The sequence below is a fragment of the Nonlabens sp. Asnod3-H03 genome, assembly GCF_045063665.1.
In the GTDB taxonomy this organism is placed as follows: Bacteria; Bacteroidota; Bacteroidia; order Flavobacteriales; family Flavobacteriaceae; genus Nonlabens; species Nonlabens ulvanivorans.
The window spans coordinates 1-115,343 of the sequence record NZ_JBEFOD010000008.1 but is presented as its reverse complement, the minus strand read 5'-3'; the positions used below and the strand labels follow the sequence as shown (position 1 = coordinate 115,343).

The 115,343-nt window shown below is 35.3% G+C and carries 101 protein-coding genes and 2 tRNA genes (1 of these 103 running past the window's edge); 53 read left to right on the top strand and 50 right to left on the bottom strand.

What is annotated here, in order from left to right; genetic code table 11:
* The 6 genes in view from ACJJVI_RS03785 to ACJJVI_RS03760 are tightly spaced (at most 8 nt apart) and all read left to right on the top strand, a layout consistent with a single transcriptional unit that may run on beyond the window.
* Positions 1-111 carry the final stretch of a DUF6624 domain-containing protein gene (locus ACJJVI_RS03785; protein WP_405350477.1) on the top strand. Its footprint begins 711 nt before the window's first position, so 111 of the gene's 822 nt are visible here — the last part of the coding sequence; the start codon falls outside the window, past its left edge; its stop codon occupies positions 109-111.
* 1 nt (position 112) lies between these two features.
* Positions 113-913: a cyclase family protein gene (locus tag ACJJVI_RS03780; RefSeq protein WP_405350474.1), complete on the top strand. Its 801-nt coding sequence runs from the start codon at positions 113-115 to the stop codon at positions 911-913.
* The gene (locus tag ACJJVI_RS03775; RefSeq protein ID WP_405350471.1) at positions 910-1,254 is read left to right on the top strand and encodes a DUF4260 domain-containing protein; all 345 of its coding nucleotides are present in this window, start codon (positions 910-912) and stop codon (positions 1,252-1,254) included. Before ACJJVI_RS03780 ends, ACJJVI_RS03775 begins: the two co-directional genes overlap by 4 nt.
* Before the next feature lie 8 nt (positions 1,255-1,262).
* Positions 1,263-1,883 carry a DUF4230 domain-containing protein gene (locus ACJJVI_RS03770; RefSeq protein WP_036584119.1) on the top strand — a complete coding sequence of 207 codons (621 nt, stop codon included), beginning with the start codon at positions 1,263-1,265 and terminating at the stop codon, positions 1,881-1,883.
* Positions 1,883-2,251: an MmcQ/YjbR family DNA-binding protein gene (locus tag ACJJVI_RS03765; RefSeq protein ID WP_036584121.1), complete on the top strand. Its 369-nt coding sequence runs from the start codon at positions 1,883-1,885 to the stop codon at positions 2,249-2,251. The genes ACJJVI_RS03770 and ACJJVI_RS03765 overlap by 1 nt, the downstream gene beginning before the upstream one ends.
* Complete coding sequence (locus tag ACJJVI_RS03760) at positions 2,252-4,030, top strand: MutS-related protein (RefSeq protein ID WP_348022243.1); 1,779 nt, start codon at positions 2,252-2,254, stop codon at positions 4,028-4,030.
* Positions 4,031-4,059: 29 nt separating this feature from the next.
* Here ACJJVI_RS03760 and ACJJVI_RS03755 read toward each other — a convergent pair whose 3' ends face one another.
* The 3 genes from ACJJVI_RS03755 to ACJJVI_RS03745 form a co-directional block, all read right to left on the bottom strand.
* Complete coding sequence (locus ACJJVI_RS03755; protein ID WP_405352600.1) at positions 4,060-5,163, bottom strand: DUF4407 domain-containing protein; 1,104 nt, start codon at positions 5,161-5,163, stop codon at positions 4,060-4,062.
* A gap of 269 nt (positions 5,164-5,432) precedes the next feature.
* On the bottom strand, positions 5,433-7,283 hold the full coding sequence (locus ACJJVI_RS03750; RefSeq protein ID WP_405350465.1) for a M56 family metallopeptidase: 1,851 nt from the start codon (positions 7,281-7,283) through the stop codon (positions 5,433-5,435).
* A gap of 2 nt (positions 7,284-7,285) precedes the next feature.
* Positions 7,286-7,651, bottom strand: coding sequence for a BlaI/MecI/CopY family transcriptional regulator (locus ACJJVI_RS03745; RefSeq protein WP_036584141.1), 366 nt, complete (start codon positions 7,649-7,651; stop codon positions 7,286-7,288).
* A gap of 393 nt (positions 7,652-8,044) precedes the next feature.
* Here ACJJVI_RS03745 and ACJJVI_RS03740 point away from each other — a divergent pair, with 393 nt between their 5' ends.
* On the top strand, positions 8,045-9,526 hold the full coding sequence (locus ACJJVI_RS03740) for a hypothetical protein (protein WP_036584142.1): 1,482 nt from the start codon (positions 8,045-8,047) through the stop codon (positions 9,524-9,526).
* An 82-nt stretch (positions 9,527-9,608) separates the two neighbouring features.
* Here the strand turns inward: ACJJVI_RS03740 and ACJJVI_RS03735 are convergent, their stop codons facing one another.
* Complete coding sequence (locus ACJJVI_RS03735) at positions 9,609-10,994, bottom strand: dipeptidase (protein WP_042271002.1); 1,386 nt, start codon at positions 10,992-10,994, stop codon at positions 9,609-9,611.
* 111 nt (positions 10,995-11,105) lie between these two features.
* Between ACJJVI_RS03735 and ACJJVI_RS03730 the strand changes: the two genes are divergently transcribed.
* From ACJJVI_RS03730 to ACJJVI_RS03675, 12 genes are all read left to right on the top strand, one after another.
* Positions 11,106-11,187 (top strand) — tRNA-Leu (locus ACJJVI_RS03730).
* A gap of 110 nt (positions 11,188-11,297) precedes the next feature.
* Complete coding sequence (locus ACJJVI_RS03725; RefSeq protein ID WP_405350459.1) at positions 11,298-12,476, top strand: tyrosine-type recombinase/integrase; 1,179 nt, start codon at positions 11,298-11,300, stop codon at positions 12,474-12,476.
* Positions 12,477-12,919: 443 nt separating this feature from the next.
* Positions 12,920-15,811, top strand: coding sequence for a DEAD/DEAH box helicase (locus tag ACJJVI_RS03720; RefSeq protein ID WP_405350456.1), 2,892 nt, complete (start codon positions 12,920-12,922; stop codon positions 15,809-15,811).
* Positions 15,812-16,027: 216 nt separating this feature from the next.
* Positions 16,028-16,306, top strand: coding sequence for a hypothetical protein (locus ACJJVI_RS03715; RefSeq protein WP_405350453.1), 279 nt, complete (start codon positions 16,028-16,030; stop codon positions 16,304-16,306).
* A 119-nt stretch (positions 16,307-16,425) separates the two neighbouring features.
* Positions 16,426-16,713 (top strand): helix-turn-helix domain-containing protein, encoded by a 288-nt coding sequence (locus ACJJVI_RS03710; protein ID WP_405350451.1) that lies wholly within the window; start codon positions 16,426-16,428, stop codon positions 16,711-16,713.
* 140 nt (positions 16,714-16,853) lie between these two features.
* Positions 16,854-18,359 (top strand): hypothetical protein, encoded by a 1,506-nt coding sequence (locus ACJJVI_RS03705; protein WP_405350448.1) that lies wholly within the window; start codon positions 16,854-16,856, stop codon positions 18,357-18,359.
* 55 nt (positions 18,360-18,414) lie between these two features.
* Positions 18,415-21,006 carry a type I restriction-modification system subunit M gene (locus ACJJVI_RS03700; RefSeq protein ID WP_405350445.1) on the top strand — a complete coding sequence of 864 codons (2,592 nt, stop codon included), beginning with the start codon at positions 18,415-18,417 and terminating at the stop codon, positions 21,004-21,006.
* Positions 20,996-22,237 carry a restriction endonuclease subunit S gene (locus ACJJVI_RS03695; protein WP_405350443.1) on the top strand — a complete coding sequence of 414 codons (1,242 nt, stop codon included), beginning with the start codon at positions 20,996-20,998 and terminating at the stop codon, positions 22,235-22,237. The genes ACJJVI_RS03700 and ACJJVI_RS03695 overlap by 11 nt, the downstream gene beginning before the upstream one ends.
* A 30-nt stretch (positions 22,238-22,267) precedes the next feature.
* Positions 22,268-23,947 carry a DUF262 domain-containing protein gene (locus ACJJVI_RS03690; RefSeq protein ID WP_405350441.1) on the top strand — a complete coding sequence of 560 codons (1,680 nt, stop codon included), beginning with the start codon at positions 22,268-22,270 and terminating at the stop codon, positions 23,945-23,947.
* Between the two features lie 2 nt (positions 23,948-23,949).
* Positions 23,950-26,175, top strand: coding sequence for a DUF262 domain-containing protein (locus ACJJVI_RS03685; protein ID WP_405350438.1), 2,226 nt, complete (start codon positions 23,950-23,952; stop codon positions 26,173-26,175).
* A 2-nt stretch (positions 26,176-26,177) separates the two neighbouring features.
* Positions 26,178-29,522, top strand: a complete 3,345-nt coding sequence (locus ACJJVI_RS03680; protein WP_405350436.1) for a type I restriction endonuclease subunit R — start codon at positions 26,178-26,180, stop codon at positions 29,520-29,522.
* Positions 29,523-29,524: 2 nt separating this feature from the next.
* Complete coding sequence (locus tag ACJJVI_RS03675) at positions 29,525-30,205, top strand: M48 family metallopeptidase (protein WP_405350434.1); 681 nt, start codon at positions 29,525-29,527, stop codon at positions 30,203-30,205.
* A gap of 1,649 nt (positions 30,206-31,854) precedes the next feature.
* Here the strand turns inward: ACJJVI_RS03675 and ACJJVI_RS03670 are convergent.
* The 5 genes from ACJJVI_RS03670 to ACJJVI_RS03650 form a co-directional block, all read right to left on the bottom strand.
* Positions 31,855-31,998, bottom strand: a complete 144-nt coding sequence (locus tag ACJJVI_RS03670) for a hypothetical protein (protein ID WP_405350431.1) — start codon at positions 31,996-31,998, stop codon at positions 31,855-31,857.
* Between the two features lie 180 nt (positions 31,999-32,178).
* Positions 32,179-34,587 (bottom strand): patatin-like phospholipase family protein, encoded by a 2,409-nt coding sequence (locus ACJJVI_RS03665; protein WP_405350428.1) that lies wholly within the window; start codon positions 34,585-34,587, stop codon positions 32,179-32,181.
* Between the two features lie 971 nt (positions 34,588-35,558).
* Positions 35,559-36,635 carry a heparan-alpha-glucosaminide N-acetyltransferase domain-containing protein gene (locus ACJJVI_RS03660; protein ID WP_405350425.1) on the bottom strand — a complete coding sequence of 359 codons (1,077 nt, stop codon included), beginning with the start codon at positions 36,633-36,635 and terminating at the stop codon, positions 35,559-35,561.
* 90 nt (positions 36,636-36,725) lie between these two features.
* The gene (locus ACJJVI_RS03655; protein WP_405350422.1) at positions 36,726-36,956 is read right to left on the bottom strand and encodes a hypothetical protein; all 231 of its coding nucleotides are present in this window, start codon (positions 36,954-36,956) and stop codon (positions 36,726-36,728) included.
* Positions 36,957-37,229: 273 nt separating this feature from the next.
* Positions 37,230-37,303: transfer RNA gene (locus ACJJVI_RS03650), tRNA-Asp, on the bottom strand.
* A 157-nt stretch (positions 37,304-37,460) separates the two neighbouring features.
* Between ACJJVI_RS03650 and ACJJVI_RS03645 the strand changes: the two genes are divergently transcribed.
* Entirely contained in the window at positions 37,461-38,264 is an 804-nt protein-coding gene (locus ACJJVI_RS03645; RefSeq protein WP_042247456.1) for a Cof-type HAD-IIB family hydrolase, read from the top strand.
* A gap of 83 nt (positions 38,265-38,347) precedes the next feature.
* Here ACJJVI_RS03645 and ACJJVI_RS03640 read toward each other — a convergent pair whose 3' ends face one another.
* A complete protein-coding gene (locus ACJJVI_RS03640) occupies positions 38,348-38,878 on the bottom strand; it encodes a dihydrolipoamide dehydrogenase (protein WP_405350418.1) in 531 nt (176 codons plus the stop codon).
* Between the two features lie 50 nt (positions 38,879-38,928).
* Here ACJJVI_RS03640 and ACJJVI_RS03635 point away from each other — a divergent pair, with 50 nt between their 5' ends.
* Positions 38,929-40,068, top strand: coding sequence for a tetratricopeptide repeat protein (locus ACJJVI_RS03635; protein ID WP_405350416.1), 1,140 nt, complete (start codon positions 38,929-38,931; stop codon positions 40,066-40,068).
* A 21-nt stretch (positions 40,069-40,089) separates the two neighbouring features.
* Positions 40,090-40,590 carry a hypothetical protein gene (locus tag ACJJVI_RS03630; RefSeq protein WP_042296895.1) on the top strand — a complete coding sequence of 167 codons (501 nt, stop codon included), beginning with the start codon at positions 40,090-40,092 and terminating at the stop codon, positions 40,588-40,590.
* On the opposite strand, the gene ACJJVI_RS03625 is transcribed toward ACJJVI_RS03630, so the two are convergent.
* Positions 40,559-41,695 carry a glycosyltransferase gene (locus ACJJVI_RS03625; protein ID WP_405350413.1) on the bottom strand — a complete coding sequence of 379 codons (1,137 nt, stop codon included), beginning with the start codon at positions 41,693-41,695 and terminating at the stop codon, positions 40,559-40,561. The two genes, ACJJVI_RS03630 and ACJJVI_RS03625, sit on opposite strands and share 32 nt — an antisense overlap.
* Complete coding sequence (locus ACJJVI_RS03620) at positions 41,695-42,594, bottom strand: lysylphosphatidylglycerol synthase domain-containing protein (protein ID WP_405350410.1); 900 nt, start codon at positions 42,592-42,594, stop codon at positions 41,695-41,697. Before ACJJVI_RS03620 ends, ACJJVI_RS03625 begins: the two co-directional genes overlap by 1 nt.
* Before the next feature lie 19 nt (positions 42,595-42,613).
* Here ACJJVI_RS03620 and ruvC point away from each other — a divergent pair, with 19 nt between their 5' ends.
* The 5 genes from ruvC to ACJJVI_RS03595 all read left to right on the top strand — a co-directional run bounded on the left by ruvC (position 42,614) and on the right by ACJJVI_RS03595 (position 46,395).
* Positions 42,614-43,168, top strand: coding sequence for a crossover junction endodeoxyribonuclease RuvC (gene ruvC, locus ACJJVI_RS03615; protein ID WP_036584158.1), 555 nt, complete (start codon positions 42,614-42,616; stop codon positions 43,166-43,168).
* A gap of 68 nt (positions 43,169-43,236) precedes the next feature.
* The gene (locus ACJJVI_RS03610) at positions 43,237-43,854 is read left to right on the top strand and encodes a TIGR04282 family arsenosugar biosynthesis glycosyltransferase (RefSeq protein WP_405350407.1); all 618 of its coding nucleotides are present in this window, start codon (positions 43,237-43,239) and stop codon (positions 43,852-43,854) included.
* A complete protein-coding gene (locus ACJJVI_RS03605) occupies positions 43,847-44,665 on the top strand; it encodes a purine-nucleoside phosphorylase (RefSeq protein ID WP_405350404.1) in 819 nt (272 codons plus the stop codon). The genes ACJJVI_RS03610 and ACJJVI_RS03605 overlap by 8 nt, the downstream gene beginning before the upstream one ends.
* 177 nt (positions 44,666-44,842) lie before the next feature.
* A complete protein-coding gene (locus ACJJVI_RS03600; RefSeq protein WP_405350401.1) occupies positions 44,843-45,619 on the top strand; it encodes a DUF547 domain-containing protein in 777 nt (258 codons plus the stop codon).
* A gap of 38 nt (positions 45,620-45,657) precedes the next feature.
* Entirely contained in the window at positions 45,658-46,395 is a 738-nt protein-coding gene (locus ACJJVI_RS03595) for a TIGR04283 family arsenosugar biosynthesis glycosyltransferase (protein ID WP_405350399.1), read from the top strand.
* Between the two features lie 2 nt (positions 46,396-46,397).
* On the opposite strand, the gene ACJJVI_RS03590 is transcribed toward ACJJVI_RS03595, so the two are convergent.
* Positions 46,398-47,054, bottom strand: coding sequence for an HD domain-containing protein (locus ACJJVI_RS03590; protein ID WP_405350396.1), 657 nt, complete (start codon positions 47,052-47,054; stop codon positions 46,398-46,400).
* Between the two features lie 12 nt (positions 47,055-47,066).
* Positions 47,067-47,792: a hypothetical protein gene (locus ACJJVI_RS03585; protein ID WP_152556286.1), complete on the bottom strand. Its 726-nt coding sequence runs from the start codon at positions 47,790-47,792 to the stop codon at positions 47,067-47,069.
* Between the two features lie 69 nt (positions 47,793-47,861).
* On the opposite strand from ACJJVI_RS03585, the gene ACJJVI_RS03580 reads away from it, so the two are divergent.
* From ACJJVI_RS03580 to ACJJVI_RS03565, 4 genes are read left to right on the top strand one after another with little or no spacing between them, the layout of a single operon-like run.
* Positions 47,862-48,368 carry a GbsR/MarR family transcriptional regulator gene (locus ACJJVI_RS03580; RefSeq protein ID WP_036584175.1) on the top strand — a complete coding sequence of 169 codons (507 nt, stop codon included), beginning with the start codon at positions 47,862-47,864 and terminating at the stop codon, positions 48,366-48,368.
* 58 nt (positions 48,369-48,426) lie between these two features.
* Positions 48,427-48,804, top strand: coding sequence for a hypothetical protein (locus ACJJVI_RS03575; RefSeq protein WP_397301534.1), 378 nt, complete (start codon positions 48,427-48,429; stop codon positions 48,802-48,804).
* Positions 48,805-48,811: 7 nt separating this feature from the next.
* The gene (locus ACJJVI_RS03570; RefSeq protein ID WP_405350392.1) at positions 48,812-49,642 is read left to right on the top strand and encodes a hypothetical protein; all 831 of its coding nucleotides are present in this window, start codon (positions 48,812-48,814) and stop codon (positions 49,640-49,642) included.
* Entirely contained in the window at positions 49,639-50,526 is an 888-nt protein-coding gene (locus ACJJVI_RS03565; RefSeq protein ID WP_405350389.1) for a TIGR01777 family oxidoreductase, read from the top strand. Before ACJJVI_RS03570 ends, ACJJVI_RS03565 begins: the two co-directional genes overlap by 4 nt.
* Here the strand turns inward: ACJJVI_RS03565 and ACJJVI_RS03560 are convergent.
* Genes ACJJVI_RS03560 through ACJJVI_RS03550 form a run of 3 tightly spaced genes read right to left on the bottom strand, consistent with a single transcriptional unit; the run spans position 50,519 to position 53,941 of the window.
* A complete protein-coding gene (locus tag ACJJVI_RS03560) occupies positions 50,519-52,168 on the bottom strand; it encodes a M1 family metallopeptidase (RefSeq protein ID WP_405350386.1) in 1,650 nt (549 codons plus the stop codon). The genes ACJJVI_RS03565 and ACJJVI_RS03560 overlap by 8 nt on opposite strands.
* Positions 52,169-52,172: 4 nt before the next feature.
* The gene (locus tag ACJJVI_RS03555) at positions 52,173-53,186 is read right to left on the bottom strand and encodes a glycoside hydrolase family 113 (protein ID WP_405350384.1); all 1,014 of its coding nucleotides are present in this window, start codon (positions 53,184-53,186) and stop codon (positions 52,173-52,175) included.
* A gap of 35 nt (positions 53,187-53,221) precedes the next feature.
* Positions 53,222-53,941 (bottom strand): DUF547 domain-containing protein, encoded by a 720-nt coding sequence (locus ACJJVI_RS03550; RefSeq protein WP_405350381.1) that lies wholly within the window; start codon positions 53,939-53,941, stop codon positions 53,222-53,224.
* Between the two features lie 217 nt (positions 53,942-54,158).
* Between ACJJVI_RS03550 and ACJJVI_RS03545 the strand changes: the two genes are divergently transcribed.
* Together ACJJVI_RS03545 and ACJJVI_RS03540 are read left to right on the top strand one after the other, a co-directional pair.
* Positions 54,159-55,457: an NAD(P)/FAD-dependent oxidoreductase gene (locus tag ACJJVI_RS03545; protein WP_405350378.1), complete on the top strand. Its 1,299-nt coding sequence runs from the start codon at positions 54,159-54,161 to the stop codon at positions 55,455-55,457.
* A gap of 62 nt (positions 55,458-55,519) precedes the next feature.
* Positions 55,520-57,157, top strand: a complete 1,638-nt coding sequence (locus ACJJVI_RS03540; RefSeq protein WP_405350375.1) for a 4Fe-4S binding protein — start codon at positions 55,520-55,522, stop codon at positions 57,155-57,157.
* A 41-nt stretch (positions 57,158-57,198) separates the two neighbouring features.
* On the opposite strand, the gene ACJJVI_RS03535 is transcribed toward ACJJVI_RS03540, so the two are convergent.
* Positions 57,199-58,167 carry a YpdA family putative bacillithiol disulfide reductase gene (locus ACJJVI_RS03535; RefSeq protein WP_405350372.1) on the bottom strand — a complete coding sequence of 323 codons (969 nt, stop codon included), beginning with the start codon at positions 58,165-58,167 and terminating at the stop codon, positions 57,199-57,201.
* A gap of 35 nt (positions 58,168-58,202) precedes the next feature.
* Positions 58,203-58,868, bottom strand: a complete 666-nt coding sequence (rpe, locus tag ACJJVI_RS03530) for a ribulose-phosphate 3-epimerase (RefSeq protein WP_042247459.1) — start codon at positions 58,866-58,868, stop codon at positions 58,203-58,205.
* A gap of 182 nt (positions 58,869-59,050) precedes the next feature.
* Between rpe and ACJJVI_RS03525 the strand changes: the two genes are divergently transcribed.
* A complete protein-coding gene (locus ACJJVI_RS03525) occupies positions 59,051-59,602 on the top strand; it encodes a hypothetical protein (protein WP_405350368.1) in 552 nt (183 codons plus the stop codon).
* A gap of 104 nt (positions 59,603-59,706) precedes the next feature.
* Here ACJJVI_RS03525 and ACJJVI_RS03520 read toward each other — a convergent pair whose 3' ends face one another.
* From ACJJVI_RS03520 to ACJJVI_RS03500, 5 genes are all read right to left on the bottom strand, one after another.
* Complete coding sequence (locus tag ACJJVI_RS03520) at positions 59,707-61,938, bottom strand: polyribonucleotide nucleotidyltransferase (RefSeq protein ID WP_317290202.1); 2,232 nt, start codon at positions 61,936-61,938, stop codon at positions 59,707-59,709.
* Between the two features lie 175 nt (positions 61,939-62,113).
* Complete coding sequence (gene rpsO / locus ACJJVI_RS03515) at positions 62,114-62,383, bottom strand: 30S ribosomal protein S15 (protein WP_036584203.1); 270 nt, start codon at positions 62,381-62,383, stop codon at positions 62,114-62,116.
* A gap of 183 nt (positions 62,384-62,566) precedes the next feature.
* Positions 62,567-63,427 carry an acetyl-CoA carboxylase, carboxyltransferase subunit beta gene (gene accD, locus ACJJVI_RS03510; RefSeq protein ID WP_006796041.1) on the bottom strand — a complete coding sequence of 287 codons (861 nt, stop codon included), beginning with the start codon at positions 63,425-63,427 and terminating at the stop codon, positions 62,567-62,569.
* Positions 63,428-63,484: 57 nt separating this feature from the next.
* The gene (fbaA, locus tag ACJJVI_RS03505; RefSeq protein ID WP_042271039.1) at positions 63,485-64,552 is read right to left on the bottom strand and encodes a class II fructose-bisphosphate aldolase; all 1,068 of its coding nucleotides are present in this window, start codon (positions 64,550-64,552) and stop codon (positions 63,485-63,487) included.
* A 59-nt stretch (positions 64,553-64,611) separates the two neighbouring features.
* Entirely contained in the window at positions 64,612-67,164 is a 2,553-nt protein-coding gene (locus tag ACJJVI_RS03500) for a BamA/TamA family outer membrane protein (RefSeq protein ID WP_405350363.1), read from the bottom strand.
* 26 nt (positions 67,165-67,190) lie between these two features.
* On the opposite strand from ACJJVI_RS03500, the gene ACJJVI_RS03495 reads away from it, so the two are divergent.
* Complete coding sequence (locus ACJJVI_RS03495; RefSeq protein ID WP_405350360.1) at positions 67,191-67,919, top strand: TrmH family RNA methyltransferase; 729 nt, start codon at positions 67,191-67,193, stop codon at positions 67,917-67,919.
* Here ACJJVI_RS03495 and ACJJVI_RS03490 read toward each other — a convergent pair.
* Positions 67,906-68,619, bottom strand: a complete 714-nt coding sequence (locus ACJJVI_RS03490; protein WP_405350357.1) for a porin family protein — start codon at positions 68,617-68,619, stop codon at positions 67,906-67,908. The genes ACJJVI_RS03495 and ACJJVI_RS03490 overlap by 14 nt on opposite strands.
* 4 nt (positions 68,620-68,623) lie before the next feature.
* Positions 68,624-69,355: a bifunctional demethylmenaquinone methyltransferase/2-methoxy-6-polyprenyl-1,4-benzoquinol methylase UbiE gene (gene ubiE / locus ACJJVI_RS03485; RefSeq protein WP_036584215.1), complete on the bottom strand. Its 732-nt coding sequence runs from the start codon at positions 69,353-69,355 to the stop codon at positions 68,624-68,626.
* A 156-nt stretch (positions 69,356-69,511) separates the two neighbouring features.
* Here ubiE and trkA point away from each other — a divergent pair, with 156 nt between their 5' ends.
* Together trkA and ACJJVI_RS03475 are read left to right on the top strand one after the other, a co-directional pair.
* The gene (trkA, locus tag ACJJVI_RS03480; protein ID WP_036584218.1) at positions 69,512-70,861 is read left to right on the top strand and encodes a Trk system potassium transporter TrkA; all 1,350 of its coding nucleotides are present in this window, start codon (positions 69,512-69,514) and stop codon (positions 70,859-70,861) included.
* Between the two features lie 6 nt (positions 70,862-70,867).
* Positions 70,868-72,364 (top strand): TrkH family potassium uptake protein, encoded by a 1,497-nt coding sequence (locus ACJJVI_RS03475; RefSeq protein ID WP_036585331.1) that lies wholly within the window; start codon positions 70,868-70,870, stop codon positions 72,362-72,364.
* Between the two features lie 71 nt (positions 72,365-72,435).
* Here ACJJVI_RS03475 and ACJJVI_RS03470 read toward each other — a convergent pair whose 3' ends face one another.
* Entirely contained in the window at positions 72,436-73,623 is a 1,188-nt protein-coding gene (locus tag ACJJVI_RS03470) for a pyridoxal phosphate-dependent aminotransferase (protein WP_042247388.1), read from the bottom strand.
* A 98-nt stretch (positions 73,624-73,721) separates the two neighbouring features.
* On the opposite strand from ACJJVI_RS03470, the gene rsmG reads away from it, so the two are divergent.
* On the top strand, positions 73,722-74,363 hold the full coding sequence (gene rsmG, locus ACJJVI_RS03465) for a 16S rRNA (guanine(527)-N(7))-methyltransferase RsmG (RefSeq protein ID WP_042271093.1): 642 nt from the start codon (positions 73,722-73,724) through the stop codon (positions 74,361-74,363).
* Between the two features lie 55 nt (positions 74,364-74,418).
* Here the strand turns inward: rsmG and ACJJVI_RS03460 are convergent, their stop codons facing one another.
* Together ACJJVI_RS03460 and ACJJVI_RS03455 are read right to left on the bottom strand one after the other, a co-directional pair.
* Complete coding sequence (locus ACJJVI_RS03460; RefSeq protein ID WP_042271045.1) at positions 74,419-76,050, bottom strand: DUF6029 family protein; 1,632 nt, start codon at positions 76,048-76,050, stop codon at positions 74,419-74,421.
* A 39-nt stretch (positions 76,051-76,089) separates the two neighbouring features.
* Positions 76,090-76,569 (bottom strand): TlpA disulfide reductase family protein, encoded by a 480-nt coding sequence (locus tag ACJJVI_RS03455; RefSeq protein ID WP_042247391.1) that lies wholly within the window; start codon positions 76,567-76,569, stop codon positions 76,090-76,092.
* Positions 76,570-76,738: 169 nt separating this feature from the next.
* Here ACJJVI_RS03455 and ACJJVI_RS03450 point away from each other — a divergent pair, with 169 nt between their 5' ends.
* On the top strand, positions 76,739-77,797 hold the full coding sequence (locus ACJJVI_RS03450) for an Omp28-related outer membrane protein (RefSeq protein WP_042247394.1): 1,059 nt from the start codon (positions 76,739-76,741) through the stop codon (positions 77,795-77,797).
* Positions 77,798-77,954: 157 nt separating this feature from the next.
* Here ACJJVI_RS03450 and pruA read toward each other — a convergent pair whose 3' ends face one another.
* From pruA to ACJJVI_RS03435, 3 genes are all read right to left on the bottom strand, one after another.
* Positions 77,955-79,583: an L-glutamate gamma-semialdehyde dehydrogenase gene (pruA, locus tag ACJJVI_RS03445; protein ID WP_036584228.1), complete on the bottom strand. Its 1,629-nt coding sequence runs from the start codon at positions 79,581-79,583 to the stop codon at positions 77,955-77,957.
* 133 nt (positions 79,584-79,716) lie between these two features.
* Positions 79,717-80,103, bottom strand: a complete 387-nt coding sequence (gene apaG / locus ACJJVI_RS03440) for a Co2+/Mg2+ efflux protein ApaG (protein WP_006796026.1) — start codon at positions 80,101-80,103, stop codon at positions 79,717-79,719.
* A gap of 3 nt (positions 80,104-80,106) precedes the next feature.
* Positions 80,107-81,252: a DUF3667 domain-containing protein gene (locus ACJJVI_RS03435; RefSeq protein ID WP_042247396.1), complete on the bottom strand. Its 1,146-nt coding sequence runs from the start codon at positions 81,250-81,252 to the stop codon at positions 80,107-80,109.
* 233 nt (positions 81,253-81,485) lie between these two features.
* On the opposite strand from ACJJVI_RS03435, the gene ACJJVI_RS03430 reads away from it, so the two are divergent.
* Together ACJJVI_RS03430 and ACJJVI_RS03425 are read left to right on the top strand one after the other, a co-directional pair.
* Positions 81,486-82,139 (top strand): hypothetical protein, encoded by a 654-nt coding sequence (locus ACJJVI_RS03430; protein WP_036584235.1) that lies wholly within the window; start codon positions 81,486-81,488, stop codon positions 82,137-82,139.
* Positions 82,140-82,197: 58 nt separating this feature from the next.
* Positions 82,198-83,103, top strand: coding sequence for a hypothetical protein (locus tag ACJJVI_RS03425; RefSeq protein WP_036584238.1), 906 nt, complete (start codon positions 82,198-82,200; stop codon positions 83,101-83,103).
* A gap of 2 nt (positions 83,104-83,105) precedes the next feature.
* Here ACJJVI_RS03425 and ACJJVI_RS03420 read toward each other — a convergent pair whose 3' ends face one another.
* Positions 83,106-84,362, bottom strand: a complete 1,257-nt coding sequence (locus ACJJVI_RS03420; RefSeq protein WP_036584241.1) for a DUF5103 domain-containing protein — start codon at positions 84,360-84,362, stop codon at positions 83,106-83,108.
* A 183-nt stretch (positions 84,363-84,545) separates the two neighbouring features.
* On the opposite strand from ACJJVI_RS03420, the gene ACJJVI_RS03415 reads away from it, so the two are divergent.
* Genes ACJJVI_RS03415 through nqrF form a run of 6 tightly spaced genes read left to right on the top strand, consistent with a single transcriptional unit; the run spans position 84,546 to position 90,660 of the window.
* A complete protein-coding gene (locus ACJJVI_RS03415) occupies positions 84,546-85,901 on the top strand; it encodes a Na(+)-translocating NADH-quinone reductase subunit A (protein WP_405350345.1) in 1,356 nt (451 codons plus the stop codon).
* Positions 85,901-87,127 carry an NADH:ubiquinone reductase (Na(+)-transporting) subunit B gene (locus ACJJVI_RS03410; protein ID WP_036584246.1) on the top strand — a complete coding sequence of 409 codons (1,227 nt, stop codon included), beginning with the start codon at positions 85,901-85,903 and terminating at the stop codon, positions 87,125-87,127. The genes ACJJVI_RS03415 and ACJJVI_RS03410 overlap by 1 nt, the downstream gene beginning before the upstream one ends.
* Before the next feature lie 2 nt (positions 87,128-87,129).
* Positions 87,130-87,918, top strand: a complete 789-nt coding sequence (locus ACJJVI_RS03405; protein ID WP_036584249.1) for a Na(+)-translocating NADH-quinone reductase subunit C — start codon at positions 87,130-87,132, stop codon at positions 87,916-87,918.
* A 4-nt stretch (positions 87,919-87,922) separates the two neighbouring features.
* Entirely contained in the window at positions 87,923-88,567 is a 645-nt protein-coding gene (locus ACJJVI_RS03400) for an NADH:ubiquinone reductase (Na(+)-transporting) subunit D (protein ID WP_317290187.1), read from the top strand.
* A gap of 46 nt (positions 88,568-88,613) precedes the next feature.
* On the top strand, positions 88,614-89,348 hold the full coding sequence (gene nqrE, locus ACJJVI_RS03395; RefSeq protein ID WP_006796019.1) for an NADH:ubiquinone reductase (Na(+)-transporting) subunit E: 735 nt from the start codon (positions 88,614-88,616) through the stop codon (positions 89,346-89,348).
* A 4-nt stretch (positions 89,349-89,352) separates the two neighbouring features.
* Entirely contained in the window at positions 89,353-90,660 is a 1,308-nt protein-coding gene (gene nqrF / locus ACJJVI_RS03390) for an NADH:ubiquinone reductase (Na(+)-transporting) subunit F (RefSeq protein ID WP_042247402.1), read from the top strand.
* A gap of 169 nt (positions 90,661-90,829) precedes the next feature.
* Here the strand turns inward: nqrF and ACJJVI_RS03385 are convergent, their stop codons facing one another.
* Genes ACJJVI_RS03385 through ACJJVI_RS03375 form a run of 3 tightly spaced genes read right to left on the bottom strand, consistent with a single transcriptional unit; the run spans position 90,830 to position 96,095 of the window.
* Complete coding sequence (locus ACJJVI_RS03385) at positions 90,830-92,164, bottom strand: sugar MFS transporter (protein ID WP_405350341.1); 1,335 nt, start codon at positions 92,162-92,164, stop codon at positions 90,830-90,832.
* A gap of 10 nt (positions 92,165-92,174) precedes the next feature.
* Positions 92,175-93,158, bottom strand: coding sequence for a N(4)-(beta-N-acetylglucosaminyl)-L-asparaginase (locus ACJJVI_RS03380; RefSeq protein WP_317290185.1), 984 nt, complete (start codon positions 93,156-93,158; stop codon positions 92,175-92,177).
* A 6-nt stretch (positions 93,159-93,164) separates the two neighbouring features.
* On the bottom strand, positions 93,165-96,095 hold the full coding sequence (locus tag ACJJVI_RS03375; protein ID WP_405350338.1) for a GH92 family glycosyl hydrolase: 2,931 nt from the start codon (positions 96,093-96,095) through the stop codon (positions 93,165-93,167).
* A gap of 115 nt (positions 96,096-96,210) precedes the next feature.
* On the opposite strand from ACJJVI_RS03375, the gene ACJJVI_RS03370 reads away from it, so the two are divergent.
* Both ACJJVI_RS03370 and ACJJVI_RS03365 read left to right on the top strand, forming a co-directional pair.
* Positions 96,211-96,570 (top strand): hypothetical protein, encoded by a 360-nt coding sequence (locus ACJJVI_RS03370; RefSeq protein WP_042247405.1) that lies wholly within the window; start codon positions 96,211-96,213, stop codon positions 96,568-96,570.
* A complete protein-coding gene (locus ACJJVI_RS03365; RefSeq protein WP_405350335.1) occupies positions 96,567-97,601 on the top strand; it encodes an FAD:protein FMN transferase in 1,035 nt (344 codons plus the stop codon). The genes ACJJVI_RS03370 and ACJJVI_RS03365 overlap by 4 nt, the downstream gene beginning before the upstream one ends.
* Here the strand turns inward: ACJJVI_RS03365 and ACJJVI_RS03360 are convergent.
* The 12 genes from ACJJVI_RS03360 to ACJJVI_RS03305 all read right to left on the bottom strand — a co-directional run bounded on the left by ACJJVI_RS03360 (position 97,585) and on the right by ACJJVI_RS03305 (position 109,120).
* A complete protein-coding gene (locus ACJJVI_RS03360; protein WP_405350333.1) occupies positions 97,585-98,358 on the bottom strand; it encodes a class I SAM-dependent methyltransferase in 774 nt (257 codons plus the stop codon). The two genes, ACJJVI_RS03365 and ACJJVI_RS03360, sit on opposite strands and share 17 nt — an antisense overlap.
* Before the next feature lie 28 nt (positions 98,359-98,386).
* Positions 98,387-99,196 (bottom strand): type I methionyl aminopeptidase, encoded by an 810-nt coding sequence (gene map, locus ACJJVI_RS03355; protein WP_405350330.1) that lies wholly within the window; start codon positions 99,194-99,196, stop codon positions 98,387-98,389.
* Between the two features lie 131 nt (positions 99,197-99,327).
* A complete protein-coding gene (locus ACJJVI_RS03350) occupies positions 99,328-99,687 on the bottom strand; it encodes a cupin domain-containing protein (protein ID WP_036584272.1) in 360 nt (119 codons plus the stop codon).
* Between the two features lie 49 nt (positions 99,688-99,736).
* A complete protein-coding gene (locus ACJJVI_RS03345) occupies positions 99,737-100,318 on the bottom strand; it encodes a thioredoxin family protein (RefSeq protein WP_405350326.1) in 582 nt (193 codons plus the stop codon).
* A 4-nt stretch (positions 100,319-100,322) separates the two neighbouring features.
* Positions 100,323-101,837, bottom strand: a complete 1,515-nt coding sequence (gene gpmI, locus ACJJVI_RS03340) for a 2,3-bisphosphoglycerate-independent phosphoglycerate mutase (RefSeq protein WP_397301449.1) — start codon at positions 101,835-101,837, stop codon at positions 100,323-100,325.
* Between the two features lie 163 nt (positions 101,838-102,000).
* On the bottom strand, positions 102,001-103,206 hold the full coding sequence (locus tag ACJJVI_RS03335) for an NAD(P)/FAD-dependent oxidoreductase (protein WP_405350323.1): 1,206 nt from the start codon (positions 103,204-103,206) through the stop codon (positions 102,001-102,003).
* On the bottom strand, positions 103,196-104,641 hold the full coding sequence (locus ACJJVI_RS03330) for an aldehyde dehydrogenase (protein ID WP_405350321.1): 1,446 nt from the start codon (positions 104,639-104,641) through the stop codon (positions 103,196-103,198). The genes ACJJVI_RS03335 and ACJJVI_RS03330 overlap by 11 nt, the downstream gene beginning before the upstream one ends.
* A 140-nt stretch (positions 104,642-104,781) precedes the next feature.
* Positions 104,782-105,186, bottom strand: a complete 405-nt coding sequence (locus ACJJVI_RS03325; RefSeq protein ID WP_405350320.1) for a RidA family protein — start codon at positions 105,184-105,186, stop codon at positions 104,782-104,784.
* 15 nt (positions 105,187-105,201) lie between these two features.
* A complete protein-coding gene (locus ACJJVI_RS03320; protein WP_405350317.1) occupies positions 105,202-106,596 on the bottom strand; it encodes an FAD-dependent oxidoreductase in 1,395 nt (464 codons plus the stop codon).
* An 11-nt stretch (positions 106,597-106,607) separates the two neighbouring features.
* Entirely contained in the window at positions 106,608-107,075 is a 468-nt protein-coding gene (locus ACJJVI_RS03315) for a hypothetical protein (protein ID WP_405350315.1), read from the bottom strand.
* 114 nt (positions 107,076-107,189) lie between these two features.
* Complete coding sequence (gene kynU, locus ACJJVI_RS03310) at positions 107,190-108,452, bottom strand: kynureninase (RefSeq protein WP_405350313.1); 1,263 nt, start codon at positions 108,450-108,452, stop codon at positions 107,190-107,192.
* The gene (locus ACJJVI_RS03305) at positions 108,452-109,120 is read right to left on the bottom strand and encodes a hypothetical protein (protein ID WP_042247428.1); all 669 of its coding nucleotides are present in this window, start codon (positions 109,118-109,120) and stop codon (positions 108,452-108,454) included. The genes kynU and ACJJVI_RS03305 overlap by 1 nt, the downstream gene beginning before the upstream one ends.
* 105 nt (positions 109,121-109,225) lie before the next feature.
* Between ACJJVI_RS03305 and ACJJVI_RS03300 the strand changes: the two genes are divergently transcribed.
* Positions 109,226-110,509: a multidrug effflux MFS transporter gene (locus ACJJVI_RS03300; protein WP_405350310.1), complete on the top strand. Its 1,284-nt coding sequence runs from the start codon at positions 109,226-109,228 to the stop codon at positions 110,507-110,509.
* Positions 110,510-110,584: 75 nt separating this feature from the next.
* Here the strand turns inward: ACJJVI_RS03300 and ACJJVI_RS03295 are convergent, their stop codons facing one another.
* On the bottom strand, positions 110,585-111,484 hold the full coding sequence (locus tag ACJJVI_RS03295; protein ID WP_405350308.1) for an anti-sigma factor domain-containing protein: 900 nt from the start codon (positions 111,482-111,484) through the stop codon (positions 110,585-110,587).
* 127 nt (positions 111,485-111,611) lie between these two features.
* Between ACJJVI_RS03295 and ACJJVI_RS03290 the strand changes: the two genes are divergently transcribed.
* The 3 genes from ACJJVI_RS03290 (at position 111,612) to ACJJVI_RS03280 (ending at position 114,618) form a co-directional block, all read left to right on the top strand.
* Positions 111,612-112,313, top strand: coding sequence for a response regulator transcription factor (locus ACJJVI_RS03290; RefSeq protein ID WP_317290167.1), 702 nt, complete (start codon positions 111,612-111,614; stop codon positions 112,311-112,313).
* A 2-nt stretch (positions 112,314-112,315) separates the two neighbouring features.
* Positions 112,316-113,803, top strand: coding sequence for a sensor histidine kinase (locus tag ACJJVI_RS03285; RefSeq protein WP_397301429.1), 1,488 nt, complete (start codon positions 112,316-112,318; stop codon positions 113,801-113,803).
* Positions 113,804-113,901: 98 nt separating this feature from the next.
* Positions 113,902-114,618 carry a pirin family protein gene (locus ACJJVI_RS03280; RefSeq protein ID WP_405350304.1) on the top strand — a complete coding sequence of 239 codons (717 nt, stop codon included), beginning with the start codon at positions 113,902-113,904 and terminating at the stop codon, positions 114,616-114,618.
* Here ACJJVI_RS03280 and ACJJVI_RS03275 read toward each other — a convergent pair.
* The gene (locus ACJJVI_RS03275; protein ID WP_405350301.1) at positions 114,602-115,108 is read right to left on the bottom strand and encodes a GTP-binding protein; all 507 of its coding nucleotides are present in this window, start codon (positions 115,106-115,108) and stop codon (positions 114,602-114,604) included. The two genes, ACJJVI_RS03280 and ACJJVI_RS03275, sit on opposite strands and share 17 nt — an antisense overlap.
* Positions 115,109-115,343: the final 235 nt, after the last annotated feature.

The following is a 115,343-nucleotide window of genomic DNA, read 5'->3' as shown; positions in this document are numbered from 1 at the left end:
CTGCAAGATCCAGAAAACGTAGATGCACGTCGCAAAGAAATGGGTATGGGAACTCTAGCTGGATATCTTAGTTTTTTCAATATCGATTTCAACGTTCCGCAAAAAGAATAACATGAGATATCAACTGATTCTATTTTTATTCCTACTTAACTCTTGCCATACAAAGACGACTACTATGCAAACCACTATACAGTTAGAACACGAAAAAGTCACCATAGATTTATCACAACCTATAGACATCAGTCTAGCGGTACAAGATAATGCTGGTGTAGGTGCATGGTATATCGATCAACCAGATATTACCCATGTTGAGGTCGATGGTTATGTGGGCAAGGTATCATTAGGTGGTTCGACAAATTTTAATAATGTTCATTTTAATCCTCATAGCCATGGTACGCATACCGAGTGTATAGGTCATATTACAGAGGAATTTCATAGTGTCAATGACGCACTAGTAAGAACGTTTTTTAAAGCGCAAATTTTTTCTATAGAGCCAGATAAGCAAGGAGAAGATCAAGTCATCACTCCTCAACATTTTCAAGACTTAAAATCTGGAGTAGAAGCTATCATCATCCGTACGTTGCCTAATGGAGAGCAAAAGAACTCAAAGAACTATTCTAATACAAATCCACCTTATATCCTTGAGGAAACTATGATACGCTTTCGCGAAAGCGGAATCAAGCACATCCTTATAGACCTACCTAGCGTAGATAAAGAGAAAGATAATGGTGCGTTGCTGGCGCACAAAGCATTTTGGAATTTTAATGGTGACCAAAGATTAGATGCTACAATCACGGAATTAATATATGTACCAGACACTGTAAAGGACGGGTTTTATATGATGGATTTACAAGTAGCTCCATTAGAAAATGATGCTGCGCCATCTCGTCCGATATTGTATTCTATTCTATGAAATGGTTATTAAAGTTAGAAGGCTTAGCTGTTTTAATGGTAGGCCTTTATGGTTTTTACTACACTGACTATAGCTGGTGGATTTTTGCAGTATTATTGCTTACGCCAGATATAGGTGCTTTGGGATACTTAATTAATAATCGATTAGGAGCAATGACATACAATTTTTTTCATCATTTACTTGTCGCTATTGCAGTTCTAGCGATAGGGAAGTTTTTGAAAAATGATATTACTTTTATGTATGGATGGATTATGATAGCACATATTGGTATGGATAGAATATTTGGCTATGGACTCAAATATCCTGATGCTTTTAAAAGCACTCATCTCGATAAATTGTAAATTTGAATATGGAATTACTATTTATAGGACTTGCTGTAGGAGCTGTGATAGCTTTTTTTGTGTTTAAGATGCTGATGGGCAAGATGGGCAAAAAAGAAAACACTAGAGAGCAAAGTGTAGTGCTTATGGAAAAAATACGCTCTGTTTGTAAATTCATTACCGTAGAAGGAGATTTTGCAGAAATCTATCACTATGAGAATGTAAAGGAGAAATTAATGAGTCTTTTGTTAGGAAAGAAAAAGGCTATTATTCTTATTAATGCAAAGGCTCACATAGGTTTTGACCTTACTAAAATAGAGATGAATAGTGACCCTAACTCAAAGACGATACGACTCACCAACTTCCCACAACCTCAAGTATTGAGTATTGAAACAGACTTTAATTACTATGATAAAAAAGAAGGTTGGGCAAATTATTTTACAAGTGAGGACCTAACGGAGATATCGCGCAATGCAAAGCAGCATATCATAGATAAAATTCCAGAAAGTGGATTATTAGATCAGGCTAGAAAAGAAGCGTTACAGACCATTCAACTTATGGAAGGACTTGCGGCAACAATAGGATGGAAACTAGATTATAGTACACTTATTCTTAATGAAGTTGAGCCTCAAAAGAAAATTGAATCCTAATGCATATTGATGAGTTGCGTGATTATTGCATGTCTAAAAAAGCGGTAACTGAAGAGTTTCCCTTTGATGAATCTACATTAGTGTTCAAAGTTATGGGCAAAATGTTTTGCCTCACAGGTCTAGATCGATGGGAACGTGGCGAGCCAGCTATTAATTTAAAATGCAATCCGGAAAAAGCAATTGAATTAAGAGAAGAATATGATGGCACTGTCATAGGAGGTTATCATAGTAATAAAAAACACTGGAACACTATTTTTATAGATAAAGCCATGGAAGCTTCAGAGCTAAAAAAATGGATCGATCATAGTTATGAGTTAGTCATAGGAAAATTAACACGAGCTCAAAAAGAAGACCTTAAAAATTTATAATTGAAAGAGACCTTACAATCATTCTATACAGAGCGTATTACTCAATTTAAGAATCATAGAGATTCTATTAAGAATCAACTACGCCTATCTAGTACCATAAGATTATTGTTATTTGTTGCTGGTGCTGCTGGCGTATATTTTTTATGGTCACAATGGCAGGTAGCTGTTGTAATTGCTGTCGCAACTTTTATTTTATTCTTATTTCTAGTATCGAGGCATGAAAATCTTAAAAGAAAGCGAGACTTTCAACAAGCATTACTAGATCGAAATGAGCTGGAGTTGAAAATGCTAGACCGTAAATACTATGATAGAGTAGATGGTTCTCAATTTTTAAAAGATGATCATGAGTTTAGTCGCGACATAGATTTATTAGGTCCAGGTTCATTTTTTCAGTATTTAAATAGAAGTGTTACTAAAGATGGTGTTGCGACACTAGCTGCTCAGTTTTTATCTAATGATTTAACAGGGATTTCTCAAAAACAAGAAGCTATTAAGGAATTGTCTGAGAAGATAGAGTTCAGACATAACTATGGGGCAACAGCAACATTGCTTAATAATGAAAAGGACCCTAAAGGGATGCTTACCTGGATTAAAAGCTATGAGGCCTTTGTACCTTCATTATTTTCTTGGTTACCTTGGGTATGGTTTACGTTTTCTATCGTATTAGGAGTTGCATACTTTAATGATTGGGTGAATGGCTATATTTTTTCAGCAGCGTTCTTTGGTGGACTAGCTGTAACTGGTAAGTACATAAAGCGCATTACCGCTTTCAGTGCAAATATTAGTTCTTTAGAATTATTTTTTCAGCAGTACAGTCAGTTAATTCTCGCTGTAGAAAAAGAAAGTTTTAAAAGTGATTTGCTTATAGGATTAAAATCTAGAATAATGGTAGGTGATACACCAGCCTCTATCAGGTTTAAAGAGCTTGCAGCAGCTATAGGACGATTAGATCAACGTAATAATATGTTGTTTGGAGTGCTTGCAAACGGTTTTGGATTATGGGATTTAAAGCAAGTACATACTATTGAAAAGTGGTTGCATGAAAATGCAGACCATATTGCAAATTGGTTAGATACGGTCGCACAAATAGATGCAATGAACTCGCTAGGTAATTTTGCTTACAACCATAAAGATTATGTCTATCCTATCATTGAGACTGGAGACTTTAAAATGCAAGTTAGTAATGCAAGACATCCTTTACTGGATCCTGCAAAAGCAATCGGAAATGATATTCAAATATCAAGCGGTGAATTCTTTATCATTACGGGTGCAAATATGGCAGGTAAAAGTACTTTCTTAAGAACGGTCTCTATGAAGATTGTAATGGCAAATGCTGGACTACCGGTATGTGCACAATCTATGATTTATAGTCCAATTAAACTCATTACCAGTATGAGAACTAGCGATTCTTTAACTGATGATGAGAGTTACTTCTTTAGTGAATTAAAACGTTTGAAATACATCGTCGATAAAATAGAAACCGAACGGTATTTTATAGTCCTGGACGAAATCTTAAAAGGAACTAACAGTCAAGATAAGGCAAATGGATCCAGAAAACTGATCGAGAAACTTTCTAGAAAACACGCCACTGGAATTATTGCTACACATGATTTAAGTCTTACTGAAGTTGCAAATGAATACGATAGTATCTCTAACTACTTTTTTGATGCAGACATCACTAACGATGAGCTTACCTTTGACTATACCTTTAAAGACGGAATTGCTACAAATATGAATGCTAGTTTCTTGTTAAGGAAAATGGGTATTGTAGATGACTAAGAAATTGAGTTTTTCAGTCAATAGATAGCTTACCCCAAAATTCCTTTCTGCTTCTTGTAAAAAGCATCGGCTTGTTGTTGCATGAGCTCGCGAGCCATCTTTTTCTTATAAGCATAGAGTGCTTCTTCTTCAGCAATGTCGGCATAGACTCTGTTGTTGAGTTCTTTGTCAGTTTTAACAAGGATTTCTTGTTGTGCTTTCTGCTGCGTGACCCATGACTTGACGAGATCTTCGCGCTCTGCAAGTTTAAAATCGTACTCGCCACGAGGTGCTAGAACTTTTGCAATAATAGGAGAGGTTTCTACAGCAAGAAATAACAAGAATATAAAGAATGAGGTAAGGAATGGTAATTTGTTTAAAGCTTCTATACGTGCCATTAGTCCATCAAAGTTGTCAATGATAGGTTGTGAAGAGGCTAATTGAGTCGCTTCATTTTCCTGTAGCGTTGCTATTTGTAATTCTATGGCAGCTATTTTTTCAGCATTCTTAATTTTTAAGGTGTTGAGGTCGGCTAGTGTTGCGTCATGTTTTTCGCGTTTCTCTTTATATACAGGACCTTTTCCTAATTTATAGGTACCAGATGTTCCCTCGGCTTCGGTGATGTAAATGTTGTAAAGCGCATTGACTTCGGCTTCTTTATTTTGAACCTCAGTTTTTAGTTCTTGTATCGCTTTCGCGAAAGCGTTTTCCTCCACCGCATACAACTGAGCCACTTGTTCCTGATTTTCAAGAGTTAACTGGTTCTTTTCCTGTAGCAAAACCTGATCAATTTCCTTCTCAAAAATCTTTAATTCAAGTGGTTTAGAAATGACCACAGCGATTATGACAGCTAAGATAATACGTGGCGTAGCTTGCCAGATTTCATTTATTTTTTTATCACTCTTTTTAAGTGTAGAAACGATGTAGCGGTCTAGATTAAATATTAATAGACCCCAAACAAACCCAAAGGCAGTAGCGATTAAATAACTATCAAAAACCGTGTACAACGCATAACTAGCCGCAAAAAACGCCATTAGTGCCGTAAAGAACACCGTGGCGCCTATACCGGCATATTTAGTACGCTCACCAGCACTACAATTATCGAGTATATCTGTGTCTGCACCGCTGCAGGTGATGAAGAAGGATTGCATAATAGATTGATTAAGGTTCTATCTAATAACGCAATAATTTACAGATTGTTACGGTATGATGTGTAATTATAGTACCGTCTGTGATTTCAATCAATCCTATTGCTGATTTATAAAACGAAATATGAATTGTATTCAGCTATTCTAAGACCATCAATGTTCTTAATTTTTTGATCGTTGTTTTCTGTTTCAAGAAATTGAACTGATCGATCAAGTTCTTACTTTAACATAGTTGTGAATATGATTGATAAATCATTCATTTTAATACTTGCTTATTAAGCTGTTAACGGAGGTAAAATTTCTTTGGCTTTTACTTTGTTTTCCTTATATAAGTAATGCCACGCCTGATTTTTTGATTGCTGTTCTACACTCATTAATGTATATAGTTGAATCATTCTATTAGTATCTTCTTTAAAAACGACTATTCTTTTTTCATTTTTTAAGAACTCTCTGTGTCTGTTTAATAGCCAATTGTATTCCTCTACTTCTTTATTTGATATCTGTTTTATGTCTTTTGCAGGTGGCGGTGGTGGTGGTAAAGTAGGTAATGGTTGTGCTTCACTTTTTTGAGATGTACTCATTCTATCGTATATAGATTCGTACTTTTCAAAGTCTTTCTGTTTAATAATCGCATAGCCATTGTTATCATTTTGCTTTGCTGCTCTATTTTGTTCATTATTTTTTTTTGCCCAGTCATTATATTCAGCAAATTCTTTTTCACTCACAGTTTTAGATTTTACTGGTGGCGGTGGCGGTGGCGGCAAGGTTCCTTTGTTGCTCTCAGTTTCCAGAATTTTAATAGACATTACACCTTTATCATCTGGGCTTATTTCTACGCCTGCCTGTCCTACTTCATTAATGATTTTTATGGCAACGTCAGCTGGGATTTGATCTTCTCTGAGATAATAATTTAATTCGTTCTTGTGTTCATTTATATATTCAATGGCACTTGGTGCAGGTGGTGGTGGTGGCGGAATTTGTCCTGCTTTTAAATCATTATCTCTTCCTAAATATGGCCATGGTTCATTAGAAGATTGTTGTTCTTCACTCATAGAATGAAATATGGTTTGCATGTGTTGAGTTTCATCTTTAAATACTATTAAATTATTATTTGCATCCATGTAGTTTTTGTGTTTAATGGCCAGACGATTGTATTCTTCAATATGTTCTGGTGTTAAATTTTCTAAAACTTCATAGACCTCAATAATTTCTGTTTTATGATTATCATCTACTACTTCTTCAATTTCTAAAATCTCTTCAATTTCTTGAAATTCTGTTTCTTCTTTTCCACAACTAATTATAAGTAATGCAAGAATTGGGATTAATGCTAGGCTTCTAGATATTAAACTAGCTTGTGATGTTTGAGTTTTCATAATGTAAAATCGTTTTTTAATAATTGGAAAATTAAATGTGTTTGCCAGTGCAGTACTATGGCTGTTTTGTGTGTAATTTAGTAGAGTTTCTTGATAAGTTGCCGTGTCTATTCCATGCTGAATTACTGCTTGATCAGCAAGAAACTCGTGATTTAATTTTATTGAATACCTCATGATATAGAAAAGTGGATTGAACCAGAATAGAATTAATAATATTTCTATAAATAAAATATCGAGTGAATGTCGCTGGTCCAGGTGTGCTTTTTCATGTTCTAATACAGCGGTAGGAATAAGGTTTTCTTCATATTGATTCTTAGATACAAAAATTCGTTTTAGAAAAGAATGTGGTACTATAAGCGCATTTCTTAATACTAGTTGATAATGGCTGTATATTTTCAACTCATCTTCATCACCTATACGGAATGCTTTCAGGTTTTTAATAAACCTCCATAACATGATGATTACACCTAAACCATAAGTAGTCCAAAGAATGAAGCTCCAGTTGAATTCAAAATTTTGTTGTCTAGCTATTTCATTGACTACAGATGATGAAGTAAAATTCATTACTGAATTAGTCTCAATAGGGATTACAATTGTTTTCACTACTATAAAAGGTATAACAATGGATATCCCTATGGATGCAAGTAAAAAGTATCTTTTCAAATGATGCCATGAGGTGTTCTCAAAGGCTAGTTTATAAAACAACCAAAGTGCAAATAAACAGATAGAGCTATTGATTAGATAATGTTCCATAACTACTTCTTTTTAATCTGTTGATCGATGATAGACCGTAATTCTTCTAACTCTTTTTTGCTTAAATCAGTTTCTTTAGTGAAAAAGGAAGCAAATTGAGAGGAGCTATCATTAAAGAAATTTTTGATCAAGCCATTAACGTGTTTTGAGAAGTAGGCTGTTTTTTCAACTAATGGGAAGTATCGACGACTTTTACCAAATAGCTCATAACCCACAAAACCTTTGTCAGTCATCCTTTTTAATAATGTAGCCACTGTGGTAGTGGCAGGTTTAGGTTCAGGATATTCTTCTAATAAGTCTTTCATAAAAGCTTTTTCAAGCTTCCATAAATGGCTCATTAATTCTTCTTCAGTTTTAGACAGTTTCATGCTCTACAATATTAGAATTAACTCTACAAATGTAGAGTAATTTTATTATTCTACAAGTGTAGAGGTAAATATTTTAACAGAATTGCTTTTTACTGTATGGGTTTATGATGTTTTAAATCGGTTGAATAAAACCTGATAATGCTGCTGGTTATACTGGTTGCAATTGTTGAGTTACCTATAAAACTTATTTCTTAATACGTTCTTTACTTTCAATAAGTACATAATTTAGGATTTAACATTTGTTAGTTTTGTCGTTAAAAAGCTGTTGTAATTCACTATTAAATGTTAAAAAATGTAATGTTTTATTAAATATATGCTATTAGTTAACTAAGGATAAGCAGTTCCGATTTTAGTCTATTCGATATTGGTATTTTTAGGTTTCAAACTGATATTATGAAAGCTATATTTACATCTTTATTGCTGTTAAGTGTATATTTCGCCGGCTCCCAGGTTGGAATTAATACAGACTTACCAGATCCAAGTTCCATTTTGCATGTTTTTTCTGAATCTGAAGGTTTACTGATGCCAAGAATGAACACTACACAAAAAATGGCAATCGCCAGTCCTGCTACTGGGCTAATTATTTTTGATACTACTCTTAATGCCTTCCAATTTTATGATGGAACGGAATGGGTTTACATTGCCAATAGTAAGCGTAGGGATAATTATAAATTAGTTAAAGATATTTCAGATCTCGCTGATGAGCTTGTTGCTGGTAGTGGATCAAAATATTTATTAAACACAAATTATCTCTATGAAATTAATGGAACGATAGTATTCGATTTTCCTATTGATTTAAATGGTGCCTATATAGAAGGTGTAGATTCATCTGAAGATATCTTGGTTAATAATTCTACGGGTAGTCTTTTTGAAGGTTCTAAAGGTGGTGGTTTACGTAACTTAACTTTGTCTGGTAGCATTCCTTTGGGGACAAAAACACAATTGTTTGATATCAACGCTACAGCAAGTGGAGAATTGTTACTTATCAATAATACAATTGTAGCAAACGCTAGTAAGGTAGGAACTTTAGACGGCCTAAGTACCGTTTTTTTGAGTGTCACTCAATATGTAAATAATGATGATGGTTTTACTATAAATGATATTCATAGTTTTTTTGTCAGTAATATTTTTTGGACTTCCTCAAATACGGGAACTTTTATGGAACTGTTAGGTTCCTTTACAAATCTTCAAATGAACGGTGGCCGTATCGAGGCAGATAATATGGAAACAGGTATTAATGTAAGTACAAATCCTGCGATTGTAAATGATGCCACGCTATCTCAACTTAGTTTTGTAGGTGCTGGAACATTAATTGATCCTTATACTACTGGTACATATTCTGGATTTAATTTTACTAAGAATTGGAATGTAAATTGTTCTGGTATTCCATTAGAAACAGACGCGCAAGCGGTAGGTGATATCAATTTTAATTTTACTGCCGGTGGCGGTGCGTCAACTACTTTTTCTTCTAATGGTGTCCCTAAAAAATTAGCAGGAGTTACCACATCAAATAATTTGTTCCGTTTTTCAAGTTCGAGTGATAATAGAGTTGTATATGAAGGTAAGAAAAAACGATTTTTTAATGTTTCGGCTAGTGTGTCTTTTGAAGGTAATACACCTGGAGATAGATATATATTTTATATAGCGAGAGGTAGATCTGGAGCTGCTACGCCGACTGTGATAGACCAAACAGGTGTGTGGAAAGTTGTGCCTGACGGAGCGACCGTTGGAGCTACGACTATTAGGGATATCAGTGCAGTGCCTATTGTAGGCGTTTTTGATTTAGAACCTAATGATTATATAGAGGTTTGGGTAGAACGTTTCAGTGGTACAGGACAGATATTTACTGTAGCTTTAAATTTAGCTTTAAATTAATCATAGTACGCTTTCGCGAAAGCGAGTTAAAAAAAATCCCATTCAATAGTTGAATGGGATTTTTAATTCAATAACTCTTCATCTATTTACTCATTGCAGTAAAATGTTTGTAAAAATGCGGTATGGTCTCAATACCTTTAAGGTAGTTCCATATACCAAAATGCTCATTAGGTGAATGGATAGCATCACTGTCTAGCCCAAAGCCCATAAGTATAGATTTGGAGTTTAATTCTTTCTCAAAAAGAGCAACAATAGGAATAGAACCACCACTGCGTTGCGGTATAGGCGTTTTCCCAAATGTATCTTCGTATGCTGCGCTTGCAGCGCGATAACCTAATGAATCGATAGGTGTTACATAAGCAGTTCCACCGTGATGCGGATTTACTTTAACCTTTACACTTGCCGGAGCAATACTTTCAAAGTGCTTCTGAAATAATTCAGTTATCTCGTGCCAGTTCTGGTCTGGTACTAGTCGCATTGATATTTTTGCAAATGCTTTACTAGCAATTACTGTTTTTGCTCCTTCACCAGTATATCCACCCCAAATTCCATTAACATCCAGTGTAGGTCTTATACTGTTACGTTCATTAGTGGTATATCCTTTTTCACCATGCTCTGCTGCAATGTCTAAAGCTTTGTTGTAAGCCTCTTGAGAGAATGGCGCTTTAGCCATTTCGGCACGCTCTTCTTTGCTTAATTCTTCTACCTTATCATAAAATCCAGGAATAGTGATGTGATTATTTTCATCATGAAGCTGGGCAATCATATCACATAAAATATTGATAGGGTTTGCAACAGCACCACCATAAAGGCCTGAGTGTAAGTCACGATTAGGACCAGTAACTTCTACCTCTACATAGCTTAAGCCACGCAAACCAGTTGTAATACTAGGAACATCTTTTGCTATCATTCCTGTATCAGAAATTAGAATCACGTCGTTAGCTAGCTTTTCACGATTACGTTCTAAAAACCAACCTAAAGACTCGCTACCAACTTCTTCTTCACCTTCGATCATAAATTTCACGTTACATGGTAGCTCATTATTGGCTGTCATGTATTCCATGGCCTTGACATGCATGTACATTTGACCTTTATCATCACAGGCACCACGCGCAAAGATGGCACCATCTGGATGTAGTTCTGTATTTTTAATAACTGGTTCAAATGGAGGACTGTCCCAAAGCTCTACTGGATCTGGCGGTTGAACGTCGTAATGACCGTAAACTAGAACGGTAGGTAAGTTTTTATCAATTATTTTTTCTCCATAAACTATAGGATATCCAGGAGTTTCACAAATTTCAACATGATCGCAGCCAGCTTTTTCTAAAGAGGTTTTAATAGCCTCACTGGTTTTAATAACATCCTTCTTATAAGCCGGATCAGCACTGATAGAAGGGATTTTAAGTAAATCTATCAGTTCATTTATGAATCGATCTTTGTGTTGATCAACATAAGTTTTAGTATTCATGTGTTGCAAATTTTAGGTAAAGATAAGAAAGGTGTAATTTTTATTTCAGAAAGAATTTGTAATATCTGAAAAGTGTGTATATTTGCCGTCCCAAATAGGGATTACCAGAATGCGGATGTGATGGAACTGGTAGACATGCTAGACTTAGGATCTAGTGCTTCACGGCGTGCAGGTTCGATTCCTGTCATCCGCACTTTAGCTCAAAAGCCGCTGTATAAGCGGCTTTTCTTGTTCTTTGCAGTGGTTAAAATTGAGGAGATAAAACAAAGTGAGTATCAAAACGAGTATCATTATAATATCAATTTGACTAGATCTAACTACGAAAAACCCAAACTCTTTATTCCTAAAATTATAAGGAATGGTAAGAAAGTGGCAACTATTGCACCTGGTAAAAGGTGGTATGTGTATTTTAGATATGAGGGAAAGCTCTATAAGTTCTATAAAAATTTAAACCGCTTTAAAACGATTAATGAACGTCGTAGGATAGGTAAAGGTTTATGTGAAATTTATGCCGATTTGTTACTGCGTGGCTGGTCGCCAGTAGATGAAAAGTTTCATAAAGCTCATACGGAAGCATTTACTCTAGAAGAGGCTTTAAAAATGGCTCTGGATCACAAGAAAAGCAGTTTAAAAGAAAGTACCTATAATCAGTATAATACAGCTTATAATAGGTTCATGGACTGGTGTAAAAGTAATCTATTGGCTGGCATATTAGTCAATAATTTTAAACGTAAGAACTTTGCTCAATATCTCAATTATTTAAGTAAAGACGGAAATAATGCTACCAGTATTAATAATAACAAACGTGCGATAAGTGCCTTGTTCAGTAAGCTAGTTACTGACTTTATTATTGATGCCAACCCTACAGCAGGTATAAAAACTGAAAAAAGCCAACCCTTAAAAAATAGACCATTCACCGCAAAACAACTTAGCGATATTTTAAAGACCTGTGAGTCTAAGGACCCTTACTTACTTCACTTTATAAAATTTATGGTTTATGCGATGTTACGTCCTCGAGAAGTAATTAGGTTAAAGAAGAAGAGTATTCAGGATAATTTAATTTTTGTAGATACTAAGAAAGGAATGGCTACTATTAATATTATTGAGAAACTTAAACCATTGGTTACTGAGTTGGTTAACGATTGTAATACTGATGAAGATAATTTGTTGAGTTATCAAAATCAACCATTGCTATGGACTGCTGGTGAGAAAGCAAAAACTAATGTGTTTACACGTAGGTTTAAGAAAATTAAAGATAGTCTAGGTCTTGACGAAACCTATGGTTTATATAGTTTTAGACATACTGCAATCTTTCATTTATACCAGTCTTACTTAACCGAAGGTTTATCTCATAATGAGATAATAAATAAACTTTTGCCTATTACTCGTCATAAAAGTGAAAAAGAACTTTCTGCATACCTGCGCGAAGTAGGTGCAATGTTGCCGCCAGATTATAGTGAACGTTTTACTTTTGATCTTTAGAATTATCATCAAGTAACCTGCAGTTTTTTGTACGGTTGTTTTAAATAGTCTGTTAAATATTTCTCATAAAAAGATCCAAAAAACCAGGAATGAAGATTCGATGACCAACATTAAGGAGTTGTTGAATCTACAAAAAAAAAATATTCTCTGACCTCAATTACAATTCAGTTTATTATATTCACACTCCCCTAAATTGTGCACGTTCTTCTTATTGATTAAACGTGTAAGATTTAGGGTTTTTAATTTTTATATATTTCATAATAGCAAAAGCCATATGGCGTATTCAGTCCTAAATTCCTTTATTATTTATTATGTTGACTAGCCGTTTTGAAAATTTGGATAGGATTACTAAGTAAATGAAATATGCCTGTTAAGGCAATAGTAAATGCGCGGGCATCAGGAGTTTTGACTATTAAGATTAATCAATTTCTAAATTTTATTTCATGTCTTTTTTTATAGAAAACAAAGCATTATTTAAACTACAGCCAAGGGAGGGAAATGGATTGAGAAAATGCCAATTAGGTGCAATTTGGGCCTTAAAAAGTCATTTTACCACATCGTCTAATCACATTGCTTCTTTAATTAGTATGCCAACCGGTTCTGGGAAAACGGCATTGATGATGGCTACTTGTTTTGAATTAAATCTACAAAAAATACTTATCGTAGTTCCTTCTAAAATTCTTCGTAAGCAAATAGCTGAACAATTTAGAACTTTACAAGTTCTGAAAAACAGTAATTGTCTTCAAAGTGAAATAGAAGAGCTAAAAGTTTATGAAGTAACAAAAAGACAAAAAACACGAGAACAATGGGAGCTAATTTTAAATGAATATGATGTCATTGTTGCGCATCCGAATAGTATATCACCATATTACAAGGACATTGAACCAGTTCCAGTCGATTTAATAGATGCTGTCCTAGTTGACGAAGCACATCACGAACCTGCAGAAACATGGCGTAAACTAAACGATTTTTATTCTGATTTAAAAAGAGTCTTTTTTACTGCAACACCATTTAGGCGAGATAGGAAAAGAATGAAAGCTAAATTGATTTACCATTATTCTATTGACAGAGCTTTGGAAGACAACATAATGAGAGAAGTTAATTTTGTTTGCGAACAAGCTGGTATCCAAAACACAAACGAAGCACTCATGAAATCCGCTTTGGAAGTATTTCAAAGAGAGAGAGAATTAAATCCTAATGCTTCAATCTTGATAAGAACTGATAGAATAGAAGATTCTGTAATATTAACTCAACTATATAATGAAAACGGTTTTAATGTAGATTATATTCACTCAAAGCGTTCAGCTAATATTAATTCTCAACTAGTCACAAAAGTTAAAAATAATCAGTTAGATGGTTTAGTTTGTGTTGGAATCGCAAGTGAAGGGTTAGATATACCAAATTTAAAGGTTGCTGTTCTGCATGCTACGCCTCGTTCTATTCCTTACACAATTCAATTTCTTGGTCGAATTTCTAGACAACCCGATTACCAAGAAGGAAATGCCACACTTATTGCTAATAAAGACGAAGTCAAAGGTGAAGTATACAAACTATATAAATCGGATGAAACTTGGGGGAAACTTATTCCTCAACTAATTGACGAACAAATGCAAAGAGCTAGGCACTATAAGTCAAGTCAAGCAAAAGAGGCAGATTTTCAAATGCCAGAACTTAATGTTTTTTTTAGTGCTTTAATATATGAAACAGCTAATAATTTCGAATTTAAAAATGTTGGAGAAATCAATGCAAAAGACCCTTTTGAAATTCTAAGAATAGAACAGCAAAATGATGATTCGCCACTAATCATTGTAACTGCTTATCATAAACCATTGGACTGGGCAAATGGTGAGATTCATATCGAGGACTTTTTAGATGTTCATTTATTATATCATCATTCTGACAGCAATCTTTTATTTGAATTAACAACTAGTGAACAGGCACTTGCCTCATTTAAAAAAGATCTCATTGTATCTGATTTAAAAAGATTACCACATAGCAGACTTTACAAAACTCTATCACAATTTAGACAAAGTGATTACATTATGGTTGGTATGAAAAATGCTGTTTCTCAAGGAGCATCTCAACCATCATATAAAACAGTAATTGGAAGTGGTGTCCAAGCGTCAGTGAGAGCAAGTGAAGGAAGAGTCTTTAGTACTGGTCATGCTTTGTTAAAATTAGGGCTAAAAAAAACTTGGGGAATAGCTACAAAAAATGGACGTGTTTGGGCTATGAAAAGAGGTACATCTGAAGAGTTTAAAAATTGGTGTGATTCATTAGTCAATCTAATTGAAGATGGACCTGTAATAACTAATTTGCCTGGGCTTTCATTTTTAGCTAGTTCTGAACCTATTAATAATATTGTGGAATTACCAATCGCCATAATTCCTAATGACTTATTCTTTCGAGCTTATTCTACAATTATTCATGTTAATGATATTGACCCTATAAGAAACTGTATTCCAGAAATAATTCCGTTAAACTTGGATATTAATAATAATCAATTACAATGTCAACTTAAAATAAATGAATTTAAATGTGAGTTAGTAATGAATCTAACAGAAGATAAAATTTGGTCACTAATTACAGATAATGAAATTCGTGTTAGAGCTGACAAAAGTGAAAATGATATCATTGAAAAATCACTAGAAGAAATCTTAAATGAATATTATCCTTCTTTAATTATGCCTAGTGGTTCTGTAATTGAAGGAAGAAATAAAATAACACCGAATACAACAATAGAAAACTTACCTACAAGCATTTGGAAAGTAAAAGATTGGACAGGTTGTAATATACGTGCTGAGAGATATGAAGAAGCACCTGTAGCTGGTAATGTTCCTGTAATTAACAAAACAATTGAATTAATTAATCCTGATTTTGAAATTAATAGTGATGTTTTAATACTTGATGATGGTTCTCATGAAATTGCAGACTTAATTTGGTTTCAACAAAATACCAAACAAGTACATTTCATCCATTGTAAAGCCTCACATGGAGAAAATCCAGGTCGTAGAAAAGCTGATTGTGATATTCTTTTTACGCAAGCAATGAGAAGTATCCATTGGATTTCTTCTGTATCACTAATAGATAGACTTAAAGAACGTATTCAGGGTAATTCAGAATTAATACAAACTAGTCAAGCTACTTGGGACACATTAGCTGAAAATTTCAAAATTAATAATTGGAGTTATAATATAATTTTACCACAACCGGGTTTTGACATACAACAAGTATCAAATAGAGATAGAATTAATAATAATATATACGAGTTAGCAATTCCAATGTATGAACGAATTTTAGGAAGTATGGCTCAACTAGAAATATGGGGTTCATAAAAGTGTTCTTTATTGAATGGATTTTAAAATAGCAAGGGAATTAGAAGAACAAAAGGTAAATCATAAAGTGAAGGTAAGTATTAATATAAAATAGGCACTTGACAACAGATGCATGTATTGAACTAAACGTTGTATATGAATATTTGCGCTAAAAAAATGTATGCGATTTGTAGAGCTAATGTGATAATTAAGTATCAATAATGATTAAATAAAACTATGGAAAAAGAGATTATAAAAAAATTACTTTCATTGCTTACGGATGAGCAAAAAGAACAGGATATCATTGAAATTAAGGATGAAGACTTAGATGAAGGTTTAAGGTCATTTTTTTCAGAGTTTCCCATCTTGAATGTTAAGTATCAAGTAAAGGAGTCTGGTAAATTTGAGCTATTGAAAGAAAAAAACGGGAGCATTCATTTATGGGAAAAACACGTGGGAAATGACGAATGGGTAGTTAAAAACTATCAAATTAAAAGACTGTTTGGCGAATTGTAAAATCATACATCAACTCATTACATAGAAAATCTTGTGTTTTTTATAACCAGAATTGAATGGAAAAAATAATCTTCAATACTCTTTTCGTTTTAAAATAATGAATACAACTTTTTTACTCTATGAACCTAGTAATAACCACCAAAGAAGAACTTCAAGAATTAATAGAAACTTCCGTCAGAAAAGGAATCGAAGCCTATTTTGAAGAAAAGGAGTTAGAAAAATCAAAGGAAACTTACACTACCATCCAGGAAGCTGCTAAGAGATTAAAAGTGTCAACTCAAACCGTACGCAGCTATATAAAACGTGGCATAATTAAAGCTCACAAAGTTGGAAATAGAATATTAATTGAAACGGCTTCTATTGATAATGCTTTGTCTGAAGTGAAATCATTAAAATACAAAAGATAACTCTTCATTAAATTGAGGGAATCCGTAAGAAAGTTCTATGTTTTTTAATTAGCTTGTTCCCTTTAAACTATTGTTTAAATTAAAGTTTACTAGATATAGTACAAATCAATGGGTATACCATCTAATTAAGATATAACTACATGAAAAACTGGCTAAGAAAACTATTGGGAATCGACTCCATCGATCAAACCATAAGTGATAATAACACATTGCTGCAGTCTACGATAGAGGATATCTCTAAAAAAATGAGCGGTAATTCAGATACCCAATCTCAGTTAGAAAAGATCACTGATATTTTAGTGAACGCTAAAAAGGAGGACGAGGTTACCATTTTGGAGCCAGCTACTAAAATTCAATTAGGAAGTGATTCTGGAATGGTCGACTTTAATCTAGATAATAACTTCAGGTTAGATGAAAATTGGACTCGTTTAAATTCTTCAAATAGTCGTAATAATATTTTCTCTCAAGCATCTGGCGCATCAGCTATAGCAGCTACGAGTATGTATTCAGCTAGTGGCTTATATACGGCAACAGCTAGTGCAAGTGAGTTAATGGTTTATGGTAATGGAACTATTAGCTCTATAACTATGAATGGTTCTAAGTTTGGAATTCATGCAGGATTTGTTGGTGCTAACGCAGCGGTTTTTGCACCCATCTTAATATTCCAGATAGCATCCATGGTTACTGGGCAGTATTATTTTAATGGATTAAGTAAGCAGCTTACATCATTACATGAAAGTATCAATTCGTTAATAGCAATGCGTCATAACGAAAGACTGGCAAAGCTACGTTACATAAACTCTAAAATAACTGATCTTAATAAAAAGTCCTTTTTTACTACAGAGGACTATATCCACATAGATCAATTGAAATATGATTTATCTGTAATACGCTTTGAATATTTGTTAACAGCTTCTCATGAAATTCAAAAATCTATTGATAATGTAAAGCCTGAAGATACTCAAGTTATAGAGGTAATTAGCGATGATACAAATGCGTTAGAGAAAGTTAAACTTACGGTTAAAGATAAAGCTACTAGATTGACATCGTTTTTAGGTGAAAAATTTAATGATTTTTATGAAGACTCTGTAGCGCAGAAAGCGGTAAGTGGAGTTAAGAATTTTTCAGAAAATTCAAGTAGTAAAGCAGAGAAATTAACCAAGGAAATTCTAGAGAGCAAGTATTTCTTTTATTCTGATATTGCTCTTAAAGCAGAACACTTGTACCAGCTTTCAAAACTTCTAGAACTGAAAATGAATATTGCTGATAAGAATCCTGATGCTAACCGACTAGGTAAAATCAATGAGATCTATACGTCTATATCAAATTTCAACGAAGACGATAGCATTTTTGATGAAGTTGCTGCTTTAAACAATCAGTTAAGAAGCAAACTCGTCACTGACCTTACTGCATTAACAGAAAATAGTCTTACCAACAAGAATAAAATAATCGCTACCAGTAAGAAAATCACAAAAGAACTCGATCAATCTGATGACTTAATCGCACGCAAGCATTTACTTTTCGGAGATATACAAAAAATCAAAGAAGGGTTTGAAAAGCCCCACCAAATAGTTATTGATAATAGGGAAGGGAAAGCTGAACTATATTCTAAAATACCAATTCAAACAGTAAGCAAGCCTAATTAAATACATTCCATTCTTATCTTACAACCACCAAAATAAAAGAAACTAAAAACACTAAATGACCCACAAAAAACTAACCCTTTCATGGCTAGAAGGTTTCCTGATGGATGCCTGCGATATATTAAGAGGTAACATGGATGCCTCAGAGTTTAAAGAATACATTTTTGGAATGTTATTCTTAAAGCGATTGAGCGATAAGTTTGAAGAAGATCGTGCCGCACGATTAAAAGAGTTACAAACCAAAGGTTTACCAGAAGCTAAAATCAAAGAAGCACTAGAACGTGCTAATGCCTACCAATATTACGTACCAGCACGTGCACGCTGGAACTATAAAACCACTAACGAGAACGGTCAAGAAATCAATGAAGGGATTTTACACCTTAAAAAAGACGTAGGTGACCATTTGAATAAAGCGCTGGAAGCACTGGAAGAAGAAAATCCAGATAAACTTTCTGGTGTATTGACTAACGTAAACTTTAACCGCACCATAGGTAAAAACAAAAACGCACTAAGTGATGAAAAGCTCATTGAGTTCATCACGCATTTTGATAAAGTAACACTTACTGATAACCGTTTTGAATTTCCAGACCTTCTAGGTACGGCCTATGAGTATTTGATCAAATACTTTGCAGACAGCGCTGGTAAAAAAGGTGGTGAGTTCTATACACCTAACGAGGTGGTAAAACTATTGGTTAACCTGCTAGAACCAGGAGAAGAATCTTCTATCTATGATCCTACTTGTGGATCTGGTGGTATGTTGATCGAGAATAAAAATTACGTACAAGCACGTTATGGCGATGCCTCACGATTAAGTTTTGCTGGTCAGGAATTAAGTGGTACTACTTGGTCCTTGTGTAAAATGAACATGTTGTTTCATGATATTTTTGATGCAGAGATCCTGCAAGGTGATACGATAGCAAATCCTTTGCATGTAGATAATGGCGAGTTAAAACGCTTTGACATCGTGATAGCAAATCCACCATTCTCCGCAAATTATAGCGACATTAAAAACTATCGCGATCGCTTCCATCACTGGATGCCTAAAAAGAAGAAGGCAGACTTTATGTTTGTCCAGCACATGGTATCGGTATTAAAAGATAACGGTCGTATGGCGGTCGTGATGCCGCATGGTGTACTTTTTCGCGGAAGCGAAGAAAAAAACATGAGAGCATGGCTGGTAGATCGCGGTTATCTAGAGGCCGTAGTAGGGTTACCATCGGGACTTTTTTACGGTACAGGTATTCCTGCCTCTGTATTGATTATTAATAAAAAAGGAGCGGCACAACGTGATAACGTCTTGTTTATTAATGCAGACCGTGAATATAAAGAAGGTAAAAACCAGAACAAACTACGTCCAGAAGACATCGCAAAGATCAGTTACATCTATAAAAGCAAAGAAGAGCTGGATGGGTACTCGCGATTGATTACTAAAGAAGGCTTAGAAAAAGAAGATTATAATTTCAATATACGCAGGTATGTAGATAACAGCCCACCAGCACAACCGCAAGATGTAAATGCGCACTTACACGGTGGTATTCCTACGGTAGAGGTAGATGAGCTGCAGTCCTACTGGGATAACTACCTACATTTAAGAACAGCCTTACTTCATAAATCACCTAAAGATGGTTATGATGCTTTTACAGATGCGGTAAGCTCTAAAGAAGATCTCAAGAATCTAGTGTTAAACCATGATGATGTTATTCTAAAAAGAGAACAATACACCACAGGTGTTAACGACTGGTGGACGGCAAATGTGCCTAAACTAGAAGCACTGCCTACGCAGCAAAATGTCTTTGAACTATATCGTGATTTCTCCCACAGCATTGCGAGTAACTTTAGCGCGCTGGGTATTCTCGATCTACATAAAAGTAGAGGCGCTTTTGCTACCTACTGGAACAGTCTCGAGACCGATTTAAAGTCCATCGCTGCCAGTGGCTGGAATGCTGACTTAATCCCTGCAGACGATATTCTACAATCACAGTTCCCAGATGTCTTGGAAGAATTGGCAAATAACGAAGCCAGACGTGACGAGCTGGACACGATGTTTAGCGAAGTGAATGAGCTGGAAGAAGACGCCTTTGATGAAGAAGAATATGAGGTATTTCCTAAAGAAGTACTCAAAGAATTAAAAGCCAGTATTAAAGAGTACAACACCAGCATACGCCAGCATAAGAAAGAGATCAAAGATCTAGGCATACGTATCAAGGCGCATGAGAAAGACGGTAGTAGTGATGATGTAATAATTCCGCTTTCGCGAAAGCGTGACGAACACCAGCTTCAATTAAAACAAACTGAAACCCAAGCCGCACAACTTAACCAGCGGCTGGCACGTCACAATGAATTAACTGCCGAGCTCAAAACCTGCAAGGCGACCATCACCGAGATCAAAGCCAAAAAAGAAGATCTGGTAGAAAAAGCACGGGAAAAAATCACTCCAGAAGAAGCCAAAACCTTAATACTAGCCCGTTTTAAAGCCACCTTGCACGATACCGTAATGGATTATGTAAACCGCTACGAACGCGCTTTAATTGCCGAGTTAGAAACACGCTATACCAAATACCAAAACACCTTAGTCAGTATTCTAGATGGCAGAACCAAAGCAGCTGACCAATTGAACAACTTTTTAACGGAATTGGGTTATGAGGGATAATTGGAAAGAATTAGTGATAGGAAATGAGTTAAATTTCTTAGGAGGTTTTCCATTTAGCTCGTCGAAATTTAATGAACAAGGTGATGGTATTCCCTTGATTAGGATAAGGGATTTGTTAAATTCAAGTCAAGAAACTTATTATTCAGGTGAATATTCAAATTCATATTTGATAAAGGAAGGTGATGTTTTAGTTGGAATGGATGGCGACTTTCATCTTGTTAGATGGAAAAATAGTCCCTCATTACTGAATCAACGAATCTTGAAAATCAGCGAAAAGAAGTCAAGTGAGATCGATATTGATTTTCTTTTTTATTACTTAAAACCATTTTTGTTAGACGTACATAATAAGACGGCTGCGACAACCGTAAAACACTTGTCAACATTTGATGTTTCTAGAGCAGTTGATTTATTTCCACCACTACCACAACAAAAAAAGATAGCCCAGATCCTATCTACGGTAGATGAAGTCATAGAACAAACCGAGAGCGCCATTGCCAAATACCAAGCCATTAAACAAGGCTTAATGCACGACCTATTCACTCGCGGTATCGACATCAACACAGGCAAACTGCGCCCATCACCACAAGACGCACCACAGCTGTATAAAGAAAGTGCTTTAGGATTGATTCCTAGGGAATGGGAGGTTGAGGAGTTGGGTGTTCTTACTTCAAAAGTTGTTGATGGAACACATTTTACACCAACATATACTGAAAACGGAGTTCCTTTTTTAAGGGTAACGGATGTTCAAACCAATAAGATTGATTTTGAAAAGATTAAATACGTAAGTAAAGTTGAGCACAATGAATTAATAAAAAGGTGTCATCCAGAGAGAGGAGATATTCTTTACAGTAAAAATGGTACGATAGGTATACCGAAATTAGTTGATTGGGATTGGGAATTTTCAATATTTGTAAGTCTCGCGCTTATAAAGCCTAAAAAGGAAATTATCCAATCAGAATATTTATTGCAACTGTTACCAGAAGAAATTATATGGAAACAAATTAGGCAAAGAGCTAAACAAGGGACAGTCACTAATTTACATTTGGAAGAGATAAGAGAGTTTTTAATCCCATTACCAAACAAAATAGAGCAACAGGCTATTTGTAAAAGAGGGATGATTATTAAAAACAAAATCCAAACCGAGCAACAGGCTTTAGGGAAATACCAGCAACTCAAATCAGGATTGATGCAGGATTTGTTGACTGGTAGGGTTGGGGTTGTTGTGGATTAACATAAATAAACTGAATAAAACAATAATGATATGAAAGAAGAAACTATAGCATTAAAACCAATAGAAGAATTAATAGATATGCAGTTTTTGGTGCCTTCATATCAAAGAGGTTATCGGTGGACAGAAAAACAAGTCACCGATCTTCTTGACGATATTTATGAGTTTGATAAAGATAAAAGTAAGTCTTCATCAGAATTTTACTGTTTACAGCCAGTCGTAGTGAGTAAGCAAGGGCAAGAGTATGTTCTTATAGATGGACAACAACGTTTAACTACAATATTTCTTATTTTAAAGTTTCTTACACCTATAAGAGAGATATTAGGTATTGGTTCATTTGAAATTGACTATGAAACTAGAGAAAATAGTCGTGATTTCTTAGAGAATTTAGATAAGTCATTAAAAGATGATAATATTGATTTTTTTCATATGGCAGCTGCGTTGGACACTATCGAGGAGTGGTTTGACAATAAAAGTAAAACAGCAAAGGCAGATTTTTTACAGGTGTTGTTAAGACCAAAGGAAGAAGAAAATGTACGTGTGATTTGGTACGAAATTGAAGGTGAAGAAAGTGATCTTATAGATGTTTTTACAAGAATAAATATTGGAAAAATTCCTTTAACAAATGCAGAGTTAATAAAGGCACTGATATTAAGTGAGCAGGCAAATGTACTACCCAAAAGTGATCAGGCAACACGTATAAGGCAACTTGAAATAGCGAACGATTGGGATAGAATAGAGCAAAGTTTACGAAATGAAGAATTATGGTATTTCATTCAGGATAATGCAAATAGTTATGATAACAGAATAGAATTTATTTTTGATTTAATTGCTGATAACAAATCAAGTGATCCTTACCATACATTCCGATATTTTAACCTAAGAATTAAGAATAATGAACCAGTTGTTGAAGTTTGGTCAGAGATTAAAAATCTCTACATGAAAATCATAGAATGGTATAGTAATCGAGAATATTTCCATCTAATAGGTTACTTAATAGCGACTGGATTTAATTTGAAGGATATATTAAAATGGTCTGAAGGTGTTAAAAAGTCAAAATTTAGATCAAAGCTAAAACAAGTGATTATGGATCACATTCAAGTAGATGGCATTGCTAACCTTACTTATCTGGATGATCCAAAAGTCTTAAGAGATACTTTACTTCTATTCAACATTGCTTCTATAATTCAAAGTGAAAATAGTTCCCTTCGTTTCCAGTTTAATAAATACAAAGGACTTAATTGGGATATAGAGCATATACATTCTGTTACTACAGAAAAGCCAGAGCGTAAAAATCACCAAGAAGATTGGTTAAAAGAATTAATAAAATATTCTAAAATAGAAGAGATCAAAGTAAAAGTTGAAAATTATTTTGAAACCAAACCTAGTGAAAGAGTTTTTGATGATCTCTATAATGATGTCCTAAAAGAATATAGTGTAGACAAACAAATTACAGATATAGACGATATATCAAATTTGGCATTGCTTGATTCTGGAACAAATAGAGGTTATAAGAATGCTGTTTTTCCAATCAAGAGAGATAAGATAATTGAAAAGGAGCGTAAAGGTGTTTTTATTCCACTTTGCACAAAAAATGCATTTCTAAAATATTATTCTAGAGGTGTCGAAAGAATGACTTTTTGGGAGGAAGAGGATCGAAAAGCCTATAAAGATTCTATAATAACAACGATTGAAGAATATTTAATAGCTTAATTATGCAGAATATAAACGAAGGGCAGAAACTATCATTCAAGTCTTTACTGACTGAACTGCCAAATAAAATTGAAATTCCAATTATTCAGCGTGATTATGCTCAAGGGAGAGACAAAGCTGTAAATATTAGAAATCAATTTGTGAACACTCTTTTTGATCATTTAGAAAATGAAGAGCCATTGCATTTAGATTTTATCTACGGTAATGTTATTGAAAAGGATAAAAAGTTCATACCACTAGACGGCCAACAGAGATTGACAACATTATTTTTATTACACTGGTATTTATCAATGCGTGAAGGTGATTTTGAAGATTTCCAAGGAATTGTTGCTAATGAGAATGGGTCAAGATTTACTTATGAAACCAGACAGTCTTCAAGAGAATTTTGTGATGCAATAGTAAAACAGCCTTTCGATCTTGATTTTTCATCAAATTTAAGTAATCAGCTACGGGATTTTAATTGGTATTTTCAGTCTTGGGATCAAGACCCTACTGTTCAAAGTATGCTAGTTATGCTAGATACGATTCAACACACTTATAATGAAAGGGGCAGTGAGGATTTGTACGCTAAGTTAACAGGTGAGGTGGAGATTATTACGTTTCAATTTATTGAATTAGCTAACTATGGGTTGACGGATGATTTATATATCAAGATGAACGCTAGAGGAAAACCGTTGACAGATTTTGAAAATTTTAAAGCAAAATTTGAGAAAATTATAAAGCAGTTTGATCAAGTAGGTGACTCTAAATTTCAAGAACAATTTCAATCCAAAATAGATGGTAGTTGGACAGATTTTATGTGGCAGTATCGAGATACTAAAACAAATACATATGATAAGGCATTTATGAATCTCATTGGAACTATCTATGGTATAAGTTTAGCATCAATAGAAAATGTCAATATTGATTCTATCAAATATTTAATGGGTAGAAATCCTAATCCTAAATTTGATTATTATGAATTAGATAATAGAGACTGTTTTGAAAAAAATCACGTTGCTCGATTTTTTGATTACATGAGTTTAATTGAATCGGAAGGTTCTTTAGTTAATGCTTTATCAGGTAATACCTTATTTTCAATTTCTAAATTTCTCGATGACGTATTCGATTATAGCAATACATTAAGTTATGCTAAAAGAATTCAGTTCTATGCCTTACAAGAATTTCAGCGCCAAGAATACGATATTAATGGATTAGAGCAGTGGATGAGAGTTGTTAGAAACTTGTCAGAAAACACATTTTTTAGAGAAGCGCCAGAATTTGTAAATGGAATTCAATCGATTAATGATCTTTTACCTCATGCTCAAAACATTCTTGAATTTCTCGTAAAAGGTAAAGAAATTAGAGCATTTGAAGGAATACAAAAAAATGAAGAATACGTAAAAGCACATTTAATTAAAAAAGGAGATTACTGGTCGCAATTGATCTATGACATTGAAAATCATCCCTATTTTGAGGGACAAATAGGTTTTATTTTAAATTTTTGCGGAATTACGGATCATTTTGAGAAAAACAATTCTTTAGAATGGAGTGACGCGTATGACGTACATTTCTTAGATTTATTCAAGAAATATACAGTGTTATCAAACAATATTTTTGATAGCAACGGTTTACATTCATTTGGAGATTTTAAGTTTCGTAGAGCATTGTTGGTTTTTGGAGATTTTACTTTAGAGAAGGGCAGCAATTGGAGTTTTGTTACAAATGGAACAAGTAGGGAGATTAGCTGGAAAGCATTATTAAAAAAAGATACCTATCAGCGCAAACATTTAGGTGAGCTTTTTGAATTTCTTGATGAAAATAAAAAAATAGAACTACAGCTAGATAGTATCATCGAAAACAGTGATGTCAAAGATTGGAGACAGGGTTTTATTGAGTACCCAGAAATATTACGAAAGTGTGGAACAAATCTTTATATGAGATTTATTAACGAACAGGATATTTTGCTTTTATCAAAGAATCAAACCAACGGTTTACATCATGAGTATTTCACTTATTATTTAGAATGTAAACTCAATGAAATAGGGGTTCTTACTGATTATCAAACTGCAAATGCTGCAGATGAATACAAGGGTATTATCTCAGTTAATGGTAAGAATTGTGAAATACAGTGGTTGAGACAAGAACAGTCGCCAGTTTTTAATGTAATTCATGACAACCAAGCGTATCAAGAAGAAAATATTTGTGGATGTATTAAATTAATGGAGAAGCTGGAGATAATTGAATAATTATGGCAGAATATAATAACGTTGAAAAACCTTTTTTAGATAAGTTAAGAGATCTTAATTGGCATGTAATTGATCAAGGTAGCTTTGGCATTCCACAAGATCCTGCCATTAGCTTGCGTACTAGTTTTAAAGAAGTAACACTCAAGCAAGAGTTTATAAAAGCAGTTAGAAAAGTAAATATAGTCGATGGTGTCGCATGGCTCACAGATAAACAACTAGAGGATCTATATGTAGAGACTATCGCTACTGAAAAGGCGAACCTCTCATTATTAGAAGCCAATAAGCAAGTTTTTGAAAAATTAATTGGTGTTACTAAAACCACAGTTCCAAGAAATGAAGTGACTGGTGAAGAAAATCCATTAGTCAAACTCATAGATTTTAAAAATTGGGATAATAATGAGTTTGTTGCCATCAACCAGTTTAGAGTGGTTACACCAGGTGGTCCTCGTGAAGGTCTTATTCCAGACATAGTGTTGTTTGTAAATGGGTTGCCTTTTTGCGTAGTTGAGTGTAAAGAAGTAGAAATAGCAGACCCTATATCTAGCGCTGTAGATCAAATCATGCGCTATGCAAATACAAGAGAAGACGATTTTGGGATCAAAGAAGGTGAGGAACGTTTATTCCATTACAACCTATTCAGTATTGCAACACATGGCGAAGAAGCTCGTATAGGTTCTATATCAGGTGATTTCGAGTATTATTTAAATTGGAAAGATATATTCCCAGAAGAGTACAGAAATATTGATCTTCAAAACTATGCTGCGGAGGAAGAGTCCAGATATCGCAATAATGGGTTGCATAATGATCCTAGTGTCCGTCAAGAAGTTCTTATAAAAGGTGTTTTAAATAAAGAAATATTCTTAGATATACTACAACACTTCACTTTGTTTATGGAAATCAAAGAAGGTGTAGTCATTAAAGTAGTATGTCGTTACCAACAGTATAGAGCAGTTGGTAAAATACTACGTAGAATGCGCACAGAAAGCACTCCTAGTACTAGGTCTGGTGTGGTATGGCATACACAAGGTTCTGGTAAATCCTTAACGATGGTGTTCTTTGTACGCAAGCTGCGTTCTCAAGATGATCTTAAAGACTACAAAGTTATTATGATGGTAGATCGTAAGGATCTTGAAAAACAACTTTCTGCTACTGCACGATTGACAAATGAATTTAAAGAAGCAAATATTGTAGGTTCTCGTAAAGAATTAGTTCCTAAGTTGAGCGGTATCGCATCTAACTTGAATATGGTCATGGTACACAAGTTTGTTCAAGAAGAGTTGAAACATTCTAAGTCTTTAATGAAAGCCTACGTTGAAGAAGGAAAAGTTCCGGAATTCAAACCATTTGATGTTGTAAATACTTCTGACAGAATCGTAATCTTGATTGATGAAGCTCATAGAACTCAAGGTGGCGATATGGGAGATAACCTATTTACGGCTTTCCCTAATGCTACAAAAATCGCCTTTACAGGAACTCCATTGTTAACTGATCGACACAAACAAAAAACTCATGAGCGGTTTGGTGGCACAGGAGAGTTTATAGATACTTATAAAATACGAGAGGCAGTAGATGATCGTGCAACTCTTGATATCATTTATATTGGTAAAACTTCAAATGATAGAATAAAATCAAAAGAAGCCTTCGATGCCGATTTTGAAGACGTATTTAAAAGGCAGAGTAAAGAAGAAAAAGAAGAAATCCAGAAGCGTTACGGAACCATGAAAGCCTATCTGGAGAATATGGATAGACTTCGTAAGATTGCTAAAAACCTTGTGAATCATTATGTGGATGATATATTACCTAATGGTTTTAAAGCTATGGTGGTCGGTAGTTCAATAGTAGCTGCAGCACGTTATCAATATTTGATCCAGGAAGCCTTAATAGAACGTGCCAGCATAGAGAAGGAAAAAGTTAATCCAGATCAAGATTTAATTGAAAAAATTGAATTTATAAAGATTGGTACCATAGTTACCAAGCAGGACAATAACGAACAAGGCTTTATAAGTCAAGCTAGAAAGAATGCTAAGGAAATAAAAGCAGTTGATAATTTTAAAAAAGATTTTGATTACAGCAAAGATGAGGAAGGTTATTATCTAAAGCCAGAAACTGGAGTAGCTTTCTTATGCGTTTGCGATAAACTTTTGACTGGTTTTGATGCACCTATTGCACAAGTAATGTATTTAGATAAAAGTATCAGAGAGCATGATCTTTTACAAGCAATAGCAAGAGTAAATCGAACAAAAAAGAATAAAACACATGGTATTCTGGTTGATTATTTTGGTGTCTCTAATCATTTAAAAGATGCTTTAAACATTTGGGGTGCTGAAGATGAAGAAGATATTCAAGAGCTCCTGGAATATTTTAGAGATATAAACAAAGAGATACCAGTCTTAGAAGCGAGATACAATCGCATGATCCAATTATTTACAGATAAAGGGATCAATGACTTTGAGAAATTTGTACAGCAGCGTTTCACTGATAAAGATGCCGAGTTTCAATTGGCGGAAGACTGTATTGAGTTGGCGGCATCTGTTCCGTTTCGAGCACAATTTGATACTTATATAAAAGCCTTTTTTGATAGTTTAGATTTACTGTTTAATTCTGAGGCTGGAAGAAAGTATTATGTACCTGCTAAACGACTTGGTTATTTATTGGTTCGTATTAAAAACCGCTATAAAGATCCAAGCATGGATTTAAAATGGGCAAAGCCTAAGATTCGTAAAATGATAGATCAGCACCTTGAGACATTAGGTATTGATAGTCGTGTAGATCCTGTCAGCTTGCTTTCTAAGGACTTTGTAAAAGAAGTAAATAAGCTAGGTAAAAACTCAAAATCTAAGGCCTCAGAAATGGAGCATGCTATTAGACGTCACATAAAAGTAAATATCAATAAAGATCCAGCATTGTATAAGCGTTTTTTACAGCGTATGGAAGAAATCTTAGAACGCTATCAAGGAAATTGGGATGCAATCGTTGAAGAATTTGAAAAAGTAAGAAGTGATTTAGAAAAAGGTAGGAAAGGAGACAACCAAGAGGAAGGTCTTAACGAGCAGGAGTTACCGTTTTACGATTTCATAGTGTTTAGTGCTTTTAATGATGAAGAACTGAGTGATGCTGATAAAGAAGCATTAAAGAAACTGACGATAGAGCTGGTAAAACTGTTACAAAAAACTATAAGCAAACCTAATTTTTGGAAAGGTAGAGCAGCAGAAATACGTAAATTACAAGGAGAGATAGATGATATGTTAGATTTCTCTGGAATAGAAAGGGTAATGCAACTACACTCTAAGTTAAGTGTGGAAATAATGAACTTGGCAAAACGCAGGCATCAAGATTTAACGAAATAAAAATGAATGTATCTGGAATAGATATCGCCATTCAAAAAAGCGAACGTAAGACCGTCAGCATATTTATAGAACGAGATGGTTCTGTATCAGCACGCGTACCAGCTAAACTTAATGATGATGAAATTAAGGATATTTTAAAGGCTAAGGAATATCAAATATTCAAGAATCTAGCTGAGTGGACACAGTTAAATGAAAATGCGGTGGAACGTGAGTATGTTAATGGTCAGTCGTTTTTATATTTAGGAAGAAACTATCGATTGAAAATAGTCAAGGAAAGTTCAGGAAGCGTAAGGTTTTTCAGAAACACTTTCTATTTAGGTGAAAAAGATCAACCTAAAGCAAAAGAATTATTCATTCAATTTTATAAAGAAAAACTGAACAGTAAAATTCACCCTATTATTGAAAGGTACAAAGATCAACTAGGTGTTGCACCACAACAAATCAAAGTAATGGAATTGCAAAATCGCTGGGCTTCATGTACACCAAATGGTAATGTGAATTTTCATTGGAAATGCGCCATGGCTCCTATTGACGTATTACACTATATGGTGGTTCATGAGTTAGCTCACCTAATTCATAATAATCATACCCAAGCATTTTGGAATGAAGTAGATAAAATTCTCCCCAATTACGACGAGCAGATTAATTGGTTAAAGATTAATGGTTCTGGAATGGATTTATAGCAATTACGCTTTCGCGAAAGCGTAATTGCAACAAAGTTTGCTTTAGTTAACTGATAGTTAAACCAAAGGTTTTAGCTTAACTTTTTAGCCAAAAAAGTATATGTAGCGATGATGGTATTATTAAATAAGGCTTTCGAGCTTGATTCATTTTAAGACATTTTAATGGGTTTAATTCCGAAAAGCAATTGTATCCTAGTAAGTGTTTTGAAAATGAATTAAAAGCTATTTAAAATCGATTTAAAAGCGTGTGTGGTAATATTTAATAGGTGTCATTGCGAATTGGTATGTAAGTTTAAGCTGTCTGCAAGACAAGTCAAGAAATCGATCTTGCGATGTTATCAACATCGCTTATCTTTTAAATATCTTTAGTAATAGTACTTACATCTTTATCACGGGCTTTTGTCGTCGTAAACCTTGTAACTATCTGATAATCAATAAAAAATTTTTGACGGTTTTCCTGTTAAAATTTTAGTTGACGGTGTTGAGGTTTTTGTGCAGATTGCGAAGCGGTATGTATGTAAAAGCTGTCTGCAAGACAAGTAAAGAAATCGATCTTGCGATGTTATCAACATTGCTTATCTTTTAAATATCTTTAGTAATAGTACTTACATCTTTATCACGAGCTTTTGTCGTCGTAACTCTTGTAACTATCTGATAATCAATAAAACGTTTTTTACGATTTTCCTGTTAACATTTTGGTTGGTAGTGATGAGATTTTTGTGCAGATTGCGAATCGGTATGTAAGTTAAAGCTGTCTGCAAGACAAGTCAAGAAATCGATTTTACGTTGTTATCAACATCGCTTATCTTTTAAATATCTTTAGTAAAAGTACTTACATCTTTATCATGCAAAGTTTGCGTAATGATTGCTGTAACTATTTGATAATCAATAGAGCGTTTTGATGGGTTTTCATATCATAATTTTAGACTTAAGGTATTTTTAACAACAGTCAACACATTCGTTTCAACTAGTTATTTTTTTTGAATTCAAAATTTTCTAATCGATAATTGAATTTATCAAGTTTTATTTATTTTAAGACGTTTTAATGGGTTGTAATCCGAAAAACAATTAAACCCTAGTAAATGTTTATAAAATGAATTAAGAGCTATTTAAAATCGATTTTAGAGTGCGTCTGTCCATGTTAAATGTGTGAGATTGCGAATCGGTATGTAAGTTAAAGCTGTCTGCAAGACAAGTCAAGAAATCGATCTGGCGATGTTATCAACATTGCTTATCTTTTAAATATCTTTAGTAATAGTACTTACATCTTTATCACGAGCTTTTGTCGTCGTAACTCTTGTAACTATCTGATAATCAATAAAACGATTTTGACGGTTTTCTTGTTAAAATTTTGGTTGGTGGTGATGAGGTTTTTGCGCAGATTGCGAATCGGTATGTATGTTAAAGCTGTCTGCAAGACAAGTCAAGAATCCGAAGTTGCGATGTTATTAACATCGCTTATCTTAAAAATATCTTTAGTAATAGTACTTACATCTTTATCACGCAAAGTTTGCGTCATGATTGCTGTAACTAGTTGATAATCAATAAATCGTTTTGACGGGTCTCCCGTTAAAATTTTGATTGGTGGTGATGAGGTTTTTGCGCAGATTGCGAATCGGTATGTAAGTTAAAGCAGTCTGCAAGACAAGTTAAGAATTTGATGTTGCGATGTTATCAACATCGCTTATCTTTAAAATATCTTTGGTAATAATATTTACATCTTTATCACGAGCTTTTGTCGTCGTAACCCTTGTAACTGTTTGATAATCAATAAAAATTTTGACGATTTTCATGTTAAAATCTTGATTTGTAATGATGAGTTTTTTCTACGAATCCGAATCAGTATGTATATAAAAACCGTCTGTTAAGACAAATCAAATACCCTATGCTGCGACGTAATTAATATCGTTTATCTTATTTTTACTAATAGTACTTACGTCATTATCCCATCTTTTTATCGGTGTGGTGAAAAACTAATATTTAGTAAAAAAACCTGAATTTTCTATAAATTTCTCATTCATCCGATTGTTATTGTTGACTGTGAAAAACATTTGGTCTATAGTTTGTCTATTTCCTTCAAATTCCTTTAAATTATTCTCGATCCTTTCAATTAATACTTTTATTTGAGGAGCTTGATCATTTATTCTTCCTGTGATAATATATAAATATCCCACTACAGCAGGAGATGCTTCGACTCCAACTTCATAATTTTTTTCCGATGATAAGTATAATCTATTAAAATTCTCTTTGAGTCTATTTTTTTTATTAATAGCTATATTGTAAGAGTCCAAAAATTCATAAACTCCCATCCAATCGGTATAGAATTCTTTTCTCATAAATCCCTTTTCACCATCCATTACACACATATCTGGTACCCCTTTTTCTTTATTGAGTTCCTTTCTCTCTATAATCAATTCCATTATCTGAATTTTGACTTTTAAATATTCTTCAAAGGCCTCTATGTTAAAACCGATTGTTTGAATAGTGTAATTGTTCTTCAATCCTTTAAAAGAAACCCACGTTTTTTGTTTTCCTGTATCAATAAAGTAACCGCATGTTCTAAGTAAGTTTTCGGACTTTGCATATAATAACTTAAATAATATATAGATTTCACTAGAATTGTATCTTAGTTCAGTTCGTTTAGACATAATTGGTTTTTGCTGAGTAATATATGATTCATCATATGCTCTCATATAGCCATACCATATTGAGGCTTTTACCATAAACGGTACTACCTCTGTTAAGCCAACGGTTGGAACCAAGGGATAAATATGTAATACATTAGTGTCAGATTGTTCATCTTGTTCTAATCCTTCTACGTTTAGTGATTTGCCATAAGAAATGTCCGTTCTATTAATCTCGCTCAAAGTGGCAGAAGCCGTTGCCCCTATAGTGTCAACCCAAGTAATTTCCGTATCAGTATTAATGGAGTTTTTAATGTTTGAGCAGTATATAGCTATAACATTATTCAATTTGGTGGTATCATTTTTTCTCATATTAGGATGAGTAAGAATTTTTAAAGGTAAATTCTCTCTTATTCCACCATCAATAAATAATTCAGTTTTAGTTTCACTCCCTATGCCTGTAAAATAGGTGATTCTCATAGGAGGAAAAAACATAGGAAATGCTCCCGAGGCTAAAGCACCATTAATTAAAAACTCTTTTAAATTATTTTTTGAATAAAGTCCTGAAAACGAGTTTTCAGGATCTGTGATTCTTTCAATTTTAAAGACTTCATAATTAGTATAATCATAACTGCCAGCGGTTTCCATTTGTTTGGGATAAAGTATCTTCCCTTCTTCAGTTATGTAGGCCGTAACCGTAGTGTTATAACTAGTCACAGCCATCCAAAGTTTAGTATTAGCCTTTTGAATTTTATCTACATTTATTCCAAATCGGCTATCATTTAGACTTTCCTTGACAGGATCCAAGGTGGCTAAACTATATTTAATTTTACTCAGTTCTTTCAATAATTTAGCTACCTTTTTGAGGTTTTCTGTATCGATATCAGCCATATCCATAAATAGTCCTGTTATCTTTTTATCTAAATCATATAAAACGTCAGGTAAAACTTTTGAAGATATCTCTGTCATAATAGTGACAGCTATATTTGAATTAGTTACGATTTTAGAGATATCAGGAGTATAGGTTCCAGTTGTTATAGCCTGTTTTACGATATTTTCAAGAATTTTGGATTTTTTTAAAATTCTTCTTACTTCCTTTCTAATTTCAAACATATCGCTCACATTAAATAAATTCAAGTATTGATTTAATGCTTTTTCACTTATTTCACTATCACTGTTTTCAGCAAGAATTAATGAAGTTATTGAACCAGTTGAAGCAGATGAAAGGAATAATTGTTTGGTATCTGTAATTGTCTTATTTCTTACTAAAAAATGAATTGCACCAACACCAAATGATCCTTTGAGCCCTCCTCCCTGTAGAGAAACGCCTAAGTTTTTCCCAGGAGCATTCCATAATTTTGATTTAAATAAATCTGCAAACCGAGTATCTTTATTATGCTTAACGCCATCTACCCGTCCAGTTACATATCCTTTTAAACCGTCATCTAATATGACATCTATATCTGGTGTTACAACCTGAATTAGAGCAGTCAAAATTATCATCCCAGATTTTAGAATATTAAAATCAACTCCTCTTAGAAGAATTTTTAATTCTTTATCGATATAGCTAGAATCAATTGATGTTAAAGGTATGTCACCATCCTCAATTGCAGTAATACTACTATTTGTAACTAAGGTTGAATCTGAATAAATAAATACATTATCCCCTACATTAAGACTTTCTTCTACAAGTTTACCGACTGCAAATGTTCCTTTACCAGAAACGGTAACCACTTTTTGAACTTTAAATTTCCCCATAATTTAATGTTATATTAATTAAAATGTCTGAACTCAACTCAATGTTTTGTACAGTATATAATTCATAAAAAAAATAGTGCTAGTAAATTTTCTTAAGGATTTTTATTTTTCTAATTAGTAATATGCCATTTATAGATTATAGGGGGTAAATAGTTGTTTGCTAATCGATTGATTTAAATGTGTTTCACTGTTCTAAAGATATGTAATTTATTTTATACGTACGATTCATGATAATTTTGAGTTCATCTTTTACTACAAGAAGGCATATTTACTGACTGTAATTTCCCGCTCGATGAAATTTTGATATTTGTTAAAAGTCACTCAGATTGATAATCAAATTTATCAAGAATTATTTTTCCCCAGCCATTCTCTGTCTTTCCATTTCTACCTTAAATGTGCTCTCCATAAATGGTTCTCTTTTCTTGAAGTAATAACAATTTTCACCTTCTAATTTGTAGAAGTATTTATTTGTTTCAATCATTTGATATGTTTTCCATAGATGAATGAATTTGGGTTAATGCAAACGAGGTTTTAGCTCCTTGGCTATTTGAGTTGAAATTCTATCCTGAACCTATTGTTATGTTTAGTAAATGGACGCGAGCTATAAATATTATTAAGATGTTGAATGGAATGAATTGATTTATAAAATTTTAACCATTAGTTAACTAGTTAAAGGATAACTTGATGTTGTAGAAAACTCCTTAATAAACCTTTTCAAAACTGTATGTGATGCTATGTTAACTTTTAGATGATTAATTTTATTATTTGAATATAAGTGAGTACCTAAGTGAGTATCATTTGATTAAATTTTAGTACATTTGATTAAATTAAAACGTTAATTATGAGTAATTTAAATAATTTAGGAGATCAGGATCAAAACTTAGGATCTAGTGCTTCACGGCGTGCAGGTTCGATTCCTGTCATCCGCACATAAAAAGCTCTTCAGAAATGAAGAGCTTTTTTTATGGCTTTTACTTTATGAATCCTCTCAGCTTTTTATAGATAAAAGCATTGGTTTTAATACCGTATAAAGAGATCAGACATACTATTATTATAAAAAGTATGGCGCCCATGGCTGCTTGATATGGGTTAAGTGTTTTACCTATAATTTGCGACAGTCCAATTCCGGTAAGGCTTCCATAGATTATTACAAAGTGTACGACATATATAGATAAGGTTTTTTGACCGATCTTAAAAATCATTTGGTTTTTCACAAATCGTTCTAGTGCATAAAAAATACCTAGTAAGATAAGCACATTGCCTAATCGTGTAAATAGGTAGTTATAATAAGCTACTTCTTTTAGAATTTTTATATCGCTCCATCGATACATCCACATTAAAAATTGAGATGAATTATAAATCAATAATGCGCCTATAATGATGAGGCCAGATACTAAAATGGGTTTGAACTTCTCATTTCCTACATATCTATAAAATAAAGACGCAATAAAGGCTCCTATCGACATGTATCCAAGCCATGGTAAAATGGTAAAGATAGATCCATTAGACTTGCTTAAATAGTTTGCAAACACTAATGGTATACCTGTAGTGTCTAATTCCCTATACCACGGTTCCATAATAAATATAGAAATCCCTAAAATAAGCATGAGAATAGAGAAGATTAAAGACTTTTTAAACGTTAGATAGTAAATACCGACGGTTATAATAATCGAGAGACCTATACATTGTAAGACATCAATTACTAAAAAATAAGTTCTAAAAGAGCCAGTAATCCATTCAAAAACCGGAGCCCTTAAACCATAACCTATGGCTATAAGTAATAATCCACGTAGTAATCCCTTGCGTATACGTTCTGGTGCCTGGCCTTTTTTCTTGGATTTCATCAACAGATAAGTGAAAATTATTCCAGATATAGTAAAAAAAATGGGAGCTGTAATACCTCTAAAATAACTCCATATTTGAAATATAGTGTTGTCGGTATCGCGGTATTCTGGCGCAAGTAGTGTGTCTATAAAATGACCTTGCAACATCATTATTATAGCAAATGCACGCACGGCATCTATAAAAAAAAGGCGGTTTGTTTTCAATCTAGTCAGTTGGTCATGTAAAACTAGGTTTTATTTCATAAAAAAAAGCAGCTGTGATAGCTGCTTTTCAAAATGGTGTGATAAGAATTACTAGTTGTCGGTTTTGACTTTTTCTACATCACCGTTTTCATCATATTTTATTTTGGCCTCACTGCCATCTTCATTTTCTATTTTGATTTTGTCCTCTTTCACTTTCATTTCATCAGCATTCTCGATAAGATCTTCTGCTTTTTCTTCAGCAATTTCGGCTTCATTTCTACAAGCTGTTAAAGAAATAGAAAATAGTAATATCAGTAAGATTTTTTGAATAGGATTCTTCATAACAGTTTAGTTTTAATGGTTATTGTGAATAATCTAATTGTTTTAATATGTAAAATGCAAAAAATTAAGTTAATAAATAAGAATCATTATGATGCTTACATCTGAATAAGAAAAATAGTAGGGATAATGTAGATAAAACCTTTGTAAAACAAAAAAGCCTCTCCTGTTCGGAAAAGCTTCTCAAAAAGTGTCTGTTGACACCTTCTCAAGTCCTCAATTATTTTAGAGGACACACAACTTGAATTGTTATTCTCAACAGTTGTTGAAAAAAAGCGGTCTGGACGGGATTCGAACCCGCGACCCCATGCGTGACAGGCATGTATTCTAACCAGCTGAACTACCAGACCGTGTTCTTTGTTGAACGTCGCTTCCACATTTCTGCGTTAGCGGATGCAAATATACTTTTACTTTTAACAAACACAAGTACTTTTTGTAAAATATTTCATTTTTTTTTTGACCATGTTTAAAATAGAACGATTTACCTTTGTTTTTCAACTACATACGATGATACAACTTCTTGCCTCAGATATAGACGGAACCTTGTTAGATAGCGATCGATTTCTATCAGCACGTACTTTACAGGCTTTTGATAAGGCAAATCAATTGCCAGTCATTCTTATTTCTGCTCGCATGCCGCAAGCTATGTACTATTTACAAGATGCTTTAAAAAGAAGGGAAATGCCTATTGTTTGTTACAATGGTGCACTCGTCCTTGATCAACAAAAACAGCTTTATAGTACCACAATACCTTATATCGATATTGAGAACATAGCTCGTATCGCTATGGAACATGACCTTCATTGTAGTTTGTATAGAAATGATGAGTGGTTTGTACCTCAAATGGATTACTGGGCAGATCGCGAGGTAAATAATACTCGTGTCACTCCTCAAGTACAAAATATAGAAACGACTTTAGCATACTTTAAAGAAACCCAGCAATTGGGCGGTGCTCATAAAATAATGTTGATGGGCGATAGTGATGCTATGGATTCCGCTTTCGCGAAAGCGGGAAATTTACCATCACAGTTACATCTTTACCGATCTAAGGATACCTACACAGAAATCTCGCCACTTGAAATTTCCAAAAAATCCGCATTGGAATTACTAATTAAAGAATGTTTCCCGGAAGTAAAAGTAGAGAATGTTGCTGCCTTTGGCGATAATTACAATGATGTAGAAATGATTGCTGGAGTAGGGCACGGAGTTGCTGTAGACAATGCAAGAGATGAAGTAAAAGCTGTTGCAAACTATCATACCGACCATCATAAAAAAGATGGTGTGGCACAATGGATTGAGAAATTTATATAAAAAAAGAAAAGGCGAAACTCTTTAAAAGAGTAACGCCTTCTCCACCTCAAATGATGACATTTGAATCCCTGAGCAGGATAATTTTATTCTATAGTAATAATGTCTTGAGTTGTCAAACCTGCAAGATTCATTACCGAGTCGTAATCTGTGATGTCTATTAATGGGTTGGATGCTAATTCTGCCGGTAATATTATAATTCTAAATATTTGATTGTCAGTATATTCTGTATCTAAGAGGTTGAAGTCTGTTGATAAAGGTCCGTCTAGAAATATTTCTACATCATCAAAAGTGTAATCATAATTATATTGAAATTCACCAAAATCAGTATAAACTGTTTGTGGTAGTAATCTCCAAACATCAGTAGGTAAACCATCACTAGCAGTAATTTGACCGAAGCTTTTATACACTAATATAACGTCTGTTTCAAAAACAACTATATCATTTGGATGATTAATTAAAATGTTATAATCTGGTGCTGTGATACTGCGCACTCTTTCATATGATTGTGCAACAAAATCACTTCCATCTAGTCCATCAAATCCTGGAGGACCTTGTGGACCTTCACAAGAAATTAATACTACGGCTAGTGTAAAAAGTAAAGCTAGTTTTTTCATAATAAGGATATTTCTATGGTTCTTTCAATAACCTTGCCTAATTTTAGAAAATGAAGAATAATTTAATAATTATCGTCTTTTTATTGATTTCGGTAGTCGCTATAGCTCAGTTAGATAAAGGTGATGAGTTAGCACAAACAGGTAACTGGAAAGCAGCCATAACCGCATATCAAAATGCACCATTTGACGCGATTCAGCAATTTAAACTGGCGCAGGCTTACACTCAATTAGGGAATAATGCAAAGTCTATAACTTACTATAGGGCTGGTTTTGCCTTAGACAGCACCGCAATTAAACCTATGTATGAATATGGTAAGCTATTGGTTAATAGTCAGCAATCTGTTGATGCCATACCGGTATTTAATTTACTGATAGAACGAGATTCTACAAATGCCAGTTTCCATTACTACTTAGGTGAAGCTTGGTCTGGTTTAAATCAGGTTAATAATGCAATTATAGCCTATCAAAAAGCTTTGTCATTAAATGAAGATTATCGTGTAGCAAGACTAGATTTAATAAAGAATTTGATTCAAAAGCGTGAGTTTTCCAAGGCTATTAAATTTGCAAAACAAGGCATCGCAGCAGACTCTACTGATGTGAAAATGAATAGTTATCTAGCTCAATCTTACATGAATTCAAAATGGTACGATAAGGCAATTCCTGTTTTTGAAAGGTTATTTGAACTTGGTAATGATACAGAGTATAATCGTAATGGGCTTGCTTTTTCTTACTACAGCACGCGCCAATATGAAAAGTCTATTGAGAATTATAAAGTCTATGTTGAAGAGTATAATGATAAAGAAGCCTCTGTGTTTTTCAATATGTCCGTAGCTTATATGAGAATTGAAAAATATACTGAATCTATTGAAGCGATAGAAAAAGCAATTGCTATTAGAAGACCTGTATTAGATAAAGAATATGTGCAACTTGCAGCGGTCCATGCACGTAATGAAGATATAAGGAATGCATTTTATGCCTTAAAAGCTGCGCAAAAAGAACGAGCAGATGACGCAATGATCAATTATCAACTCGCTATCGCCGCAGATCGATATTTTAAAGATAAAAACAGCATCATACCGTATTATGAAAACTACCTAGAAATACATGGTAAGAAAAGTCCATATGGAACTCTAGCCTCAGAGCGACTTGCAGATTTAAAGGAAGCTATTTTCATGAATGGCGACGATTAGAAAAATGGTACTTTTACAACCATGATGCGATTAACTATCTTACTGGTAATCATGATAGGTGCTATTACAGCATCTTGTCGCACCGAAGTGCAAAAAAAGCAAGAAGCTTCTCAACTTGCCCAAAAAAGATTTCAAGAAATAGACCTTTCTCAACCTGATAAATATCCTCTATTTGATGGTTGTGGAGAGTTAGATAATGCCGCAAATTGCTTTTTTGAAAAACTACAAGAACAAGTAGTACTCAAATTAAACGACCATCAATTACAGTTTGAGATGAGTCAACGGGATAGTGTAATGGTTCAATTGCTAGTAGATAAGAAAGGTAATATTAGTTATCAAGGACTGCAATCTGACGCTGTTAATGATAGAGAAAGATCAATCGATTCTTTATTAAGAGTTAGACTACAGCATATTTGTAAAATAGAACCTGCATATAAGCAAAACGTACCTGTTAATTCTTCATACTTACTTCCAGTAATTTTAAAACCAGCTACAGTTCAACCTGACGATCTTTCCAACTAGGTTTACTGAGACTTTTAAGCGCAATCGAGATCACTACAATGGGATAGATGACTAGCTGCGGCAATAAGTAGATAGGCCACTTTGTATTACTGAAAAACCTATTTCCTGTAAATATGACGATGACGTCCACAACTATTTTTATGATTAAAACGGTAAAAAATTGAGCGTTACTTAGCCAGTTTAAAAACCATAAAAATGGTGCGAGTATAAAAAGTAAGTTCATCATCAAAACTTGAAAACTCACTAATTTATTTAAGGTGCTCTTTGTTGATTTTCCTTTTTGGGACCATCGTACCCGTTGATGGATCATTTCTTTCCAACTAGATTTAGGAAATGTTTTTACGACAGCGTCTTGTGATTTTAAATAAGAACATTTTAATACATCTTCTGCAGCCAGTTTTTCTAGTAAAAAAATGTCATCACCACTAGATATGTGATCATTACCTAAATAACCATTTACATCTTTAAAAGCGGTTTTTGTAAACGACATGTTAGCACCATTAGACATAAAAGGTTGTCTTATTGAAAAACCACCTATGGTTGTCATTTGTAAGGCAACCATCTCACTGTGTTGTAGTTGAGATAAAACATTATTGGAATGAATCATTTCTACAGGACCAGCAATAAAGTGAAGACCTGGCAAAAGTTGATAATGTTTTTCATAAGCCATTAACCATCGTTGAGGTAGAATAACATCTGCATCGGTACAAATGATATGTTCATGCTTTGCAATTTCTAGAGCTTGGGTGATACCATCTTTTTTAGCGCTTGCACTTTTTACTTTACGGTTGATAAGGTGTATCGAGATTTTGTCATGAACAGATTTGAATGATTCGAGTATGTTTAAACTACTATCGGTAGAGTCATCATTAATGAAAATGAATTCTGATTTTGCATAATCATAATTAAGATTAGTAATGCTTTGTAAAAGGCCTGGTAGATTTTGAGCCTCATTTCTATAATTGATAATGATACTGAAGCTAAAATCATTACTCACACTAGGTTTACTAGCTCGATGAGGTCTTGCTTTATAGGTAAAACCTTCTAGGACTAGTCCTAAAATCACAAATAAATAACCTAGCGATATGACTATGATGATAAACATCATAAGGTTTTTAATTTTTTAAAAGGTATCAATATACAACCCAATAATGTAGGGAATAGTGTGTTTGTCAACCATATTAATGTGGTCGCGATAACGATATGTGATTGTAAAATACCACCGTTAAAAATCATATCAGCTACGGCCCATTTTACAGGTATATCAAATATTTGAAACATGGGAATTATAGAAACTGCGAGATAATTTAGTGCGATATTATCTAACCATGTCAGTAATGCAATGTCAGATTTAATGAGTTGCAACATGATTAACCAATTACTTGCAAAAAACAAATATCTTAATAACGACAAGGCGATGGTTTCTTTCCATAATTTAAATGTCACATCCTTGAGGTGCCAGTGATCACTCAAATATTGATAGAAAGCATAAATAACAGCTAAACAGACTATGCCTGTTATGGCTAAAATTAATGTACCATAAAATTCTTTTTTAATATAAAAAAGCAATCCTATAAGCCCCAAAAATACCGTAACTATCATCTGACATAGATTACCTAGAAACACTCTACTCAAAATAGATTTCCGATCATCTCGCTCATAAAACAACGCTTTATAAGCAAATTCGCCTGCTCTTAATGGTGTGATAAAACTTGCCGCTTGAGCAGTGAGACTTTGTATTATGCTTTCGCGAAAGCGTATTTCTTCAATATCCTTAACTAATACTTGCCATTTTTTACTTTCCACTAGCCAGCTTGTCAAGCTTAATAATAACATCAATCCAATAGAGTAAATTGGAATTTCTTTTAAATAAAAAAGTATGCTATCCATTCTTACTGGTCTATCAGTCCACTGAAAATAGAGCAGTGTTATACAGCCAATGAACACCAGAATCTTAATAGATGGAGCGAGGAATTGCTTAGCTTTGTGCCAGGTGCTAGTCATAGCCCGAAAAATACAACAATTGGCAACAGAAAAAATCATTCTCGGTATAGATCCTGGAACCGCTTTAATGGGTTTTGGAGTTATAAAAGTAGTAGGCAATAAGATGAGTTTCCTGCAAATGAACGAGTTGGATTTACGCAAATACACAGATCATTATGTGAAATTGCGTAAGATTTTTGAACGTACTATTGAACTGATCGACACTCATCATCCTGATGAAATCGCGCTAGAGGCACCTTTCTTTGGTAAAAATGTACAATCTATGCTCAAATTAGGTCGTGCACAAGGTGTTGCGATGGCTGCAGGATTATCTAGAGATATTCCTGTAACTGAGTATGCACCACGTAAGATCAAACAATCTATTACAGGTAAAGGAACTGCTAGTAAAGAACAGGTTGCAAAAATGTTGCAAAGTCTGCTAGGCTTTAAAGAAATGCCTAAAAATCTTGATATGACTGATGGGCTCGCAGCGGCAGTATGCCATTTTTACAATAGCGGTAGGATAGAAGTAGGTAAAAGTTATACTGGTTGGGCTGCTTTTGTAAAGCAAAACGAGAAGCGCATTAAGAAATAATACAAAATTGCCATTTCTGTAACATAATTGTGAGATAGGAATCGCATTTTTGATATATAATTAATCCTATGTCCAATACAAACGCTTTAATCATATTTACTCGTAATCCAGAATTAGGAAAAGGGAAACGTCGTCTAGCGGCTACCGTAGGTGATGAAGCAGCTTTTGAGATTTATAAATTTCTTTTAAGTCATACCCGTGAGATTACAAAATCTGTAAATGCGCAACCGCAAGTATGGTATTCTGAAAAGCTCCATCAAAATGATGATTGGGATAATGAGATTTACCAAAAACATGTCCAGCAAGGTGGTGATCTAGGTGTGCGCATGCAGCATGCTTTTGACACAGCATTTAAGACACATGATAAGGTTGTTATAATAGGCAGTGACATGTATGACCTTACAACTCAAGACCTAGATAAAGCGTTTGAATTGTTAGATAGTCATGATGCGGTCATGGGACCTGCTATAGATGGTGGTTATTATTTGTTAGGATTTAATAAACAGGTGCCTGCAAATGTCTTTTCAAATAAAGAATGGGGAACAGAAACAGTACAGGCGCAAACTTTAAAAGATTTAAAAAACTTAAATTACACATTGCTCGAGCCACGTAATGATGTCGATTTTTATGAAGATATCAAAGACGTTCCAGCATTTCAACACTTTTTAAAACATATCAATGCTTAGTAAAAAACAACTTTCAGACTCTATAGAATATTTATCATCACAAGGTTTTGATGCTCCAGAAGTAGGTATCGTATTAGGTACCGGACTAGGTCAACTGGTCGATAGTATAGAAAATCAAAAGGTTGCTCATTATAATAATATTCCATGGTTTCCACTGGCAACGGTAGAATTTCATACCGGTAAATTAATCTACGGTGATTTAGGTGGTAAAAAAGTGGTCGTAATGCAAGGTCGTTTCCATTTATATGAAGGATATGATTTTTTAGATATTACATACCCGATAAGAGTAATGCATGGTTTAGGTATTAAAAATCTACTGGTTTCAAATGCTGCTGGTGCGGTTAATCTGGATATGAAAAAAGGTGATATGATGGTTATCGATGATCATATCAATCTGCAAGGTGGTAGTCCTTTGGCGTTTAAGAACGTAAGCGAATTTGGAGAACGTTTTACGGACATGAGTGCACCATATGATGCAAATATGAATAACATATTGCTAGAACTAGCACAAGAACATGGCACCAATATGCATAAAGGAGTTTATGCCAGTGTAGTAGGTCCACAGTTAGAAACTAGAGCAGAGTATAGAATGTTGAAACTTATGGGTGCAGACGCTGTAGGGATGAGCACCGTGCCAGAAATTATAGTTGCAAATCATTTGAACTTACCAGTTTGTGCCGTGTCAGTACTGACTGATGAGTGTGATCCAGATGATTTAAAAGCAGTAGATATTGAAGAGATCATTGCTATAGCTGGCGAGGCAGAACCTAAAATGGTACGTCTTTTTCAAAGTCTTATCGAGAGATTATAGAACTTTCCTGATGGTTGGTATATAGTTCACGTTATGCTAGAATTGTGATGTTCTTGTGATGTAATCTGGTTATATTTGATAGAATCAAGGGTTGTTATGCATCTTTTGTGCATACTTATCAAAACTCCATTCCAGTTTTTATCGTACATATTGCAATTATTTAAAGAGTAAAACATCATGAAATTTATATACAGTATTATATCATTATTCATCCTATCTTCCTGTGTAGGCGGAAAGGATTTAAATTATACCAGCTTAAGTAATGGTGAGGAAATCACAGATGCTACTAGTACAGTTTTAGATCACCAGCCATGGGATAATTTATTAAAAAAATATGTAGACGATAAAGGGTTTGTAGATTACAATGCTTTTAAAAAAGATCACAATGCACTTAATGAATACTTGCAATATCTTAATAACAACGCACCTACAAAAACTACTAGTATTAATGAACAGTTTGCATATTATATCAATTTATATAACGCAGCAACGGTAGATTTAATTTTAGAAAATGACATGCCAGCAAGTATTAAAGATATTAGTGGACCGCTAGGTCAGGTATGGTTAGTAGAGCATGTAATGATTAATGATAAGGCTTATTCTCTTGCCGCAGTAGAAAAAAATGTATTACAAAAAATGGGTGATCCTCGCATTCACTTTGCAATCAATTGTGCTAGTTTCTCCTGTCCTAAACTTCAAAACACTGCTTTTACAGCTGCAAATTTGAACTCCTTAATGGATAAAGCCGCTGAAGAATTTATTAACTCAGATAAAAACGATTTGTCTGATGTGGCAAATCCACGTTTGAGTAAAATATTTGACTGGTATAAAAGTGATTTTACAGACACAGGTGTTACCATTATCGAATACATCAATAAATATGCAAATAGTGCGATATTAAAAGATGCTTCCATATCTTACAAGGATTATGATTGGTCTTTAAATAAACAATAAGATAAAAACCACTTTTACTTCCTTATCGTAGCTATAGTATGATTAGCATTATTATACCTGTTCTTAATGAAGAGCATTCTATTTATCAGTTATTGACGCATTTGGTTGAGAAATCAAGTGATGTCAATACAATAGAAATCATTGTCATAGATGGTCATAGTATAGACAATACAGATGGTCAGGTTTCCGCTTTCGCGAAAGCGAATCCATCACTATCTCTACAGTTTCATACAGCCTCAAAAGGTCGTGGCTCACAAATGCATGCAGGATCGCAAATCGCAAATGGTGAAATCCTTTATTTTCTTCATGCAGATTCTTTTCCGCCTCAAGATTATGATAAGTATATCATTCAAGCCGTTTCTCAGGGAAATCCAGCAGGCTGTTTCCGTATGCGATTTATGAGTTGGAATTGGTGGTTAATCATTATAGGGTGGTTTACTAGATTCTCATGGCGTGCCAGTCGTGGTGGTGATCAATCACAGTATATTACTAAAGAGTTATATGAAAAGATAGGTGGCTATAATACAGAGATTCCTATCTATGAAGACTATGATTTAATCCATAGATTATACGATCACGGAGCCTATTATGTGATTCCTAAATGGTTAAAAACCAGTGCTAGACGTTATGAAGAAATAGGCGTTTATAAACTACAATGGTTTTATATCACTATTTATTGGAAGAAGCGTAATGGCGCTACTATAGATGAGATCTATGAGTATTATTTAAAATGGTGCCAGACCAGCGAGCTACAAAAGTCTAGTAGTCAGAACTAGGTCTAGGCCTCGCCATTCCACTCTGCATAAAACTGATTGAGGAAACCTTCCATATAATCATGTCGCTCTTGTGCCAGTTGTTTACCAGTTGAGGTATTCATGCGGTCTTTTAAAAGCAATAATTTTTCATAGAAATGGTTGAGTGTAGGAGCAGTACTTTTTTTGTATTGCTCTACAGTCATGTTCAAATCTGGTTTGATGTCTGGATTATAGATTGTTCTATTTTTAAAACCACCATAATTAAAGGTGCGTGCAATTCCTATTGCGCCCAGCGCATCAAGTCTATCAGCATCTTGAATAATATCCAGCTCTTTACTTTTAAATTTTTGTTCTTGATGTCCACCTTTAAAAGAAATGTATTTAATAATTTTCTCTACATGTAGAATGATATCTTCAGATAGGTTTTGTTCTTCTAGAAATTTGCGAGCTACTTGAGGTCCTATCGTATCATCTCCATCATGGAATTTAGAATCTGCGATATCGTGGAGTAGGGCACCTAGTTCTATGATAAACAAATCTGCGTTTTCTTCACTAGCAGCGATGAGCTTAGCATTTTTCCATACACGTTCTATATGAAACCAGTCGTGACCACCTTCAGCATTGTGGAGTTGTTCTTTTACAAAATTGATGGTAGATAGGATGATGTGCTGCTTATTCATACGGTAAAGATACTACTCAGCTATAATCTTTCCTGCTCTTTTGAAAGCGTTGTAGAAAGCGGTGTCTTGTTTGAGGTTAACTATTTTTTCAAAATAGCGATGATTTACAGAATCTCTGAATATCGGAATAACATTTCTCTTTGAAGGTATAATATTGTCAGATGTTGGGCCAATAAAACCATCTTTCTTTTGAGGTATTTTTTCCTCGGCATAAAAGATGTCACATCCAGAGGTGAAATAAGCATTTCCTATATACCATCTAGACATCATACTTGCTTTATAAAAATACATTATTGGTTCTTTATTAGACGTAATAACTAATTGAACATCTGGATGGTCGTCTTTCAACTTATTTGGAGCAGAAAGTAAATTACAAGCTTCTTCTTTTAAGAATAATTCTGCCTTAATAAAGTCAAAACCTAGAATTTGTTCATTCGATATGATCGGAGTTGATTTTAAATCACCTGATTCAGCTGTAAAACCTCCATTAGGTGTCCAATTTCCATCTGCCGTTCTACGTATTATATCTTGATAACGCTGAGTGAATTCGGGATCTTTTTCGGTCATTTCTTTTGTGAAAACGACAGCTTCTCCTTCGTAACTAGCAATTCTTTTATTGAGTTGGTAAATCTCAATCAATGGTTTAGGTTCCTTTACCTTTTCAGTACATGAGATACCTAGGATGAAAACAAAAAGAATGGACAGTATACGCATCATATAAAAGTAACGAAAACTCATTAAATAAATTACCCAAACTAAACTTTCAATATTTATTGAAAGTTTAAAATATTAGTGTATATTTGTAGTATGAAATTAGAAGAAGGAAAATATAAATTTATACAGGCTTGGGGTTCTTTAGGTAGTTCTTGGGGAATCTCAAAGTCTATGGCGCAAATACATGCCTTGTTACTTTCTTCTCAAGATGGATTAAGTACTGACGAGATTATGGAGCAAGTACAACTCTCTAGAGGTAATGTGAACACCAACGTACGTGAACTTATCAATTGGAGACTGGTGCGCAAAGAAACAGTGCTAGGGGAACGCAAAGAGTTTTTTGTTGCGATACACGATGTGCATACCATCGCACAAAATATTATGGAAGAACGTAAAAGACGCGAGCTAGAACCTGTACGTCGATTACTCAACGAGCTCATCAACACTAAAATTGAAGGTGATGAAAAAGAAGTCGCTCACTTCCAAACACTACTTGCAGATCTTGCAGATTTTGTACACCAAATGGAAAACCTAACCAACTTAATGACTAAAATCAATAACAATAATTACATGAAAAAATTAATCAAGGCGATTTCCTAGCCTTTTTTATTTCAATAAAACTTTCAGTTTTTTCTGAAAGTTTAAAAACTACACTATTATGAAAACAATGTATCGAGTAAATCTGGTCTTAATAATCCTCAATTTATTTTTATTTCTCATTCCTTTTTTCGGACTGTTATTTATGATACCACTTGGAGCGGTTCAGGTGGTATGTAGTCTGTGGTTGCTCAGTCAATATAAAAGAACATCTAGTTCTATACAATGGATGAATAAATCACACTTATTGCTTACCGCATTAACACTAGGTACTATGTTCTTAGTAGGTAAAGACTATGTGCACTTCAGTTCTAATATGGAAGAAATGGTATTTATTCTAGGGATGATAATTTCTGGTTTTTTAGGTATCTACTTTATGTACATCACTTACAGGTGTTATATAGAGAATGAAGAACAATTATCACTAATCACTAAATAGCTATATCATGATCAAAAATCACAAACTTCTTATAGATCAACATTGTCCCATGTGTGCGGCTTATGGTAGCACTTTTACTAAACTTAACATGGTAGATGGAAATACGATTGATCCTTATCAAATCATTGATGAAGAACACACACAGCATATAGATATGGACAGAGCAACCAACGAAATCGCACTGCATAACACAAAAACTAAAGAAACTAAATATGGTCTGGACGCTATGTTTCATATAGTGTCTCAAGGACAACAATGGATTAAGGATATTTTATACTTTCCACTGTTTTTTATACCATTAAAATATCTCTATAAACTCATTACTTATAATCGCAAGGTCATTGTAGGTGGTACTTCTTTTCATCAAGGAGAACGCGCTTGTAATCCAGATAGAAATTTATTTTATAGAAGTCTTTTCATAGGATTAAGCGCTTGGTTTACCGCTGTGGTTCTCAATAGCTATTTCGGTCTGGTAGGTCAGTATTTTGGTTTTGAATCGCCGTGGTATATAGAGTATTTTATCTGTTTTGGACAGATCGCTTGGCAAGGAATCATGATTCAGTTCATCGCTCCTAAAAACGGTTGGGATTATTTAGGAAACATGAGTGCGGTATCTGCTTTAGGTGGTGTATTATTATTGCCTGTGTTATTGCTCACTTCTTTTGTAACCTTGAGCGGTTATGCGCTTCTAGGTGTATTTGGACTGGTAGTAGGTGTGATGTTAATGGAACACGTGCGTCGCTGTAAATCTATGCAACTCGGCTGGTGGCCTACTATTTCTTGGGTCTTGTATCGCAATTTAGTACTCGTCCTTTTTACTTTAATGATCTTATCATGAAAATAATTATCGCAGGTGGCACGGGATTTCTAGGTATTTCACTGTCGCAATATTTTGAGAATAGAGGAGATGAGGTGATTACGCTTTCGCGAAAGCGTGATCCTCAAACCACTTACTGGAATGGTAAAGATCTAGGAGAGTGGACTGCCCATTTAGAAAATGCAGATGTACTCATCAACCTCTCGGGAAAATCAGTAGATTGCAGATATACTAATGCTAATAAAAAAGTAATATTAAGTTCGCGCATCGATAGCACTAGAGTTCTGAATTTAGCGATGACCAATGCTATCAACAAGCCAAAGGTGTTTTTAAACGCAAGTACCGCAACCATCTATATCCATTCTGAAACGCAAATGAATACTGAAGAAAATGGTATTATAGGTGACGACTTCTCTATGGGAATAGGCAAGGCATGGGAAAAGGAATTCTTTTCAACCACTATTGAAGGTGTGCGCAAAGTAGCGTTGAGAACCTCAATCGTTTTAGGAAATGATGGTGGTGCATTGCCTAAAATGAAAGCTATTACTAGAGTAGGAATGGGCGGTAAAAATGGTCGTGGTAATCAGTTTGTAAGCTGGATTCATATCAATGATTTTTGTAGATCTATTGATTTTTTAATTCAATCTAATTTGGAAGGTGTAGTAAACATCACCGCACCTAAGCCAGAAACAAATACAGATTTTATGAGGCAATTGCGTAAATCTATGAATATACCATTCGGTATCTCGCAACCTATTTGGTTACTAGAATTAGGGACATCCATTATAGGAACAGAAACAGAGCTGCTTTTAAAAAGTCGTAATGTGTATCCGCAACGCTTGCTGGATGCTGGGTTTCAGTTTAACTATGATAATATAGGTCTTTGTTTAAAGGATCTTAGTTAAGCTTATATTCTACATAGTAAGCAGGATCTGTTTGAATAACAGATTTATCTGAAGGTAGTTTTAAAACTTGTTTTGATGCTGTTGGATTTATAAGTACTATTTCATCATCGATTACAATGCGTATGGGTAACTTAAAGTTGTCTACTATATTTTCCCAGTGATAACTTAATTTGTTTTTTTTCTTTTTGAGAACCAGTTTAGGGATTTTGGTATTTCTTAAATACTGATTAAAAAAGCCTTCTAAATCTTGACCTATAGATTGAGATAAAAAATCTTCAATATCTTGAGTGGAGACAGTACTGTGATAGAAAACTTTATTCATGTCTCGCAATATTTTGCGCCATTGATCTTTATCATTCACCAGCATTCTTAAGGTATGTATCATGTTTGCACCTTTGTAATACATGTCGCCAGATCCTTCGTGGTTCACGTCATATTCACCTATCAATGGTCTGTCATTTCTAATGCTGCGTCTGGTACCTATTACATATTCATTTGCTGCTGTAGTACCATAGTGAAAATCCAGGAATAAACTTTCGCTATAAGCGGTAAAGCTCTCATGAATCCACATGTCTGCGATATCTTTATTGGTAATATTATTTGCAAACCACTCATGCCCAGATTCATGTATAATAATAAAATCAAACTTCATTCCCCAACCTGTACCAGATAAATCTCTTCCCAGATAACCATTTCTAAAACGATTCCCGTACGTCACAGAACTTTGATGTTCCATGCCCAGATATGGAACTTCAACCAGTTTAAAACTATCTTCATAGAATGGATAAGGCCCGAACCAGTGTTCAAACGCTTCCATCATTCTTGTGGCATCTTTAAATTGTTCTTGAGCTTTCTCTAGATTGTCACGCAGCACAAAGTAATTCATATCTAGATCACCTTTTTCTCCTTGATATACTTCATTAAAATTAACAAAGTCGCCTATGTTAATATTGACCCCATAATTATTAATAGGATTTTTTACAAACCAGTGATAGGTTGTGGTATTGTCATCTTTAGGTTCTGTTTTAATCAATCGACCATTAGAAACATTCATGAGTGGATTAGGTACATTAACACGTATAGCCATGCTATCAACCTCTTGATACATATGATCTTTATTAGGCCACCATACACTAGCGCCCAATCCTTGACAAGAAGAAGCCACAAAGTCATTACCATTTCTGTCTTTTTTCCATGATATTCCTCCATCCCAAGGAGCATTTCTAGCCTCGCGAGGATTACCTTCATAAAAAACTTGAACTTGGTTAATCATACCAGGCAATTGTTCTTTAGTCAGTTTTATAAAGTGAGCATTTCCCTCGTGTCTTATTTCAAGATCGCGCCCATCTTGAACAGCCCTAGTCATATTTAGTGGTGATTGTAAATCGACCTGTAAGACATTATTAGGTTGCAGTACTTTATAATGTATCGTATTAGATCCAGCTATATATTTATCTGCTGGTGTAACTTTTATATCGAGATCATAATAGGTGATATCCCACCAGGCGCGTTCAGGCGTGATCGAGCCACGTAAACTGTCTTGATGTGTGAATCCTTTTTTATTCTGACCTAGTTGAGCATGGTTTAAATGAGCCATGGCAACAATAAAAAATACCTTAAATATCGATTTTAAATGAGCCATATTTTTAATTTCTAATCTGTAAATAATTTTTTGCTACAACCTTTTCACCTTCTTTCCCTTGTGTTGTAAAGCGTTTTGAGAAGTCGCGATGTCTACTATCTTCTGCATGGTGTTTCCATAAAAAACCACCTGCAAACCATTCTTCTTTCCAAACGGCATCATATAAACCTTGTAAAAGAATTGCTTGTGCTTTTTGATTTTCTAATCGGTCTTCACCAGCATTTTTCCATGGTTCAAGGCCAGCATAGTCTGCACTTATATATCCATACTCAGCAAAAAGAATTTTTTTATTCAGCTTTCGCGAAAGCTTGCTTAACTCATCCACCCATTTTTTCCATGACTCTTGAATGGTAAGTGGATGAGGAGTTTTTTCTTTACTTACGGGAAAATAAGCATCAACGCCTATGTAGTCTAGTTGCTCCCAAAAGTGAACGTTTTTATAGCTATCCCAATTTCCTGCATAGGTCAGTTTTCCTTTGTAGATACTACGAATCTTATGAATCAGTTGATCCCAATATTGGGGTCTTAGTTCAACAAAAGAATCTAATTCGGTACCTATACAAAACATTGCGACATTTTCACTAGCTGCTATATTTACAAATTTCATGATATAATCTGTGTAGCTGTCTTCTAGGACTTTCCAATCATCTTCTGTTTTTAAATTAATTTCACCGGTGTATGATCCACGACCTATCCATATTTGTGGTTTAAGTAATACGTCTAGATTTTGATCATTCATATGTTTTATGGTGGCTTTTACACCAGTAGGTTTCTCGCCCCACCAACCACGTTCTTCTTCATAGTTCACTTGTGGCTCTTCTAAACTGCGCATCCATGCATATGGTACAATAACCGCATAATTTGCATTATAATTTTTAATAGGTGTAATGCCAGTAGAGTCTATAGGATTGCGAGTTGCTACTAACGTAATCCCATTAATTTTTTCTTCTTTCTGTAAATCTTGACTATTGCAAGAAGTAATGGTGACTAATAATAAAAGATAAAAGAGTGATCTCATAAATGATGTTCTATGTGGAGCTGTAAATATAGAGCCTAACTTTGATTCAAGCTCCAGTCGTATTTTTTAAATTCTAGACTAAAGCCCGCTGGAATCGTTTTATCAGTATACTTATTGATAAAATTTAAGACTGTCTTATACTTCTTAAAATCGGACTGATACCAGTCAAATATTTTAGAAACAGACGCTGTTTTCTCATGCATGTCAATGGTTATGAACTTAGAGTTATTGAGTGTTGTTTTAGTTATTTTGTCTAGTCTAGACTCTATATTCTGACCGTTAAAAATAGTATCTTTAAGTGGTGGGCAAGAAATAGCACCACACACTAAAGCAAAATGTAATCTTGCATCTGGAAATTTTTTAAAAAGCCAATTTTTTTCCAGATCATTGAGCGTTAAAGACTTTCCAGCTATCTGATGTTTAATTTTATCAAAAAAGCCATCGATATCCTTAACTGATGATGTAGGGTAGTTTTCTACAATAGAAATAATGACAGTCATGTTGTAAGCATTAATTAAAAAGGCTTTAAGTTCTTGTGGGCTTAGCTCATCGAGCTTAGTTTTTGAGAGACTTTCTTTTAAAATATCAATAGTTTTCGTGTCCTCTTTAAGGTTTTTATAATCTACTAGACCACCACGCACATATGAATTGAGAACATATTGAGAACGTTGCTGAAACACATCTAGTTGTGCACTCATCATTAATGATGTCAGTAAAATGAGAAATGTGATGTTTATGTGAACTCTTTTATGCATTATTGTTTAAATTGAGATTCTATTTATCAAATGTACATGTAGGCAAAAATCAATAATTGAGCCAACTAGTTAAAGTTACACTTTAAGAGGTTTATAATACTAAAAAGTATGCAAAGACTCTTAAAAGGGAATTATGTACTACTATCTAGGGTAAATGCATAAAGCAACAACTGATAACAAATCTTTAATTTGTCGTCACCAACTAAAATCACCACTTATGGAACATATCGTCATTATAGGAAATGGTATCGCTGGAGTTACTGCAGCTAGACATATCCGTAAATTGTCTGATAAAAGAATAACAATCATCAGTGCCGAGTCTGAGTTTTTCTTTTCTCGTACAGCATTGATGTATGTCTACATGGGGCATATGAAATTTGAGCATACTCAACCTTATGAGAATGATTTTTGGGCAAAAAATCGTATCGAATTAGTGCATGACTATGTACACACGGTAGAAACAGATGCAAAAAAAGTTCATCTCAACTCTGGTAGAGATATTATGTATGATAAGCTTATTCTTGCCACAGGTTCTATTTCTAATAAATTTGGATGGCCAGGTCAGGACTTAGAAGGTGTGCAAGGGCTGGTGTCTAGACAAGATCTAGAACAACTAGAAATAAGTGCTCCTAACAATAAAGTATGTAAAAGAGCTGTGATTATAGGTGGTGGATTAATAGGTGTAGAGCTCGCAGAGATGATGGCATCTAGACAAATACCTGTCACTTTTTTAATAAGAGAAAAAGGCTTTTGGAGCGGTGTCTTACCTATGTCTAATGCCGAAATGATTTCACGTCACGTAAGATCACACCACATTGATTTGAGAGAAGAAGAGGAAATGGCAGAGATCATAGCCGATGATGCTGGTAAAGTAAAGGCTGTTATTACTAAAAAAGGAGAAACTATTCCCTGCGGTTTCGTAGGACTGTGCGCTGGTGTAAGGCCACGTATAAGTTTTTTAGAAAACTCGGGTATTGAGTTGCAACGTGGTATCATGGTTGATCGTCATTTAGAAACTAGTGTAAAAGACGTTTATGCGATAGGTGATTGTGCGCAGCAAAGAGACCCAGTAGGTGAACGTAAGCCTATTGAAGCTGTTTGGTATACTGGTAGAATGATGGGAGAAGCACTTGCGCAAACCTTATGTGGTAACCCAACAGAATGGAATCCAGGACACTGGTTTAATAGTGCAAAGTTTTTTGATATTGAATATCAGACCTATGGTTGGGTATGGAGTAAGCCTAAAGAAGGACATGATCATTTTCACTGGCAGCATGCTGATAATAAAAGAGCAGTTACTATCGAATATGACCTCGTTACGAGAAAATTTATAGGTATTAACACCTTTGGTATACGTATGAAACACCAAGTTTTTGATCAATGGTTAACTGAATCTAAAACAGTAGATGAGGTAGTAGCAAATCTTAATAAAGCTTGTTTTAATCCAGAGTTTTTTAAGAGACCTTTCCAAGAAATAAAACAGGCTTTCTCATCTAGTCAACACGTTAAAGCCTAATTTAATTAATAATATCACAATCTTAAATTCATTTGTTTTTAAGTATTGAAAACTATATAACTATGAGTGTATATCAAAGAAACATGTCTTTAACTGGTGAGCCGCCTAAAGCATTAAGTACTACAGAAAAGATAGCTAGTGCTATAGGTATGGTAGGTCTATTTATTCTAATACTTGCCTTCTTTAATGTTAACCTACCATGGAAAGGTGCCTGGTTAACTGCTGCGCTAGTACTTATCTCTGGTGGTGTTATCGCTTTTGCCAGAGCTCAGTATGCTCATAAACAGGCTGGTATTAAAAATGATGGTGTTTGGTTTAAAGACTTGTCTAGTCGTGGTTTTTGGGGTTGGGTACTCGCTATCTTCCTCACCTCTTTTTATATCGTTTTATATTTCTTTCCAGCAACTCTAGGTCAAGGGACCGATGGAGCGGCAAATACTGGTCTTATAGGCTTATTTGATCCATTATCGTATTTGCTAAAAGGACAAGCAGCGAGTCAGTGGTTTGTTTATGGAACCTTGTATACGGTCGCTATTTTATCATTTGGTATCAAGTTTATTTTAAAATATCGTCATAATAGTTACGAGGTGATTCGTACTGGTAGTGTGATGTTTTTTCAAACCACATTTGCATTTCTAATTCCAGAGATTATGGCTGGATTAAATAGCACCAAAGATTTACCATACTACGATTTGAAAAATGTCTGGCCTCTTAATTATTATTTATTTGAACAGTGGAATGTAAATGCATTATTAGTAAATGGCAGTCTTGGGATGACGATGTTATTATTTGGTGTTGCTTCTATACTAGTAATAACTCCTATACTAACCTACAAATTTGGTAAAAGATGGTATTGTAGCTGGGTTTGTGGTTGTGGTGGTCTGGCAGAAACTGCCGGAGATTCTTTCCGTCAATTGTCTGATAAATCTACCAGTGCTTGGAAAATTGAACGTTGGTTAGTGCATAGCGTTTTAGTCTTTGCAGTGATCTCTACTGTTGGGATTGTTCACTCCTATTTGCCTAAAAACAATATCTATAAAATATGGGAAGATGGTACAGTCGTTAAACAATACGAGACCTTTTTTACTCAATCTAATTTTTTGATATTGGTAGGTGTAGGGCTTACTGTAATATTTGCTTTGATATGGATATTCAGAAGAAACGAGTTAAAACAAGATGCTCGTTATGGTGCTATAGGGTTTCTATTTACCATTCTAGCCTTTATAGGGATTCACTTTATGGCTGGGACAGAAAATCTGTTTTTCTTTAATCATGGAGCAGTAAAATCTGCATATGGATTTTTAATAGGTGCAGTGTTCTCAGGTGTTATAGGGACTGGTTTTTATCCTATTTTAGGTAATAGAGCTTGGTGTCGTTTCGGTTGTCCTATGGCGGCGATATTAGGGCTGCAACAGCGTTTGTTTTCTAAATTTAGAATTACTACTAATGGTGGTCAGTGTATCTCTTGCGGTAACTGTTCTACTTATTGTGAAATGGGAATTGACGTGCGCAGTTATGCCCAAAAAGGTGAAAACATCGTTCGTGCTAGTTGTGTAGGATGTGGAATTTGTAGTGCCGTGTGTCCACGTGGTGTATTAAAACTAGAGAATGGGCCGTTAGAAGGTCGTATTAATAGTGAAGCAGTTCTTCTAGGGCAAGAGCCAGATTTGATGGAGTTATTAAGTAATAATAAGAAATAAGATTGACAGTTTTACGCTTTCGCGAAAGCGTAATAACCTAACTATCTTTCTGATACAATAGCTTTTATAATCATCGGTGCATGCACGCGACTGTTCTCTATAAACCATTTATGAGTCTCGAGTCCACCGCATATAACACCAGCTAGATAAATACCTTTTACATTAGTTTCCATAGTATGGGAATCATATACTGGAATTTTATGAGGTCCAGAAAGTTGTATGCCTATTGATTTTAAAAACTCAAAGTTAGGTTGATAACCGGTAAGGGCTAGTACTTGATCATTTGCAATAGTGTGAGTTTTACCATCTTTTGTAAACGTTACAGTGGTTTCATCAATACGTGTAAGTGTGGCATTAAAATGCGCTTTAATACTGCCTTCCTCAATACGGTTAATAATATCTGGGCGTACCCAATATTTAACTCGATCACCTATCTGTTCTCCACGTACAATCATGGTGACTTTTCCACCTTTTCTGTAAATTTCTAACGCTGCATCTACTGCACTATTACTAGCACCTATAACTACTGTTTCTAAAAATGCATATGCGTGTGGATCGTGGTAATAATGGTTTAATTTATCTAGATCTTCTCCTGGTATATTTAATTTTACCGGAATGTCATAGAACCCAGTGGCGATGATGATATGCTTACTAAAATATTCATCTTTTGAGGTCGTAATCGTAAACTCTACGTCTTTAGTAACAGCCATTACTTTTTCATAAAGGCGCATCTCTAGCTTTTTAGATGTTGCTATACGACGATAATATTCTAGCGATTCTTGTTTGCTAGGTTTAGACTCTTTAGATATAAATGGAACTTCATCAATTTCAAGCTTTTCACTAGTCGAGAAGAAATTCATGTTTACTGGATAATGATATAGCGAGTTCACCAGTGCACCTTTTTCTATAATAAGATAGCGTAAACCAGCTTTTTGTGCCTCTAGTCCACAGGCTAAACCTATAGGACCAGCACCTATAATTATAACATCATAAATGATTTTGCTATCCATTAATATATAAGTCGATGTTAGTCGATATCATTACTCTAGATGGAAGGATTAACCATGCTTTTAAGTCCAGCTATGGTAGCGACTTGATCACTTGATTTAAACACATAACTACCTGCTACTAGCACATCTGCACCAGCATCTACAAGTTGTTTTGCATTTTTATCCGTAACACCACCATCTATTTCTATAAGAGTATCGGCACCTTTTTCAGTAATCATGTTTTTAAGCTCCTTTACTTTATCATAAGTATTTTCAATAAAGCTTTGACCACCGAAACCTGGATTCACACTCATGATACATACCATGTCTATATCTTTAATCGTGTCTTTCAATAAACCCACAGAAGTATGAGGATTTAACGCTACACCAGCCTTCATTCCATGAGATTTAATCAACTGTAGTGTTCTATGTAAATGTGTACACGCTTCATAATGTACTGTAAGAATATCACAACCTAAATCTGCAAAGGTCTTTACATAACGGTCAGGATCAACGATCATTAAATGACAATCTATAGTTTTGGTCGCGTGCTTTGCGATATCTCTTAAAACCGGCATCCCAAAAGAAATATTAGGAACAAAAACACCGTCCATAATATCAATGTGAAACCAGTCAGCCTCAGAACGATTGATCATTTCTACATCACGTTGTAGGTTAGCAAAATCTGCGGCAAGTACTGATGGTGCGATAAGTTTAGACATCTTGTGTGTTTTAAAGTTTTGCAAATTTAGGTTTTTGATTTCGCTTTGGCGAAAGCGAAACATTAATATTTGTGTTCAAATAAAACTAAGACTTTGTGAAATGTGCAAACACTTATGTTGTGATTTGCTTTTCACACCATTTTAAACTGCTTAATCACAATACTTTTAGTTAAAACTATTACATGATAAATTTAATTCGACTAACGATTAAAAGCTGTTTATTTATATTCTTAATTTTTCTTAACAGTTGCTATTCGGCAAATGGTTTGTTACGAGAAGCTAAAAAGGAAAATCAAGAAATAGTTAGTGATGATATTGAGGGTTTATGGAGTAATTCTAATAAAGACCGTCCTTATTTTGACCTACACAGAATTCTCAAAGAAAATATCACTTGGGATATAGAGCGAGATACAACTAAAGGAACAACTATAAAACTTAAGAAAATTGATGATCAAACTATTGAAGTCTTTAAGATTAAAAACGATTTAATAGTGGATCAATTTTATTTAAAGGGTGTTTTTGAAATGAAATGTTTTGTAGTAGATAGAAATTTAAAATTATTCCCTTTTTTCCCAATTTATTATGTGCATTTAGAGCGCAAAACAGTGATAGGAATCAATAATTCAGATCAACTTGTAGTTGCGTCAGGTTTAAATCGAAGTGCTATGATTGTAGTAATGGCTGGTGGTAAGAATTATAAGAGCATAACAACACATGATCGAATAAAGTCATGATTCAGCTTTTGGGAATGTGAATTAAATAACAAAAAAATGCCTCTTGAAATTTCAAGAGGCATTTTAAATTTATTTTTTTTCGCAAAAGCGAAACAAAAATCTAATTACTCAGATTTAGAGTCATTATCACGACGTGGTCTATCATCTCTACGACGGTCGTCACGTCTTCCTCCACGGCGATCGTTAGAACGACTGTCATCACGCTTGCGTGGTGGACGCTCTACCCAACCTTCTGGTTTTGGCATACATTCTTTACGAGATACTTTTTGCTTTTTAGTACGTGGATCTACACCCATGTATTTTACATCTAGTACATCTCCTACTTTAAGAACTGTAGATGGATCTTCAATACGCTTGTAATCAAATTCACTTACGTGAAGTAAAGTTTCTTTACCAGGACGTAATTCTACTACAGCACCAAAGTCTAGCATTTTCACAACTTTAACACTGTATACTTCACCAACTGTTGGCTCAAAAATAATATTTCTGATTTTTTCTAGAGCAGCGTCAATCTTAGCACGATCTGTACCAGCAATCTCGATAACACCCATATCACCATCTTCCTTGATGTTGATGACAGTTTCTGTTTCTTTTTGCATCTCTTGAATAACTTTTCCACCAGGTCCTATTACAGCACCGATGAATTTACCTTCGATCTCTAAAGATTCCATTTTAGGAGCATGTGGTTTCACATCTGCAGCAGGTGCAGGGATAGTGTCCGTTAGTTTTCCTAATATGTGCATACGACCATCTCTAGCCTGCATTAAAGCATTAGTAAGGATTTCATAAGAAAGGCCTTTTACTTTAATATCCATTTGACAAGCTGTGATACCATCTTCTGTACCTGTAACTTTAAAGTCCATGTCTCCTAAGTGATCTTCATCACCTAATATATCGGAAAGTACGGCATAGTTACTACCATCAGTAATCAATCCCATAGCGATTCCAGAAACTGGCTTTTTCATAGGTAAACCAGCATCCATAAGAGCCATTGTACCAGCACAAACTGTTGCCATAGAAGAGGAACCGTTAGATTCTAGTACTTCAGATACTACTCTTACTGTATAAGGAAGGTCTTCTGGTAACATTTTCTTTAATGCACGTTGTGCAAGGTTACCGTGACCTATCTCTCTTCTAGAAGTACCTCTTAATGGGCGAGCTTCTCCAGTTGAAAATGGTGGGAAGTTATAGTGTAGGTAGAAGCGCTCTTCTCCTTCTTGTGACGCCATGTCTATAACATTTGCATCTCTAGAAGTTCCTAAAGTTACTGTAGCAAGCGCTTGAGTTTCTCCACGAGAGAAAATTGCACTACCGTGTGTAGATGGAAGGTAATCTACCTCACACCATATATCACGTATGTCTGTAGTCTTACGACCATCTAAACGTATACCTTCATTAAGTAGTACATCACGTACTGCCTTTTTGTGTGTTTTGTTGAAATATTTAGAGATTAGATCTCCATTTTCAGCTTGATCCTCTTCTGAGAAAGTTGCTTTAATTTCTTCTTTAATTTCAGAGAATGCTGCGCTACGTTCGTGCTTTGCACTTCCTTTTTTAGCAACATCGTACACTTTTTGGTAAGCTAATTCTGCAACCTTAGCCTCGATATCCGCATCTTCTTTTTCTCCTTCGTACTCACGTACTTCTTTTTTACCTACTTGCTCTGCAAGGGCAACTTGAGCAGCACATTGATCCTTGATAGCTTCGTGAGCGGCTTTAATGGCAGCGATCATTTCTTCTTCAGAGATCTCTTCCATTTCACCTTCTACCATCATTACAGAGTCTGCACTAGCACCTATCATCATCTCTAGGTCTGCAGCTTCTAATTGAGCATAACTTGGGTTGATTACAAATTCACCATCTACACGTGCAACGCGTACTTCAGAAATAGGACATTCAAATGGTAAATCAGATAATTGTATTGCAGCACTCGCCGCAAGACCAGCCATAGCGTCTGGCATTACTTCTGGGTCATGAGACATCAACTGAATCATTACCTGAACCTCTGCATGGTAATCTTTAGGGAATAATGGACGTAATACACGGTCCACTAAACGCATAGTAAGTACTTCTCCATCATTAGGACGTGCCTCACGCTTGAAGAATCCACCAGGATATTTACCGGCAGCGGCAAATTTCTCACGGTAATCTACAGTAAGTGGAAGAAAATCTAGTCCAGTAGATTTGTAGCTGGACACTACAGTTCCTAGAAGCATTGCTTTACCACATGTGATCACAACAGATCCATGTGCTTGTTTTGCAAGCGCTCCAGTTTCGATAGTGATATCTGGCCCATTAGCCATTTTAATCACTTGTTTAAAAACTTGTGGTTTCATAAATATAGTTAAACGTTAATCTCAAGTTGTGAGTAGAGAAGATGTTTACTTTGTGAGAAACCAGCTTTTGTAATGTCGCGATGATTTGTTTTAATTCTGCTTTCGCGAAAGCGGAATAGAGATAAGCTCTCCTACTTATATAAAATAAAAAAGGGGACACAAGGTCCCCAATTCTTTACTTTCTAATACCTAAGTCCTTAATCAACTCACGATAAGCAACGATATCTTTCTTCATTTTGTAATCAAGAAGAGAACGTCTTTTACCTACCAGTTTCACTAGACTACGCTCTGTATTGTAGTCATGACGGTTGTTTTTAAGGTGTCCTGTTAAATAGTTAATACGGTAAGTGAATAATGCGATTTGCGCATCAGTGTTACCTGTATCGTTTGCGTCTTTTCCGTACTTTGCGAAAATCTCTGCTTTTTTTTCTGGAGCTAAATACATGCCAAAATTATTTTATAATGAATATTATGTACGTCAGATGATCTGACTTCACGATAAGACTTGTTCTTAAAGTGGCTGCAAAGATACACTTTTAATTAAATCCAATTACTCTATAAATATCTTTAAATTAAAAACGCCTGTGATTTAAAATTACAGGCGTTTTATAAATTTAAATTTTCAGTGCTAAACGATTGGTACCTCTCTATTAAGTATCAAGTTCAAGTAAAGATTCACTTTCTCTTTCAACTCATGTCTAGGCACGATAAAGTCTAGGAACCCTTTTTCTAGTAAGAACTCTGCAGTTTGAAAACCTTCTGGTAATTCCTTACCGGTAGTGTCTCTTACTACACGTGGTCCTGCAAATGCGATTAGTGCACCAGGTTCTCCTATATTGATATCACCTAGCATCGCAAATGATGCTGTGGTACCACCGGTAGTAGGGTCTGTACAAAGTGATACATAAGGTATTCCTGCATCTGCCAGTTGTGCGAGTTTGGAACTAGTTTTTGCTAATTGCATTAATGATAATGCGGCTTCCATCATACGAGCACCACCAGACTTTGATATGATCATAAATGGAATGTTGTTTTTTAAAGAATAGTCTGCTGCACGAGCGATTTTTTCTCCTACAACACTACCCATTGATCCACCTATGAATCCAAAATCCATACAGGCAACAACTAGGTCATGTCCACCAGATTTACCAACAGCAGTTCTTACTGCATCTTTTAATCCTGATTTTTTCTTTGCGTCTTCTAGACGATCCACATATTTTTTTGAGTCCTCAAATTTTAATGGGTCCTTTGAAGTCATTTTTGCATTAAGTTCTTTGAACTTATTATCGTCAAAAAGGATTTCAAAATATTCATTACTACCTATGCGCACGTGGTATCCATCTTCTGGACTTACGTAGTAATTATTCTTTAATTGCTCTGCGTCTACAATTTTACCAGTCGGTGATTTATACCACAGACCTTTAGGTGTATCTTTCTTTGCCTCAGTAGGCGTAGTGATTCCTTTTTTATCTCTTTTAAACCAAGCCATATCTTTTTCCATAAAAAAAGCATTTAAATCATTAATGATTTAAATGCTCGGGTTGTTCTATAATGTATTGATGTTGTTTAAGTCTTCAAAGGCAGCTTTTAAGCGTGCTTTAAAACTTTCTTCACCTACGCGTAACCATTTGCGTGGATCATAGTATTTTTTATTTGGAGCATCTGCTCCAGTCGGATTTCCTATTTGTGATAGTAAAAAATCATTGTTTGTATCCATATAACCTTTTACACCTGTAGCAAAAGCCCATTGTAAATCGGTATCGATGTTCATTTTTACAACACCATAACCTATTGCTTCTCTAATTTCTTCTAGTGTTGAACCTGATCCGCCATGAAATACAAAGTCGATATGATTGTGCTCAACGCCATACTTTTGGGTGATATATTCTTGTGAATTCCTTAAAATCTTAGGAGTTAATTTTACATTCCCAGGTTTATATACACCGTGTACGTTACCAAATGCTGCTGCGATGGTAAAACGGTCACTTACTTTTTTTAGCTCTTCATAAGCATATGCTACCTCTTCTGGTTGAGTGTATAATTTTGATTCATCAACATCACTATTATCGACACCATCTTCTTCACCACCGGTAATACCTAATTCTATTTCTAGAGTCATGTCCATTTTAGACATGCGTTCTAGATATCTTTTACAGATTTCGATATTCTCTTCAAGTGGTTCTTCACTAAGGTCAATCATGTGAGAAGAGTATAGTGATTTACCGCTTTCGCGAAAGCGAGTTTCACTAGCATCTAGTAATCCATCGATCCAAGGAAGTAATTTTTTTGCACAGTGGTCTGTGTGAAGTATTACAGTAGCTCCATATGCTTCTGCTAGTCTATGAACATGTTCTGCTCCAGCGATTCCTCCAAGAATAGCAGCACGATGACCATCATTGTTAAGTCCTTTACCAGCGTTGAATACACTTCCTCCATTTGAGTACTGTATAATCACTGGTGAGTTCAACTCTGCAGCGGTTTCCATCACAGCGTTAACAGTATTTGATCCTACTACGTTAACGGCTGGTAGGGCATAACCATTTGCCTTTGCATGGTTGAATATTTCTTGAACTTGGTTACCTGTGGCAACACCTGGTTTGATATTATGACTCATGATATTTCTTAAAGTTGGATTACAAAAGTAAGGAAAATATAGGCTCGATAAACCTGATACTAGAATGGATAATTGATACCTACATTAAATACTGCTTTAGGTATTTTTATCTCTTTAAACCACCTGCGACCTTCTTCTAGTGCTGGGTTGAAAGTTTTAAAACCTGTATCTAATCTCAAAACAAAAAATCCAAAGTCATATCTAATACCGAATCCTGATCCTACTGATATAGTAGAGAGGTCTGCAATTCCTTTAAACTGTGCGTCTGGGTTATCTTCATTATCTAACACGTTCCAGATATTTCCTGCGTCTACAAATAGGGCTCCTTTAAAGCTACCATTAATAGTAAAGCGATACTCACCGTTAAAAGCAAGTTTCATATTTGCTTCATTAAAGTCATTAATTCCACCAGTACTACCAGGTCCTAGTTCATATGCCTGCCATGCTCTGTTGTCGTTAGGGCCACCACCAAAGAAAGATCGAGTAAAAGGTATGTTGTCAGAATTGCCATATGGAATCGCTATTCCACCGAAGGCTCTTATAGCAAATACGTTATTACTAAAAAGCTGCCAGTGTTTTATATAGTCGATTTCTGTTTTTGCATATTGAGAGTATTCTACTCCAAATGCAGTTCTGTTTCCGTCACTATTAGTAGGTTCTCCGACTAAAGAAGTGATTCCTGCTAATACGTTTCCTGCAGACTCTACTCTTATACTGAACAAGGAGTAGTCATCGTCATAGATTCCTTTTTGTGTGTTTCTAATCCAGTTATAACTAGTTGATACAATAAGGTTGTTTTGTGTTAATCGATCTCTACGCTCTTCTATGTTACGCACTGTTTCTCTTTGGTCACTAGTAGTAGCGATACTGCCATTCAAGACATCTCTAGTGAATAAGGATGTCCCTTGTGGAATACTTAAATCATTATCATCATTCAAGTATATAGGGTTGTTGATGTTCAAATCTTCAGCAACGGCATTGAGACTATTATAAGTACTGTTGTATACATTAAAGAAATCTCCAGGATCAAGATTGCGCACATATTGAGCGTTAATTAAATCAAATCTACTAGTGTTAGTAGGTTTGGGTTTCCATCGATAACTCAAAATACTATTAAAACTAGTTTTATCTAATCCTATATTGGTCTGGCTTACAAAACCTATAGATAGGTTAGTGCTAGGTGACATATATTTAGGAATTAATTTTTCTGTTTTAATAGGAAAGAAGAGTCTAGGGAAGCTTAAACGTGCATCTGCTCCATATTCTTGTAAATCAAAAAATCGAGAATCACCTGAAGCACCATCTGCGCTAGCACCTATACTTCCTCTAAAATTGATGTCTAATAATTCACTGCCTTGGAAAAGGTTTCTAATGACTAATGAGCTGTTTAGTCCTATTCCTAAAGCTTGAATATTACTATGTGTAGTTTCTGCACTATTTTTTAAGAAGAATTTCTTTTTTGATGTTAGAAGAATGTTTGCGATTAAGCTAACGCCGGTAGAATCTGCTGGATCCGGTTCTAATCTTATGGAAGGAGTATAAAAACTTTTTAATTCTGTAATTCTATTAAAAGTTCTGTCTCTGTCAATATCTCTATAGATATCACCTTCATGAAAGAAAATAGCGTCTGCAAGGACAAAATTGCGATACTTCTTTTCCCCATATCTTATAATGTTAATGTTTTTATATCTAGTAGTGTCTGGTATACTGCTGGCTAATGCTTCTTCATAATCTGGGTAGACATTGATTTTACTTATTTTATGAATAAGAAAAGGTTTTTTAATAATAGAATCACCATCCTTAATTTCTCTGTCATCTATAATTACAGCAATGTTTGCTTTATGCTTTGTGTTTACAGTGTCTCCTTCAAATTTGATGAATTCTTTTTCCATGTAAAAAATCCCGTTGTTGCGGAATAAGGTCATTAATCGATCTCGTTCTGCATTAAAATCTGGAGTGTAATATTGCTCGCCGGCAGTGATAAGTTGTCCTCCAGTATTTGCTTGATACAAAGAATCTACTAGTGGAGATGATATGCGAGTTTTAATACTATCAACCTTATAGGACTGGTGTTTTTTAATGGTGTAGACAACTTCAGCACGTTGTTTTTTATCACTATCAATTATTTCATGGGTTACCTCGGTATTGAACCATCCTTGATTCCAGTACCAGGCTCTAAGTCTTTCTTTAGATTTCGTGATGTCATCTAATTCCAGTATTGCTGGTTCTTCTCCGGTACGTTTTATCCAGCTATTAAAGTCCACTAAACTTTGACCTAACTGAATAGTTTGTTTTTCTGATAAGATTTTATTGCGACGCTTGAGACCGTTTGGATTTTCTTGCATCCATTTTAAATAGATAGAATCTCTGTTTGGTCTTGCTAAATTGTAAAAGTGAAGTCCAACAGGAACGGTAAGAATTCGGTTATTAGGCTGCTGGACCAGTAAAGTTTTAACTCTAGGGTCTTTAGGGGCAACACTATCAACAAGAATAGTATTGTCTACCAATAGTTTTTTACCTTCAGGCACACGTTTTATAGCATTACAAGAAGTTAGGACTATGATAACCGTGATAATTAAACCTATTTTTGCAAGTAGACTCGATTTCTTCATATGGATAGTCAAAAATACAATTATAAATGGTTACAAAAAGCAGATTAAAGCTTCTCAAAAGTCTCTCACGTAAAAAGAATCGTGATGATCATCAGCTTTTTCTAGTAGAAGGTTATAAGTCTATTCTAGAATTATCTCAAACAGATTTAGTACGTCAACAAGTTCTTGTGACTGAAGGTCATCATGCATTAGATTCTTTACCTACTGATATTATCTCAAAAAAAGATATGTCAGGTGTCTCTACATTGAAAACGCCTCCAGGTTACCTCGCAGTATTTGAGATGCCTGTAAAAAAAGAATTTAATGTGGATGGGCTAGTTGTAGCGCTTGATGATGTTAAAGATCCAGGTAACCTAGGGACCATCATAAGGTTGTGCGATTGGTTTGATATCAAACAAATAATTTGTTCTGAAGAAACTGTGGATGTTTTTAATCCTAAATGTGTTCAGGCCTCGATGGCTTCATTAGGTAGAGTGCAAGTGGATTATGTAAACTTAGAAGAGTTTCTTAAAGACGCGCAGCCTGATATCTATACAACAGCTATGGACGGCACGTCTATTTACAATATGAGCCTGCCTGAAAATGGTATTCTTGTAATGGGAAATGAATCTGCTGGTATTTCTGAAGAAATTATGAGCTTGGGTAGTAAAATAAGTATTCCACAATACGGCTCTCAACCTAGTACTGAAAGTCTTAATGTAGCAATGGCTACAGCCGTAGTTTTAGGAGAATGGAGACGCTCTACTGAAAAGTAAAGTTTAAGAAAATCCCTCTAGATTGCATACTAGAAATGTTTCCAGTATACGGACTGTTAGGATTCACGTCTCTTACTAACTCGTCATTAATAGCAAACACTCCTCTTATTGAAGGAGTGAATTTAAAATAATACAAGTAAAAGTCAATCCCGAAACCTAATTCATAATTAAACACATTAGTCACCTGACGGAACTGATTTGCACTATTATCATTAGGATTCTCTTCATTACTGGATAGATTACGTGACCACGAGGCGCCACCTACAATAAAAGGTTTCCAGTTATTTAATCTTTTAGTTGAAAACTTGACTAGTAAAGGGACGTTGATGTAAGTAGAGGTTACTTCTCTTTCAAAATCACCAGGCATTGTAAATGAAGGGTCTTCAAAGTTCAAAGTTCTAGTCACAAAACTTATTCCTGGTTCTAATCTTAGGTTTATATAATTGTTGATTTTTAAATCACCAATTAGCCCTACATTAAAACCCATCGATGTTTCTACAAAGATATCATCTGTAACTTCATTATAATCAAATTTATAATCATAAGAATTAAGCCCTAAAAAATATCCCCAGGTATATCTTTTCTCATCAATCTGACCTTGTCCACCAGTAGCATCATTAGATATTTTTTCCTTTACAGATTGCGCACTAGCGACTTGAAAGCCTATCATCAGGCTAATAAGGATAAGAATTGACCTCATATGATTATTTAATTGCTTTGTAAATAGTTGATGCACCATGGAATTGTAAAAAATGTTCCACATTATTAAACCCAACTTTCTTTAAAATATTGTTGAAACGTTCACCATAAGGAAAAGTCGAGGCGCTTTTTTGAAGATATCCATAGGCTATCTTATCCTTGGAAAATAATTTACCTATAGTGGGAACGACTAATTTAGAAAATACATAGTAACCTTGCTTAAATGGGAATTTAGTAGGGACACTAGTCTCAAGTATCACAAGTATACCTTGAGGTTTAAGAACACGTCTTATTTCTGATAACCCTTTTTCTAAATCCTCAAAGTTGCGTACACCGTAGGAAACAGTAACAGCATCAATAGAATCATTTTCAAAAGGTAAATCTTCAGAATCTCCTAAAACCATCTCGATACGATTGTCTAGATCTTCCTTTTTAACTTTTATCTTGCCTACTTCAAGCATACCACTAGATATATCTAACCCTATAAGTTTAGAAGCATTCGTCTTTTGCGCCATTTGTATTACTAGATCACCAGTCCCAGTCGCGATATCCATGATCGTATCTGGGTTAGTCGCAGCAATCATGTCCACCACGTTAGCACGCCATTTCTGGTCTAGACCTAATGATATCATACGGTTAAGGCCATCATATTCTCCACTTATAGTGTCGAACATTTTAGTCACCTGTTCCTTTTTACTGCTATCTTCTTCGTTATATGGTTTAACCTCTTGAGCCACGATTCTAGTAATTTGTTACAAAGATAAGGCAGAGCAGTGAGGTTTGAGTAATTACGCTTTCGCGAAAGCAAAATATTAACAACACCTTACTAAAAATCAGCTTATCTCATTGGATTTTATAGCTTTCCAGTATCTTTGAATTATAGATTAGATTTTATGAAGATCATTATCGCCGGAGCTGGAGAGGTAGGTTTCCACCTTGCAAAACTCCTTTCTTATGAGTCGCAAAATATTACCTTAATAGATCCAGTTAAAGAAAATCTGCATTATGCAGATACGCATCTGGATATTAGAGCGTTGAGAGGTGATGCTACTTCTATTAAAATATTACAAGAGGCTAATATTCACGACGCAGACCTTGTTATTTCCGTAACCAGTAGTGAGACTACCAATATTACCGTATGTGTACTGGCAAAACAGTTAGGTGCAAAACGTACCATTGCACGTATTACCAATACTGAGTTTTTAGATTTTCAGGATGAAATAGGTTTTCAGCAATTTGGTATTGATGAATTAATCTCTCCTGAATCTTTAGCTAGTAAAGAGATTGAATTATTGCTTAATCAAAGCGCCTTCAATGATAGTTATGAATTTGAAAATGGTGCGCTTACTATGGTTGGTGTTAGTTTGCAACGTACAGCACAATTTGTAGGTAAGACAGTTCAAGAAGCTGGTGAGATATTCCCAGAAGTACATTTTATGCCTATTGCAATACAACGATTTGGTACTCAATATACGTTAATACCTCGTGGTGATACGCAGTTTAAAGAAGGTGATCAAGTATATTTTATCACTACAACTGATGGCGTTGCAGAATTATACAAGCTAACAGGAAAGACGAAGCACGTGATGAAAAACGTCATGATCTTAGGTGGTAGTAATATAGGGAAGCAAACGGCAAAGCATTTATCTGCAAATGGAGTCAATGTTAAACTTATTGAACAAAACGCAGAAAAGGCTTTTGATCTTGCAGATGAATTATCAGAAACTCTAGTTATTAATGGAGATGGACGTAATGTTGAATTGTTACAAGAAGAAAGTATCCACGAGATGGATGCTTTTATTGCTGTAACTGGTAATAGTGAAACTAATATTTTATCGTGTCTTATGGCTCGATCTAAAAGTGTCAATAAAACGATATCTTTAGTGGAGAATATGGATTACTTCCAGCTTTCACATAGTATAGGAATCGATACTTTAATTAATAAAAAACTGCTCGCAGCAAATAATATTTTCAGATTTATAAGAAAAGGTGATGTTGTTGCGATGACCAAACTCAATAACATGAATGCAGAACTGCTGGAGTTTATTGTTAAAGCCGGAAGTCCTATGTGTGATAAGTTTATTAAAGATGTTAATATACCACGTAGTGCTATTATAGGTGGTGTAATAAGAGATGGAATAGGTAATATTGTCTTAGGTAGTTTTAAAGTTAGAGAAGGAGATCGAGTTGTAGTTTGTTCATTACCGCGCTCTATTAGTAAGGTAGAAAAGTTATTTTTATAAATGACAATGACTAAACTCAATTATCAGATCATCGCCTATATAATGGGGTTATTGCTGCTATTTAATGGTGGTTTTATGTTGATATGTGCTTTGGTGAGTGCTATATATCGTGAAACAGAAGGTTATGAGATATTAGCAGCTAGTGCTGTTGCTATTTTATTAGGTGCTATTGTGATGTATCTAACGAGAAACCATGTGAAGGTTTTACATAAAAAAGAAGGTTATTTAATAGTTACTCTAGGTTGGTTAATCATGGCATTTGCAGGTACGATGCCTTATATATTTACTGGTTCCATAGGTAACTACACAGACGCTTTTTTTGAAACTATGAGTGGTTTTACTACTACTGGCGCTAGTGTTGTTAACGATATTGAGGCGATGCCAAAAGGGATTCTTTTCTGGCGCAGTTTAACGCATTGGATAGGAGGAATGGGAATTATAGTGTTAGCAGTCGCCATACTACCGCTTTTAGGAATAGGAGGAATGCAACTATTTGCGGCCGAGGCACCAGGTCCTAGTGCAGATAAACTACATCCACGAATTACTGATACCGCAAAAAGATTGTGGCTTATCTATGTTAGTTATACAGCTATAGAAGCAGTATTGCTACGTATCGCTGGAATGGGATGGTTTGACGCAGTAAACCACGCTTTAAGCACTTTATCTACCGGAGGTTTTTCTACTAAAAATGCAAGTGTAGCTTATTGGAACGATGCACCCGTGATACAATGGATTATCATCATATTCATGTTTATTGCTGGGATGAACTTTGTCTTGAGCTATTTTGCATTCAAAGGGAAATTCAGCAAAATTATAAGAGATACAGAGTTTAAATGGTATAGTGGATTTGTAATTGGGTTTAGTGTTATTGCGGGATTGCTTATCTATTTTCAAGCAGATGTAAGTTTATCAACAATTGATCATCCTATGGTATGGGGCGAGTTTGAAAGTGCTATGCGACACGCAAGTTTTCAAGTGTTAGCGATTATTACAACGACAGGATTTGTGAGTGCAGACTATACGTTATGGACGCCTTTTTTAACAATTATGTGTTTTGGGTTGTTTTTCTTAGGTGGTAGTGCAGGATCTACATCTGGTGGAGTAAAAGTGATGCGTCACATCATATTAATACGTAATGGTATTATGGAATTCAAACGCACACTGCATCCTAATGCTATTTTACCTGTGCGTTATAACGGTAAAGCATTACAGAGTGGTATCGTTTTCAATATCCTGGGATTCTTTATTCTGTATATGTTGTCGTTTATCATAGGAGCGACAGTACTTGCGGCACTTGGGCTGGATTTTGAAACGGCTATAGGTGGAGCTTTAAGTTCCCTAGGAAATGTAGGTCCAGCATTTGGATCTCTATCACCAGTTGATAATTTTGCAAATCTACCAGCACTGGGGAAATGGTGGTGTTCTTTTTTAATGTTGATTGGAAGATTGGAACTGTTTACCGTATTGATATTATTAACTCCATTCTTTTGGAGGAATAGGTAGGGAATGAATTAAAAAAAGCTGGTTACAATACTTTGTAACCAGCTTTTTTATTATAGATATTACTATAAGATTTAAGACAACACCTTTTCAATCCTTTTAATCGCTTCGGTGATTTGATCTTCGCTCGCTGCATAAGAGAGTCTTATACAATTAGGTGCGCCAAAAGCATCGCCAGTAACTGTGGCTACAAGTGCTTCTTCTAATAATAATAAAGAGAAATCTGTCGCATTTTCAATTTTATGACCTTTAATCGTTTTTCCAAAAAATGAAGAAATATCTGGGAATACGTAGAAAGCACCTTCAGGGATGTCTGTAACAAACCCATCAATTTTCGATAATAATTCAAGTATTAAATCACGACGCTTATGAAATGCGTCTACCATATATTGAATTTTGGAAACTGGAGCTTCTAATGCGGTAATGACGGCACGTTGTGCTATACAATTGGTTCCGCTAGTGATTTGTCCTTGCATTTTGTTACAAGCACGCGCTATCCATGCTGGAGCTCCTATGTAACCAACTCTCCAACCTGTCATGGCAAATGCTTTACTAACACCATTTATCGTAACGGTACGGTCATACATTCCATCCACGCTAGCTATACTTGCATGCCCACTACCATAATTGATATGCTCATAGATTTCATCGCTTACTACAATAATTTCTGGATAGTCTTTAAGTACAGCAGCCAGTCCTTCTAGTTCTGCTTGGCTATAAACGCTACCGCTTGGATTATTAGGAGAAGAAAATAAGATCATTTTTGTGCGAGGCGTTATAGCCGCACGCAATTGATCTGGAGTAATTTTAAAATTTTGTTCTACGCCAGCTCTTACTTCTACGGGAACACCTTCTGCTAGTTGAACAATAGCGGCATAGCTTACCCAATACGGTGCTGGTAAAATACATTCATCACCTTTATTAAGTAATACCATTGCTACATTTGCAATCGATTGCTTTGCACCTGTTGATACTACAATCTGATCTCTTGTGTATTCTAGATTATTATCTCTTTTAAACTTTAATATAACTGCATCTTTCAATTCTGCATACCCATCCACAGGTGTGTATGAATTGTAGTTATCGTTAATTGCTTGTATAGCAGCTTCTTTTACAAATTCTGGTGTGTTAAAATCAGGTTCTCCTAGACTAAGCCCTATGATGTCTTTACCTTGCTCTCTCAATTCGCGTGCTTTTGCAGCCATTGCGAGTGTGGCGCTTACTGGTAAATTATTGATGCGATCAGATAGATTGTTTTTCATAGGATATGATATTAGATTTACAAAAATATCATTTCATTAATTCCTAGCTTTCATTTCACTAGATTATTAATGCGTTATTTTTGCACAAAATATTGACAGTGCATCAAATCATAAAAAATTATTTTCCGCATTTATCAGATCATCAAATGGAGCAATTTGCCCAGTTAGGTGATTTATATGCAAAGTGGAACTCACAAATCAATGTGATTTCTAGAAAAGATATCGATCAATTGTATACTAGACATGTACTCCATTCTCTGGGTATAGCTTGTGTAGTACGCTTTCGCGAAAGCTTGCCTAACACGCCAGGTGGCACCAGAGTAATGGATGTAGGAACCGGTGGAGGTTTTCCAGGTATACCTCTTGCGATTATGTTCCCTAAAACAAATTTTCACCTTATAGACGCTATCGGGAAGAAGATTAAGGTTGTTGATGCTGTTGTAGAAGCTTTACAATTAAAAAATGTCACTACACAGCATGGAAGAGCCGAAAAGGTGAAAGGCAAGTTCGATTTTATAGTAAGTCGTGCGGTCACTAACATGCCTGACTTTGTGAGTTGGACACGTAATAAAATAAGAAAAGATAGCTATCACGAGATTGAGAATGGTATTCTATATCTTAAAGGTGGTGATTTAACCGAAGAGTTAAAGCCATTTCCAGATACTTATATTTATGAATTACCAGATTATTTTGATGATGAGTTTTTTGAGACTAAAAAAGTAGTTCATCTGCCACTTTGATAAATAAAAAAAGACCTCTGTGATGAGGTCTTTTTTTTGATCTAATTTTTAGAAACTAGAAGTTTGTTGAGATATTTAAAGTAAGCCCAGTATTTTCTGGTACAAATCTACATACACCACCTACACAAACTAATCCACCACGCTGGCGCCCATAATTCATGGCTACGCGAGTTCTTCCTCTAGTATAACTACCACCAACAGAATAGTAATGTATGTCAGTCTCGTCATAATTATATAAATCAGTTACGTACATGGATAGGTAGGGACTAAAAGCATACTCTGCTGTTGCAGCAGCCCAGTTTCCACGATCAGCATCGGCACTTAAATGTTGTAAATCCATCCTAACACTACGACCATCATCTAATTTATAAAGAGCATCTATAATGAAGGCGTCACCTCTTAAGAAATCTCCACTACCTTCAATTATTGTTGTGTTATATTCTGTGTGTACAGCAGTAAATATGGTTGAGAAGTTTCTGCTGAATCGTTTTTTGACTGCAACACTAGCTTCTTCAAAATATTTTTCATTTCTGCTCAGTAAAGATGCTTGATAAGTGTTATTTGTGACATCAAATGTTGCGTCTAATCCACTCCAATTAGCATAATTAAATTCAAATTTAGTACCGTATTTCCCACCTAATGTACTTCCTTTTTTTGCCGTGTAATAAACATCGATCTGACCACCTATTTCACCAGCTTTTCCTTCACCAGGTGATACAAATGGTTGTGGAGCGTAGACGTAGATATTTGAAACGGCATAATCTTGTTGTTTTGTATATCCAGGAACGTAATTAATAGTGTTTGTTAGAAATGCGTTACCACTAGCTTCTCTGTCCGAATAGAAGCCCATATTTTCTACGGCTCTAAATGTGGCATTAATTCCAAGTCCTTTTGTAGCATACCCAGTATTTAATAAGAGAGCTCTACCATCTTGATAATTGTTATTGCTTACAAATCCGTCAAGAACAAAAGCATCTTGTTCTTTATAAACATATTCAGCTCCTAAGAAAAACTTACTAAAAGTTATATCTGCACGAGCACTATATGCACCAACGTCTGCCGGAAAGTTTAAGTCTGGACTGGTAGAGGTTTGATAACGGTTTACATAACTAGCTCCTATTTGTATTCCAGTTTCTAAATCTAGGGCGTTTGATAAATCTAATTCTGCATTTAGACCCGTGATCGTTCCTTCAGAAACCTCAAAGCCTACTCGTTGATTACCGGTAAAGGCTGTAGCTACTAAGTAATCTGTGAATTCATAATTAATGCGTACTCCTCTAATCGAGTTGTCTATTCCTAATTGTCTGTCTTCCCATGAACGATATATAAGTCCACTACCAAATTGGTCGTAAAAATGACCTCCGGTAATATCTAAACCTTCATGTTTAAAATTAAGATAGTATGTTCCGATACCATTTCCCTTAAAGCCTTCAAAATATCCTAATAATGGATTGGGCGCAAATAGTTCGTATTGAATGCCTGCGGTGAATTTATCATATGAATACCTAAGAGTAAAGTAATTATTAGAACGCAATTGATCCTGTGGTGCAACTGTACCTAGACCTTCATCATCTTGGTACCATTGACTATTAGATTCAAAGCCTCCAGAGAATGTTCCTCTATTTTCTTGCGCTATAGTTATTTGCATAGTAGTTAGAGCTACTATGGCTATCAATAATTTTTTCATTGTCAAATTGGTTGGTTAATATTGGCTGTTTGAATTGTTTTATCCTGCAAGTTCTTTGAACTTATCAAATAATTCGTCTTCAGCACCAGGTGTGAAGCTTGAGTGACGATATACTATGACACCATCCTTAATGATAAGGGTTAGTGGTACATTAGGGTTGCCCAAATGTCTTCTTACATCATTATTAGGGTCTAGAAGCACTGTATATTCCCAGCCTTTACCCATTACTGCAGGTTTAACTCTGCGTGTTGAACGGGAATCATCAACAGATATGGCAACAAGTTCAAAATTAATTTCCTCTTGCATTTCTTCATAAACCTCGGCAATCGTATCTAATTCTCTTATACAAGGTACGCACCATGTTGCCCAAAGGGAAACAACGACAGTTTTGTCATCGCTTAAGGTAGCTAAAGAAATTTCTTTACCATCTAGATTTTTTAGGGTAATTTCAGGTAAAGATGTTTGTGCTTTTGCAAAAGCGAAACTGAAAATCAAGGTTACAATTAATAAGTTTTTCATAATAATAAGTATAGTTAAGGTTTACAATGATATAAAGAATCATTGTAATAATCATGCCAAAGCTATTTTTCTCTAAATGTTCATTTACAAAATCTTTAACAAAAATTAGGATAATATTATGAAAACATTATATTTGAGCATCCATAATATAAATTTAAATAACAAACCAATGAAAACAGCAAATTTTTTAAAAATGATGATGTTATTCCTAGCAATAGGAATTACCTCATGTTCTTCGAATTCAACCGATGATGGTGGTGGAAGCGGTTCCGGTAATGGTAATGGTGGCGGATCTAGTGCTCTTACACTAGAAGTTTCTAAATCTAGAGTTTATGAGAGTGATGCTGTCACTTTTACAGTAAGAGACGCCAATGGTGCAAATGTAACGCCTGCTTCGGTCATCACTGTAGATGGCACAGCGATTTCAGGTAGTACTACAATTTTTACATCTACAGGAGTAAAAAGTGCAGTAGCGACAATTGGAAGTGAAACTTCAAATACATTAAGTGTTGAAGTAATTTCTCCATCTTTCACTACAAAAGCACTTATAGAAGATTATACTGGAGCATGGTGTGGATGGTGTCCACGTATTTCGCAAGGTATAATTGATGTGCATAACTCTGCTAATGGTGATGATGTAATAGCTGTTGCTGTTCATAATGGAGATGCTATGGCTTTTCCATTAGAAAGTCAAATGAGGTCTCAATTTGGAGTTACTGGATTTCCTACCGGAATACTTAATAGAGATGTTAGATGGGCGTCTGTAAGTGGTGATGCTATGAATATTTCACAACCATTAAGTTTATTAAATACTACAAGGGAAGTAGGTTTAGCTATAAATTCTAGTTTGTCTGGTAATACAGTTACCGCTACAATCAAGGTTGGTTTTGATTTTGACCAATCTGATTTAAAATTAGTTGCTGTTTTATTAGAGAACGGAAGAGTTGAGTCTCAAACTAATTATACTAACAACTTTGGTGGTGGTAGCTCAATTCCAAATTTTGTACATAATGATATTTTGAGAGCTTCTTTTACTGATATTTTTGGCGACGTGATTCCTGCTACAGAGCAAGTAGCTGATGGTGTTTATACTGCTAGCTTAACTGTAACAGTAGGGTCTACTGTAAATACTGCAGACATGGATGTTGTTGCATTTGTAGTAGATGCATCTGGTGAAGTTGTAAATGTACAGAAGGCTGCTGTTGGAACTAATAAAGATTTTGATTAGTAATAAATTCTATTAAATGTATTTAAAAAGCGCTCTATGTAGAGCGCTTTTTTATGCTTCAAATTTTATGATTAATCATAATAGGTTTAAATAATGTTCGTAGAATAAAAAAGCCACGTTAACTGACGTGGCTTTTACTATTTAAAACTTCAAATGATTATTCCCCTAGGAAAGGATATCTATAATCTGTAGGAGTTACAAAAGTTTCTTTAATCATACGTGGAGAAACCCAGCGTAATAGATTCAATTTAGAGCCTGCTTTATCATTAGTTCCAGATGCACGCGCGCCACCAAAAGGTTGTTGACCAACCACAGCACCTGTACATTTATCGTTGATATAGAAGTTACCTGCACAATTTTCTAAAGCTGTAGTTGCTTGAGATACGGCATAGCGATCTTGACCTAAAATAGCACCAGTTAATGCATATTCACTAGTTTCATCAACTAACTTCAGCATTTCTGTATATTTATCATCCTCGTATACATAAATAGTAATTACAGGACCAAATAGTTCAGTCTCCATAGTAACGTATTTAGGATCAGTAGTCACGATAACGGTTGGGTCTACAAACCATCCTTTAGATTTATCGTAATTTCCACCGATAACTACATCTGCATTAGAATCGTTTTTTGCTCCGTCAATATACTTAGCAAGTTTATCAAATGAGCCTTCGTGAATCACTGCTGTAATAAAATTACTCATGTCTTCTGGAGATCCCATTTTAAAACTTTCTACATCAGTTCTAATTAGTTTCTCAACTTCTGGCCACATACTTTGCGGTATGTAGGCACGAGATGCTGCACTACATTTTTGACCTTGAAATTCAAATGCACCTCTTACAATGGCTGTTGCAACTTGTGCAGGTACAGCACTACTGTGAGCTACTATAAAGTCTTTACCACCAGTTTCTCCAACAATCTTAGGATAAGTCTTATAGTTATTAATATTCTCACCTACTTTAGTCCAAAGACTTCTGAAGACAGATGTTGAACCTGTAAAGTGAACACCAGAAAAGTCTGGATGCGTCATTACTTCATCAGTCATCATTACTGGGTCAGCATTTACCATGTTGATAACGCCATCAGGTACACCAGCTTCTCTAAATACTTCAACAATTACTTGAGCACTCAACATTTGATGATCGCTAGGTTTCCACACACATACATTACCCATTAAAGCAGCACTTGCTGGTAAGTTACCTGCAATAGCGGTAAAGTTAAAAGGAGAGATACAGTAAACAAAACCTTCTAGAGGTCTGTATTCTAATCTATTCCATGCGCCCGATGTAGATTCTGGTTGCTCAGCATATATTTCAGTCATATACTGTACATTAAACCTTAAAAAATCTATTAATTCACAAGCCGAATCAATCTCTGCTTGGAAAATGGTTTTAGATTGATTAATCATTGTAGCAGCGTTAATACGAGCTCTATAAGGGCCTGCGATAAGTTCTGCTGCTTTTAAAAAGATACCAGCGCGCTGTTCCCACGGTAGTTGTGACCATGTTTTACGTGCCTCTATGGCTGTGGCAATTGCTTCTTGTACTTCTTTCTTTCCACCTCTATGATAATTACCTACAACATGTTGGTGATCATGTGGTGGCCTTATAGCTGCAGTATCGCCAGTTTTAACCTCTTTTCCATTAATATATAGCGGTACTTCTGTGTTTGCATTCCACAATTCTTTGTAAGCTGCTAGCACTTGATCTCTTTCTACAGTTCCTGGAGCATATGTTTTAATAGGCTCATTTACAGCAACTGGGACTTTGAAAAATCCTTTTCCCATGATATGATTTATTTTATAATTTCGGCGTGAAATTACAAATAATAGCTTGCTTTACGGTTGTATTGTAACCTAAAGAATTCTTAATCTAGTAAATGAGAAATTTGATTCCGCTTTCGCGAAAGCGGAATTAGAATTAATTAAGTGCAAAAGGCGCACTGAGTTTAAAAGCAGGTATTACAACGCCAAACTTTTTAGTCGTAGCAAAATCTACCATGGAATAATAACCACTCATATTGCCAAATGGTGATGATAGAAGGCAGCCGCTCTGATAAGTGTGCGATTCGCCAGGCTTGATGACTGGTTTCTGACCTATAACACCTTCGCCATCAACATGCTCAGTTTTACTGAGACTATCTTTGATTTTCCAATGGCGAGAAGTTAGTTGAACAGAGTTTTTGCTTTGATTTTCTATAGTAATAATATAGCCAAAGGCGAAGTTCATCTTATAGTTTTTATAAAATGTGCCTTCAAAACTGGTTTGTACAGAGATTTTAATTCCTCTTGTAACTTGTTGAATCATAGATTAAATACTTAGAAAAATACTTCCTAACATAAACAATGTGCTGCTTACCAATAATAATACGAAAAATACAAAATTTATAAATAGAAACTTTAAAATAGTCTTAAATCTACCTTGTTTGTAAAACTTGCGCATGGCTTTGTAAAGATATAAGGGTCCTATAATGCCAAAAAATAGTGATGCGATTATGCTAGTACCTGTAAAAGATTTTTCTGCGATGATCAGATAAAGTATTAGGAAGACAAAGGTTAAAAGATGAAAATTAAAAACCATGTGTTCCATATAATTCCATTTACCTCGTGCATAAATCAACCAGAAGAATAGACTCATAAAAGGAGCAAAGAAAAATAGAAACAACGGCACCTTAGGAAGTATAATGTTGATCATCTCAACAGGTTGATCTGTTAAGTTACTGAATTTTTTTGCTTTGTTATATCTGGTGATATTTTGATTATCTAGTCGATGTCCTAATTCGTTTAATGCTTCACTGGTGCTCTTTGAAGGATGATTACCATAGAAGTTTGCATAATCAGTTACTTGACTGAAGTATTCTGAAATGTAGCTCTGATTATCAAGTTTTTCTTGTGTGTAGTAGGTGCGACCTATATTTAAAGTGGTTGTGTCCTTTTCAATTTCTTCTATAGCTCTGTCAATCGCTAATTTTTGATAAAAATTTTGATTGTCGCCTAAACTGTCTTGCTGATTTTTAATGAGCTCAATCAGCTCTGCTTTGTTTTGTGTAGTAGAATCTATACTCACATTAAAAATTCCTGCATTATTACTTTTTTGACTTTTAAGATGCGAGGTATCAGAGAATTGAATGGCTAGTTGAAGCAGTAAAAAGAAGACAATGCTTACGGTTAGAAAAAACCGAAACGGATTTGCATACTCAGTTCGTTTACCATTACAATATTGCTCTGTAACATATCCTGGTTTTATAAGAATGTGCGTTATAGTGCGCCACACTCTAGAGTCATAAGCAATAAAGTTTGCAAAAAACTCGGTAAAAAAATCTTTTAACGCTAATTTCTTGGTTGTGTTGAGTTGACCGCATTGGTGACAGTACTTGTCTGCAATGTCTAGTGGAGTCTCGCAATTAAGACATTTATTGCCTCTGTATTTTGCTAGTGATCGTACGGTAGGTTTCATATCGATGGTTGGTCGATGTAAAGGTATTGTAAAACTCTAAAAGGTTTGTTTAATTAAATGCAAATTCATATACATTTAGAATTCAACGTTTTGATAATATAAATTAATATATAGATATATTCTTGTTAATTATTTAATAAATGAAAGAAAAAACTCTTGAGTTTCTTTTTTTTTTTTTTTCATTTTTGAGTTGTCTTTGCAAGGATATCATTAATCATTAAAACTTTAAAATTATGAAAAACTTACAAAAAGGTTTATTACTATTACTAACTGTGATATCATTATATTCTTGCACTCAAGATAATATGGATTCCAATTCACGCGCTGATTCTCAGATTTTAACAAAAAGTATCAGTGAGGATTCTGAAATAACTGCAATGCAGTATTTTGAAAATTCACATGGTGTTGTTCCGACTCTGCTCGAAACTACTGAGATAATAGAAGTTGAAAGAGGAGCCATTGGATTATCTAAATTTCAAATTGGTGAAAACACTCAACTAGAGTTGTTTGCAACAATTAATTTAACTTCAGGTAATATAATTCATGCAATTGAAATTGATTGGTCAGCTAACACGTGGAGCATGACAGATGTATACTGGAATGAAATTGAATCAGGATTATTAGATGCAGATGGATTCGAAATTAACCAAGGTGATGATTTAATAAGTATAGCAGAAATTAATAGTGCTGCTGAACAACAAAATTATACAACAAATTCTAGAGTACGTGGTTTCGGTTGGACGTGTGGACCTATAGTAGAAAGTCCAGGAGGAAATTACAGGACTTGTTGTCATAGGTTGTTTTGGAGAAGAACTCAGCCTTGCGATCAATACGGTACAGGTGCACTTCCAGGACGTAATCCAAGAATCATTAGTGCTAATCGTTAAGAATTATTAATTTATTAATAAGGCGCAGTAAAATGCGCCTTTTTTAAACTATCAAATTATGAAATCATACGTTTTACTATTTTTTTTGTTTTATATAAGCATAGGGACTTCTCAAAAGTCCACAGTTATAGACAAAAATTCAAAGCAAATTATCCCATTTGCAAACTTTGTAGCAGACTCTATAGCTGTTTATAGTAATGAAAATGGAATGATAGATCTCAAAGAGTTTAATTTGGAAACTATGATTACAATTTCATCAATAGGATACCAATCGAAGAAAGTTAAAAAGAATGAGATTCAAGAAGTATTGTATTTAGAACCTGTAGATTATGTTTTATCACCAATAGTAATTGTATCTGACGAAAGAATAGTTGAAACTACCAAAGGATTGAAAGATTCTAAGAAATTAGGAAGTCAAATTCTACCATGTCATACTAATGTGTTCACTAAAGTTGTGCCTAATGAACAACTTTTAAATAAACGAATTTCTTCAATTAAGTTACCTTTTGATAGACATTCAGGAATGTCAAAGAAACAAAAAGAAATTTATAAGAATTCCAAATTGCTTATTCGACTTAATTTTTTCAAGGTAGATGGCGATAGTTTAGGGGAACTAATTTATTCTTCGGAAACTTTTAATATAATTACTGGTGATAATAAAGATTTGTCAGTTTCACTAAAAAATAAGGAACTAAGATTTTTAAAAGATGGATTTTATATTCAGCTAGAAAGTTTAGGAGCTGTTGATGACGAAGGTGAGTTTTTAGATTGTAATAGTGGATTATTTATGGCGAGAGCAAAAATATCAGATAAGGAATCTAAAGATTACAAAATTGAATCCTATAATTTGTCAGTTAATGGACAAATGGATATAACAAATCACCTGAATTACGCACAAGTTTTTGGTCAGAATGATTTAGACAAAAACTTCTTCCTTAATTATCAATTTACCTATTATAAATAATACTAATTCCTAATCTCTTCACTACTCGCTGCGCCTTGACCTATAAGACGATCATATCGTCCGCCTGGCTCGCGATAATATGCCAGCACAGTGTAGATGTTTTCAGTTTGCCATAGATTTCCTGATATAAATCCAGGATCCTGTTCTCCATTATTATAAACTACCGTGTAACGGTAATTATAAAATCCTTGTTTAAGTAAAATCTTTGCTTCATACATGCCACGTTTCTCATTGTAAATCATCATGTTTTCTGGCTGCAATTGAAAAGCATTATAATTTCCCATTACGTAAATACTGGCATCTGGCGGTAGATTAAAAGTCGGTAAAAGCGAGAAGTGAATGTTTACATATTCTGCTTGAACAGCGTTGTCTTCATTATCTAATGTGGTCACTAGATAGTTTCCATTAATATCTGGGAAAAAAGTATATTCATTACCGTAACGAGGTTTGTGCACAAATAGATATGCTTCATATAAATCTTTCTTGCGCACATAATCTATATTCTGGTTAGGAGACCTAAAGTCTCTATTTTCAAAATTTAAATATTCGTTTCCTGCCCAGAATGAGGTTTCTGTATCGTACCTGTATTCTTGCCTGTTTCCTAAATTAAATTGTGGTTTAATATCATAAAGAGCGGTCTGGATGTCTGAATTTTGTATAATAACTGTTTTCAGATTATCAGCTGGATTAATGAAGTTAATTTCTTGAGAGTCTACAGTATATTGAACTCTTTGCTGGGTGTTAATATATTTAATATCTCTTGCTCTTTTAATTTCTACACCAACTTGAGCTTTTTCTTCCATGATCATAAATTTTCTTGAAAAAACGAGTTCTCTGTTATCATTGTAAATGTGAATCATGTAATTGCCACTTACCTTAAAACCACGCGTAAATTGATTTGGTATCGATAAAGTGTAATGTGAGAAAGATTGTAAAGTGGTAAAAGAATTACGGTAGTCAAAGATGCGCATGTCATCAATACCGTCTAGAAACTCATTTTTAAATAAACGACTAGGTTGCCAGTTATAATCATAGTGTTCAAACTGATAGTAATAATCTGCCTCATCACCTATGACGTCATCAAATTCTAACGCTACGGTTTCTCCCATTTGAAACACGGGAAGCATATATTCTGGTTCTTTGTTGAATGTTACTGACTTTATATAGTCGGGATCATTAACAAGATCCTCTAAAGTTTGTGACTGAGCGATAAAAACAACGGATAGTGTTGTAAAGACTAAAATAAAAAACGACTTCATAGATGGTTAAATACGTGATAAATATAACGTTTATTGTGTATGTTGTTAATACTTTCGCGAAAGCGATGCCAAACTTACGGAGTTATTCTATTAAGAATTATTCTAAATAAAATCAGCATCCAATAATCTGCGCATTATCGCGTAAATTTGCACGATTTTTAAAAGGACTAAATCCATCATCCTATGTCAAAAGACATTAGAATTAAAAAAGGTCTCGATATTAAGTTAGTAGGAGCTGCTCAAAAAGAGCTTGATAATGCTGCTGCTTCATCTTTTTATTATGTACGACCTGAAGATTTTCACAGTATCATTCCAAAGCTAGTAGCTAGAGAAGGTACTCACGTAAAAGCCGGTGAGACTTTGTTTTACAACAAGTCTGTCGAGTCAATGAAATTTGTATCTCCAGTATCTGGTGAGATTGTAGAAGTGCAACGTGGTCCTAAAAGACGTATCGATGCCTTTAAGATCAAAGCAGATGTTAACCAAGACTACGTCAATCATGGCGCATTTAACTTGTCTGGTAAAAAAGCTGAAGAGGTTAAAAATCACTTGCTCGCGTCAGGTTGTTGGTCATTTGTAAAGCAGCGTCCTTATGACGTGGTTGCAAATCCAACACTTACTCCTAAAGCTATTTTTATTTCTGGTCATGCTAGCGCACCGCTTGCAGCAGATTTAAATTTTGCACTTTCAGGTAAGGAAAAAGAACTACAGGCCGCTATTACTGCCTTAGGAATGCTTACTGATGGTAAGGTTCATGTAGGAGTTGCAAAAAACTCTGATTCTATCTTTACTGGATTAAGTGGTGTTGAACTGCATAAGGTTTCTGGACCACATCCTAGTGGTAATGTAGGTACTCTTATCAATAAAATTGATCCTATTAACAAAGGTGAGACGGTTTATACTGTAGCAGCACAGGATTTGGTGATTATCGGTGAGTTGCTTTTAACGGGTAAGTTCAACGCAGAGCGTGTTGTTGCTCTAGCAGGATCTTCTGTTGAAAACCCAAGGTACTTTACAACAAAAATAGGAGCTACTTTGGATACTTTTATTTATAAAAATGGTATTGAAAAAGGAGCTAATCACCGTGTGATTTCTGGAAATGTTCTTTCAGGTAAGCAGGTTGGTGAGTCTGGTGTTTTAGATTATTATAGCAATGTTGTTACGGTAATTCCAGAAGGTGATGATTATGAATTATTTGGTTGGAATAAACCTGTTTTTGATAAAATTTCTCCATCAAGAGCTTTAACTTTCTCATGGTTAAATCCTAAGAAGAAATACGACCTAGATACCAATACAAATGGTGAACACAGAGCGTTTGTGGTTACTGGTAATTATGAAGAAGTATTTCCTTTAGATATTTATCCTATGCAAATCTTAAAGGCTTGTATGTATAAAGATCTTGATGAAATGGAGGCTTTGGGTATGTACGAAGTAGCGCCAGAAGATTTTGCGGTGACAGAATTTATTTGTGTGTCTAAACAACCGCATCAAAAGATAATTAGAGAAGGATTAGACTTAATGCTTAAAGAGATAGGATAATGAGTTTAAAAAGCAAATTACACGACTTAAAAGAAAAGTATAAAGGGAAGAAGATGGCTCCTGCGTTTAACGCACTCCATACTTTTCTATACTTGCCTAATGAGGTGACCCACAATGGGACACATATCAAAGCGGCAGATGATTTAAAACGTACTATGAATACAGTGATCATGGCTCTAGTGCCATGTTTGATTTTTGGTATGTATAACGCTGGTTACCAGCATTACCTTGCTCAAGGAATGATTGAAAGTGCAAATGGTTTCCTAGGAGCATCATTTTGGACGATTGATAACTTACTAATTGGAGCCTGGACAATTTTACCACTTGTAGCTGTTTCTTATGGAGTAGGTCTGGCAGTAGAATTTTTATTTGCAGTTATCAAAGGTCACGAGGTTGAAGAAGGATATCTAGTAACAGGTATGCTAGTTCCATTAATAGTTCCTGTTGATATTCCGTTATGGATGTTAGCGGTAGCAGTAATATTTGGAGTAGTAATAGGTAAAGAAGTTTTTGGTGGAACAGGAATGAATATCTTGAATCCAGCATTAACTATAAGAGCTTTCTTATTCTTTGCTTATCCTACTTGGATGTCTGGAGATAAAGTTTGGGTGCATGGTGCAGTAGAGCGCGATCAAATGATTGCTGCTGGACAAAGTAACTTAGATGCAATATCTGGAGAAACGATTCTAGGATCTTATGCTCAAAATAGCACAGTTGCTTACGATTACTGGGATATGTTCTGGGGATTAATCCCGGGATCAGTTGGTGAGACTTCTAAATTCTTAATAATTATCGGAGCATTGTTCTTAATCTTTACTAAGATAGGAAGCTGGAGAATTATGTTGAGTACTGTTGTTGGTGCACTAGTGATGGGATTGATCTTTAACGGTGTGGTTGATGCAGGAATCATAACAGATTCTAGTAAATTTTATGGATTAATGAGTGTTCCATTCTGGCAACACTTAATCATAGGTTCTATCCTTTTTGGTGCTGTATTTATGGCGACAGATCCAGTAACCGCTTCACAAACTAATAAGGGTAAATGGATTTATGGTTTCTTAATTGGGTTCATTTCAATTATGATACGCGTGTTTAATCCAGCTTATCCAGAAGGAGTATTCCTTGCCATTTTATTGATGAATGTTTTTGCGCCTACAATTGATCACTATGTAGTTCAAGGTAACGTAAAGAAAAGAATGAAGCGTTTAAAAGTTAAAGCAGCTTAATTATGGAAAATAGAACTGATAAAAATTCATATACCTTACTCTTTGCCGTAGGAATGGTAATCGTGGTAGGTGGAATATTGGCCTTTTTAGCATCTAGCTTAAGCCCTGCAATAGCTCAAAACGAGAAAATAGAAAAGCAGCAAAATATACTTTATGCTCTAGGTATTAATAATAACGAAGGTAGCTCTGCTGTATTTATTGATGCTAGTGAAGCTCCAGAAGAATTTAAAAAGAATGTTACTGAGCAATTAGTACTTACTTTTAAAGATGGTAGCATTGTTAAAACGCAAACTCGTCAAGAATACATGGATGAGGCTAACCAAGAGCCTTATTTAATAGACGTTAAGAAACAACAAAATCTTCAAAAGACTGAAGGTACACGTTTGTTGCCATTGTTTGTTGGTAAAAACCCAGAAGGTAAAACCTTATATGTTGCACCTATTAGAGGTAAAGGTCTATGGGATGCCATATGGGGTTATGTAGCTGTTGATGAAGATATGGTTGTTCAAGGCGCTTACTTTGATCATAAAGGAGAAACACCTGGTCTAGGTGCTAATATCAAGCAAACTTATTTTATGGATGACTTCACTGGCGAACATTTATTGAACGACTCCGGTGTTTTTAAAGGAATTACGGTAGCAAAAGGTAACGCAGATCCTAAGAATAATGATAAAAACGATTATGAGGTAGATGCGATAGCCGGCGCAACCATAACTGGTGATGGTGTAACTGCTATGATTAAAAAAGACTTAGGTCTTTATGTACCTTATTTTAAAACTTTAAAGAAATAGATATATGGGACTTTTATCAAAAAAAGATAGTAAGCTAATATCAGATCCATTATTAGATAATAACCCGATTACTATTCAGGTATTAGGGATCTGTTCTGCTCTTGCGATTACTGCAGAGTTGCAGGCATCGATTGTAATGTCTATTTCAGTACTTTTTGTATTAGGTGTAGGTAACGTGGTGATCTCTTTAATGAGAAACATTATTCCTTCTAAAATTAGAATTATTGTACAGCTAGTAGTTGTAGCAGCATTGGTAATTATTGTTGACCAGGTACTTAAGGCATATGCTTATGAGTTAAGTAAAACGCTATCAGTATTTGTAGGATTGATTATTACAAACTGTATTATCATGGGACGTTTTGAAGCTTTTGCTTTAGGTAATGGTCCATGGAGATCTTTCCTTGATGGAATAGGTAATGCAGCTGGATATGGATTTATACTTATTCTGGTAGGTTTCTTTAGAGAGCTTTTAGGTTCAGGAACTTTATTAGGTTATGCAGTGCTAGGAGATCCAATAGAAAAGACTGGATTATATTCGATAGGATATGAGAATAATGGTTTCATGCTATTATCTCCTATGGCGTTAATTGTTGTAGGTCTAATTATATGGGTGCAACGTAGTAGAAATAAAGCTTTAATAGAAGACTAGATATAGGTTATTACGCTTTCGCGAAAGCGTATTCAAAACATACAATATGGAACATATAGAATTATTTTTCAAATCAATCTTTATAGATAATATGGTGTTTGCTACATTCCTAGGGATGTGTTCATACCTTGCTGTATCTAAGAAAGTATCTACGGCAGTTGGATTAGGTGCTGCTGTAATTTTTGTACTTGCGATTACGGTACCGTTAAACTGGATGCTAGATCAGTATATATTGCAGCCTGGAGCTTTAAAGTGGTTAGGGGCAGAGTACGCTTCTTATGACTTAAGCTTCTTATCTTTTATAATGTTTATCGCAACTATTGCTACCATGGTGCAATTAGTAGAAATTATAGTAGAGAAATTCTCGCCATCACTATATAATTCACTAGGTATATTTTTACCACTTATTGCAGTAAACTGTGCGATATTAGGTGGATCATTATTTATGCAATCTAGAGAGATTGCTACTCTAGGATTAGCTACCACTTATGGTGTAGGTTCTGGTATAGGATGGTTTTTAGCAATATTAGCTATTGCAGCGATACGTGAAAAAATACGCTATTCATCTGTGCCAGCTCCGTTAAGAGGACTAGGGATTACATTTATTATTACTGGATTAATGGCCATCGGTTTTATGAGCTTTGGTGGAATGTTAACAGGCGGTGATGAAGAGGAAAAATCAGATACAAATGAATTATCTGTAATGCCGGTAGATGAAAGTAATGAGTTGACTATACAAGCGACTGCATTAGAAGACAAACTAACACAAGTAAACCAGTAATAGAATGATATTAGCAGCAGGAACTACGGGAACGATTATTGCTACAGTAGCAGCGTTTTTACTATTAACCTTGTTATTAGTAACGCTTCTTTTAGTAGTAAAGCAAAAATTATCTCCATCTGGTCCAGTGACCATTAACGTGAATGGAGAAAGAGATTTAACGACTGGATCTGGTAGTACTTTATTAAGTACATTAGGTGATAATAAACTATTCTTACCATCTGCATGTGGTGGTGGTGGGACATGTATCCAGTGTAAGTGTATAGTAAAAGAAGGTGGTGGAGGAATACTTCCTACTGAAGAGCCACATTTCTCACGTAAAGAAATCGCCGAAGGATGGAGATTAGGTTGCCAGGTTAAGGTAAAACAAGACATGGTGATTGAGATTCCTGAAGAGGTTTTTGGTATTAAGAAATGGGAAGCAGAAGTAGTTCGTAATTATAACGTTGCCTCTTTTATTAAAGAATTTGTAGTGCGTCTTCCAGAAGATATGCATTATGAAGCTGGTGGATATATTCAAATCGAAATTCCAGAATGTACTGTGAATTTTAAAGATATGGATATCACAGCTCACCCAGAAGAGCATGATACAGCAGACAAATTTCAAGCAGAATGGGATAAGTTTAACTTATGGCCACTTGTAATGAAAAACCCGGAAACTGTTGAAAGAGCATATTCTATGGCTTCTTACCCTGCAGAAGGTCGTGATATTATGTTAAATGTACGTATTGCTACGCCGCCATGGGATAGAGCAAAGAACGGATGGATGGATGTAAATCCTGGTGTTGCTAGTTCTTACATATTTAACCAGAAACCTGGTGATAAAGTTGTAGTATCAGGTCCTTATGGAGAGTTCTTTATCAACGAATCTGAAGCAGAAATGCTTTATGTAGGTGGTGGAGCAGGAATGGCGCCTATGCGTTCTCACTTGTATCACTTATTCCGTACTTTGAAGACTGGTAGAAAAGTGACTTATTGGTATGGTGGTCGATCTAAACGAGAATTATTCTACTTGGATCACTTTAGAGCATTAGAAAAAGATTTTCCTAATTTCAAATTTTACCTTGCATTGTCTGAACCATTAGAAGAAGATAATTGGAAAGTAAAAGACGGTATAGATGGTGAAGGTGATGGATTTGTAGGTTTCATTCACAACTGTGTAATTGAAAACTATTTAAATCATCATGATACACCAGAAGATATTGAGTTATATTTCTGTGGTCCACCATTGATGAATCAAGCGGTTCAAAAAATGGGTGAGGATTTTGGAATTCCAGATGAGAACATCAGATTTGATGACTTTGGAGGATAATAATCAATTTTATCTCAATCATAAAAAACCCGACTTTATAGTCGGGTTTTTTATTTTATAGAATCGAGATATCCTCATTATTAAGAGTCTCTGACCTACAGATTGTTCAGTGAATATGTTATTTGTGCTAGGTCAAACTGATTTATAGATAATGATCTATAGTCGGTTTTTATACTTTTCTTTTCGTTAAGCCATAATAGGCGATATAACCATAACAAAATGTGAGACATAGAAAAGCAATTCCTAGTCCTTGACCGGTTAGATTACCATCTTCATCAGTACTCATGGCATCAGCTATTGTTCCTATAAGCTTTGGTATAATAGCTCCACCGACAATTGCCATTACTAGTAATCCTGAAGCTTGTGCTTTTAAATTATCTAGTCCATTTAAAGCTAGACTGAAGATAGTAGGAAACATGATCGAGTTAAATAGTCCTACCGCTAGTATGGTAAACATGGCAGTCGTTCCATTACTGCTCACTGATATAACTATCATTGTTATAGCAAGTAATCCGAAAATCATGAGTAATCTGCCACTACTAATAAAACGCATTAAAAAAGCTCCAATAAATCTACCAATCATCGCTCCACCCCAATATAGCGTTACAAACGATCCTAATACAGCTTTAGCATCTAATTGATCAATGTCTTTACCGACTAACAGAAACGAAGATAGACCTCTTAAAAACTCGTTGTTTTTAATGTTTTCTATTACATCGAGTTCTTGAAAATAATTGACCAAAAAGCTGCCGATTGAAACTTCAGCTCCTACATACATGAATATACCCAACATTCCAAATAGGAATTTTTTATTACTTAATAGTTGAGAATATCCACCAACTGGAGCTACTTTAATTAAAGAAGGTAGTTTTTTCCAACCAAAAATAGCGGCAAGTGCAAATAGTATGAGTGCGATTATGATAAATGGTTCTTGAACCGTTAATGCCTCACTCGCATAATAATCTAAGCGATCTGACTCATTGAGTTTCTCAATCGCTTTACTGTCCATTACGGTATCACTTAGTAAAAATAAAGCTCCAATTATAGGTGCTAATAAGGTTCCGAAACTATTGAACGCTTGTGATAGATTAAGTCTGCTTGAAGCTGTTTTCTCATCACCTAGTAGTGTGACATAAGGATTTGCAGCTACCTGTAATAAGGTAATCCCTGCTGCCAATGTGAAAAAGGCGGTAATAAATATCCAAAACTCTCTCATGCTTGCAGCTGGATAAAATAGTAAACAAGCTATTCCCATAGTACATAGTCCTATCACAATTCCACGTTGATATCCTATTCTTTCAAGTAAAAAACTTGATGGTATGGCAAAGCAGAAAAATGCTCCAAAGAATGCTAGTTGTACCATTATGGATTGTCCATAACTTAACTCAAATACATCTTTCAATCTAGGTACTAAGGCATCCACTAAAACGGTTATAAAACCCCACATAAAAAATAAGGTCGCCAAAAAGGCAAATGCTGTGTTGTAATTATTTTTTGATTTCATTGGTATGTTTCTATGAGTCCAGTGTTGCTGCTGATGTTATACGTGAATTAGTACCATCTTTATACTGCATCATTGCAAATCCAGGATGAATACAGTAACTGCCAGTTTCCCCTTTCTTATTGAGAGCGATATAAGCTACTTGAAAATTTTCTATGTTTTTATTTTTGGTAACGATGCGTTGTACAGCTTCTTCACAAGCTTCTTGTGGTGTTTTACCTTGTCTCATCAATTCAACAATTAAAAAACTACCTACGGTTTTCATGATTTCCTCACCCATTCCAGTAGCAGCGGCGCCACCTATCTCATTGTCTACAAACAAACCGGACCCAATTATAGGAGAATCACCTACACGACCTTTCATTTTATATGAAAGTCCAGATGTGGTACAAGCTCCAGCGATATCACCATGTTGATCCAAGCATAGCATTCCTATGGTATCATGATTTTCTATGTTAATAATAGGTTTGTATTCGCTAGTTTTGAGCCATTCTCTATAAGCAGCCTCTGAAGAATCGGTAAGTAATTGCTCTGCTTGAAAACCATTTTTATACGCCAGTTCTTCGGCGCCTTTACCAGCTAACATGACGTGTGGAGTTTCTTCCATGACAACTTTAGCCAATGCAGCAACATTAGTAATGTTTTCAACGCAAACTACAGCACCACAATCACCGTTTGAATTCATTACACAGGCATCTAAGGTTACGTTACCTTCTCGATCTGGTGCGCCTCCTTTACCTACTGTGGTGTTTTTTATGTTTTCTTCTTCTACAGCTACACCTTTGATTGCTGCATCAAGTGCTGCCATACCAGATTCTAATGCTTCACCAGCAGCTTGATTTGCTTTTGTAAAACCCCAAGTGCAAATAGCTACAGGTGCTGTTTTATTTGTCATAATCGATTTATTTGTTGATTCTACACACGACAGTAATGTAGCGCCCAACGTAAGCGCTGCACTACCTTGAGCTGTTTTTTTTATAAATTGTCTTCTTTTCAATCTGGGTTAGTTTATGTTAATTTCATCTATGAAAATCCATGAGGTACCGTCAAAAGGATATCCCAAATGCCACTCAGGTAATTTCCCATATGTAGTGGCTTTCATTTTAATAAACTTAATTTTATCCTGAATGTCAGGAGTTTCTAGGCGAGGTCTAAAGACTTTAGACACTTCTTCTTTTCCTGTTTCTGGTAAATTACGATTTATGATTTTTACCATTTCACCATTTTCATTGTAGAATTCAAAAGTTACAGTCTTAGGCCAGAAAATCCAACTGCGTTGATCTTTTAAGAAACCTACTTCTATACTACTAATTGTTCTAGGGTTGCCTAAATCTATAGTCACATTTAAGTCTTCATTCTGAGTTCCTTGCCAGGCTCCAGAACGGAAATCTTCAGTTCCTCTCATGCCATCGATTAATGCATTATTACCACCAGCGCTATACTCGTTTGCATAAGAATGCCCAAGAGTCACCTTCATGTTTTTATCATATTTATAAAAAGCGGTGGTAACCATTGGACTTTTTTTATCTTCCATACGAGCTATCACAGATAATGTTCCCGCATTATATAAAGTAATAGGGGCTTTATATTCTTGCCATGCAGACTCATCTCTGGAGAAGAACATAGTTGCATTTTCATTAACCTGATTTAAATGAATGACGGTAGAGTCTGCAAATGCGATTTTACCTTTTTCTATAAATGGAGGTGTGATAATAAGTTCATCTTTAATAGAAGATACTGGCCAGTTTTCTTGAACTGTTCCCCAATCGGTTACTTCGTTACTCATCTCAAACGCTAGCGTACCACCGTTCATAATAAGATCGTGAGTTATGTGAGAGTTGTAGTGTGATTGAGAATTCGCTTTCGCGGAAGCGATATACTTACCATCACCATGCTTCTCTATAGTGAATTGCTTTCCGTTTTCCAGATTGATCGTCGCTTTGTCAAAAAGAGGTGTTCCTATCACATATTCATTTGATCCTGGAGTCACCGGATAAAACCCTAGCGAACTGAGTACATACCAAGCGCTCATCTGTCCACAGTCTTCATTACCAGACACTCCATCTGGCGCATTGTGATAGAGTGAGGTTAATATTTCATAAACTTTCTCTTGGGTTTTATACGGTTTGCCTACATAGTTGTACAGATAAGCCATATGGTGGCTAGGTTCATTGCCATGTGCATATTGACCTATAAGACCAGTAATATCTGCTTGATGACGTCCTGAAGTTTTAATGGATGCATTGAACATTTCGTCTAGATGTTTTTCATAAGCCGCATTTCCTCCCATTAATTTAATATGGCCAGAGATGTCCTGTGGTGTATATAAGCTATACTGCCATGCGTTTGCCTCAGTGTAATTAAAGTTCACCTCTTCAGGCTTGAATGGTGCAAACCATGTATTGCGCATTCTACCTTGAAGAAAACCTGTGGCTGGATTATATAGATTTTTGTAATACTGTGCTCTTTGAATATAAGTTTTGTAATCGTCAGGTTTTTTTAATTCTTGAGCCAGTTGTGCAATGGTCCAGTCATCATAAGCATATTCTAGCGTTTTAGAAACAGACTCACTTTCCAATTCTACGGGAATAAATCCTAATGATTTATAAGAATCTAAGCCTAATTTATCTCTAGTTGCACTGTGTTTCATAGCCTCAAAAGCTAGGTCTACATCATAGTCGCGTATTCCTTTCATGTAAGCATCGGCTATTACAGGTACGGCGTGGTAACCTATCATACAGCCGGTGTAATTACCGCTCAAATCCCAGATGGGCATAATGCCACCTTCCTTATATTTAGCAGTAAAGGTGTTGATAAAATCATTAGTTCGTTCTTGTTCAATAATGGTATATAATGGATGAGCAGCTCGATAAGTATCCCACAATGAAAATACTGTGTAGTAATCAAAATCTTGTGTTTCGTAAATTTCTAGATTCATTCCTCTGTAACGACCATCTACATCTTGATATAAATTTGGAGCAATCATGGTGTGATATAGAGCGCTGTAGAAATTTACTTTGTTATCGTGATTATCATCTTCAATAACGATTTTATTTAACTGTTTTTCCCAAGCATTGTTTGCCTCATTTTTAATAGTGTCAAAATCTTTTTCACCTATTTCAGCTTCAAGATTGCGTTTTGCTCCTTCTTCATCTACTGGACTTATTCCTATTTTGATGGTGACTGGTTCATTATCGGGATTGTCCAGTTCTAGGGCTTCAATTTCTGGTGTAGTTATGTACTTACGATTCCAGTTTTTAATAGGATGCGATGTTTTTATATAGAAATAGAGCATTTGCTTAGTAGCCCATGCATTGGAATATCGTTTTCCAGTAATCTCAGTATCGGATAAGAATTGTACATCATGCTCCAGTAATTTATCTCTATGTAATAAGTCTAGGATGACGTATTGGTTCTCGCTTTCGCGAAAGCGATATTCATGCATTCCTGCACGTTCTGTAACTGTTAATCGCACGTCTATATCAGTATCGTCCAGATGCACTTCATAATATCCTGGACTTGCTTTTTCATTATCGTGAGAGAATTTTGAAGAGTAGCCTTCTTTTCCATCGGCACCGTTGTGTAGAATAGGCTTTGTAGTAGGCATCAAAAGAATATCGCCGTAATCGCTTACTCCTGTTCCGCTTAAATGAGTATGTGAGAATCCATAAATCATATCGTCTGTATAATGATAACCACTACATCCATCCCAACCATCGAGTCTAGTGTCTGGACTTAATTGCATCATTCCAAAAGGCATCGTCGCGCCAGGATAAGTGTGCCCATGTCCACCAGTTCCTATGAAGGTGTTGACGTATTCTGTAAGTGGTCTGTCTGTTTTTGCTACAGAATTGTCAGTTATGATAGTTTCATTTTTCTGTTGACAGGAAAACATAAGAATTGTAAAGAGTGCGCATAGTACTATTCTTTTCATAGGTGCAGAGTCAGTTTGTGCCTAAATATAGTCATATCTAGATTTTTAATAAGCCGCTCGTGGTTTTAAGTAAACCTTTATAGTCTATTGATGAGTTAGTGACTATTTTTGTAGTATGACACCACTTACAGAACAAGAACTGCATCAACTAGCGATGAATATCGTAGGTAAGGAAATGGAAGAATTAGGTTTTGAATTTATATCTATAAATTCTAAGCCTAAAAAGAATCCACAGTTTGTGGCACTCAAGGATAAAATATTACATTTTGTAGTAGTACGAGCGATTTCTTATCCTGCAAACCCAGTTGAGTATGATCAAGTATTTATGAATAAACTTAAAGATCATGGCATTAAATTTAAAGCGCGAACTTATTATGCTGGTGTAGGGCTAGCTAATTCAAAAAATTACGAAATACCAGTACATCACGAAGAAGATTATACCGTTAATTTTGCAGGCCTAATTGAAATCAAATGAAAAAACTAATTCTATTACTTATCCTTATAGTAATCTCTTGTGAAAAAAAACAGGAACTAACCGTACCGCAAACTTTTGTAGGCAATGCGATAGGCACCACTTATGGAATTAAAGCTTTTCATGATGTGCCGCTGGAGCTTACAGAAGATATAGACGCAATAATTGATATGTTTAATCAAAGCATGTCTACTTGGGTACCTGGATCTGATATAAATAGAATTAATGATGGAGATTCTACTGTTGTTGTAGGTAAGGCATTTAAAGAAGTTTTTGATGCCGCTCAAGAGATCTATCGCAAGACTGATGGATACTTTGATCCTACAGTCGGAAACTTAGTGAACGCTTACGGATTTGGAGCAAATGGTGAACAAACTAATATTCCATCACAAAAACAAATTGATAGTCTATTACAGTTTGTAGGTTTTTATAAAATGGATATACAAAAAACTGCAATTGATGAAGGTTACCACGTGACAACTACACAGCCAGGAATGTATCTAGAGTATAATGCCATTGCCAAAGGTACGTTAGTAGATTATATCGCTAGAATGCTTGATAAAAAAGGAGTTGAGAATTATATTGTAGAGGTAGGTGGTGAGGTAATTACTAAAGGTGAAAATCTAGAAAAAGATGCACCATTTCTAGTCGGTATTAATGACCCTAAAAGCGGCGCTCAAGGAACTAAGACTCTCATGGCTATTAATTTAGAAGATAAAGCCATGGCAGGTAGTGGAAATTATCGCAAGTATAAAGTTGATGAGGCGACGGGAATCGAGTACGTACATACCGTAAATCCTATAACAGGACTAGCGCAACCATCACAGGTCATAGGTGTTAATGTCATTGCAAATAATTGTACACTAGCAGATGGCTATGCGACAGCTCTTATGGCTATGCCATTAGAAAAATCTAGGGTACTGCTCAAAAACATACCAGAAATCGAGGTTATTATAATGTATATTGATGATAATGGAATGCTGCGATTTGAACTCACGCCAGGTTTTAATCAATATATTAAACCACAGATTTAGTGACTACAGGGATTAATTCTCCTTTTGCTAGTCTGTATTTATCCACTTCGTCTGTAGACAGGTGTGCTGTGTAATCAACGGCATTTACATCAAATCCTATGAATGTTAAACGGTCAAAATAATCCATTCCATAAACTCGCACATGGTCATACTGGCCAAAAATCCTAGCGCGTTCTTCTTTATCTGTTATAGAATCATCTTCAAAGGTTACGTCTCGGTCATTTTCTAACGGAATTTGTAAAATGGCTTTTCCACCAGGTTTTAAGACGCGATACAATTCTTTCATTGCAGTCTCATCATCAGGAATATGTTCTAAAACATGATTACATAGTATGAAATCATAACTGTTATCTTCAAACGGTAGGTTACAAATATCTGCCTTGACATCTGCTAGTGGAGAAAGTAAATCTGTTGTGGTGTATGTTATAGTTTCGCTTTCGCGGAAGCGTTTATAAAAACATTGTTCCGGTGCAAAATGCAATAGCGATTGTGGGCGAGTAAGTAAGTCTGTTTCTCTATTAAGGTACAACCAAAGTAAACGGTGACGTTCTAAGGATAGAGTAGAAGGAGAAAGGACATTTTCTCTCACGGTTCCGTAGCCATAAGGTAAAAAGCTTTTAAAAGATTTCCCATCTATAGGATCTGTATATCGATCACCACGATACCACCACGCCATTAGTGGGCGCACCCAATAGCTCAAGCTAATAAGCCATGGCCTTGGGATAAGGTTGAGAAAGAATTTGAAAAGTTTTTTCATTTATCGTTGAACCTATATCACTCCTTACTTAATCTTTCCAGCGATAAGGATCTTCTTCGTTTGAAGTAATTCCTAGTACTTCATAGATATAATCAAACGTACTTAACAAACGAGGTTCTCCATCTACAATGGCGATATCGTGCTCAAAGTGTGCACTAGGTTTCATGTCACGAGTTTTAATAGTCCATCCATCTGGATAGTGCTTGATGTCTTTAGTACCTAGATTAATCATAGGCTCTATAGCAACAGTCATTCCTTCTACAAATTTTTTCCCGCGCCCACGTTTTCCATAATTAGGCATTTGTGGATCTTCATGCATGGTGCGACCTAGTCCATGACCTACTAGTTCACGTACTACACCATAACCAAATCCTTCACAATAATTCTGGATGGCATAACCTACGTCACCTACACGATTCCCTACACGGAATTGCTCAATACCCAAGTACAAAGAATTTTTAGTACGATCTAATAAATCTTGCGTCTCTTGAGGAATTTCGCCTACTGCAAATGTATAAGCATGATCTCCATAAAATCCCTCTACGATGGCACCGCAGTCCACAGATAGTACGTCACCATCTTTTATTTCTACATCTTTTGGTATACCGTGTACTACCTCTTCATTAGGTGAAATAAGTAGTGTACTAGGGCAATCATATAAACCTTTAAATCCTGGAATAGCTCCATGATCGCGTATAAATTCTTCGGCCATGGTGTCTAATTTTAAAGTAGTAACACCAGGTTTGATCTCGGCAGCAACCATAGCAAGTGTTTTACTTACCATAAGTGCAGCACGACGCATTATTTCTAATTCTTCTCGAGTTTTAGTAACTATCATAGATTGTAATAAAGTGCAAAAATAGCAATTCCAAACGCGATGCTTTTAAAAATCAAAATTAAAAACACATAGGAAAGCTTGTTTTAGTAAGCGTAAAGAACACTAAAGAATATTAAGGCTGATTTCTGAAATCATATCCAGTCTAACTCATCTTTAGTTAACTCATGTTCTATATCGCCAGTATGTGCTGTGCTTGCAGGTTCAAATAGCATGACATGAACTTCTTCATGCGCAATAGGTTTATGTTCTACACCGCGTGGTACGATGTACATTTCTCCTTCTTTAAGAGTAATCGTTTGATCTCTAAGTTCAATGATTAATTGACCTTTCACCACATAGAATAGTTCATCTTCATTCTCATGTTGATGCCATACAAATTCACCTTTAAGTTTTGCAAGTTTTACTTGTTGCCCATTAAGCTCGCCTATAATCTTAGGAGTCCAGGTTTCTTGAAATAAGGTGAGTTTTTCATTCAGATTTATCGCGCTCATAATTCTTCTTAAAAAGAAACCCAGCATTTGCTGGGTTTAAAGTAGTCATTTAATTATCGTAAGAATGTTTATAAGGCACTCCAGTTACTATTTTTAAAATATCCTTTTCTAGACTTTCTCTTGGTCGTTCTACATATCGACCTATTTCCTGTCCACCGCGATAAAAGATAAAAGTAGGTACTCTTACTACATTATAACCAGACACTAATTCTTCTGGTTTTGATTTTGATCTATCTACAGTAATTAGTGTTAGATTTTTTTCTTTAAAACCTACTTCATCTAATAGTTTATAAAACATAGGTGTTTCACGTTTTGAATCGCCGCACCAAGTTCCCATATAAGCTCTAATTTCAACATCTTTCATAGCATCGGCTAGCGTGTTTTTTGTTTCTTCGTCGAGACTGTATGCGTTATAACGTGGTGTGAACCATGTTGAAAATGGCTCTTGCATAAAAGCATCCTTAGTTTGAACACCAGATAAATGCCCATTAACTAAAACTGGTGTTTTAGGTGGTTCTGGTGTTGCTGGTACTTCAGGTTGAGCAACACTTGCTTCTTTTTCTGTTGCTGCTTTTTGTGTTCCACAACTAGCTAACAGTATTACGGTTAATAATAGTATAATCTTTTTCATAGGGTTAAAGTAACGAATTTTGAGTCATTTCTTCAGGTTGTTTAACACCTATTAACTTTAATATAGTAGGAGCTATATCACCCAAGATGCCGTCCTTAACTTCTTTCAAATCTTTATCTACTAAAATAATAGGTACCGGATTGGTCGTGTGTGCAGTATTTACAGATCCATCAGGATTAAGCATTACCTCGCAATTTCCATGATCAGCAATAACAATAATGGTGTAATCTTGTTCCATTGCAGCTGTTATGACATCATGTGCTGCTTGATCAACAGCTTCACACGCCTTTACTGCAGCCTCCATAGAGCCTGTATGGCCTACCATATCAGGATTTGCAAAATTAAGACATATGAAATCTGCAGCTTGTCTGTTAATTTCGGGTATGATACTACTTGAAACACAATCGATGGACATTTCGGGTTGCAAGTCATAGGTTGCTACTTTAGGAGAGTTACACATAATTCTTTCTTCTCCTTTAAATGGTTTTTCTTGACCACCATTAAAAAAGAAAGTCACATGTGGATATTTCTCAGTTTCGGCAATACGTATTTGTGTTTTACCAGCAGCAGATAGTACCTCACCTAGAGTGTTTTTTAAATTATCTTTTTCAAAGATGACTTTTACATTTTTATAACTATCATCATACTTTGTCATGGTCACATAATATAAATCTAGCGCATGAGTATTTTGCTCGTGATAGTCTTGCTGAGATAACATTTGAGTTAACTCACGACCACGATCCGTACGATAGTTAAAGAATATGATAACATCACCATCTTCAACAGTAGCTACAGGTTCTGTTCCATTAAGAACCACGATCGGTTCAATAAATTCATCAGTGACACCTTGATTATAAAACTCTTTAACAGAATTAGTAGCATCGTGTGATGGTTGTCCCATTCCGTGAACAATAACATCATATGCTTTTTTAACACGATCCCATCGCTGGTCTCTATCCATGGCAAAATAACGTCCTGTAACAGTTGCCAGTTGTGCATTAGTTCCTGAGATATGCTTTTCCAGATTTGCAATGTGACCTGCGCCAGACTTTGGGTCTACATCGCGTCCATCAGTAAATGCATGTATAAAAACATCTTCTATTTCATGACTTTCAGCTACATCTAATAATGCTTTTAAATGGTCTATATGCGCATGAACTCCACCATCAGATAATAATCCTAAGAAGTGAACTTTTTTGGAATTCGCTTTCGCGAAAGCGAGTGCATCAACAAGAACCTGCTCATCTTTAAGCGTATCTTCTTTAATGGCTTTATTGATTTTGGCTAGATCTTGATAAACAATACGGCCAGCACCTAGATTCATGTGGCCTACTTCACTATTTCCCATTTGCCCTTCTGGTAATCCAACGTGCTCGCCGTCTGTGCGCAGTGTTGCATGTGGATATTTATCATATAGACTATCTATAAAAGGAGTCTGTGCTTGAGCGATGGCGCTAACTTTTGGGTCTTGAGTGATTCCCCATCCATCGAGAATCATTAATATCGTTTTCTTGTTCAATGTCTTTCTTTTGAAAGCTAAAGTTAAGAAAAGCGATTTTTTAAAATGATGATTTGTGAATAAGATTGCGCAATCGGTTTCGGTAACGTGATAGCTAGTATTAGAACTATAATGCTAAAATTTTCTAGGTCTAGTTCAAAAAAATAACAAAGTTTATAGTCTATCAATCAATTGAAATCGACTGCGCAATCATCCAGCCGCCAGTCCAGGCATTTTGGAAATTGAAGCCACCAGTAATGGCATCTATGTTGAGAACCTCACCAGCGAGATAAAGGTTTTCTTGTTTTTTAGAAGCAAAAGTTTTAAAGTTGATTTCTTTTAAATCCACACCACCAGCGGTGACAAACTCTTCTTTAAAAGTGCTTTTACCATTAATAGAAAATGTGCTAGCAGTTAGAACAGTAGCCAAGTTTTGTAAATCATTGTTTGAACAATCTGCCCAGTTTTTTTCTGTGAGGTTGATACTTGCCACTAAAAACTTCCAAAGCCTTTTAGGTAGATCAAATAACCACTCGTTTCCGACTTGCCTTTTACTAGAACGTTGTGCTATTAGAGTTTCATAGCAATCTTGTCTAGAAATGTGATTCAACCAATTAATGACTACATCAAACTTATAATCTGATTGATTTAATTCTCTTGCGCCCCAAGCGCTCATTTTTAAAATCGCTGGACCAGAAAAGCCCCAATGCGTGATTAATAAAGGACCTTGAGATTCTAACTTAAGTTGCGGAATCTCTACCGTTGCCTCAAGAGCAATTCCTGCAAGCTCTGTAATTTTCTTGTCTACTATATTAAAGGTAAATAAAGAAGGAACAGCTCTTTCTATGGAATGACCTAATTCACGCATCATCTCCCAAACTTTAGGACTACTACCAGCAGTGATTACTAGGTTTTTACAAGCAAATTGTTCTTCTTTAGTATATACGTTCCAGTTCTCTTCTTTATTTATGGAAGTTACATTATGGCTGGTTAAAATTTCTATGTTGAACTTTTGTGCGAGCTCAAGAAAACAGTTAATAATGGTCTGAGAAGAATCTGTAGTAGGAAACATACGTCCATCTTCTTCTATTTTCAATGTCACGCCACGTTCTTCAAACCATGCAATAGTATCTCCAGTCATGAAACTATGGAATGGACCTAATAATTCTTTCTCACCACGCGGATAGTTTAACGATAGCTCTTTAGGAATAAATTCGGCATGAGTGACATTACAGCGTCCACCACCAGAAATACGTACCTTTTGAAGTACATCTTTCCCTCGTTCAAGAATTGCGATTTTAGCTTCAGGCAATCGCTCTGCAAGATTAATGGCTGTAAAAAATCCTGCTGCGCCGCCGCCTATGATGATGCTGTGGTAGTTAGTATTCAATACAAATATTCTTAGGTTCGGTGAAAAAGTTCAAGGCTTCAAATCCGCCTTCACGACCTACACCGCTGTCTTTAACACCGCCAAAAGGTGTGCGTAAATCACGATTTAACCAGGTATTTACCCATACGATGCCGGCTTCTAGTTCATTACTCATTCTCATCGTGCGGCTCAAATCGTTGGTCCATAATGTGGCGCTCAATCCATAACGTGTGCCGTTTGCAAGTTCTAGTGCGTGCGCTTCATCCTTAAACGGCATGATGGTTACCACTGGTCCAAAAATCTCTTCTTGGTTCAATTTACAATCATTCGACTGGACTTCTATGACCGTAGGTTCTAGATAATAGCCACCTTCGTGACCTTCTTTAAGAATCGAATTTCCTCCAGATAGTATGGTGTATTCTTCGGGATTCGCTTTCGCGAAAGCGATATAATCCAAAATCTTATCTCTATGAGCAGCACTGACCACAGCACCTACTTTGGAGTCAGGCTGATTAGGATGACCTACTTTGAGTTGTTGTACACGAGCAACAAAGTCTGTCTTGAATTTCTCATAGAGTGATTGTTCCACTAGGATTCTACTACCACACAAACAGATCTGCCCTTGATTTGCAAAGGAAGATCGTAGGGTAGTGGTGAGCATTTTATCATAATCACAGTCGGCAAAAATGATGTTAGGATTCTTGCCTCCTAGTTCTAGCGATAATTTTTTAAACATAGGAGCTGCCGTTCTAGCGATATGTTCGCCAGTAGTCGTTCCACCTGTAAAACTAATGGCTTTAATGCCTGGATGAGCTACAATCGCCTGACCGCAACTACCGCCTAAACCGTGTACTATATTGAGGACACCAGCCGGTAATCCTGCTTTTTTAACAATTTCTCCTAATAAAAATGCGGTTGCTGGAGTGACTTCGCTAGGTTTTGCCACCACACAATTTCCTGCTGCAATCGCTGGAGCAATTTTCCAGCTGAATAAATACAAAGGTAAATTCCATGGCGAGATACATCCTACCACGCCTATAGGTTTGCGCATCGTAAAATTCATCGTGTTTTTGCCTACACTTTCATGTGCATCACTAGAATACTGCGTAATCGCGTTTCCATAAAAACGGAAGTTTGAAGAAGCACGTGGTATATCTACAGCGGTAGCAAGCCATAATGGTTTCCCGTTATCACGAGATTCTGCTGCGGCGAGTTGTTCTAGGTTTTCTTCAATCAGGTCTGCGATGCGCAACATGATTCTGGAACGTTCATCAATACTGGTAGTGGACCAATTTTTAAAAGCAGCGTTTGCGGCTTGATAAGCTTTCTGAACATCATCTTCATTAGAATTAGGAATCTGTCCATAAATTTGACCGCTTGCTGGTTCATAATTATCGAGCCATAATCCACTTAGTGGAATGTGCTCATTGTTATTGATGAAGTTTTTTAGGTCCATGTTCTTTTGGTTTGGTTTGGGCGGATTCGTCATCTATTTTGGACGGAATTAATTTCGCCCTTACCACTATTTTCTATAGTTTATTTGCGCTTTACAGCTTATAAAAATTATTCAATTTAAACTTATCCTTAGGTTTAAACTTAAATCGGCTTATAAGCCATCGCTTTAATCTCAATCAGTAAATGCGGATGCGGTAATTGATGCACGGCAACTGTGGTTCTGGTAGGTCCATCGTAATCGAAGAACTCTCCATAAGTTGTGTTATAACCGCCAAAATCGTTCATGTTTACTAAGAAGGTAGTCACATCAACTACATCTTTAATAGAAGCGCCTTCCGTTTGTAGGATAGCATCTATGTTTTTTAAAACCGCTGCGGTTTGTGCTTTTATATCGAGGTTAGTCGTTCCCATTTCGTCCACTTCTACGCCTGCAAAAGTATTGTCTTTTCTACGGCTGCTGGTTCCTGAAACAAATAAGAAATCGCCCACGCGCTTGATATGTGGATATTTTCCTCTAGGTGTTGCTTTATCTTTTAATACTGCCATTATTGTTATTTTAAATTATCCTCGCAGCCACAACACCTCTTCGGTCTTTTGCTGGATGGATTTTAATAAATCGTTTATATCGTCTTCTACTTTTATTTGGTCGTTTTCTAGCAACCATAAAATCGCTTTGTCTTGCGCTCGTCCACGCAGCATGGCTTCTCGATAGCTTATTCCTTCATCAGGGAAAGTTACGAGTGAGTATTTAGATTGGTATTCCGCTTTCGCGAAAACTGCTTCTAAACGCATCTCGATTTGCCTTTTCAACTGGAAGTTAGGATTTGCCACGCTATCTCTCATTTCTACAAAATTGTCCAAAGCAAGGTCTGCAATAGCATCGGCATCTGGTTTTCTTGTTTTTGAAAAGGCATCGAATGCGTCTGACCAATTCTCGTGTTGGTCTAACATCTCGTCAAAAACGACTACGTCTTCAAAACTAGCATTCATTCCTTGACCATAAAACGGTACAATGGCGTGAGCAGCGTCACCCATAATCAAACTAGTTCCATAAGCCGTCCACGGTGAACAACGCACAGTTCCTAGTGGCGGAGCTGGATTTGTATGGTATTGCTCTATCAAATCTGGAATGTGTTCCAACACATCTTTAAAATAAGTCGTGAAGAAATCGGTGATTTCTTGGTCAGTTTTAATCTTGTTGAATGCTGGTCCATCGCCGTCGTATTGCATGAACAAAGTAAGCGTGAAACTACCATCGAGATTAGGTAAAGCAATCAACATAAAACCACCACGTGGCCATATGTGCAAGAAATTTTTCTCGATACGCCATTTCCCATTTTCTGTAGGCGGAATGTTCAATTCTTTATAACCGTGCGGTAACCAGTTCATACTATGCGAAAACAAAAAGTCTCGCTGTTTCATCATCGCTTTGCGCACCACAGATCCTGCACCGTCAGTTCCTAGAACGATATCGGCGCTCCATTCTTTCTCCGTATCAGTTTCAGAATCGTGGTAGGTGACCGATGCGTTTTTTAAATCTACAGATGTTACCGCGTCATCAAAGTCTATTTGAACATCTTCGTACTTATCGGCTTCATCGAGTAGGAGTTTATTCAATTCTTCCCGTGATATAGAATTGATGTACTCACCTTCACGACCACTATAGTTAGAAGCAAAGGTGTTTCCCTCTACATCATGTATTAATCGACCATGCATAGGAATACACAACTCGCGAACTTTTTCTTCCAGACCTACTAGTTTTAAACCAGCCAGTCCACGATCAGAAAGCGCGAGGTTAATAGAACGACCACCATCCACAACTGCTTTGCGCATATCTGGTCGCTTTTCTAATATATCTACATGATAGCCTCTTTGTGCCAGTCGAAGTCCTAATAGTGAACCACAAAGTCCAGCGCCTGTGATGAGGATATTTGTTTTTTTGTTAGTTGTTTTCATTATTTGTATTCCTAATTGAAAAATGACAATAAATCTTTTGGGTTAGATTCAAAAGTCGAGGTTTTTAAATGAGTTAGTCGCACTAACTCAAGATTATTTTTGCCTAGAATAAAAGCCGATTTGGCTTTTATTTCAAAATTGTTATTGTCTAATGTGATGTAATTTCTGGTGTAAGTTAAGTCGTTTAAGTGAACTTCAGACTTCGTTGTTTCGGTATCAACATTCCATGTTACTTCTTGAACAATAGACATATCAATCGGCCTTTTCTTAATGAATCTAAGCTTAAGTATTTGAATGAATAATGAAACAAAAGCCAGAAAAGCAAAACTACTCACTGCAAACATCAAAATAAACATTGAATATTTCCATTCTATTTCTTTAAATATAAATAGCAAAAAACATATAACCATTCCTAGAAGTGCTGCGTTTTGAAGCCTTTGGACTAATTTATAATGTTTAGTAATAACTTTTACTTGCATTTATCGGTTTACAGTTCTTAAAATGAATCTTCGACAAGCTCAGACTGACATATTTATTTTCAAATACTCGTGTCACACTGAGCTTGTCGAAGTGCGATTTCATAGAGCTTATTATTATAACTCTGACTTCAACACATCCACAAATCTCCAGCAGTCTTCAAAATTGTTATATAAAGGAACAGGAGCTATACGTATCACATCTGGTTCACGCCAGTCAGCAATAACACCTTTTGCGGTAATGGCGTCAAATAATGACTTGTCAGCATTTTTAACGGCTAGGGATAATTGACAACCACGATCTTTTGGTTCGCTAGGTGTGATAATCGATATGCGGTCACCATCTAATTCGCCTACTAGGTATTCTAGATAGTTGGTTAATTGGATAGATTTTTTTCTCAAATTATTAAATCCTGCTTGAGCAAATAGATCTAAACTTGCTCTTATGGCTACCATACTTAATATAGGTGGATTGGACAATTGCCAGCCTTCGGCACCGTGCATAGGTTCAAAGTCGTCACGCATTTTAAATCGTGTGTCTTTATTGTGTCCCCACCAACCTGTAAATCGTGGTAAGTCATTATTACTCGCATGACGTTCATGTACAAAACAACCACCCAAACTACCAGGACCTGAATTCATGTACTTATAGGTGCACCACACTGCAAAGTCGGCTCCAGAATCGTGCAATTGCAAATCTACATTACCAGCACCATGCGCACAGTCAAAACCTACCATGGCTCCAGCAGCATGGCCTAACTCTGTAATTTTTTTTAAGTCAAAAAACTGGCCTGTATAATAGTTTACAGCACCTACCATAATTAAGGCAATCTCATCGCCTTGTTCTTTAAGAATTGTTTCTAGATCTTCTAATCTTGGTGTATGCTCGCCAGTTCTAGGTGACCACTCGATAATATTTTCTTTATCATCGTGTCCGTGAAATTGGACTTGGGACGCAACGGCATAGCGATCACTAGGAAAAGCATCTGCCTCTATGATTATTTTAGTGCGCTTGCCTTTAGGCTGGTAAAAACTGACCATCATTAAATGAAGGTTAGTTGTAAGCGTGTTCATTATGACCACTTCGTGCGGTTTTGCGCCTACAACTTGTGCGGTCGTCTCTGTAAGAAACTCGTGATAAGGCATCCAAGGATTCTTTGCATGAAAGTGTCCTTCTACACCTAATTTTGCCCAGTCATCTAGTTCTTGATTCAGAAAGGTTTTGGTCTGGCGAGGTTGTAAGCCTAAGGAATTACCACATAAATAAATGGAGTCTGTGCCATCGGTATGTTTTGGTATATGGAAGCTTTCGCGAAAGCGAGATAAAGAATCGTCTTGATCTAATTGTAATGCGTAATCTCTGGTAGTATTGAATTCCATTATTTGTTGAACTCTATGTTAGTTAAATGAATGCGTGTCATGCGGTCTGGAGTACGATGATCTGTTGCTACTTTTATACCGTTGATGGTATCAAATTTTTCAAATGTGGTCATCATACCTATGGTGGTATCATTTTGTTGTCTATAAACCCATTCTCTCAAATTGTGTTTTTTATCATAGTAAACATCATATGCGTCACCAGGTGTGTAACCACCATCATTGCTATACACAATGGTAAACATATCAAGTGTGTCCTTTGAAATAGGCGCGACAGTATTGCTCTTTTCAACGATTTTTGTACCACTATCTGTGATGAATTTAAATTCTGGTAATAGCCAGTAGATGTCATTTACAAAAGCACGGTCTGCACTGGTTTGTATAGAATCCATAGGTTGACGGCGATTATAATGTACGGTATCTGGTGATGCGATAAGAGTTACATCACCAGTATGGCGATTCCACGTCCAGTTACGGTCATATAAATTACGTCCCATTTTACCAACTGAAAAGGTGAATTTCACTTCTTTAATAGCGTCCCAATTATCAAATCCTGCTGCTTGAGCGACTTGTTCCGTATTAGAAAGGGTCTTTTTTCCTTCCTTCTTTTCAGCGTTTTTACAACTGTAGATTGCGATAGTTATTAATAGAAGGGTAATCGTCTTTTTCATCATTTTCAACTTTGGCTTAAAAGTACAATTTATCTAGTGGTTATAAAATCGTAAACCTTTCCTAATTGTATGCTTTAGGCGTTCTCAAAAAAGTAATTTTGCAAGGTGAAAGTTAAACAAGTAGATAAAGAAAACGTAAGTAAAGGAAGGAAAACCAGTGTCATATTAGTGTTAGGAACACTAATAGCCATAGGACCATTTTCTATAGACGCCTATTTGCCTGCCTTTAAACAAATTGCTGGAGACTTTAAGGTAGATACCAGTGCGATAGGTTTCACTTTAACCACTTATTTTATAGGGATAGGTTTAGGTCAACTTGCTTATGGTCCATTAATGGATCGGTATGGTAGACGTAGACCACTTATTGCTGGATTAATTTTATATATCACAACTAGTGTTTTAAGTGCTTATGCATGGGATGTTTCTTCACTAGCAACCTTGCGCTTTTTTACAGCTTTAGGAGCTTGTGCAGGTATGGTAGCCAGTAAAGCAATTGTAAGAGATTTATTTGATGATGATAAAGTTGCTGAGGTGTTGAGTACCTTAATGCTTATCATGGGAATTGCACCTATCATTGCACCTACCATTGGTGGCTTTATTATAGAACATTATCACTGGGATATGATATTTTATGGGCTAGCAGGTTTTGCAGCCTTAATGTTGTTTAACGTGGTTTTTATTCTTCCTGAAAGTTCTAAGCCTAACCTTGCGACTAGTTTGCATCCAGTTCCGGTATTGAGAGAATACTGGACTATTTATAAAGACAAAGCCTTTTTCTTATTTTCAACTGCTCGAGGTTTTGTGATAGGTGCTTTACTAGGCTATGTGGCTGCGGCACCATTTATTTTCTTGGACTTTTTTGACATGGCACAAAGTGATTTTGCGATTATCTTTGGTAGTAATGCTGCTGGGCTTATTGCTGGTAGCCAGATCAACCGATTTTTATTAAGACGTTTTACGACCTTTCAAATCACTTATACGATAAGTATTTTGCTAGTGGTAACCACTTTACTTTTAGTAGGACATATCAGTTTCTTTGAGCCGCAATTCTGGGTAGTGTATCCTTTATTATTTTTAATGATGACATTTATCGGGTTTCAAAATCCTAACGTTACAGCGCTTGCCTTACAACCATTTACGTTAAGAGCTGGTAGTGCTAGTGCATTTGTAGGTGCGGTGAGTATGATTTTTGGTTCCTTTGCGAGCTGGTTTGTGTCTAGTTATGTGACAGTTTCATTATTGCCGCTAGCCTTAATGCTTGCAGGATGTGCATTACTAGGATATGCTGCGATAGAAACCTTTAGGATAAAATATGCTCGTGGATACGCTTTCGCGAAAGCGTATTTAAAACATCCATACGTAAGTTTAAAAAGAGAAAATGCGTCTTAAAAAGAAATACCCCACAGAATCTTAAGATTTGTGAGGTACTTCAAACTAACCAACCAAAGTTATCTTCATATTTCTTTATTTAGTTACGGTTCCGGTAGGGAAAGAAACGGTAACATTATTACTGAAAGATTGTGAGTTAGGAGCAGTATCTGGTCCAGCAATTGCTGCAAGTGGCTTTAATGTAAAAGGTGCTGGAGAATTATCTGGTACAGGCTCTACAGTAATTACTACATTACGACCGACTACACTAAATGGTAATGATTCACCCATAGGAAGGTTGTTGAAAAAGTCTTCTCCTGGTACTGGTGGTCCAGCATTGTTTTGAGTTCCTGAAAATCCATTACCAGAGTCTACAGATGAGAAATCTGTAAATGTACCTGTAGAAAGTGCTCCAGCATCTCCTACAACCCAGCCTTCATAAATCCATCCCGCAGGTAATGTAGGTAGGTTGAAGTCTGCAGTAGGTGGCATGCCAGGTAATCCAAACCATACACCGTTAGTATCGTTTCCATTGTTTGCTGTTCCTGCTGGCTCATCTGTAGGAGTTCTTAAAAAGAAACTACCGCTGGCGGCACTGAAATCACCTGGTGCTGGACCAAAATTTGTTGAAAGACTAGCAGTGTCATTATTGAATTCTCCTGCGATGTATTTTGAGTCTGCAGGTGCTGGATCTGGATCTGGACTAGGTTCAATAGTTAAAATAAATGCAGTTGCAGCATCTAGTGTTGCCGCGTCTACAGTAAATGATGTCTGGCTTAAATTTCCACTATCATCTACAGTAAATACACCCGTTGTTATAGGTGAACCATCAACCATTACCCATCCTTCATAAGCAAATCCTGATCCTAGATCTTCTAGACCTTGTAAGTCGAGAGTTAAATTTTTTGTGGCTATATTACCGCTGTTATCGTCATCGTTATTACAACTGGTAAATGTTAATGTAGCTGCTGCTAATAGTGCTAAATACTTTTTCATTTTTTTTAAGTTTGATTATTTTACTGTACAAACTAATGATTATGATATCCCATTAGCGTCACGTAATTATCAACTTTTATCGCAATGACGTGATTGTTTTGTGATATACTTTGTGGACTTTTATCCTATGGCAAATCAAATATTAATTGTAGAGGACGATCTAGAGATTGTGGATCTACTAGAGATACACATGAAAGACCTTAATGCTGAGGTGGAAAGTGTTAATGATGGATTAAGTGCATTAGAAAAAGCACAGCATAAAGATTATGATTTAATTCTATTAGATTTATCTATTCCTAAACTTAACGGTGTAGAAGTGTGTCGAGAACTACGTAAGACTAAAAACACACCTATCATAATGGTTACCGCTAAAACTGAAGAAATAGATAAGGTACTAGGGCTAGAGATAGGTGCAGATGATTATATCACTAAACCATTTTCTATACGTGAATTAAAAGCGAGAGCAAAAGCTGTAATGAGAAGAAGTGATGCGGCTAATCAGCAAACGAGTGACTCAAAATCTGCAGAATTAGATTTTGGAGATTTGAAAATTAATATTGAAATGCGTCGTGTCACTTTAGAAGGGAAGAAAATCGATCTTTCCCCTAAAGAATTTGACCTTCTTATACTGCTAGCAAATTATCCTGGTCGCAGCTATAGTAGGTCAGAATTATTGGATGTTATATGGGGTTATAATTTTTCTGGTTATGAGCACACTGTAAATTCACATATCAATAGGCTGCGTGCAAAAATTGAACCTGACATGGGGAATCCTATTTACATATTAACTACTTGGGGAATAGGTTACCGATTTAATGAAGATATATAACTATGAGTAAGCAATCTACATTAACCCCTAAACTAGTTTTTAAACTATGGCTCGCGCTATCTCTATTGATTTTAGGTATGGCGGCTTGTTATATTTTAGTAACGACCTATTTTTCTAATCAACATCATCTCGCTACACAACAAGAAATTAATGCGCCACTAGCGCAACATCTGATAGATGAGAAATTTGCAGATGCTTCTCCATTTATGGAGGACGGTTCCGTTAATAAGGCTGTGTTTGGCGATTTAATGCATGATATGATGGCAGTAAATCGCAGTATCGAGGTGTATTTATTGGGCATCGATGGTGAAGTTTTACATTCGGTTGTTTTAGAACATAGTCCAAAGGAGCCAGCTCTATACGTGGACACTAAACCTATAACTGATTTTATTGAATCTGATTACAAGGGTTTTTGTTTAGGTGATGATCCAAGGGATCGATCAGAGCGTAAGATTTTTTCTGTGGCACCTTTTGAAAATAACGGCAGAAATGGATACATATATATAATACTCTCAGGAGAAGCTTATCAGCTTGCTAGTAGTAATATATTTAATAAGTATATTAAGAGTTTTGGTCTAGGAGCAATTGCTTTGACTACATTTTTCACTCTATTGATAGGTTTTGTCTTGATCTGGTTTATCACAAAAAACTTACGTACGATTACTCAAGTAGCTCGTAGGTTTAAGGAAGGAGATCTTAATGCGAGAATAGAAGATCCAGAAAAAACGGATGTTGCTGTTTTTGCCCATACTTTTAACGATATGGCAGACACTATCAACGAAAATCTGGAAGAGATTAAATCTGTCGATGAATTACGTAGACAATTAATAGCAAATGTTTCACATGATTTAAGAACTCCACTTGCAGTCCTAAAAGGATATGCTGACACTTTACAAGAAAAATCGAGTAGCTTAACAGAACAGGAGAAAAACAAATACTTAAATGTGATAAGCTCTAACAGTGATAAGCTTACTAATCTGGTCGAACAATTATTTGAGTATTCTAAACTAGAAGCAAAGCAAATAGAACCTTTAATGGAGCAATTTTCAATAACAGATTTGTGTCTGGATTTAGTTTCTAAATATGATATTCTGGCTAAAAAGAAGAATATAGACCTTAGTATCGCGGTAAAGAATAATGAAAATATATTAGTCTATGCAGACATAAGTCTTATCGAGCGGGCTTTACAAAACTTAATCGATAATGCCTTGAAGTTCACACCTGATAATGGATCTATAAGGGTTGAGTTAGAAAAGTCAGGAGAGCAGTGCTTAGTTAAGGTTAACGATTCGGGTATAGGTATCGCGCCTGAGATGCAATCCAGCATTTTTGAACGTTTCAAGCAGTCTAGTGAAAGTTTTGCAAAGAATGGAGCAGGATTAGGATTAGCGATAGTTAAAAAAATACTTGATTTACATCAATCTACAATTACCGTTATGAGTAAACAAAATTCAGGTAGCACATTTAAATTTAATCTTCCAGTAGCTTAATGTTATCTCGCTTTCGCGAAAGCGAGTTATAAATGACAAATTGTCCTCAATATATTTGTTGGTACAAGTATTGTTTGTTTTGTGGTGAAAAAATAGATATGAAAGCAACGGTGCATAGAGCTGAAGATAGAGGATATGCTAACCATGGATGGTTAGAAGCAAATCATAGTTTTAGTTTTGCTAGTTGGTATAATCCTGAAAAAATTAATTTTGGTGCGCTACGTGTATTGAATGATGATCGTATTGCTGGCGGAGCAGGATTTCCAAAACATCCTCATAATAATATGGAAATCATAACTATTCCATTAAGTGGTAAATTAGAGCATGAAGATAGTATGGGGAATAAGGCGCAAATTGCAGCAGGAGAAGTTCAAGTAATGAGCGCTGGAACAGGAGTGACACATTCTGAATATAACGCTTTACAGAATGAAGAATTGAAGCTGTTTCAAATTTGGATTTTTCCTAATAAACAAAATGTAGTTCCTAGGTACGATGAGCTTCAATTAAACCTAGAAGATAGAGTCAACAAGTTGCAACAAATATTATCGCCAAATCCTGATGATGATGGAGTTTGGATTCATCAAAATGCGTGGATGTATGTGAGTAACCTCTATAAAGGTAAAGAAATCATATACACCATTAATATGAAAGGGAATGGAGTTTTTGTAATGGTGATTAGTGGAAAGGTTAACATTAATAATCAATTTCTCTCTTCTAGAGATGCTATTGCTATTGAGGATGCAACTTCATTTACTGTCCATTCGCAACAAGACTCGGAATTATTATTAATTGAAGTGCCTATGATTTTTCAATAGGATTAATTATAGAATAGAAAAATGTATTTAGTTCAAGCATTTGTTTGTTAGCCTTTTTCTTTCCAAATCGACCAGCAATATAAAAGGATAACCATATAAAGATTAGCAATAAGGCTGATACAAGAGCTGAATTTATACTATTGTGAGTTGCTACCATAGTATATCCCCAAATGATAGTTCCCAATAAAAGTATTGCCACAATAAAATGTAGAAACATGAACATAGTCCATACAGTGGGTTTGGGTCCATATAAGCCTCGTATTTCCGTTGTCATATCGTTATTCTGTAATTCTAAATGTAATTGTGGAGACCAGAAACGCTGTTGCTTTTTTGGGATTCTAATGAAGATGTGCTGGTCACTAGAAGAAACTTTGTAGCCTTTTCTATTGAGTTTGGCTTTTTTAAATTGGCTATTCACTAAAGATATATCACAATCTAAAGTTACAGTAAAACGAGGTCTTAATATTGTAGTGTTGTTTAGTTCCTTCATTTAATTTTAATTTAAGATTTGTTGAAGATTCTTCATAAAAGAATTTTCAAATTAAGTAAATATTGATAATAGTTCATTGATAAATGATCTTAGGGCACACATAATTTAGTTAAATCATTTTCGTAATGACTTGTTTGTTTGTGTTTTACGAATTATTTTAATTTAATTTGGCAAAAAGTTTGGTTGGTAGAGAAAAACGTGAGTATATTTGCACCCGCTTTGCAGCAGACGTGAT

What these genes read in the sequence shown, in the direction of transcription:
- ACJJVI_RS03645 (WP_042247456.1), top strand. Translation starts at nt 37,461, where the DNA reads ATGATACAACTTCTTGCCTCAGATATAGACGGAACCTTGTTAGATAGC.
- ACJJVI_RS03405 (WP_036584249.1), top strand. Translation starts at nt 87,130, where the DNA reads ATGGAAAATAGAACTGATAAAAATTCATATACCTTACTCTTTGCCGTA.
- ACJJVI_RS03740 (WP_036584142.1), top strand. Translation starts at nt 8,045, where the DNA reads ATGAAAGCTATATTTACATCTTTATTGCTGTTAAGTGTATATTTCGCC.
- ACJJVI_RS03535 (WP_405350372.1), bottom strand. Translation starts at nt 58,167, where the DNA reads ATGGATAGCAAAATCATTTATGATGTTATAATTATAGGTGCTGGTCCT.
- ACJJVI_RS03590 (WP_405350396.1), bottom strand. Translation starts at nt 47,054, where the DNA reads ATGAATAAGCAGCACATCATCCTATCTACCATCAATTTTGTAAAAGAA.
- ACJJVI_RS03720 (WP_405350456.1), top strand. Translation starts at nt 12,920, where the DNA reads ATGTCTTTTTTTATAGAAAACAAAGCATTATTTAAACTACAGCCAAGG.
- ACJJVI_RS03520 (WP_317290202.1), bottom strand. Translation starts at nt 61,938, where the DNA reads ATGAAACCACAAGTTTTTAAACAAGTGATTAAAATGGCTAATGGGCCA.
- ACJJVI_RS03525 (WP_405350368.1), top strand. Translation starts at nt 59,051, where the DNA reads ATGATAAATTTAATTCGACTAACGATTAAAAGCTGTTTATTTATATTC.
- ACJJVI_RS03680 (WP_405350436.1), top strand. Translation starts at nt 26,178, where the DNA reads ATGGCAGAATATAATAACGTTGAAAAACCTTTTTTAGATAAGTTAAGA.
- ACJJVI_RS03455 (WP_042247391.1), bottom strand. Translation starts at nt 76,569, where the DNA reads ATGAAAAACTTATTAATTGTAACCTTGATTTTCAGTTTCGCTTTTGCA.
- ACJJVI_RS03490 (WP_405350357.1), bottom strand. Translation starts at nt 68,619, where the DNA reads ATGAGGTCAATTCTTATCCTTATTAGCCTGATGATAGGCTTTCAAGTC.
- ACJJVI_RS03685 (WP_405350438.1), top strand. Translation starts at nt 23,950, where the DNA reads ATGCAGAATATAAACGAAGGGCAGAAACTATCATTCAAGTCTTTACTG.
- ACJJVI_RS03705 (WP_405350448.1), top strand. Translation starts at nt 16,854, where the DNA reads ATGAAAAACTGGCTAAGAAAACTATTGGGAATCGACTCCATCGATCAA.
- ACJJVI_RS03625 (WP_405350413.1), bottom strand. Translation starts at nt 41,695, where the DNA reads ATGTTTATCATCATAGTCATATCGCTAGGTTATTTATTTGTGATTTTA.
- ACJJVI_RS03770 (WP_036584119.1), top strand. Translation starts at nt 1,263, where the DNA reads ATGGAATTACTATTTATAGGACTTGCTGTAGGAGCTGTGATAGCTTTT.
- ACJJVI_RS03420 (WP_036584241.1), bottom strand. Translation starts at nt 84,362, where the DNA reads ATGAAGTCGTTTTTTATTTTAGTCTTTACAACACTATCCGTTGTTTTT.
- ACJJVI_RS03360 (WP_405350333.1), bottom strand. Translation starts at nt 98,358, where the DNA reads ATGAAAAAACTTTTCAAATTCTTTCTCAACCTTATCCCAAGGCCATGG.
- ACJJVI_RS03275 (WP_405350301.1), bottom strand. Translation starts at nt 115,108, where the DNA reads ATGAAGGAACTAAACAACACTACAATATTAAGACCTCGTTTTACTGTA.
- ACJJVI_RS03425 (WP_036584238.1), top strand. Translation starts at nt 82,198, where the DNA reads ATGAAATCATACGTTTTACTATTTTTTTTGTTTTATATAAGCATAGGG.
- ACJJVI_RS03765 (WP_036584121.1), top strand. Translation starts at nt 1,883, where the DNA reads ATGCATATTGATGAGTTGCGTGATTATTGCATGTCTAAAAAAGCGGTA.
- ACJJVI_RS03745 (WP_036584141.1), bottom strand. Translation starts at nt 7,651, where the DNA reads ATGAAACTGTCTAAAACTGAAGAAGAATTAATGAGCCATTTATGGAAG.
- rpsO (WP_036584203.1), bottom strand. Translation starts at nt 62,383, where the DNA reads ATGTATTTAGCTCCAGAAAAAAAAGCAGAGATTTTCGCAAAGTACGGA.
- ACJJVI_RS03430 (WP_036584235.1), top strand. Translation starts at nt 81,486, where the DNA reads ATGAAAAACTTACAAAAAGGTTTATTACTATTACTAACTGTGATATCA.
- pruA (WP_036584228.1), bottom strand. Translation starts at nt 79,583, where the DNA reads ATGGGAAAAGGATTTTTCAAAGTCCCAGTTGCTGTAAATGAGCCTATT.
- nqrF (WP_042247402.1), top strand. Translation starts at nt 89,353, where the DNA reads ATGATATTAGCAGCAGGAACTACGGGAACGATTATTGCTACAGTAGCA.
- ACJJVI_RS03290 (WP_317290167.1), top strand. Translation starts at nt 111,612, where the DNA reads ATGGCAAATCAAATATTAATTGTAGAGGACGATCTAGAGATTGTGGAT.
- ACJJVI_RS03370 (WP_042247405.1), top strand. Translation starts at nt 96,211, where the DNA reads ATGACACCACTTACAGAACAAGAACTGCATCAACTAGCGATGAATATC.
- ACJJVI_RS03305 (WP_042247428.1), bottom strand. Translation starts at nt 109,120, where the DNA reads ATGAAAAAGACGATTACCCTTCTATTAATAACTATCGCAATCTACAGT.
- map (WP_405350330.1), bottom strand. Translation starts at nt 99,196, where the DNA reads ATGATAGTTACTAAAACTCGAGAAGAATTAGAAATAATGCGTCGTGCT.
- ACJJVI_RS03585 (WP_152556286.1), bottom strand. Translation starts at nt 47,792, where the DNA reads ATGAGTTTTCGTTACTTTTATATGATGCGTATACTGTCCATTCTTTTT.
- ACJJVI_RS03635 (WP_405350416.1), top strand. Translation starts at nt 38,929, where the DNA reads ATGAAGAATAATTTAATAATTATCGTCTTTTTATTGATTTCGGTAGTC.
- ACJJVI_RS03710 (WP_405350451.1), top strand. Translation starts at nt 16,426, where the DNA reads ATGAACCTAGTAATAACCACCAAAGAAGAACTTCAAGAATTAATAGAA.
- ACJJVI_RS03470 (WP_042247388.1), bottom strand. Translation starts at nt 73,623, where the DNA reads ATGAAAAACAATCTATCTGATCGCATCAATAATTTACCAGTAAGCGCC.
- ACJJVI_RS03695 (WP_405350443.1), top strand. Translation starts at nt 20,996, where the DNA reads ATGAGGGATAATTGGAAAGAATTAGTGATAGGAAATGAGTTAAATTTC.
- ACJJVI_RS03475 (WP_036585331.1), top strand. Translation starts at nt 70,868, where the DNA reads ATGACTAAACTCAATTATCAGATCATCGCCTATATAATGGGGTTATTG.
- ACJJVI_RS03435 (WP_042247396.1), bottom strand. Translation starts at nt 81,252, where the DNA reads ATGAAACCTACCGTACGATCACTAGCAAAATACAGAGGCAATAAATGT.
- ACJJVI_RS03295 (WP_405350308.1), bottom strand. Translation starts at nt 111,484, where the DNA reads ATGAAAAAGTATTTAGCACTATTAGCAGCAGCTACATTAACATTTACC.
- ACJJVI_RS03700 (WP_405350445.1), top strand. Translation starts at nt 18,415, where the DNA reads ATGACCCACAAAAAACTAACCCTTTCATGGCTAGAAGGTTTCCTGATG.
- ACJJVI_RS03460 (WP_042271045.1), bottom strand. Translation starts at nt 76,050, where the DNA reads ATGAAAAAATTATTGATAGCCATAGTAGCTCTAACTACTATGCAAATA.
- ACJJVI_RS03325 (WP_405350320.1), bottom strand. Translation starts at nt 105,186, where the DNA reads ATGGCAGTATTAAAAGATAAAGCAACACCTAGAGGAAAATATCCACAT.
- ACJJVI_RS03415 (WP_405350345.1), top strand. Translation starts at nt 84,546, where the DNA reads ATGTCAAAAGACATTAGAATTAAAAAAGGTCTCGATATTAAGTTAGTA.
- ACJJVI_RS03315 (WP_405350315.1), bottom strand. Translation starts at nt 107,075, where the DNA reads ATGCAAGTAAAAGTTATTACTAAACATTATAAATTAGTCCAAAGGCTT.
- ACJJVI_RS03665 (WP_405350428.1), bottom strand. Translation starts at nt 34,587, where the DNA reads ATGGGGAAATTTAAAGTTCAAAAAGTGGTTACCGTTTCTGGTAAAGGA.
- ACJJVI_RS03715 (WP_405350453.1), top strand. Translation starts at nt 16,028, where the DNA reads ATGGAAAAAGAGATTATAAAAAAATTACTTTCATTGCTTACGGATGAG.
- ACJJVI_RS03595 (WP_405350399.1), top strand. Translation starts at nt 45,658, where the DNA reads ATGATTAGCATTATTATACCTGTTCTTAATGAAGAGCATTCTATTTAT.
- accD (WP_006796041.1), bottom strand. Translation starts at nt 63,427, where the DNA reads ATGGCTTGGTTTAAAAGAGATAAAAAAGGAATCACTACGCCTACTGAG.
- ACJJVI_RS03620 (WP_405350410.1), bottom strand. Translation starts at nt 42,594, where the DNA reads ATGACTAGCACCTGGCACAAAGCTAAGCAATTCCTCGCTCCATCTATT.
- ACJJVI_RS03450 (WP_042247394.1), top strand. Translation starts at nt 76,739, where the DNA reads ATGAAAACAGCAAATTTTTTAAAAATGATGATGTTATTCCTAGCAATA.
- ACJJVI_RS03575 (WP_397301534.1), top strand. Translation starts at nt 48,427, where the DNA reads ATGAAAACAATGTATCGAGTAAATCTGGTCTTAATAATCCTCAATTTA.
- ACJJVI_RS03555 (WP_405350384.1), bottom strand. Translation starts at nt 53,186, where the DNA reads ATGAGATCACTCTTTTATCTTTTATTATTAGTCACCATTACTTCTTGC.
- ACJJVI_RS03330 (WP_405350321.1), bottom strand. Translation starts at nt 104,641, where the DNA reads ATGGACCTAAAAAACTTCATCAATAACAATGAGCACATTCCACTAAGT.
- ACJJVI_RS03735 (WP_042271002.1), bottom strand. Translation starts at nt 10,994, where the DNA reads ATGAATACTAAAACTTATGTTGATCAACACAAAGATCGATTCATAAAT.
- ACJJVI_RS03600 (WP_405350401.1), top strand. Translation starts at nt 44,843, where the DNA reads ATGAAATTTATATACAGTATTATATCATTATTCATCCTATCTTCCTGT.
- ACJJVI_RS03630 (WP_042296895.1), top strand. Translation starts at nt 40,090, where the DNA reads ATGATGCGATTAACTATCTTACTGGTAATCATGATAGGTGCTATTACA.
- ACJJVI_RS03400 (WP_317290187.1), top strand. Translation starts at nt 87,923, where the DNA reads ATGGGACTTTTATCAAAAAAAGATAGTAAGCTAATATCAGATCCATTA.
- ACJJVI_RS03690 (WP_405350441.1), top strand. Translation starts at nt 22,268, where the DNA reads ATGAAAGAAGAAACTATAGCATTAAAACCAATAGAAGAATTAATAGAT.
- ACJJVI_RS03495 (WP_405350360.1), top strand. Translation starts at nt 67,191, where the DNA reads ATGGTTACAAAAAGCAGATTAAAGCTTCTCAAAAGTCTCTCACGTAAA.
- ACJJVI_RS03375 (WP_405350338.1), bottom strand. Translation starts at nt 96,095, where the DNA reads ATGAAAAGAATAGTACTATGCGCACTCTTTACAATTCTTATGTTTTCC.
- ACJJVI_RS03280 (WP_405350304.1), top strand. Translation starts at nt 113,902, where the DNA reads ATGAAAGCAACGGTGCATAGAGCTGAAGATAGAGGATATGCTAACCAT.
- ACJJVI_RS03775 (WP_405350471.1), top strand. Translation starts at nt 910, where the DNA reads ATGAAATGGTTATTAAAGTTAGAAGGCTTAGCTGTTTTAATGGTAGGC.
- ACJJVI_RS03320 (WP_405350317.1), bottom strand. Translation starts at nt 106,596, where the DNA reads ATGAAAACAACTAACAAAAAAACAAATATCCTCATCACAGGCGCTGGA.
- fbaA (WP_042271039.1), bottom strand. Translation starts at nt 64,552, where the DNA reads ATGAGTCATAATATCAAACCAGGTGTTGCCACAGGTAACCAAGTTCAA.
- ACJJVI_RS03560 (WP_405350386.1), bottom strand. Translation starts at nt 52,168, where the DNA reads ATGGCTCATTTAAAATCGATATTTAAGGTATTTTTTATTGTTGCCATG.
- ACJJVI_RS03285 (WP_397301429.1), top strand. Translation starts at nt 112,316, where the DNA reads ATGAGTAAGCAATCTACATTAACCCCTAAACTAGTTTTTAAACTATGG.
- ACJJVI_RS03345 (WP_405350326.1), bottom strand. Translation starts at nt 100,318, where the DNA reads ATGAAAAAGATTATACTATTATTAACCGTAATACTGTTAGCTAGTTGT.
- ACJJVI_RS03500 (WP_405350363.1), bottom strand. Translation starts at nt 67,164, where the DNA reads ATGAAGAAATCGAGTCTACTTGCAAAAATAGGTTTAATTATCACGGTT.
- ACJJVI_RS03580 (WP_036584175.1), top strand. Translation starts at nt 47,862, where the DNA reads ATGAAATTAGAAGAAGGAAAATATAAATTTATACAGGCTTGGGGTTCT.
- kynU (WP_405350313.1), bottom strand. Translation starts at nt 108,452, where the DNA reads ATGGAATTCAATACTACCAGAGATTACGCATTACAATTAGATCAAGAC.
- ACJJVI_RS03570 (WP_405350392.1), top strand. Translation starts at nt 48,812, where the DNA reads ATGATCAAAAATCACAAACTTCTTATAGATCAACATTGTCCCATGTGT.
- ACJJVI_RS03675 (WP_405350434.1), top strand. Translation starts at nt 29,525, where the DNA reads ATGAATGTATCTGGAATAGATATCGCCATTCAAAAAAGCGAACGTAAG.
- ACJJVI_RS03540 (WP_405350375.1), top strand. Translation starts at nt 55,520, where the DNA reads ATGAGTGTATATCAAAGAAACATGTCTTTAACTGGTGAGCCGCCTAAA.
- ACJJVI_RS03550 (WP_405350381.1), bottom strand. Translation starts at nt 53,941, where the DNA reads ATGCATAAAAGAGTTCACATAAACATCACATTTCTCATTTTACTGACA.
- ACJJVI_RS03780 (WP_405350474.1), top strand. Translation starts at nt 113, where the DNA reads ATGAGATATCAACTGATTCTATTTTTATTCCTACTTAACTCTTGCCAT.
- ACJJVI_RS03750 (WP_405350465.1), bottom strand. Translation starts at nt 7,283, where the DNA reads ATGGAACATTATCTAATCAATAGCTCTATCTGTTTATTTGCACTTTGG.
- ACJJVI_RS03640 (WP_405350418.1), bottom strand. Translation starts at nt 38,878, where the DNA reads ATGAAAAAACTAGCTTTACTTTTTACACTAGCCGTAGTATTAATTTCT.
- apaG (WP_006796026.1), bottom strand. Translation starts at nt 80,103, where the DNA reads ATGATTCAACAAGTTACAAGAGGAATTAAAATCTCTGTACAAACCAGT.
- ACJJVI_RS03545 (WP_405350378.1), top strand. Translation starts at nt 54,159, where the DNA reads ATGGAACATATCGTCATTATAGGAAATGGTATCGCTGGAGTTACTGCA.
- ACJJVI_RS03670 (WP_405350431.1), bottom strand. Translation starts at nt 31,998, where the DNA reads ATGAAAATCGTCAAAATTTTTATTGATTATCAAACAGTTACAAGGGTT.
- ACJJVI_RS03605 (WP_405350404.1), top strand. Translation starts at nt 43,847, where the DNA reads ATGCTTAGTAAAAAACAACTTTCAGACTCTATAGAATATTTATCATCA.
- ACJJVI_RS03610 (WP_405350407.1), top strand. Translation starts at nt 43,237, where the DNA reads ATGTCCAATACAAACGCTTTAATCATATTTACTCGTAATCCAGAATTA.
- ACJJVI_RS03350 (WP_036584272.1), bottom strand. Translation starts at nt 99,687, where the DNA reads ATGAGCGCGATAAATCTGAATGAAAAACTCACCTTATTTCAAGAAACC.
- ACJJVI_RS03655 (WP_405350422.1), bottom strand. Translation starts at nt 36,956, where the DNA reads ATGAAGAATCCTATTCAAAAAATCTTACTGATATTACTATTTTCTATT.
- trkA (WP_036584218.1), top strand. Translation starts at nt 69,512, where the DNA reads ATGAAGATCATTATCGCCGGAGCTGGAGAGGTAGGTTTCCACCTTGCA.
- nqrE (WP_006796019.1), top strand. Translation starts at nt 88,614, where the DNA reads ATGGAACATATAGAATTATTTTTCAAATCAATCTTTATAGATAATATG.
- ACJJVI_RS03410 (WP_036584246.1), top strand. Translation starts at nt 85,901, where the DNA reads ATGAGTTTAAAAAGCAAATTACACGACTTAAAAGAAAAGTATAAAGGG.
- rpe (WP_042247459.1), bottom strand. Translation starts at nt 58,868, where the DNA reads ATGTCTAAACTTATCGCACCATCAGTACTTGCCGCAGATTTTGCTAAC.
- ACJJVI_RS03565 (WP_405350389.1), top strand. Translation starts at nt 49,639, where the DNA reads ATGAAAATAATTATCGCAGGTGGCACGGGATTTCTAGGTATTTCACTG.
- ACJJVI_RS03365 (WP_405350335.1), top strand. Translation starts at nt 96,567, where the DNA reads ATGAAAAAACTAATTCTATTACTTATCCTTATAGTAATCTCTTGTGAA.
- ACJJVI_RS03385 (WP_405350341.1), bottom strand. Translation starts at nt 92,164, where the DNA reads ATGAAATCAAAAAATAATTACAACACAGCATTTGCCTTTTTGGCGACC.